Origin of the sequence: Lysinibacillus phoenicis (genome assembly GCF_047238325.1) — a bacterium.
Taxonomy (GTDB): Bacteria; Bacillota; Bacilli; order Bacillales_A; family Planococcaceae; genus Lysinibacillus; species Lysinibacillus irui.
The window spans coordinates 2,417,073-2,532,415 of record NZ_JBDFMP010000002.1 but is presented as its reverse complement, the minus strand read 5'-3'; the positions used below and the strand labels follow the sequence as shown (position 1 = coordinate 2,532,415).

Sequence of the window (115,343 nt, the reverse complement as noted above, 5' to 3'; positions counted from 1 at the left end):
ATTAAATTCCGAAAAATTAAACTTTTTTCAATATGAGATATAAGCTCTTACCGAATAAAGTGATAAATTGGTTATTCTGATAGTTTCATACAATCCACTCATATAATAGCGAGAATAGGGCTCGCAAGTTTCTACCGATTTACCGTAAATAAATCGACTATGGGTAGCAATGCTTTTAGAGAACTTCAATTTTAATGATGTTTTCTATTCGTTTCGACGTTTTTACGCTGAATGCCTTGCTCCACTCGTAGCTGAATGGAAACAAGACATCCAGCGTTTTTTTATTATTATTAACGAAAGAAGGATATGAAAGAAATGAAGTTATTACACGACAAAATTATGCAAGAAGGTAAGGTTTTATCTTCATCAGTATTAAAGGTAGATTCATTTTTAAATCATCAAATTGATCCGATGTTAATGAAGGAAATTGGTCACGAATTCTCAAATCGTTTCTCTGATCAAGTTATTACTAAGATTTTAACAATTGAATCTTCAGGCATTGCACCATCTGTCATGCTAGGCTTAGAAATTGGTGCACCTGTAGTATTTGCTCGTAAACGTAAATCTTTAACACTTTCAGATAACCTTTACTCATCAAAGGTACATTCATTCACAAAGAATGAAACAAATGATATCTCTGTATCACGTAATTTCTTAAATGAAGATGACAATATTTTAATCATTGACGATTTCTTAGCAAATGGTGAAGCTGTCAAAGGCTTACTTGATATTGCTGCACAAGCTGGTGCGAATGTTGTGGGTGTGGGCATCGTTATTGAAAAGGGCTTCCAAGATGGAGGGAAATTATTGCGTGAACAAGGTGTTCGCGTTGAGTCATTAGCGATTGTAGACTCTCTTGAAGATGGCAAAGTAACATTTGCTGCGGAGGCTCGCGCGTAATGAATACCTTTAAATCAACGACGCTAGCGATTCAACATTTACTTGCGATGTATGCTGGAGCCATCTTAGTGCCACTAATTATTGGTGGGGCAATTGGCTTTGATTCAACACAAATGACGTATTTAGTGGCGATTGATATTATGATGTGCGGGATCGCAACACTTTTACAGGTTTATTCAGGTAAATTTATCGGTATTGGCTTACCAGTAGTACTAGGCTGTACATTCACAGCAGTAAGTCCAATTATTGCTATCGGTACAAACCCGGAGCAAGGTATCACAGATATTTATGGTTCTATTATTGCATCTGGTGTAATTGTGATGATTATTGCTGGCTTCTTCGGTAAGCTTGTGAAATTCTTCCCACCAGTAGTTACGGGATCGGTAGTTTCTATTATTGGTATTTCCTTATTACCTGTGGCTTTAAACAATATGGCTGGTGGACAAGGTGCTGAGGATTTTGCCTCTGCTTCTAATGTTGCTTTAGCGTTCATTACATTAGTCATTATTTTAATTGTTTATCGTTTTTCTACAGGGTTTGTCCGTGCAATCTCGATTCTTATTGGATTAGTAGTCGGTACTATTTTAGGTGCATTCATGGGTAAAGTAGATTTTACACCAGTAGCAGATGCTGATGTATTCCATATGGTTCAGCCTTTCTATTTTGGAATGCCAACTTTTGATGTGACTGCAATTATTACCATGACACTCGTAGCAATGGTATCTTTAGTAGAGTCATCTGGTGTCTATTTTGCACTAAGTGATATTTGTAATAAAAAATTAGATTCAAAGGATTTAGCTCGTGGCTATCGTTCTGAAGGTCTTGCTTCAGTAATCGGCGGGATTTTCAATGCTTTTCCATATACAACATTCTCACAAAACGTGGGGCTAACTCGTATGTCAGGTGTAAAAGATCGTAAAGTTATTTACATCACAGGTGGCTTACTTGTAGCACTTGGCTTCCTACCAAAAATCGCAGCGTTAACAACGATTATTCCAACATCTGTACTAGGTGCGGCGATGCTTGCGATGTTCGGTATGGTGATTACACAAGGTATGGGCATGCTTGTACCTGTAATGAATGAATCAGCAGAAAACGCGATGATTGCTGCGATATCAGTAAGCTTAGGTGTTGGTGTATCTGTAGTTCCTGGCATTTTTGATGCACTACCAACAAGCGTTTCAATTCTTACATCTAATGGTATTGTCTGTGGTTCTGTCACAGCAATTATCCTTAATATATTATTCAACATGATTGGGCCTAAGCATAAGGAAGACCCAATGCATGGGGAAGCATAGGCACAAATATCCCACATATTTTGATGAAAAGAACGTTGTCACCTACTTTTATCTATTGATTTAGATTTAAGGAGGTGGCATTTTTTATGAGGAAAAAGGGGTACCCATTCAGAAGTGATAATACGGAATCATTTACAAATAATAAGATGTATACAAATCACCAAAGTTAATTAAGAATCCTTATTGAAAGAATGGTACAGTTATATTGAAGAAGTAATAAAAAGCTATGAAATCTATAATTCGTCATTGGAGGAAAAGATGATTAGAGATAAAATTGATAAAATCTTAGATAGTTTACCAGAAGAAGAGTTAGAAAATGTTTATTGGTCACTAATTTTTATCCAGGAAGATTATATATATAAACAAAACTTACGTGAAAAAGGTGTATTCATAGAATTAGTTAATGAAGCAGAGGATATTATTGATTTATGGGAGAAGACATTCGCACAAAATATTAGTGAAGAACTAAAAGAAGAAATAAATTATGATCAGTTTAAATGGCATATTTTTAGTTATGAGAAGAAAGAATGCTTGAAAAAAGAGATTGCGAGAAAAGCATTTGATAATTTATCTAAAGAAGAATTTTATGTAATGTATCAAGGGTCACCAATAGTATTTCTTTATACAAATGCTAGTAAAGTAATATCCAGGGATTTTGATATGCAACAAGATATATATATTTGATAAAAACTTTACTTGGACATATGTTCATACACATGAATCCATGTGTGGTCCATATTTTTATCAAATCAATTGTAATTAAGATCCACAGTGGGTTTATTCAACTAAAATCAGGGGGGGTATTCTATTTTGTGGAATTGTCTCACATGTGCAAGAAATCTTATCTTCTAATAAAGTTAACTAGAAGTGGTTTATATAAAGTTTTTTGGTTATAGAGTTAAGAGTTCTTTTTAGAGGGTATTTAACAGGATTGGTTGAAACCCCGATACATGATGAATCGCAGAAGAACTTGATGAAATGGTAAAAGAGATTTTGAAAACATCTAAAAAATAATACGTGATGAAATACTTAGTTTATTTTATGATTATTTTTGTCACGTATAATAATTTTATATGGAATTTCCTCAATTGAAAGTTCTTCTCTTTTCAACTCTATTATCTTATCTACATACATAGTGATATGTTTTATTTTTTTATTCGATTTCCAAAACCCTTTAGGCTTTTCTAAGTCCGTTTTAATAATAATTTGTAAGGGGTCAGGGTGGAATGAATATGCAAATCCTCTATATTCTTTAAACTCCTTTTTTAATTCGTCTCTTATTGCACTAAATATAGGTTGCCATTCTTGGTCTTTAACTTTACTTTTGCTTTTTTCTTTTATGAAAACCTTTAAGTTCATATTTGTATTAGAATAAACTGAATTAGCGATAAGCTTTTCTGTTTCTTTCTTATTTATTAAGTCCTCTTTCGTAACCTCAATCATGATTCCCTTACTCGGATCAATGGATATTGAATAGTTAGCTTTATCATAACCATTCGTTTTTAATAAGTTTGAAGTTATTTTTAGTACTTCATTTAACGATTCATTTAGCTTAACATCTTCATTGCTTAATTCGTAACTATCCAATGTTACGTAGTCAACTTTGAAGTCTCTAAAACCCGTCTCGTTTGCAACATGTAAGATAATATTTTCAATAATAATCTTTTTCTTTTCTATAAAATCCTTATCTTTAGCTTGAATAGTAAATACACTGTCATCATGGGAAAAACCAATTCCGATTTGATCGAATCCTTTTTTATTAAATTCCTGAGAAATTTTCCTTAATATCTCGTTTATCTTCTCATTTTCCTTTTTAGTTTCTTCCATGCTTATAACTAAAGCATTTTCTAATTTTTCTTCAGAATTAGCAGACCTTGATTTATGATTTATCGCTACAACAATTGCAGTAATGATTATAGCTGTAAAAATAAAAATGAACTTTCTCAAATTAGTCACCTCCTAGATATTGTATGTACTTTAATACTCATTATGAACTTAATTGAAAACTTGCTGTCTTAAAAACACAAACCTCCTAGTAAGCTATCAAATATCAACATATATATTAATGAGTCGAAGACGATAGAATGAGCAACTACACCTTACAGAAACTGGTTAGTAAAGAAGGGATATGCCTTTAAAACTAGAATTTAAAGAATAACAAATAGGTTAGGAAGGAGAATATTATGATCTTAAAGGGCATTGGAGGAGTATTTTGGAGGACCAATAATTTAGAGGAAATTAAACAATGGTACAGTAAGGTTCTAAATTTGGAAATTGAAAATTGGAATGGTGCTATTATTTCACCACAGTCAGACAATCAAACGATCTTCTCTTTCTTTTCTGAAAGTGACAGCTATTTTCCAACAGAGCAACAAGTCATGTTGAATTTTCAAGTGGAAAATATAGAAGACAGTATTAAGCATTTAGAAAAAATGAAAATTCCTATTGTAATGGAAAAAATGACAAATGAATATGGAAAATTTATTTGGATTGAAGATCCAGAGGGAAGGAGAATAGAGCTTTGGGAGACTTAATTTAAAACTAACGATGTCACCACCTTTTACTTAGGTCAGGAGGTGACATTTTAGTATGTAAAAAAACTATTGTTCATTTTTTAAATGGTAGTCGCGGCTGTTCGTCTTGATAGCTAGAATAAGTCCAACCGCTATTCTCCATCTCTGAACATTGTTTATCTTTACAATAAAAAATATATGTCTGTTTATCTGTACGAACATTTACTTCAAAATAATAAGGGAATACGCCGCCTTTATTCTTATCGATACTTGTATCAATAGCGATAACTTTCTCTTGCGAAGCTATTTCTTTATATTTTTCACTTGCCACTGTTTTTTGAACCATTTCGCTTAATATAACACGTTCCTCAGCATTAGCTTCATACCATTGATCAAGCAAAAACCATTTTCCCAATATATATAAATTTGTGCTTAAGCTAATGATAAGAAAAATAATTATCATTTTCTTCTTCAATATTTTACATCCTCCTTCTTTAAATATTCTTGAATAATACCATATCACACATTAAGTGTAAAATTACACTTATACCTCATGAATTTTTATACAGTTGTTTAAAATGTTTAACATTGCTGCTTGAAGGGAATTTAAAATTAATAGAATGTAACTTTCTATTTCAACATACACTTATATATAATTACTCTCAGAAAGGTCTAGAATAAATGCAAAGTATCGTGTTAATTTTAATCCTTCAACTAGTTTATGTACCTTTTTTAACATTACGTACAATATTTTTAGTAAAGAATATTACTTTCCTTGCTGCGATATTTGGTATGTTGGAGATGTTAGTGTATGTATTTGGCCTTTCGCTCGTTTTTAGTGGAAAACAAAGTATGTTAGCTATGGGCGTTTATGCGGTTGGATTTGGATTAGGAATATTTTTAGGGGCCAAAATTGAACGTAAGCTAGCAATAGGCTATGTCTATACGACCATCAATACGCAAAATAAGAATGAGGAGCTTGTGAGATTTCTTCGTAATGAAGGGTTTGCGGTTACGATTTATATTGGGGAAGGGCGAGATAGTAATCGCTATAAATATGAAATATTAACGAAGAGGAATCGTGAGGGTGAACTCTTTCAAATAGTAGAACAGTTTGAGCCTAATGCATTTATTATCTCGTACGAACCAAAGTCATTTAAAGGTGGGTTTTTGCTTGCTCGTATGAAGGCCAAGCACAAATAAATGTGAATAGAGGGACCTCTGCTAATAGCCGAGGTCCTTTTTAAAATTGAATTTTGTTTCAACAAAGCTTTTAAATATGTCAAAGTCTGTGTAGACTATTTCCTTGTAGCTCATGGCTTGTAAAATTGTCTGCTCAATAAATATAGTACGATCTTTACCTATAGCCTTTAAAATCTCTTCCTCGCTGTGATAGGTAAAAACATGAGAATAATCGATATCAGCGCGAGCATGTATTTTGGCAGCTATTTTTCCCATAAGTGATGTTGTTGTAAAATAATCCTCTAAATCCTTATAGTTTTTAGGCTTAATCTTCTTTTTATAAGGAGAGCGTTCTCGAATATAAAATTCTTGGTTATTCATCGTGATATAGGCTAAATGAGGGTCCTCTAAATGATGCATAGCTTTTTGTGTACCCACAACACGTGCTCCTTGGTGCTCATAATGATCCCAAAATTGCTCTTGATAGGGGAGGAAATAGGCAGGAATCGCTGTACGTACTTCTTTCATTTCTAGCACTAAATCATTCTCTTCAGATGTAATTTTTTTATCTTCCACTAAAATATAGTAACGTTTTAGACCGATAGAAGCTGTGCCAGAGCCATGCTTATAAGCAATATCCTTAATTTTATAAGTTGGAAGTGCGTTTGCTATGGCACTGTATTCCTCTGAAGAGACTGGTTGAATTTCATCATTCCATAAAAAAGCTCGTTGGCCATCTTCACTCTTATATGAAATATCCTCTAAAAAAAGAGAGTGTGGACGTTTTTCAAGCTTTTTCAAAAGTTTTTTAGCAGGTCCTTTAGTATTATCCTTTGTAAACATCAGTGTTAGTGGATCATCTTTTTTGCGCTGAAACCGTTTTAGTTGATCGATATAGCTATTGAGAAAATATTGAATAGCCGTTTCTTGGGTTGCCTTATGTAAGCCTTGTTCTTCTAAATAGAGTGCAATACTGACGCTCATTCGAATAATATCGTATAAATAAGAGCCGACATAGCCCTCATCGAAATCATTGACATCAAAGACAATGGTGCCTGCTTCATTTTGAAAGGCCCCAAAGTTGTCCATATGCATATCACCTTGAATCCAAGTTGGCCTACTGTTAGGAGTATGGAAGATAGAGGTAGTCTTTGCCATATCAAAGTAAAATAGATAGGCACTTCCACGGAAAAAGCGGAATGGACTTTCTAGCATTTTGCGATATTTTTCTAGGCGCTGTGCCTCTGTTAATCTCATTCGCTGCACATCAAATTCCTCAAAGATTGTTTCTAATTGCCCTTTTCTTAAATGTATTCTAGTATGTTTAACCTGTTCTAATAAAGCATGCTCCATAAGGAACCCCCTTTTTTAAAAATCAAATTTTACTTGTATTTACGGGAAATAATAGAATAAGTTTCGAAGAAATTTAGCAAATATACTCGATAAAAATGATCATTCATCTAAGGTTATTTCATAACATGTTCGATTACCTATTTTCATACTATAAGACATGCGTAATTACGGAGGGGGGTTGTATGTATTTCTTTACAAAAAGTCTTGTCATTATAATAGGAAGTATTTCTTTGTCGTTAGGAATTAATTTATTTTTAACGCCTTATGAAATATTAGATGGAGGAGTAGTTGGATTAGCGCTAATTTTACATTATTTATATAAGCTAAAAATCGGTTTAATGATTATTGTCATTAGTATTCCCATTTTTATTATCGCTTGGTTTAAATATAGAGCCTATTTTTTCAATAGTATACATGGCTTAATAATGTCTTCCTTCATTATTGATTTATTAAAGCCTGTCCGTAATCTTGTTCAAATTGATGCGCTTTACAGTGCGATTCTTGGAGGCATTCTTGTAGGGTTTGGAATTGGTCTGATGTTGCGATTTCAGACAAGCACTGGAGGGACAGACTTAATCGCTCAATTTATCTGTGATAAAACAGGTATTAATGTGGGGATATTAATATTTTTTATCGATTCCATCGTTATTGTTATAGGCGGCTTCCTATTATCCACTTCAACCTTTCTATTATCCATTATTACCGTTTTAGTAGTAGGTATTACAACAAGCATCATTACTAGTCGAGCTTAAAAAAATAGTTCCAGTTTTAAACTGAAACTATTTTGGCGTTTGATTTTCTAGTGTTTTCATAAGCTTCTTTTTAGGATGTGCTGGTTTGACTTCGGCAATTAGTATAGCCAATAAAATGAGCACTGCGCCTACGACCATACGGCTTGTTAAAATTTCATGCAAGAAGATGACGGATAGTACCATACCGAAGAAAGATTCAGTCGATAGGATAATCGCAGCTTTAGTGGCCGTTGTGTATTGATTGGCCACATTTTGGAATAGATAAGCAATCGTCGTAGAAAAAATTCCTAGATAAATAAGAGAATAGATTGCTTCTTTTTCAAATGATGTTGGGATTTCGCCTTGGCTAATGACGACTAGAACACCTATAAGGGAGGCCGTGAGAAACTGAATAATAGTAAGAGCAATGGCATCTTCCTTTTGAACAAAAAGGTTTGTACAAAAAATGTCAAATGCAAAAGCAACGGCACAAGCTAAAGAAAGTGCATCACCCACATTCATTGTCAATGAGCCCTGTAATGATAAAAAGCCAATTCCAACGATTGCCATTATCGAACCAATGATTTCATAGCCATCAATGCGGCGCTTATAAACCGCATAGGCAATTAAAGGAACAATAATAACATTTACGGCAGTTAAAAAGGCATTTTTAGAAGGTGTTGTATACTGAAGTCCGACTGTTTGAAGGGCGAATGCTATATATAGAATGGTCCCTAATAAAGCTCCTTTCCAAATAACCGATTTTGAAGCTTTTTTTAATCGAGAGCCAAATAGAACGGTTAATATAATCGAAGCTAATAAAAATCTACCAGCCATTACTTGATAAGCTGTTAAATATTCTAAGGCAATGGCTGTAATAACAAATCCACTGCCCCACACGATTGCAGTAATCAATAGCATGCCATCTGCTATGTAAGTTTTCATATGTTTCTTCCTCCTGACTTCAATAGAATAGCATAAGAGTGAAGAAAAGGTTTTGATTTTATTTCTAAATATTCAGGCGTTTTTTTGTACTTATTCCAAAGTAATTATTCGACAGTCAATTTACTATGTAATAAGTACAATTTAACGGCTGCAGCTAGGTGTTCATAAAAAACATAATCATTATCTTCTAGTGCTACTAATTGACGTATTTTAGCCATACGATAGCGAATTGTATTGGGGTGACAGAACTGTGCCACTGCGACTTCCTTAATATTTCCTTTCTTAATGATATAGGTTTTGGCAGTTTCCATTAAATCTGAATCAGCCTTATCATCAAGTAATGGGGCTAAAAAGGAATTTACGTAGTCCATTGCAAATGTTCGATCTTTACGATACAACTCAATTAATAAGCGTTCAGATGCGAGATTGTTATAATGACAGCTAGGTAGTCTATCAATTTCAGCTAAAATACTGGCAAAGAAAGCTTCGCGTAAGGCGCTGGGTAATCCTGTTTCGGTATCGTAGCTACTACTATAGCCAAAGGTGATTGTATCAGTTGGTATGGCGTATAGAGCTAACCATTCATCTAAAACTTTTTCAAATTGAAACTGCTGAGATGCATGTGTCATGATAATGAAAAGGCTTTGTTTATAGGAACAAATTAGACCCGATTTTAATAATGGTTCTAATGAAAAAATAGATTGCATCGAGCTATGATGGAGTGGGTCACTTGTACGCAAATTTGCTGCAAATACATATTTTTCAAAGGGCTTATTAAGTTGCTGTAAAATGGATTTGATTTGCTCTTGCGTAACATCTTCTTCCATTAATCTTCGTAAAATAGTTTCTAAAAAGAATGAGTAATCCTGTGTCTTGGCATAGGCCATCGTTTCTAAAATAATTTTTTCAAAAAATTCATCTCCACCGAATCTAAGTATAGGGAAATTTTGCTCTTCAGCGTAAGTCAAAACTTCTTCAGGCAAGTCCTTGAAAATGACAGGCTTATAAGCTAAGGCACTCGCCCCTAGCTCAATCAAATTTTTGACAGCATTTAATAAATACTCTGGTTTTTGTTTTGCAAACAATAAACTACTTAAAACAACACTATGGGGCGTGAAAATCGTATCTCGAACATGGGGTATGTCCGGTGAAAATTCAAAGTCTAAAATTTCCACATTTTGAACAGCTTTATGCAAACCGTTGTGCCCAGCTACAACGGTGAAATCCTTAGTAATCGGTAATTGTAAAAAATTCTCTACATTCATGAGTACATCATTGCCTTTCCTATAGTAAGCTTCTAGCTTCTATTATAGAATTACTTGTTTATAAAAAACCATTAGTATTCACACTTGCTTGTATCCACCAAAAAAATCTGCTCATTCAGGGTATCCCGTGAAGTGAGCAGATTTTTTTCAAAACTATCTTTTAAATATTAATAAAAATATTCGGCTTTCTATTTCGTAATGGGTTAGTTTGTTCAACTGCATATCCTACATTTAATATACGTCCTTCTTTAAAGGCAGGCCCTATAATTTGTAAGCCAATTGGTAAGTTCCCTTTGAAGCCGCAAGGAACGGAAAGTGCAGGTAATCCTGTTAAGTTGCTAGGGCCAGTAAAGCGAATAATATTATCAATTAAATCCACTTTTTGACCATTCAACTCTGCGAAATCATCGCCAATCGTACTTGCCACAACTGGTAGGGTAGGGGTAATGAGTACATCTACCTCATTAAAAATTTCAGTAAACTCTTGCTTAATTTGACGTCGTACCTGTTGAGCTTGTAGGTAATCAACTGCAGAAGGTAATTCACCAAGCTCAAATAGTAGACGTATATCATCCCCAAAATCTTGTGGTCGCTTTTGTAAATCTGAATGGTGTATAGCTGCTGCCTCTGAAAGGGACGTAACAAGCTCCGCCCATTCTGCATATTGTAAAGAAGGAATTCGGACCACTTCTACTTTTGCACCTTGATCCACTAAGCTTTGAATGTTTGCTCGTACAGCTTTTTCCACTTCAGCATCCACATTTTTAAAGAAGTATTCTTCATTAATTCCAATCACTAAATCCTTAATATCTCCAGATAATTGCTGCACATAGTCGTCCGTTGGGACATCAATGCAAGTAGGGTCTCGATGGTCAAAGCCAGCAATGACTTCAAGCAAGCCTGCTGCATCCTTTACGGTCTTTGTCATTGGACCAATATGATCTAAGCTCCATGCTAAAGGATAACAGCCATATTTACTTACACGACCGTGTGTAGGTTTTAACCCAACTATGCCACAAGCAGAAGAAGGAATTCGAATGGAGCCTGCTGTATCCGTCCCTAGTGAAGCTACGCTTGCCCCAGCCGCAACAGCTGCTCCAGAGCCTCCGCTTGAACCACCAGGAATTTTATCTAAATCCCATGGGTTGCGAACAGGTCCGTAATGAGGGTTGTTATTGGTAATGCCCCATGCGTATTCATGCATGCTTAATTTTCCGGTGAATATAACGCCAGCGTCTCGAAGCTTTTCAACAACTGTTGCATCATAATGAGAAACGAAGTCCTTATGAATTTTTGAGGACATCGTTGTTATTTTATCTTTAAAATACAAGTTATCCTTTAAGGCCATAGGAATTCCATGATACATACCTTTATAGTGGCCTTGGAGAATCTCCTGTTCAATTTCTTTTGCCTTTGCTAATGCTTCTTCCCGATAAAATGCCATATAGGAATTAATTTTCGGCTGACTTTCCTCAGCAAAGTCTAAAATAGCTTTTGTTAATTCCACGGGGGAGAGCGTCTTCGATGCAAGTAAAGGTGCCAGCTCTTCAACGGATTTTAAATGTAAATCAGTTGTCAATATGATCACCTCCAGGAATATTACGTACAGCGATATCTGCATCATCAATCGCAATACCTTCTAAATTGCTACGAAGTGACTGCATACCTTCCCAGCGTGTTTTTAATAGTTCAAGGTGTTCAGATTTCGGTGTAATTCCTTTGTTCTCCAATAATTGTTGAATAGACAAGCTCATTAACAGGATCCTCCCTTGAATAATTTTTTATCTAAATAGGTTTCCCTATAAAGATCGATCAGGTAAAAGCACAAAAAAATATAATAGGTAATATAAACCTATTATTACAATCATACACTAATAATGGTTTATATCAATAAATCATTTGTAATATATTGAATATTATGAAAAATGTATTATGAGAAAATATCTCAAAGTATAGTACGGGGGCTTACACTTTTTACATACCATTCACAGTCTGTTTACAATAAAAGGGTACAATGAACCATAATAACCAATTGAAGAGGTGCAAGAATGGAGTCTACAATGGGACAAAGTATAAAAACAAGGAGTATATTTTCCTTTTTAAAATATTTATATGGGCAACATCAAAGAAATTCATTATATATGAAACGTTTAAAAGCGTTGAAACATATTATTCAGCATAATGATTTACATACATATTTCCAACCTATTGTAGATTTACAGTCAAAGCAAACGATGGGATTTGAAGCATTAAATCGCCCAGTTCCATCAGTATTATTTAATAGTGTGGATCAGTTCTATGAGTTTGTTGGGCAAACAGATTGTGTTTTTTTATTTGAGTGTTTTTGTAGGAATCTTTCCTTACAGCGTTTCAAGGAGCGTATGCATAAAGATGTGAAGGATACGAACTTCTTAGTATTTCTTAATATACATCCGAATGTGTTAGTAGATAAAAAATATCACAGTGGAGAAACGCTACAATTACTTAAGGAGCTGGGCATTAAACCTCAGCAGGTAGTATTTGAATTAACAGAGCGCAGTGCTGTAATAGATTTTGAGGAATTCGAACGGGTGTTGTCACATTATCGATCACAAGGTTATCGCATTGCAGTAGACGATGTAGGCTCAGGTTATAATAGCTTGAAAACTCTTATTTATTTAAAGCCAGAATTTATTAAACTTGATCGTTCGTTAATTCAATTTATCGATCAAAATAGCGAGCAGCAACAGCTCGTTACCTTATTGATGAAATATGCTGAACAGGTGAAAACAAAAATTATCGCTGAGGGGATTGAACGACAAGAAGAGCTTGATTATCTGCATCGTATAGGCATTCATTATGCACAAGGTTATGCGATAGGAAAGCCATCAAAGGAAATACATTTGGGAAAAATAAGGGTGGGTGACCATGAAGATAGGGGAAGTCATTGAAAAGGTTCCGTGTATTGATGAATTTGTGAAAAATAACGAAGTAGATGTACTTTTTATGAGTAATCCTTCATTGCGAAGCATTGTAGTAGTTCGTGATGAAAAACCAATTGGACATATTACACGTACACATTTCTATCAAAAAATTGGTACTCGCTATGGCTATCATTTATTTATGGGACGCCAAAATCAACTTATCATGAAAGAAAACCCTTTAATTGTAGATCGTAATACACCAATTACTGAAGTGAGTACACTAGCTATGTCTAGACCTCCTGAAGATTTATATGATGATGTCGTTGTCACAAAAAATAACTTATATGATGGTTTAGTTAGTATTCGAGAGTTACTATTAAAGCTTGTTGATACACAAGTAGCCATTGCAAGCTTCTTAAATCCTTTAAGTAGTCTTCCCGGGAATAAATTAATTGATGAAAAGCTAGAGGAAGCATTACAGCTATCACAATATAGCTTAATCTATTTTGATTTAGATCATTTTAAATCCTATAATGACACATATGGTTTTAATAAAGGTGATAAAATTTTAATGTATTTAACAGATATACTAAAAAGACATATCTGTGGGATGGAAGATTTTTTAGGGCATATAGGTGGCGACGATTTTGTTGCCATTCTACCTCATTATGAAGTAGAAAAGATTTGTCAAAAGATTATAGATGACTTTGATGCCAATATTGTAAGTTTTTATGAGCTTGAGGATTTAGTATGTGTTCAAGTGGCCAATAGAGCAGGTGAACTAGAACCTTTAACATGTACGACCTTATCTATCGCCGTTATTACAAACGAATATCAGTATTTTAATTCCGTTGAACAATTGTCCAATGCGGTCACACATATCAAAAAGCAGTGTAAAAAAATCGCAGGAAGCTGTTACCTCATTAATAAACAACAAACCTACTTCGTCCATTAACTTAGTGCATTTCGCAAGGTTTATTGCTGGAGCTTTACTATGAATTTTTAAAAGCTTATATGTAAAATATATGAATTTTTGAATAAAGTTTCTATATAAAAGGAGGTTTTTAGATGGACTTAAGAAGACTGCATATTTGGCAGCCTATTACTTGCTTGGAGAGGGCTCAAGTCGTTAATGCTACATTAAATTATACAGATTTAGGGTTATCCTTAACATTAATAGATCGAAACAATACGGAAGTTGATATTATTTATGATAAGATTTCCCCAATTCAAGATTACGTTTGGTCATTCCGCTACACTGGAGAAATCCCTCGATCTAATTTAGTGCCCTTAGTCGATGAAGCATTGCAACAAGAAAATGCTATAAATTTTTCAGCAGAATGGTTTTATAAAATGAGCCATTCAGATTATATAGCATGGTTTGACCAACTTCCCTGGATTGGGAGCAAAGAAATTCCGCACGTTGAACATCATATTTATTGTTTTAATGATGGTGTTTTTGACATAATTAGCGACTATGAACCGAGATTTGTCATTAGAAATGAAGCGATATAAGTAAACCTATAATGCTGCCTCTAGACTGTTAGTTTTTATAACAATCTAGGGGCAGTTTATCATTTGTCACCAAATGTAGTACCAATGACTAAACTATCTATACAATCGCCTGCACATATGCTGATGATCTTGGTTTGTTAAATGTCTTTTATAATAAAGCGTCAGGGGCAAAAAGGGTGATTGTGATTCATTTTTTGAGGGTATAATCATAGGCAAAGAACCATTTCCTTTAGGAATTTATTAATCTTAATAAAACATACTTGAATTATAGGGATTATGGGTATATAATTCGATTACATTAATAATAAAACATCTTAGGAGGCATTCCATTGTCGAATTTACAAATCATTCTTAACGTAGCAGTGTTGCTTGTGTTCGTTGGAATTTTATTTATTATGAATAAAAAACACGTCAAATTTTCAAATCGTGTTTTTGCAGGCTTAGGTTTAGGGATTGTACTTGGCCTTGGACTTCATTTTATCTATGGTATAGATTCTGAAGTACTAGCCAAAACAACTTCTTGGTACAATATTATAGGTACTGGGTATGTTAAACTGCTACAAATGGTTGCAATGCCTTTAGTATTCATCTCCATTTTAATTGCCTTTACAAAAATGAAAATTGGCAAAAACTTTGGGAAAATGGCAGCTCTTATTTTAGCCATTTTAATTGGTACAACAGCCGTTTCGGCAGCAGTAGGTATTCTTTCTGCAACGGTATTTGATTTAGATGCAACACATATTTTACAAGGTGAAGCAGAAACAGCTCGAGGACAATATCTTGAGGAAAAAACAACTGGCTTAGCAGCACCGGATTTACCAACTCAAATTGTTGAGCTATTCCCAGCAAATCCCTTCCTTGATTTAACTGGAGCTCGTTCAACTTCAACAATTGCTGTAGTAATTTTCTCAGCATTCCTTGGTTTTGCTTACTTACGTGTGGCACGTAAAGATGAAGGGACAGCAGCTACAATTAAAAAAGGCTTAGATGCTATTTATGCACTAGTAATGGGTGTTGTAACAATCATTTTACGTTTAACACCATATGGAATTTTAGCTATTATGGCTCGTACGGTTGCAACATCAGATTTCGGTGCCATTTATAATTTAGGTAAGTTTGTGATTGCTTCTTATGCGGCGCTAATAATTGTTTTCTTAGTACATTTATTAATCCTAACATTAAGTGGATTAAACCCAGTTACGTACGTGAAAAAATCAGCGGAAACATTGTTATTTGCCTTTACATCACGTTCAAGTGCTGGTACTTTACCAATGAACATTAAAACGCAAACAGGCCGTCTTGGGGTATCTGAAGGTATCGCAAACTTCTCAGGTTCATTTGGTTTATCAATCGGCCAAAATGGCTGTGCTGGAGTATACCCTGCTATGTTAGCGATTATGATCGCACCTACAGTAGGTATTAATCCTCTTGATCCTGTGTTCATTATTACAGTCATCGCAGTAGTAGCCGTTAGCTCCTTTGGTGTAGCAGGTGTTGGTGGTGGTGCAACATTTGCAGCGATCCTTGTACTTTCAGCTCTTGACTTACCAGTTGCACTTGCAGGTGTATTAATCTCTGTTGAGCCTTTAATCGATATGGGACGTACAGCTTTAAATGTAAGTGGTTCAATGACTGCTGGTGTTACAACAGCACGTATTACAAAAGAGCTTGATACAGAAATGTATAATAATAAAGAATTAGGTGCGCAAGTAGCAGACCTATAACATAAAAAAAAAGCCCCTTTAAAAGAAAAATTTTAAAGGGGCTTATGTTTTATATTATTTTTACATAAAAATCTTTACCATTAATTATCTCAGCTATCTCAATATTATAATGTTGTTTATAGTATTCATAAATATTGTAGGCTAAACCGGAGTGTCCATTTAAATAGGTTCCCTTTTTAATCTCTTTACGCGGATTATGGAAATCGAAATATAAGCGTGAATCATTGCTCATCGTATTTAAAATAGCTGAAAATTCCTGTTCCTCAATATGAATTCCACGTGTATACCGACATTCTCTACGATACGTATCGTGAGTGACATTAACAGGAGAAGCTTCAAGAACCATTTCAATATGTTTATTCAAATGATACAGCTCCTTTCAATTTATTGGTAGCATTCATGAAAATAGTAGGCTACAAAAAGGAATAACTAATTATAGTATATAATTGTCAGAAAATTATAGCAATATTTTTCTACCAGTCTTGCTGTTGTATTTCTTCAGCTATCACCTGTAAATCATAGGCGTTTATTGTTAAAAGAGAATAGTCATGAGATTCCATATATTTTTCTGCAAGACGTTTAATGTACTTTGGAGAACCTTCATTTTCTTCATCGTAAATTAATAAAAGACCGTCAGTATTTTGAATAATAAATTTATCCTTCTCAATAAATTGCCAAGGTGCTTCGTACGGTTTTTTGGTCACGCTTGTAACAAAATCGGCTTGGGCAATTAATGCTTGATACTTTTCCTTTTTAGGGTCTTGCCAATTCTTCTCCTGCTCTAAAAAGGGCGTTATAACGGCATATTTTAAATTTGGATATTCCTTTTTTAGCATTAAAACAACTTCAGCACTCCAAGATTCGACGCCCTGCTGTCCACTAATAATAACCCATTCCAGTCCTTCATCCAGTAGTGTACGTAAACGAGCTTCTAGAGCCTTTTTTATAATGACAATGCCAGGGTGTTTATCATTAAAAATACCAAGTTCATGTGGCTTATAGCCAGTAATCATCATACGCTGTAACAACAAAATGCCCCCTAAGCTGTATAGTTGTAGTACTTACTAGTATACAGTAGGGGGCAAATGAAAATGAAATCTAATGTGTAATTTATTTGAATGCAAATAGTGTTAAAATTACTGCTACAGTCGCACAAATACCCAAAAACCACCATGAGTCTGTAAAGTCTTCTTTAGAGTCACTATTCATAAAAATAATTCCTTTCTATTTTAGTCTTGTTTTACCTGCCCAGACCAAGACCAATTTGTCCATATCCGTAAAATTGTTTCAAATGGACCACGTTTAAATTTCTTTAAATAGGCTAGGCTGAAAACACATTGCAAGCTATACACAACGATTCCAAATAGGATACCGCCAAAAACGCCTAGTTTGCCGTATAATCCAAGGCCATAGCCATAAAAAACAGTTGTACAAATAATGGTTTGTAGTAAATAATTGGTTAATGACAGTTTGCCTACGCTCTCGAATGCAGGAGCAAGCAGTTGAACAGGGCGTGTTTTATAAATCAATGCTGCAAGGCAGACATAGCCAATCGCTAATAATTGCGAGCCACCCATTAATAAAATGGAAGAAAAAGCATTTTCTATAAAACTAACACTTTTACATACAAGTCCAATAGGAACGAGGAGAGCACCTAGTTTATACCATTTCATTTCCTTATCCATCTCCACAAAGGCTTGCTTCTTAGCAAGTGCCATGCCGAAAAGGAATAGTGGTGCGTAGAACATTGGTGTAAAAATTAATAAAATAAAGATGAACGCCGGATCTTCCATTCCTGGTGGTTCTACATTTGCACGGAAATCAAAAATCTCTAAATAGTTTCCATTAGCGTAGATAGCATCTGCTTGTTCAATGTAAGTATCTAGCTCCTTTTGTTCCTTTTTAGATACTTCCATAGAGCCGTATGTTAACGCTGTTGTTAGTACTAAAAGGATACCAGCCCATATTAATAGAGTTTTTGGCTTACGATTAATAAAAGGAATCAAGAATAAAGTCATACAGCCATAAGAAAACAGAATATCGCCTTCCCATAAGAAGATGGAATGAAGTAAGCCAAGAGAAATTAAGCCTGTTGCACGGCGTAAAATAGACCAGCGGCTTTTATTCTTTTTTCTGCGGATGGATTCAATTAATTTAATAAGCGAGAAGCCAAATAAAATGGTGAAAATGGGCATAAACGAGCCTTCAATTACAATTTTCACAAAATATAAAGCTCCGTTATCTAAGGTAGAAAGATTTTTTAATTCATCTTTGCCATACATCCCAAACTGGAAAATCAGCAAATTTGCCATTAAGATGCCAAATAAACTAAATCCACGCATTGTATCAATGAAGGTAACACGATTAGTTGTCATTGCGTTTTATCTCCTTAATTGGTTATCTTATACATATAATAGTTGAGGAAGCTTATGGTGAAATAATGACTACCTTAAAGTAATCTTAAAAGTAGGTGGAAAAATGCAGGAAGCATCAATTTTAGTGTTAGAGGACGAACGTGCAATTGCCGAAATGATTGAAATTATTTTAAGAAAAGAAGGAATTGCCAATATAACATTATGCAACACGATAGAAGAGGCAAAAAACGAGATTAATACTAAACCATTTGATTTCTATCTATTAGATATCATGCTACCAGATGGTAGTGGGTTGGATATCGCACATATCATTCGAGAGAAAAGTGATGCCCCTATTTTTTATTTAACAGCAAAAAGCAGTGACGCCGATAAGCTCCGAGGTTTTATGAATGGTGCAGATGATTATATTACAAAACCATTTAACCCATTAGAACTTGTGGCAAGAGTGAAGGTACAGCTAGTACGTTATATGAAGAAAAAGAATGTTCAAGAAAATCACATTTTTACTTGTAGCCGTTTTACATTCGATATTGACGCAGCAGAGATTCAGGTAGATGGCGTAAAGGAAATGATTAGTGGCCGCTTATTTCATTTATTAAAATATTTATGTGATAATGCAGGGCAAGTGTTATCAAAGGAACAAATATACGAGAGTGTGTGGGGAGATTGCTTGTTTGATGATAATACAGTAATGGTACATATACGCAAACTACGTGAAAAAATCGAAAAAAATCCTGGAAAGCCAACATGCATTATAACGGTCCGAGGCATTGGTTATAAACTTGTTGGGGATGTTTCTTCATGAAGCCTGCTGGAAAATTAACACTCCGTTTTGTTTCATATTTCATCATATTTTATCTCTTAATTATTTCAGGCTTTATTATGAGCTTGGTATTTTTCGCCATCTTTATTAATGATCGTGTTGGTGACAATATTCATGTTATGAGCTCCTTTGAAATTGAAGATGATGCTGTTGTTGAAAAAGGACAAACGGTTAAAATAGCGGATTACTTAGTGAAGCGAGCAGAGGAAAACGTAGGACAGCTATACTTATTTGATCAATCCATGACCATTGTTGATTACACAGGAGATAGTTGTGAATTATGTGGAAAGTCCGATAGCGAAATATTAGCATTGAAGCAACCGGGTATGCATACATGGGAACTCCCAAATTACTACTTATTATTTATTCCGACTTCGCCTGTTCAACCTTTGTTTGAAGAGGCCTTCGAAAATTGGGTTTCAACAGGGGACATTTCTGCCGTAACCTTGCAACGTTTAAAAGAAAATAAGGCGAGTGTTGAAATCTATGACGAACAATGGAATCGGACGGATGTCATAGGAAAGCGTTATGATAAGCTGAAGAAGCCGCAATTACTCGAGGAAAAATATGATATTTTCGAGCATGAGGAGCTTACACAAAGCGTAGCCCTAGCTGATGATGCCACTTTTGTTGTGCGAATGCCTAACCCATCCTATAAGCCATTTGAAGAGCCCTTTAATAAGGCGATGGTATTGTTTGTTTCTATATTCTTCGGTGGGCATATTATTTTGATACTCGGCGTGATCTTTTTATCCATTAGTATTTCACGGCAATTTGTGCGACCACTCGTTTATGTTATTTCGCGTATTGAGCGACTGACTCAATTTGATTACAGAGAAATAAGTGATAAAAAAATTCATCATAACAAAACGGGGAAGCTCAAGCGGAAATTTAAACTGTTCCAGCCTGTAGAGGAATCACTCAATCATTTATCTGAACGACTTAATTCAAATGAAAGACAGATCAAGCACGCAGAGCAATTACGTGAAGAGTGGATAACGGGCTTATCACATGATTTAAAGACGCCGTTAAGTTCAATTTATGGCTATTCCACAATGCTGGCATCGGAAGATTATGAGTGGACCAAGGATGAGATGCGTATTTTTGCACAAACGATGCAAGAAAAGGCGACCTATATGGATGCGCTCATTCAAGATTTAACCTATACGTATCAATTAAAAAATAAGGCCATACAGCTGGATGAAGTATTACTGCCGTTAGCAGCATGGTTACCACAGTTTGCAGATGAGCAGGTAAGTGTGAAAGTTTATGGGGATGTATTGCTGCAAGCAGATGAGCTTTTACTCAAGCGAATTATGGATAATTTAATTACCAATGCGAAAAAGTATACGCCCGAAGGCACAAAAGTAATTGTAGAGGCACAACATACTGGTAAAGAAGTGATGCTAACCATTGCTGATCGAGGTCCTGGCATTCCTCAGGAGGAGCTTGATAATTTATTCGAGCGTTATTATCGTGGTACTAATACGACTGACGATATAACGGGAACAGGACTAGGACTAGCCATTACAAAACAGCTCATTGATTTGCATAATGGCACCATTAGTGTTCGTTCTGGCCAAGGTGGAACTATTTTCGTTCTGAAATTTCAATGCCACGAAGGCTGATTTTCATGCAATCCAAAGACATAAAAACCATGAAGTTGAATCTTAGAGTATATTTCATCATAGTAAAGAGGTATCAAGAATTTTTGATACCTCTTTTTGTATTTATTTATTTTTCGTACAGCGCTCAGCTGGTTGTTCAATTTTTACATAGCGCCACAAGTTATTGGCGATGTCGCGGGCTTCTGCGATATGTTCTGTGCCGACAAAAGCCTTACGGAAAGGTGTAAGAAGTGATTCAATAATAAAAAGTTTTGGCTTTTCGCTCTGTAGTTCCTCTAATAAGAATTGAGCATATTCTAAACCTTCCATTGTTTCGTTTTTCGATAATCCCTTCGTAAACCCCCGTAATTGTTCAATAACCATTTCCTTTGTAACCGTTTTATAGTTCACCACATTTTGAATGGTATTGATCATTTCAACACTTACGATGATTTCTTTCGATTCAAGCATAGTGGGTATAATTACGCTTATATTGCGCAATGCTACACGTACAATGGCTTCTCGATTGATATATTTATAATCGGCAATAAAGACGGCACGCAGTGTAAGGTTAATCATTCCAAGCGTTTGTACAGCACACTCATAGCTAATAGGGCTAATCTCTTCGCCAAAGACTTGTACTAGCCGATTGGCAAGCCATTCCAATTCTTGTAAATGGTAGTTGATAATGATTTTTTTTAGTTCTTTATCTCTTGATTGGAAAATGGATTCAAAAATTTGTATTAAATTATGTTCCCGATTGACATACATGAGTACAGCAACTTGCTGTGTCAATACTTCTAAATCTGTTGGATCCTTACCATATATAAGTTCATGGCGGCGATTACTTGCTTCCTCTCGTCCTTCGTCTAAAATGGCGATTAAGCATTCGTTCTTTGAAGTAAAGTGATTATAAAATGTACCTTTCGAAATCTTGGCCGCATTGATGATGTCGTTAATCGATGTATCTAGAAAACCTTTTTCAATAAAAAGTTCACGGGCTGCTGTAATAATCTGTCTTTTTCTTTTGTTCATGACCTCACCTTTTTTATAGTATTATACTCTTATTCTACACTTAAAAAGCCCATATATCAACGTTTGTAAAAAATATAAACTTATTTGTTGAAAAAAGTAGACTACGAGTATAAAATAAGTTTTATCGTAAAACACAAGAAAGAATTGAGGGATATAAATGAATAGTGAGCAAACAATGAAGAAGCCCCCTTATGGCATGATAGCTATTCTATTTGTGGGTGCTTTTGTTGCTTTTCTAAACAACACATTGCTGAATGTGGCATTACCAACAATCATGAAAGATTTTGGAATAACATATTCAAAGGTACAATGGCTAGCAACAGGTTATATGCTAGTAAGCGGTATTTTAGTTCCTGCTTCAGCATTTTTTGTGACACGCTTTAAAAATAGACATCTATTTATAGTAGCGATGTCCGTCTTTACAATAGGTACAATTATGGCAGGCTTCGCACCAAACTTTGGTGTGCTTCTAGCAGGTCGTATGGTGCAGGCAGCCGGTGCATCAAGTATGTCACCACTTTTAATGAACGTTATGTTAACAAGCTTCCCGAAAGAAAAACGTGGGGCTGCGATGGGTATATTTGGTCTAGTTATGATTATGGCGCCAGCAATCGGTCCTACATTATCAGGGTACATTGTTGAGCATCATGATTGGCGTATGCTTTTCCAAATGATTATTCCTTTTGCTTTAATTAGTTTATTATTTGGTGTTTGGAAATTAAGAAACGTGATGGAGACACGTGAAGTTCACTTAGATTTCCTTTCAGTACTTTTATCAACAGTTGCCTTCGGTGGTATTTTATACGGCTTTAGTACAGCAGGGGATAAAGGCTGGTCAAGTCCATGGGTATATGGCACAATTACAGTTGGTTTCATCGCATTAATTATTTTCGTTGTTAAACAGCTGAAAATGGATGAACCATTGTTAGAATTACGTATTTATAAATATCCAATGTATGCATTAGGGTCTGTCATCTCCGTCATTGTCTCTATGGCGATGTTCTCAGGGATGATTTTAACACCAGCTTATGTGCAATCTATTCGTGGTATTGAACCATTTGAAGCAGGCTTGATGATGCTTCCAGGGGCACTTGTAATGGGGATTATGTCACCAATCACAGGTAAGCTTTTCGATAAATTTGGTCCACGAGTGCTGGCTATTACTGGTTTAGTCATTACGACGATTGCAACATTTGGTTTAACAAAATTAGAAATTGATTCAAGTTACACATATATCGTATCGATGTATACAATTCGTATGTTCGGTATGTCAATGGTTATGATGCCAATTATGACAAACGGGTTAAATCAACTACCACAAATTATGAATCCTCATGGTACAGCTATTAACAATACATTACAGCAAGTATCAGGAGCAATCGGTAGTGCGATCCTAGTTACATTTATGAATAATCGTACAAAAGTAAAAGCTGAAGAATTAGTTGCAGAAGCAAAAGCTAATGCTGCACAATCAGGTGCGGCACCAACACCAGAGCAAATGCAACAAATGCAAGATCAAATTATGCAAAATGCGCTATTAGATGGAATCACGCACTCCTTCTTAATTGCAGCAGGCATAACAGTAATTGCGGTAATTCTTGCGTTCTTCTTAAAGCGTGTAAAAGTTGAAAGCGCAGCATCTTCAATGGATTTAAAAAAATCAACTAAATAATTCATAGAATTCCCATTAAGTAATCATTTACTTGGTGGGGATTTTTTATTGCTCAATTTTAAAAAAAAATTTTAGGATTTTTGTTATTTTTCATCATTTAATTTTATATGATGATAATAAAATTTACTGAAAATTTAGATATTTACACAATGAGGTGTTTGCTTGATAGATGCATATATCAATGAATTAGTGCAAGAAAAGAAAATTCCAGGTGCCGTATTAATCGTTCAAAAGAAGCAAAGAAGGATGTTAACAAGCAGTTATGGAGCTTATACAGGTGAAGATGATAGAGAGCTAGCCATTGAAACCGATACGTTGTTTGATTTGGCTTCCCTAACAAAGATTGTTGCAACTTTACCAGCAATATTATTGTTGATGAGCCAAAATCAATTAATGTTAAATAGGCCAATTCAATTTTTCCTACCAGAGTTTAAATTCTCTACTATTACAATCCAACACTTGCTACAGCATTGCTCCGGTCTGCCGGCAGACTTAACCCCGGTAGTGGAAAGACATCATAAGCGCGACATCATGAAGGAGATATTTGCAAGTGAAGTTGTATGTCAGCCAAATGAACAAGTGTTATACAGCGATTTAGGAATGATTTTATTAGGAAAGGTAATTGAAAAAGTAACTGGAAAGTCTCTAAAAGGTTTTGTAGAGCAAGAAATTTTTATACCATGGGGCATGCATCGAACTTGTTTTCAACTACCGAAGCATAATAGAGGACTTGCAGCAGCAACAGAAAGAGTATCCGGTAAATTTGTACAGGGGATTGTACACGATGAAAAAGCGCTGTTACTAGATGGAATTGCTGGTAGTGCAGGTTTATTTTCTTGTGCAGAGGATTTAGCAAAGTATGCGGAAATTTGGGTAGGAACCAGGCAACAAAATGTAATACCGTATCAATGGCTCAAGCTGGCCTATACAGAAGTGTTTAGAAATAGAGGATTAGGATTTGAAGTATGGATGGGGGAAGATTCAACATTTTGTTTTGGCAGGAGGTGGAGCAAGGGCTCATTTGGTCATACAGGATTTACAGGCACAAGTATTTGGATGGACCCTGTTCACCAGGGATTTGCTATTTTTCTAACGAATGCGGTGCATTATGGGAGGAAAACAAACATGAGAAGCATTCGGGAGAGGCTTCATACGATGATTTATGAAAAATTACTGATATGAAGGGTGGAACGGACATGAGACAAAAGAGTAAATGGTTATTACCGTTTCTTTTATTATTCGTTGTAGCTTTAGTAGGCTGTAACTCTGATGAGGAATCAACGAGCTCCACAACACCTAACAAGGAGGAGGAACCGAAAACAGAAGAAGTTTCGCTAACTATAGGGAGTTGGCGGACAGAGGATGTTGCTAAATATGAAAAAGTCATTGCTTTATTTAATGAACAACATCCTGATATACACATTTCATTTAACCCAACTAAAAATACAGAATATAACACAGTCCTCAATACAGCTTTACAGGCTGGTGAAGGGCCGGATATTTTTCACTTACGGCCATATGCAGCTGGATTAAAGCTTGCTGAAGCAGGTTATGTTGAGAAAATTAATGATTTAAATGGATTAAGTGCATTCCCTGAAGAAGCATTAATGGCTTCTCGTGATGAACAAGGGAATCAATATGGTGTACCGATTAATTTAAGCTCAACTCAATTTTTCTATAATAAAAAGATCTTTGAAGATAACAATCTTGTAGTTCCATCTACATGGGAAGAATTCATAGCATTAAATGATCAATTATTAGAAAAGGGTATTACACCAATAGCAATGGGTACAAAGGAAGGTTGGTTATTGTCGTTGCTACACGGTATTATAGGTCCAGCAATTTATGAAGGAAATGACTTCTATCAAGCTGTACTTGCGGGAGAAAAAGATTTTACGGATGCGAAATTTATCGAATCGCTTCAAGTAATGAATGACTTGAAAAAGTATTTCCCAGCCAATTCTGAAGGATTAGGAATGGATGATATTCGGACATTGTTTGCTTTAGAAGATGCAGCAATGTTTCCGCTAGGTAGTTGGGAAATTCCTGTTGTGTTAGAAATGAATCCAGATTTAGAGTTAGGCTATTTCCCAATTCCTTCAAAAGAGGGCAATAAAACAGTAACAACTTGGGTAGACGGCTCATTTGCAATTAATGCAAATTCAAAAAATAAAGAAGCAGCGAAGCTATTCCTAGAGTTTTTAACATCGAAGGAATTTGGTGAGTTATTTGTGAAGGAATTTTCTATGATTAGTGCTATTCCGGGCATTACCTCTGATGATGCATTACTAAATGACATTAGTAATTCGACTACAAATGAAGCAACACCATATATGTGGGTAACTAATTTCACGGGTGGGGACCCAACAACGAAGAGCTTACTGGAAAGTGAGCTTCAAGGTATGTATTTAGGCCAAGTAACGCCAGAAGAGGTAGCTACAAAGGTGCAGGAAAACGCTAAAACTTGGTTTGCACCATTTCAAAAATAATTCAACCATGAAGCAAGACCCTGAAGCGCCAACTAAGGAGTGTAGGGGTCTTCTTGGCACAATATTATTAAAAGGGCGGCTGTTCATTATGAGAGAATCTACAGCTTCACCGTTAAGAAAAAGGAAATCTTGGGCGAGATGGACTATCCATCTATTCCCTATTCCTGCGTTAATACTGTATGGAATGTTTGTACTTTATCCGATTTTAGCAGCATTATCCTATAGTTTTTTTGAGTGGAAAGGGATGGCTCGCGGAAATTTTATCGGATTCAAAAATTTTGTGACGCTTTTTACGACAGAACCATATGGCTCCCTGTTTTGGAACGCCTTCAAACATAATGTCCTATATTTTATCCTACAAATGATTGTCATGAATGGATTAGCATTTTTTCTTGCGTTTATTATTTATCAAAAAATTAAGGGAGCTGAGTTTTTTAAGGCAGCTTTCTTTTTACCCAGATTATTATCGGTTATTGTAGTAGGTTTCCTATGGAAGCTCATTCTGAATCCTAATTTCGGTACGTTAAATGTGATTTTAGAGAAACTCGGTTTGGAAACCCTACAAAAAGCATGGCTTGGTGATCCTAAAACAGCTTTAATTGCCATTATTTTAGTTAATTGTTGGTTTGGATTAGGTTTTGGCGTTTTAATTTTTCTTGCAGGTTTTCAGGGGATACCAAGTGAGTTAGTTGAAGCAGCAAAGTTAGACGGCGCCAAAGGATTTACCTTATTACGCACCATTTATTTACCTTTAATGGTGCCATCGATTATGATCATGGGCATTTTAACATTTATTCAATCCTTTGAGGCATTTGAACTTGTTTATGCAATGCAAGGCTCCATGGGAGAGCCGTATTACTCAACAGATACATTAGCTGTATTTTTCTATCGCTTGGCATTTGGTAGCTCTACAGCTTCTGGGGCGACAGCTATAGGTCTAGGGTCCGCTTTAGCGACCGTATTATTCCTCTTTATATTAATTTGTACCACACTATTTTTACGTTTTGCTAATAAAAAGGATGTTCAAATGTAGGGGGGGAGTATATGAAGCAAAGTGCCATTTGGGTTCGACCGTTTTACTACCTTGTTGTATTTACGGTGGCGACCATCAGTTTATACCCTATTTTGTTAATGATTTTGTCTTCCTTTAAGAAAAGTGTGGACATTTACAAAGATCCATTGGGCTTACCGACTAGCTTTAGCTTAGATACTTACCGCACATTATTATCTAAAATTCCATTTACTACGTATTTTATGAATAGTATGTTTGTGAGCATTTTATCCGTTGTATTGATTGTTGTTGTTTGTTCATTGGCTTCTTTCTATATTGCTCGCTTTAAATTTTCTTGGAATCATGCATTATTCTTTATTTTCTTATTAGGTATGATGATTCCTATTAAGTTAGGGATTGTGCCGCTCTTCATTTTAATGCGTGATTTAGGACTGATTAACTCTTTATGGTCCTTAGTTTTAATGAATACAGCGACAGGAATTCCATTATCAATGCTAATATTAACAGGATTTTTTAAAACGATGCCATATGAACTTGAGGAGGCTGCTCGTATTGATGGAGCAGGGAATTTAAAAATCCTTTGGCATGTCGTATTACCGTTAATGAGACCAGCACTTGGTACAGTCGTTATTATAAACTTTATCGCCGCATGGAATGATTTTTTCTTCCCACTTATTTTTATTACGGAGAAGATGAAACGAACTATACCAGTAGGCATGATGTCGCTCTTTGGAGAGCATTCAGCAGATTGGGGCTCGCTCTTTGCAGGTCTAACATTAGCATCGTTACCTATGATTCTACTATTCTTTATTGCTTCAAAGCAATTTATGGAGGGGTTGACGGCTGGTGCCATTAAATAGGCCATACATTATTGGGGTAGATGGTGGTGGTACGGGAACTCGGGCAGTGATCGGTACACAAAAAGGAGAAGTGCTAGCCATTGTTGAAGGAGCAGGAACAAATATGAAGTCAAAGCCACCAGATGAGGTAAGGCAACAGATTGTGCAGCTACTAGAGCAGCTATTACAAAAAGTTAGTGCCACAAAGAATGATATTTCTACAGTCTTTCTATGTGTGGCGGGAGGGGATCGACAAGTAGATAAAGATCGATGGGAACGATGGCTGGGCTTTTTATTCCCTGCTAGCACCTGTCAGATAACGATTACCAATGATGCAGTAGCTGCGCTTACTAGTGGCACTTTTACAAAGCAAGGGGTTGTTGTAATAGCAGGAACGGGTTCCATCGTATATGCTATCGCAAAAAAACTTCAAGTTAGTCGTGTCGGAGGATGGGGTTACTTATTAGGTGATGAAGGCAGTGGCTACTATATTGGGCAAGAGGCATTGCGTGCTATTGCACAACATTATGATGTTTTTGGTATGAATGGTGATGTGTTTACAGCGACTATTTTAAATCAGCTATCATTAACCAATCCTGCTGACATCATTACGCAAGTTTATGAGCATCCTCAGCCTCGTGTACTTATAGCCTCCCTAGCTCGGACGGTGTTACGTTTAGCTGAACAACAGAATGCTAAGGCGGAGAATATCATCAAACAGGCAGTTCACCATCTAGTTCAATTCATCCAAACGATGTTAATAAAAGAACCACAGGTAAAAAACCTGCCCATTGTCCTATGCGGAGGCTTATTTGAAAATCTTTACTTTGTTCAGTGTTTTCAAATGAAGCTGAAACAAGCTTCAATCCATAATCGATTAATTCAACCTGAAGTACCACCTGTTATAGGGGCATTTATTAATGGGCTTTTCAATGAGGGAATTCAAATGACAGAGGCTTTACAACGAACGATAAAGAAAACTTGGATGAGCATTCACGAAAATAGTATGGGGGGATTTGATCATAATGGAACGAATGACAAAACTGACGACTGAAGGCTATCATCCAGATACGGCAAATTTAGATTTAATGAGCACTGCTGAAATTGTAAAGCTGATGAATGAAGAGGATAAAAAAATACCGCAAGCAATAGCTAAGGTCTTGCCTGCAATTGAACAAGCTATAATAGCCGTTGTTCAGGCACTTAAGAACGGTGGGAGATTATTTTATGTAGGTGCAGGGACAAGTGGACGTATTGGGTTGCTTGATGCGGTGGAATGTCCACCTACATTTAGTACGTCCCCGAAGCTTGTGCAGGCTATATTGGCTGGAGGATCAGAGGCGGTAATGATAGCTATAGAAGGCGCCGAAGATGATCTATCTTTAGGAGAAGCAGAACTAAAGAAACAGCAGCTAACAAACCGCGATGTAGTGATCGGTATTGCGGCAAGTGGTCGAACTCCTTTTGTGAAGGGGGCATTAATTTATGCTCAGCAACAAGGGGCTAAAACAATTAGTTTAGTTAGTAATGCTCATGCGGTTATTAGTCAGTACGCTGATATTAAAATTGAGGTGATTACGGGACCGGAAATTTTAACAGGTTCTACAAGATTGAAGGCTGCAACCGCTCATAAACAAATATTGAATATGATTACAACGGCTTCGATGATTAAACTCGGAAAAGTTTATAAAAATTTAATGGTGGATGTCCATGCTAGTAACTTTAAATTACGAGAGCGTGCCAAACATATTGTCTGTGAAGTGACGGGTGTTACTTATAGTCAGGCTGAAAGAGTTCTGGAGCAAACCAATTTCCAAGTAAAGCTTGCGATTGTGATGCTCTTGACGAATACAACTATTGAAGAAGCAACAGAATTACTCGCTCAATCCGAAGGGCACGTGCGTAGAGCGGTGGCGCTAAAGAAGTATTGATGAAGAAGGTGCATGGATAACCTCCTTTTATCTAGAGATGGGGCTGGAAAAATGGAAAAAATAAATGCTGGTTTAATTATGCTTGCTGAAATGCACGAAAAGCTTCCCCCCTCCGAAAAGAAGGTGGCAAGCTATATATTAGCACATCCAACACAGGCAATAAAAATGACTGCGGTTGAACTAGGAGAAGCTAGTCAAACAAGTAGTGCGGCTGTTATTCGGCTGTGTAAATCTCTAAATATTAGCGGTGTTCAAGAGCTGAAATTACGTATTGCTGGTGATTTACAACATACGATAACTGTAGATCGAGATATTGAGGCAAATGAAGCATTACCATCGATTGTAGAAAAGGTAACGATACAAAGTAGTGAAATTTTAACACAAACAGCTAATTTAATAGATATAGCTGAATTAGAACGTGCGGTATCTGCTTTATCGCAAGCACGCAAAATTATTTTTTTTGGTGTAGGTGCTTCAGGTATAACAGCAATGGATGCAGATCAAAAGTTTTTAAGAATTAATAAAAATAGTAGGGCATTTATGGATTTACACTTAGGAGCTACTGCGGTTGTTAATGCGCAGAAGGGGGATGTAATAGTAGGGATTTCCTTTTCTGGGGAAACACATGAAGTGGCAAAAATCCTGGAGATAGCTAGTGAAACACCTGCAACTACAATTAGTTTAACACGCTATGGAAGTTCATTAGTTTCTAGTTTAGCGGATATTTCTTTATATGTATCTCCAAATGTTGAAGCAACCTTTAGAAGCGGTGCTACATCATCACGTCTTGCCCAGTTGCTTGTCATTGATATTTTATTCATGGGGGTAGTGACAAGTGCCTATGAACAAACAATAGACTATTTAGACGAAACACGTACCATCATTCAAGGATTGCAAAAAAAAGTGGCTAAACGAAAAAATAGAATAAAATAAAACGAAGACGATCAAGATTCATAGCATCGTCTTCGTTTTTTATAGTTTTGTTTATATCCGTTCTTCTGTTTCGGGGTCGAAGAAATGAATCTTTTCTTCTTTCATAACGAGCGTTACGACCTCAGTTGGTTGAAAATTACTATCAGCTTGAACACGCGCAATAAATGGCTGAGTTACTAAAGAAGAATATAAGAAGGTTTCTGCACCGAGCAATTCAGCAACATCAACAGTTGCTTTGAAAGCATAAGGGGAAATGATATCAGTGATTTGTAAATCCTCTGGTCGTATTCCCATAACAATTTCTTTCCCTAAATAATTTTTTCTCTGTAATAATGGCAAGTACTTGGGAGGGATAGGGAAGCTTTGACCATCTAAAAGAATCTCCGTTTCTGTAAGTCGACAATGGAATAGGTTCATAGATGGTGAACCGATAAAGCCTGCCACAAACATGTTATGTGGTGTATTATATACTTCTTTTGGTGTCCCAATTTGTTGAATAAGCCCATCTTTCATCACCACGAGACGTGTAGCCATTGTCATAGCCTCGGTTTGATCATGAGTAACATAGATCGTTGTTGTTTGAATTCGTTGATGGAGCTTTTGAATTTCCGCACGCATTTGCACACGTAATTTAGCATCCAAATTAGAAAGAGGTTCATCCATTAAAAATACCTTCGCTTCTCTAACAATAGCACGGCCAAGAGCCACACGTTGACGTTGTCCACCTGATAAAGCTTTTGGCTTTCTTTTTAAATAATCCTCTAATCCTAAGATTTTAGCAGCCTCTTTGACACGGCGATCAATCTCTTTTTTATCGACCTTCCGGAGCTTTAAGCTAAACGCCATATTATCATAGACGGTCATATGCGGATATAAAGCATAGCTTTGGAATACCATTGCGATACTTCTATCTTTCGATTCCACATCATTCATTAAGACATCATCAATAAAAAGTTCCCCTTTGGATATATCCTCTAAACCAGCAATCATGCGTAATGTTGTAGTCTTTCCACAGCCCGATGGACCTACAAACACAATGAATTCTTTATCATGAATATGCAAATTAAAATCAGTTACAGCCTGGACATTTTTATCGTATATTTTATAGATGTGCTCTAGCCGTAGTTCCGCCATACACGCTACACCCCTTTGCAAGTCATACTATCATTGTAAATGACTTCTTAATTGAACGATAGGGCAATGGTGCACAGTGGTGGGGGTATAAATTGTGCAGTTGACCTTAACGTGACTCCAAGAAAATAATGGCGAGATAAACCTCTAGTCGATGAGAAAATTGCCTAATGTCCTTTTGTGTTAGTTGCTGGAATTTTTCTAAGCGATTTTGTAGTGTATTACGGTGCATATACAACTTTTTTGAGGCTAATGTGATATTACCTTCGTATTCTATTAATTGTTTTATTGTATGAAGTAAATCAGGCTGAGAGGTAGCATTTTTTAAGATAGAGGAGATAAAAATATCTTTCGCTTGAGGCTCTGTATGCTGAGCTACGTATGGCACTAAAAGCTCTTGCTGTGTGAGCACATGCTTATTTGTGTAAGTCCAAATCGATTGTTGTAGCTGGACATACCAGTTAAATCGCTCCTTTGTCGTGCTAATGTCTTGTATTACATCAGAAACGAAGATTTTAAAATGAACCTCAATGTTCTCTATTAAAGGGTCGAGATAATGAGCAAGGTTTAATATTTCATTGCCCTCGATACATTCTATAATGGTGAATAATTGGGGATGAAGTGATATCAATAGAATATCCTTTCCCAATAAAGCTTCGAAGACTTTTCGTAGTAAAGATGGTGCTGTAAATGCTTTGTCAAAGTGGAGAAATATTAAACGGTGCATAGGAAGGACTGTAGGAGCAACATCCGACTTATCTGTTAAGTATTCTAACCAGACAAGGTCATAGTCATTTGGCAAAGAAATAGGGCCTGAGAAAATTTGCAATAGCTCTAATTCACTTTGTGTTATCGTGTGTTTTGGAATTTCATAGAGCTGATTATTAAAATTAAATACATAGTTTTCATCCGTTTTATTGGAAAAGGGGCTTAATGAAGGGAAGCGTTGCTGTAATTTTTGATAGTCCATACATACAACTCCTTTTAAATTGAAAGAAAAATAGGTCAAATTCGTATAGTTATATATATGAAGAAATATTTATAGTAATCATACAAAAACACGAATATTAGCTAGTATGATAGTTTACATACCTAATGCTAATATCCGTGTTATCCTTTAAGCGTCTTTTTTAAATAACTTACCTGGCCAGAATGCATATTTACCAAGTACTGTTGTGATTGCTGGAACTAGCAATGGTCTTACAATGAATGTATCGAGAAGCACACCAATCGCTGTTACAACACCAAATTGTACAAGTACCTGAATCGGTAATGTGGCAAGAACAGCAAATGTACCTGCTAAAATGAGGCCAGCAGATGTAATAACACTTCCCGTCCGAACTACACCTTCTTCTACAGCTGTTAAATGATTGACTGTTTTACGTTTTTTCCAAATTTCCGAAATCATAAAGATATTATAATCTTCTCCGAGTGCGACTAAGAACACGAAGGAATACAGTGGGATAGCTCCAGAAATGGCCTCTGCCCCCATGATGTGGTGTAAGATTAACCATCCAGCGCCTAATGCACCGAAGTAAGAAATAATAACGGTTGCTAATAAATAAATAGTAGCTGTAATGGAACGCAAATAGACAAACAATAGTAATGCGATTAATGCAATCATCGTTGGCATGATCACCGTTTCATCACGCTTAGTTATTTGTTTTGTATCATATTGGCTAGCAGTTTCTCCACCAATCCATACATGCTTCTCCGCATTAGTAAGTCCTTGATCCTCCAAAATTTTAATAACCTTAGTTTTAAGATCAGGAATACGGGCTAATGATTCCTTTGCGTATGGGTTGGCATTTAAAGTGAGTTCGTATAATTGAATGTCATTATTTTTTTCGCCTGTTCGTACATCTTCAACTCCATCAATATAGGAGATTGCTGTAAGTTGCTGCTGTAAATTAACATTAGCCCCTTCAGTATCAATAACTAATTGCACAGGTGCTAATTCTCCAGGCGAAAAATTTTCTTCTATTAATGTAAAACCTTCTCGAGACGGCATATCTTTCGGGAAGGATGACAGTAAATCAAAGGTATATTGAATACGTGGAACAAATGCTGCTAATCCTCCCAGTAATATTACCGTTATGGTGATAACAATCCATGGCTTATGCGTAACAAAATGTCCGATTTTATGGCTAACCTTATGGGAAGGCTTATGTTGTTTCTTACCTTTTTTAGTGGCCATTTGCTCTGTTCGGGGGATGAATGGAAAGAAAGCGACGCGCCCTATTAGTACAAGAATAGCTGGTAGGACAACAAGAGCAGCAATTCCCATCACCAGCACGCCAAAGCTAAATGGGACAGCAAAACGCTGAAATGCACCATAATGAGCAAGACTGAGTGTAGCTAGACCAATAACAACTGTTAAGGCACTCATTAAAATAGCACCGCCTGATTCTTTGACAGCCAGCTTCATAGCGGCAGTCTTATCCTCCACATCAAAGAGAATTTCTCTATATTTAGATATTAAAAATAAACAATAGTCAGTCCCCGCACCAAAAAGTAAAACAGTCATAATAGAGACTGCTTGTGAATCCTTATCAATCCACCCATGGTCAGCAAAGAAACCTAAGGTCGGACTGATAACACCATAGGCAAGCCCAACAACAAGTAAAGGAATAATAGCTAGCAATGGTGAACGGTAAATAATAATAAGTAATACTAAAACAAGTAATACTGTTGCTATTAATAGTTTTACATCTGCTTGAGAAAATAAACTAACAGCATCTGTAGCAATCCCAACTGGTCCAGAATAACGCACATGAAGTCCATCACTGGAAAGTTCTTTATCTTGTTGGACTTGGTAGCGCTCCATGATCTTTGTTAGTTTATCCAAACTATCCTGTAGCAAATCTGTCGCGACTCCTTTTTCAAAAAACACAGGTGTTACTATTGTGGTGCCATTTTCGGAAGTAGAAGCCATTAAAGCTTGAGTTGGCATTTGGTCAAATGGTGGGACAAGAGTTTGATGAGCTAATGGCTTTGCCGAAAGCTCGCTGTAAACACGCTGTATTGCTGAAAAATCATCGGATGTTAGACCACTGTCACGATGCCATACTAGCAATAAGGGTGTTCCAGCATCATTAGGAAATTGCTCTGCAATAATCGCTGCCGCTTGTTCAGACATTTCAGTGTCAGGTAAATTTTTGCCCGACTCGCTTTCTATGCTATTGATTTGTGGCCAAGCAAATGACAGCACAACTACTAATAACACCCAAAAAGCTAGTGCTACTAATCGCCCCTTTTTACTTGCAACCATTGAGCCCCATTGCTCAAGTGGATGTTTTTTCATCAAAAGACCTCCATTTCATGTAAGTGACTTAATTATATATACTAGAAGGTTAATTAATCAATCAAGAAATATTAATATGTTATAATATGTGTTAAAACAATGCTTTATTTAAGGAGGCGAACTTGATGAAACAATCACCGCGTGTTCTCGGGAGACCTCGCCATGATGAAAATGCGAAACCAACAAAAGATATTGTTCTTGAAACGGCCACAAGGCTTTTTATTAAAGAGGGCTACAAAAATGTGTCGATGGATGATGTAGCAAAAGCTTGTAACGTAACAAAGGCGACTATCTATTACTACTACCCAACTAAAGGCGAGTTATATACATCTGCATTAATCGCAATGATGGATCGTATCAAGCTATCTATCCTACAAATTTTAGAGCAGTCGAAACCATTTAAAGAACGGCTTGAACAGCTTGTTGAGATTCATTTATCAGCAACAATCGATATTGATATGAAAAATTTTATGAAAGAGGCGGCCATTAATTTATCAGAAGACCAGTTAAGTCAAGTTCATGCTTCTGAAAACAGAATGTACCAAACGATTGAACGAGCCATGGAAATGGAAATGGATAAGGGTACTATTAGAAAAGGAAATTCAACATTTTTTGCCCATACCTTCATGGCATTGATGTCTGTAGGATATTTTAAAGATGGGGATGGAAATAGATTATTTCAAACAGAGGCAATTGCTGCAAAAGAAATAGTGGAATTTTTCTGGCTTTCTGTCCAAGTTTAAGACTAAATTTTAGGTGAAAACAATTGGAATCTTCGTAGAAATAGCTTGCGCAAAATTCCTAATAGTATTTTTTTACATCTAGGACAAAATACAAACGTAAATACAATAAATAGTTGACGAAATCAATGAATTTTGAAAAGATTGTCGAAATTGTGATTTAGCTCATTGAAATAATGTACAAACAGCCTTATAATGAAGGTTGTAATGTCACCAAGACAAGATAAGGATGGTATTATGATGCGCTTTTTGCGGTTTAAAGTAAACATTGTAATAACAAGTCATACGAAACGCTATCCAGCCCTTGTGACTGGTGAATGTGTAAGATATACGCTGTAACGACTGTTAAGTTTTACCTTAATGGTCTTTTTTACATGTAGGCAATAAAAAATAGTACTAGTGATGGCAAAGGAGAGTTCAAAATGTCAGAAACGAATAACCAAACACAGGCTGAGCAAGTAACTGTGAGCAAAGAACAATTAGATGTGCTAGATCAATTATTAAAGCCTGAAGTTCAAGAATCTCTTACAACTTTAGTTGAGCAATTACCAAAGTTAACTGAAATGATGACATTATTAACGAAATCATACGAGTTTGCTCAAGCTGTTGCAACAGACGAAGTGCTTAAAAATGATACTGTTGGAGCAGTAACAGAAATCGCTGGACCTGTAGTGGGCTCTGCGAAAAACCTTGCAGCAACTGCAATTGAAGCTAAAGACCGTGCAGCTGAAAGCCATGAAGTAATTGGTTTATTCGGTCTTGTGAAAATGTTAAAAGACCCTCAAGTTCAAAATGTTTTCCGTTTTGTTAATGCTTTCTTACAAGTAAATGCAGAGCGCAAAGCTAAATAAGACTCAAGGTAAATTCAATTCGTAAGGACGGAGGATTAATTAATCATGTCAAAAGAAATCGTCATCTTAGGTGCAGGTTATGCTGGCGTTTTAACTGCATTAACAGCACGTAAGTATCTATCAGCTGATGAAGCTAAAATTACTGTAGTAAACCAATTTCCAACACACCAAATCATCACTGAGCTTCACCGTTTAGCTGGTGGTACAATTGCAGAAGGTGCTGTTGCTCTACCACTTAAAAAAATCTTTAAAGGTTTAGATATCGATCTACACATTGCGAAAGTAACAAAATTCAATGTAGATACTAAAAAAGTTGATTTAGATAATGGCTATACATTAACTTACGATACACTTGTTGTATCTTTAGGAAGCCAAACTGGATTCTTCGGTATCCCAGGATTAGAAGAAAACTCAATGGTACTTAAATCTGTAAATGATGCCAACAAAATTAACAAGCATATTGAAGACCGCATTAAAGCATATGCTCAGTCTAAAGATGAAGCAGACGCAACAATCGTTATCGGTGGTGGCGGTTTAACAGGTGTTGAGCTTGTTGGTGAAATCGTGGACAACTTCCCGAAAATCGCTGCAAAACACGGTGTTAATTTTGCTGATCTTAAAATTAAGCTTGTTGAAGCTGGTCCAAAAATCTTACCAGTACTTCCAGATACACTTATCCAACGCGCTACTGAAAGCTTAACAAAACGTGGCGTAGAATTTATTACTGGTACGCCTGTAACTGGTGTGGATGGTAATGTTATTTCTCTTAAAGATCGTGAACCAATTGTTGCCAATACACTTGTTTGGACAGGTGGAGTTGCTCCACTTCCAATCGTAGGCGAATCAGGTCTAGCAGCTGATCGTGGTAAAGCAACAATCAACGAATTCTTACAATCTACATCTCATGAAGACGTATTTGTTATTGGTGACGCGTCTGTTGCATTACCAGCAGATGGTGGTCGTCCGCTTTACGCTCCAACTGCACAAGTTGCTTGGCAAATGGGTGAATGCGCTGGTTATAATGTATTTGCACAATATAAAAACCAAGAAATGAAACCATTCTCAGCAGTTAACTCTGGTACACTTGCAAGCTTAGGTCGTAAAGATGCTGTTGCTACAATCGGAGCTAGCAACACAGAGCTTAAAGGTCTTCCTGCAACATTAATGAAAGAAGCTTCTAACATTCGTTATTTAACACATATTAAAGCTTTATTCGGTTTAGCATATTAAAATAGGGATTCCCTTAAATGCAATTTTGCGTTTAAGGGGATTTTTTTGTGTAAAAACCTGGGATATTATTGATTAATCGTAAGGTAATGGATAAAATTAATTGGATAGGAAAAATTTACTTGGGGTGATAGGACGATGTTCACGATATTTCGATCAAAAGAAGAGGATGTTGAGCAATTTAAAAAGAAAATTGATGAGCTAAATGCGACATTAGATAAAAAAGACCATGAATTTCAATTATTTTTAAATCTGTTACATAAGGAAATCATTGAAACTATTGAACAACATAACAAGGTAAATAATCAGCATGCAATTTTAGGAGAAATGGTTGCTGATATTGTGGGAGAGTTTAATAAAGTAGAGGCAAGCACAATTCAATCTAAGGAGATTTCTGAAAACGCACTAGATAAAGGCAATGTATTAATTTCTTCATCCGATCAAATGATGACATTATCAGTAGAAAGCAAGCAAGCTGTCCATGAAGTTGAACAGCTTATTGATGCATTAGGAGAGCAATCTCAGAAAACCTCTTTAAGCATGAGCCATTTAAGTGAACGATCCAAGCAAATTGCAGAAATAGTAAATGTTATTGGGGAAATTTCAAATCAAACAAATTTACTAGCTTTGAATGCATCAATTGAAGCAGCAAGAGCAGGGGAGCATGGTAAAGGTTTTTCAGTTGTTGCTGAGGAAGTTCGGAAATTAGCTGAAAACACGAAAACTAGCACAGAGGATATTGCAAATTTAACAAAGAAAATTGAGGAACAAATTGCACATGCTTACGAAGATAATAAAAATAATATGCAGCTAGTAACGGAAGGTATTGATAAAAGTGCTAAAACCTCAGTGAAAATTGATCAATTACTACAAATTATGACCAATGTTCAAAGAGGAATTAATGAGCTATTAGATTCCATTAAAGATCAAAAACTATCAAACGAAGATGTGATGCATAAATTTAAAACGACAACAGCCTTATTCGATGAAACTAATCATGTCCTAACAAGCCATATTGATGAATCCGAAATTGTGACGAAAAAACTTTTAGCAGCAGTAGAGCAAGTAAAATATTTCCCAACTGAATAAATAAATAGGTTACACTATTGAAACCATTCTAAAATTTTAAGGTTTAATAAAGAAAACCCTGTATAGACCTCCTAAAGTGTCTATTACAGGGTTCATTTGTTTATTTAAAATCGCCAACTTTTTCTTTTAAAGCGGCTAATTGATCTGGATAGTTCTTTTCAGTAATGTCATTCCATAATTCTGCATCTTTTATACCGCATCTCTCTGGAATAAATACTGGATCAAGCCCCATTTTCTTTTGCTCCTCATAATCTCTCAACGTAGCAATACCTGGCTTTGTTAATAGGATAATAGCTATTAGGTTTAACCAAGCAAGGGTTCCTACACCAATATCCGCAAGATTCCAAGCCGTCGAGGATGAACGAATAGTACCGAAAAAGATGGAGATAACCAATAGTACCTTTACAACAACTGAAATAGTCCCAAAGTTTTTACTGTTTTTAAATAAGTAAGCAACATTACTCTCTGTATATACTCCAAAAGCAAGCATTGTAGTAATGGCAAAGAAGAATACAGCGATTGCTACAAACGGGCTTCCTAAGCCAGGAATAAATGAGTTAATAGCCTCTTGAGCGAAAGCTGTACCCGCTTCAACTCCAGGAAGATTCTCGACTATAAATCCACCGTTAGGATGGGCGATATTGTAACTACCTGTAGAGATAATCATAATGGCTGTAGCTGTACAAACAAGTAATGTATCTACATAGACAGAGAATGCTTGTACAAGCCCTTGTTTGGCAGGGTGAGATACTTCTGCGGTACCAGCTGCTTGTGCTCCTGTACCTTGACCTGCTTCATTTGAATAAGCACCTCTTTTTACTCCCCACATAATGGCATTCCCAAAAACAGCTCCGAATGCAGCATTTAAATTAAAGGCAGAGCTAAAAATTAATGCAAATATAGCAGGCACTTCTTTTATATTGATAAATAAGATAACGAACGCAAGAAGTATGTAAGCTGTTGCCATAAACGGTACAGCATACTCAGCAACTTTACCAACCCTTTTGATTCCGCCGAAAATAGCAAATCCAAATATTGCCGAAACAATGATACCTGTGATTATTGGTGAAATCCCGAATGCACTTTTTGTAGAATCTGCAATGTTAAAGGCTTGGACACCAGAGCCAGTGAAACCAGTTGCTAAAATAGTAGCAATGGCAAACAGTATAGCAAATGGCTTATTTTTCAGCCCTTTTTCGATGTAGTAGGCTGGTCCTCCACGATACTCGCCTGCAATTTCTTGTTTCCAAACTTGTGCTAGAGCGGACTCAATATAGGCAGCACCAGCACCTAAAAAGGCGATGACCCACATCCAAAATATAGCTCCTGGTCCTCCGAAATAAATTGCTGTCGCTACACCGGCGATATTACCAATACCAACACGGCCACCTAATGCCATAGCAAAACTTTGAAAAGATGAAACACCATTTGCTGATTTTTTCCTATTAAACAATTGTTTAATCATATCTTTGAAAAGACGTAGCTGTGGAAACTTCATGAGAAGTGAAAAATAAATTCCTGCTCCTAAACAAAGATAAACTAAAGCATTACTCCAAATAATCCCTGCTATTTTCCCTGTTAAAGCGGCAAAATCCATATAACAACCTCATTTCTATATTCATCCTAGATACATTGGTGACAATTCAAATTAGAGATAGTGAAAACCATTTTGAATGAAGTTTTTCTTACAATAAGCTTTTAATTAACGTATCAATCATCATAGGCATTTCTTTAAAAGCACTATCTACATGTAATCGTTCTGTTTTTTGGTGTGCATCTTTGCCAAATGGACCGACATTTAAGACAGGGCCTTGGAGGGCTGTCATTTCTTTAAATGGAATGCTATACGTTTCGCCCCAGACAGGTGTATTTCGTTCAAAGGCTAGCCACTCATTGGATGCATCTGAATAGTTTACATAGCTTAAATCACAAATCCCGTTAAAATAATGAATTTGTTCTACTTCAACACCAAATGTTTGGGCTGTCTTTTTCATCAATTCAATCGACTGTTTTACTAGTGGATGATTGGATGAATTAATGGCAGGGTAGTATGGTGGTGCATATAACAGAACCGTCGCTGGTGCTAATTCCTGACAGCGAATCATGAGCTGGTCTACGATGCGAATGGATTTTTCACGATCATCCCATTCACTATGCTGTAGAACTTGCTGTTTAATTGCTTGTACTTCTTCAGCACCTAATTTTTCGATGGCATGTTCCAATAGAGCTTCGTAACGTAAAACCTTTACCTTGCCTACGCCCTGTACATTTTCTCGTGTACAAATTTGCTCATAGTGGTCATTACAAGCAGCCATAGCTTCTAGTGCAACCTGTTCAAAAATAGCCATCACTTCTGCAGCTGTACGTTTTAGCAAAAAGACATTGTAAAGGGCTGCCGCACGGTAGGGCGTTTGTGTAGAATATTCCATTTTTAAATCTTTTAATTGTAACGAGACGGGTAGTGGTGTACTTTCACCTAAATCACTTTCACGGAAAAGTGGATTCCACTCCATATGCTGTGTCATATAGGAAGCAATAAAGTTAGCAGTCATGCCTTTTAATGGCTCACCAACATGGGTTTCCTTCCCATAAAACAGGGCAGCGGGCATGATCTTACCTATGGTCCCTGAATAAATATATTCATTCGTATCAGATGGTCCTTGTGAGAAGGACGGTTCACTATTTAAAAATAATTTATACGTTAAACCATGTTGTTCTCGTAGTCTTACAAGCTCTACTACCGCTGCTCGCATACCTGCAGAGTTCACTTCCTCATCCGGCACAGCTGTCAATAATAGATTGATCGGCCATTGCTCAAAGCTAGCTTTTTCAATCAACTGCATATGTAACGCCAGACCCATTTTCATATCCATTGTGCCGCGGCCAAATAAATAATTACCAGACTCCAAATCAATTCGAGCTGCCTCTGGCAAATCTTTTTTATATTTCGGTTCCATTAACTTTTTAGTTAATTCCTCTGGATAAAAAGCTAATGGCTCTAGCTCTCCATATTCCTCCGTATGCACAGTATCAAAGTGGCTAATTAACACGACTGTTTCCGTTGCCGCTGGATGCTTATATAAGGCTGTTACAGCATTTCTTCCTAAACCGGCATCATGTAATTCAATATACTCAGGATGATTTTTATAATATGGAAGCGTTAACAATTTATCTTTTAATTTATAGGCAAATTCATTTTCGCCCTTTGTTAGTGTTCGACTTTCCCAGCTAACAATTTCACAAAGTAGGGCACGTAGTTTTTCAGGTGTATTCCACATAAAAGTATTCATAAAATTTCTCCTTTTATAGTAAATTGTAATTTTTTGAAAATTATATAAATCATAAAGTGTGTTATTTGGATTACCTTTAATTTATAAATTCCACTATACGAAATTTAATCTGCATAATGGAATATAAATTATCGTAAAGGGAAAATATAAAATTGTCAATTTTAATTTTTAAGAATACTTGTAATTTTCCGTACTAATAGTGATTTCCTCTAGACATATTTCATCTAGCATCTATTTAAATATTTAAAAATTAGTTAAAATAAAATGAAACTACATTCAAAAGCAGGGGCTACATGTTAAATTTAAAAAGCACATGAAAGATTTGATAATTTGCATGAATTGTAATTTCTAAATTATTCCCCTAACAGCTATTTTAGATCTGTAAAGCTTTAGAGTAGAGGTCATATAGGATAATGGAAGGGAGAAATGGAATGATACAATCAATAGAAAGAGCAATGGTAGTTATAAATATGCTAGCAAGACATCCAAAACGGTTTTTTTCTGTGCAGGAAATTTTTAATGAAACAGACCTACCAACTAGCACAATTTACAGAATATTGTATACATTAGAAAACTTTGATTTAGTAGAGAGAAATGATAATAAAAAGGAATTTCGACTGGGCTATACATGGTTGCAACTTGGTATGAAAATGTATCATGAAACAGATATCAGGGAAAAAGCGCATCCTCTCTTAGAAAACCTTGCCTATAATGTTCGTGAAACGATCTACTTAAGTATTGCAAAACAGTTTGCATCCATTATTATTGATCGAATTGATAGTCCTAAAAATGTACGTATTATTGATATGATTGGTGAGAAAATCCCGTATCCTATCGGAGCTCCTAATAAAGTGTTGCTTGCATTTTCTAGAAGTGAGCTACAGCAGCAATTTTTAAAACAACTTGAAGAGCAAGAGAAAGAAGAATTGATTGAGAAGCTCAATGGTGTGAGAGAAAAAGGATTTGCCATAAGCTTTGGGGAAAAAACAAAGGGAACAGTATCAATAGCAGCACCTATTTTTGATTCAAATAAACAACCAATTGCAGCAATCAGCGCTGAATGCTTTGAATATGATACAGATGCTGAAAAATTGGAGAGTATAACAAAAGAAGTAATTAAAACAGCACAGCAGCTTTCATTTGAATTAGGATATATCTAAAACATTCTCCATTTTAATAACCATCTAATGTCAATGTATAGTAGACGTTAGATGGTTAAATTTTTTTAAAACACAAATGCTTCAGTTTTAGAAAGAATGGTTATTTCCTGCTACTCTCAATGCCTTGGTAATAGCGTCTTTTCGAAGGTCGTGTAGTTAACAGTAGTAGAATAATAGCGGTTAACAACATGAAAAAGGAAGCACTAACGACAACTGCACGGATTGTCATCCATTCAGCAACTAACCCAAATACAGCGGTGAATATAATGATAAAAAGAGCTTCAAAGAATCCGTAAATACTTCCAATTCGCCCCATGCTCTTAGTGGGAATGTTATTTTGATAAAATGTATAAAACCCTGTATTCGCAAAAGCAGTTGCAAATGACAATAGAAAGCATCCTAAAGCAGCAATAAGAAAAGTAAAGGATGAAGTAAAAACCAAATAACCTACTGCTGTTAAAAGAGAACCCATACCGATGAGCCATGCTGTAGGAATTTTTTCGACAAATGCTGAATTGGTTATAGAGCCAATTAACACACCTGCTCCTGCGAGACTGACTAAAATTCCATATTGCCCTTCTGACAATGCAAGAACTTGTGTTGCAAAAGCTGCCTCTAAAGAATCGGTTGCTGTCATCAAAACGACGGTAGTACTAAACAACAAATAGATCATCATGACGTAGCGATTTTTTAAGCTAAAACGTATGACCATTTGCCAATCATATAGTAAGACTCGGTAAAGCGATGCTTTTTCTGTTACATTATCAAATTTTTCATTAGCTTCAACATTAGGCATCTTAAAGGTTATACAGGCTGATAGACATAAAGCAATTGCATTTAAGTATATGGCCATATTGGGTGTTCCAAGTGTAAATAGTAAACCAGCAATAGCAGGACCAGTTAAAAATGCCCCAGAATCGAGAAGGCTACGCAGGGAATTAAAACGTTTCCGTTGTGCATTAGGGATCAATTTAGTGATATAAGTCATAGATGTTGGATGATACATAGTGCTAGCTACTGTAATGATAAAGACTAAGATATAAATTGATACTAAGCTAGAAAAGAAAGGGAGTAAAACGATTAGTATAGATTGAAAAAGATTTAAAATAATCATTAAATTTTTTTTATTAAAACGATCGATTAGGCTTCCTGACCAAAAATTAGTGAGCAAGGATGAGCATGCTCTTACAATATATAAGCCAGAAACAGCAAGAGCTGATTCTGTAAGCTTCAAGACAATCAGATTTAAGGCAATAAAATAGATCCATTCACCAATACTAGAGATACCAATACTACACAATAGGATAGCAGGATAGCGCCAGGCCTCTAAAGATTTTTTCATATAAATTCCTCCTTCAGCAAAGTCGTGATTTGCAAATAAAAAATCCCACCCCCAAGACGCATAGTCTTAGGGACGAGATTGTGGAATTTATACTCACGTGGTGCCACCCTAGTTCACTATTATGTCACCATAATAGCCTTTTCAGTACGACATAGTGCCTATGCTTATACTGTAACTCTATAACGGGAGTTCCCGTCGCACCATCAGTCAGATAGAAATCCAATGCGCTACTCCGAGGCTTGTTTCAATAATTCGTTCTTGCTCGTTTTCAGCAACTCGAGCTCTCTGGGAAGAACAGCCTTATTTACTCTTCTCTTCACTGTATTTTTGATAGTGTAGCATAGATAGATATTTCTGGTAAATAAACCGTTGGAAATTTAGTTAATTAATTTGCAGAAATGCCTTTAATTGTTTCATTAGCGACTGACAACACTGAATAGTGAGCGCTATATTAGAAGGGATTTCAAGTGAATGATCAAGATTTTCGAAAACAGAAAGTTTATGTGAAGTTAATTGTGCTATTTTTTCCTGTGAATAATGGGGGTCAGCTGTGCCAATTGCCAAAAAGGCATGTTTGTCTAATAGATTTGTCAATGTATGTTCCAGTGACAACAGGGGTGTAAAGAGCACATAATTAGCAGGGATCAAGGAAGGTCGCTGCATATAAAAATCGATAATAGGCATGGTACCTAAAGATTTCCCTATGTAAATAACATGTGAATAAGGTTTTGTTTGTAAAAAGTCTTCTACAATAGGATTGACAACGCTATAAACCATATTCGAAATAGCTTGAGGCTCCTGCTCGAATTGCTGTTGTGCAAATGTATAATTAATTTGAATGACATCATAGCCGAGTTCTAGCACAAGTAACTGTGAATAATAAAGAATAGGTTTGTCATAGCTATAGCCAGTCCCAGAGAACATAAAACATATTTTATCGCTATTGTTATCAAAAAAGTTGTAGGATATACCGTTGTACATATCTTGCTTCGGTTTGATTTTCATGTAGGTTCCTCCATTATTTCTATATTTAGTTTATAATTTACTATAACAAGGAGGGGGAAATAAATGAAAGCAATTGTTATGAATGAGTTTGGTGGATCTGATGTTTTAAGATATATAGATTGTCCTAAGCCTACTATCTCTGAAGGAGAGGTTTTAATACGCACATCTTTTACTAGTGTCAATTATGCAGATATTAAAAACCGTACGGGTAATAAAGCGAAAGCGAATTTCCCGATGATTCTAGGCTTAGATGTTGCTGGTGTTATTGAAGAGGTTTTCGGTGATAACAGTGCTTTTCAAAAGGGTGACCAAGTCATTGCATTCCCCAAAAGTGGCGCTTACGCAGAATATGTGATAGCAAAGGAGCAATTAGTTTTTAAAGTTCCAAGTAATGTACCTTTTGAAAAGGTTGCAGCTGTACCGACTGTTTCTTTTTTATCGTATATCTTAACACATCAGATAGCACCCATTAGTCAACATGATGCCGTATTAATTCATGCTGCTTCAGGTGGAGTAGGGACAATGCTCATCCAAATGGCAAGAAAGCTTGGTGCAAAACAAATTATTGGTACGGTAAGTAATTTAGAGAAGGCTACAATTGTTGAACAACTAGGTGCAGATCATGTCCTCATATACGATCAATTTAGTAATCATGTCAATAAATTAACAGATGGCCGTGGTGTTGATATTGTATTCGATTCTATTGCAGGAGCTATAACCGAAGAAAGTTTGGCTTGTTTAGCACCTTATGGGACACTGGTGCAATTTGGCAATAGTGGAGGCCGTGCAGGAAATATTAAAACATCAGATTTACATAGTAGCTGCCGTAATATAAAAGGGTTTAGCTTAGGCACAACTAGAGCTTCAAAACCAGAGATGTTACAACAAGTTGCGCAGGATATTTTTACTTTATTAAAAGAAGACAGCTTCCAAGTGCCAATTGCTAAAGTTTTTGGTTTAGAGGAAATGCAAAAGGCGCATGATTTTATGGAAAGCCGTCAGCATCAAGGGAAAATACTAATTAAAATATAAAAAAGTAAGGAAAAGATGACACTCTTATAGCAAAGAGTATCATCTTTTTTAGTGCTGAAAAACAAATCAATCAACCAATAGCGATTTTACGCGCAAAGGGTTTGTCGTTCCACATAAATCTTTTTAAAGGGCTATTTTGCTCCAACACTTTTGCACCATCTTTTTTCATCAACATTCTAATTCATTTAATTTTTCATAAATACGTCTTTTTCGATAGAGCATAATGCCGGTTTCTGCAACATCCTGTATCATCCCTTTATTGGCATAAGCTCCAAAAACCATCCCTGCAATGGGAATCATCTGAAACAGCTTTTTCCAGCCTAGTTGATCGCGATATGTGTAAAAAACCTCCTGCCAACCCTGAAGCTGAGAAATCATATTGTCCGAAGCTTTTTTTGTGCTATTCATTGTAGAAAGCTCCTGTAAAATCGCTTCTTTACCAACAATATCAGCAGAAGTAAACTGTAGGCACTTCACAATAAAAATACGCTCCATTTTATCATTCGGATCATAGCCATGAATCATGGCAATTTCCTGCAATGTTTTTAATGCTGTTCCTAAAATAACAGGAATATCAATAGCTAACGTAAAGATTCCACCAAAGCCAGTAGAAGCTCCTTGAACGGTAGCAAACTTTACACGCTCATTTTGTAATTGATCGCTAAGAGTGATCATGTTTTCTAATGGGATTTGACCGATATCAGCAATGGTCAATATGTGTTGAGTGGAAGAATGGTTACGGATTTTTTGCATCATTGCTTGCTCACTAATTAAATACTTTCCTCCTGATTGAATATAATTTCCCAATTCATCAACCAATAAAGCGATTTTATTTTGAATAAAGACTGGGGTCATTTTATCTAAAAGCTTAAAAGGTATTCGTCCTAACTTTTCCCAAAACCATAAATCTTTTTGATCTTTTTCCCATACTTTAATTTCCTGTAAATGCTGTTCTAATTGCTCACGGTTCTCCATCTCGTTTAATCCCCTTATGTGTCCATTTAATTTTAATGATTTAGCATATGTTATTTATTTAAGGTCTGCCGAATCTAGATCTAGCCTCCAACGGATGTCTCAGATTTTGAAGAGGAGATTTTTAAGCCTTGCTCGATAAAATCTGAACGCTTTGTTTAGCTGTACCAAAGTGATCTATGCAGAATCTGAGGCTTAATTGATATACGAAAAAATGTTTTAAAGGTTTCGCTTTATTTAATGAGTATTTCGACAAATAAAGAATAAGTCAGCGTTGCCAAACAGAAGCAAGCAGCGCAATGCCATCATTAATTTGCCCAAGTGTCAGTCCACCGTAACCAATAATGACCATTGCCTCATTGGTTCCATTTTGATAGGCAGTAGAGCAAGGGTAGACACGAATGCCTACTTCTTGTGCAAGCTGGATCGCTTTTTTCTCAGTAAGATAATGAGGTAACTTCAAAACAATATGGAGCCCTGATTTTTCACCGATTACCTGAAAGTCATTTGAAAAATGCTGAGAGATAGATGTCAGTAATGCTTGCTGTTTTTTACGATAAATTGTCCGCATTTTAGCCAAATGTTTATCGAATTGTCCTTGTGCGAGAAAATCTGCTAAGACAAGCTGGTCTACTTTGGAGACAACCGATTTTTGCTCTTGGTGGAAGGTCATAAATGGTGCGACTAAAGATTTTGGTAGAATCATATAACTTATACGTAATGATGGGAGCAATGTTTTCGAGAATGTTCCGAAATAGATAACGTGTTGAAGCTGGTCCATCTTAGCTAATGAAGGGATTGGAAGTCCCTTAAACCGAAACTCCGAATCGTAATCATCTTCTATAATAAGAGTCTCGTTCGAGATAGCCCATTGTAACAATGCAGCTCTTCTTTCCATTGTCATAATCATGCCCAAGGGGAATTGGTGAGCCGGTGTTGTGTATAACATGTGAATTGTTTTTAAGGGAAGTGTTATTCCCGAATTATCCACAGGAATTGCCTCTGTTGATAATCCACACTGCTGTATGATTGCACGTACTCGTTTAAAGCCTGGTTCTTCTAAACCAACCCGAGTAGTTGAACCAAGAAAAAGACAGAGGGCTAAAAGCTGGCTTTGCGTACCACTATAAATAAACACCTGTGAAGCGTCACACACGACCCCTCGGGAGCGTTCTACATAGCGGGCAATCTCCATACGTAAAACAGTTTCTCCTTCCCAAGGGCTTGTTGATAAGTTGTCGCAATTAAAATGCTTTTTCATGAGCTTGTGCCAAACAGCGTAAGGAAACGCTTCGTTATCCACATGGCCATTAGTAAAATCGAATTGTATGTCATCTTGGGGGTTGGTTGTGCTTGGAGCAGCAATTTGTTGTTCGACATGCTGCTGCAGCCAATCAAATTCAAATGGAGCAATGTAATAACCGGATCGTTCTTTGCTATAAATATAGCCTTCTGCAAGTAATTGTTCATAGGCTTCCTTTATAGTATGCACACTGACATCCAGCATTTGAGCAAGAGCACGTTTTGAGGGCAATTGCTCATGAGCAAGTAATCTTTTAGTTAAAATAGAGTGCTTTATTTCTTCATAGATTTGTATGTACTTAGCTGAATTTCCTGTAAATGAAATAGAGAGCTCCACATTCAAAACCTCCTTTGGTATGGTCGTTTTTTTAATAATTGGATATATCCATCATATCAATTTTGCCGTTAAATAAGTAGAAAAGGAGTGAAGTGTAGTGGAATTCATTACATTAGAAAATGAAGTAGTCAAACTAAAGCCTTTAGAGTTAAGCGATATTCAAGGACTTCTAGAGGCAGGTAGTTATCCAGAGATTTGGTCACATATGTCCACAACTATAGAAAAAAGGGAGGATGTGAATAACTTTGTGGAAAACGCACTACTTACAAGAAGCGGTAAAACTGAGTTTCCTTTTGTGATTGTGGATAAACAATCGGGGAATATTATTGGCTCTACTCGTTATATGGATATTGATGACAAGCATCAACGACTAGAGATAGGGTATACATGGCTGACACCCGCATACTGGCGCACAGCTATTAATACCCATTGTAAATATTTATTATTACAATATTGTTTTGAATACCTTCATTTACAACGAGTTCAAATCAAAACAGATCATGAAAATATCCGTTCTCAAAGAGCTATTGAACGTATAGGTGCCACAAAGGAAGGGATATTGCGTAATCACATGATTCGCAAAGATGGGACAATTCGGCATACAGTGATGTATAGTATTACGATTGAAGAATGGCCACAGGTGAAAAAACATGTAGAAGATTTATTAGTGCAAAGTAAATAAATAAAGGTATAAAATGGAATTTAATTAATCTTTAAATCCGTTTTTTCTTATAAAAAGTGTCAAAAAATAATAGGAAGGGTAGAGTACCTAAAACTTGAAAGAGGGTAATCTACTTGAAACCAAAATATACTTTAAGACAAATTTATGGTGATAATGCTGTGTATACACCAAGAACACCGTATAGTGATAATCCTTGGATGATGGATGATCCTCATAAGCTAGATGCTTTAACCTCAAGAGAAGTAGCTATTGCTGATATCCCCGTATTAGTACACCGAGCCACACAAACAGAAAAAGCTCAAGAGCTACATGAAGTGGCAGGGTTACCTTGGGTTGAACAGCCCTATAGTTATGAAACCAAAGAGGAATATTTGGCACAAATTCAATCTTGGTGTGAGGAAGGAAAGACAATTGTTTGTCAATATATCCATGACTTGGAGCACATGGATCGTCAATGCTATTGGATGGATGCCGAGAAATTTAATGAGCTGAATACAAAAGCATATATCGATCATCTAATCGACAGTAAATTCGTGCCGAGCCGTTTAAATGTTGAGACATATAGACTTTCGGATGCCATTAAAAATTGGCAGCCACCAGTTGTACTAAAGCCCGGAGATGATTCTCCAACATCTGGGGGGTATGGTGTCATCATCTGTCATAATAAAGAAGAGCTAACAGAAGGCTTACGGCAATTTCGAATGACCGGTACGGAGAGCATAATTATTGAGGAACTTTTACAGACAAAGGACAATTATAGCTGTCAATTTGTTTATTCAGAGGAGCTAGGTATTCAATACTTGGGAGCCTCTCAACAAATTACCGATGATAATGGCATTTATGAAGGGAATATTATAGTAGAAAAAGTCCCTGAAAAAGTTATTGAAGTGGGAAGACATATTATGGAACGTGGTGTTGAAGAAGGTTTTGTTGGAGTGGCTGGCTTTGATTTAATCGTCACGGAGGCGGGAGATGTTCAAGCCATAGACTTAAATTTTCGTCAAAATGGTTCTACCTCTATGCTGATGTTTCATGAAGCTTTAGGGAAGCCCATTAATAAATTTGCTTCTTATGCAGCACCAAGCCCGGAAAAGAATAAGCACTTTTTTCAAACAATCAAGACATTGATTGAACAAGGGACGTTGTTTCCGCTATCTTTCTATGATGGCGATTACTTTGAAGAGCCTATAGCATCTAGATTCGTTGGCATATGGTATGCTGATACACTAGATGAAATTGAAAAGCTAGAGCAGAAGTTAGTGTATGAAGAAGAAAAGAATGGTCATTAATCGACCATTCTTTTTTTATAGATAATTGCCGCTAAAATCCAAGAAAGAAGAGACCATACAATAATCGTAATCATAGGAATAATCACATCTGTCATAGAGTACTTACCTTCTAATGCTTCCGCTAAAAGTAATAACTGTGAGCTTGGGAGCCATTCCGCTAATTTTAAGATTGGGTAAGTCGAAGATAGAGCTAAGGCCATAGGACCGAATGAGAAGATCAACATTATAGGCAGCACAATGATAGATGCTTCCATGATTGATTTAGCAAATAATCCACAAATTGTACCTAGAGCAATATAAAACACAGCAGAAAGTAATAATGCAATTGCTAAGATAAAAAGGTTCGCAGGTTCGTAGCCAACTAGAAAAATAGCCAGTGCTACAGAAACAATTGTAATAATTAGAACAAACAAGCTTTTACCAATCAAAATATCTCCAAGTGAGGCTGGGGAGAGCATGAGACTGCGAAGAGTGTTTTTTTCTTTTTCTTCTGCAATTAAACTACATTGTACGTAGGTGGTCACTATGGAGAACGTTAAATTAATTGGTAAGAAATATATGTTAATGGTATTTGCACCTGTTTGATTATATAAAAATGCCATTACAAGTGGTAATAACACCATAGATGATACAGCATAGTTACGTGAGAATTCCTTATAATCCTTCATCAATATAGCTTGAATACGTGTCATTGAAATATTCATACTAAATCACTCCCTGTTATTTGCATAAAAATGTCACCAAGTGTTGGCTCGTTTGTATAGATACATCTAACTTGCTCTGATTGCATCCATTGATATAATTTTTCTGCATCCTGAGCACCATTTTCTATAATTTCCTGAGCACCATTTTTAAGCTCTACTGTAATAGTGTCAGTACCAAATTCTTTTTTTAGGTCTTTTGGAGCTCCTATTGCTCGGATTTTCCCTTTATGGAGGAAAGCAACACGGTCACAAAGTATTTCTGCCTCGCTCATATCGTGGGTTGTTAAAAAAATAGTTGTCCCCATATCATTTAATCTTCTTAAGCCATTATAAATATGCTGCGTATTGACAGGATCAAGTGCAGAAGTAGGCTCATCTAAAAACAATAATTCGGGCTTATGCATGATGGCACGTGCAAGTGTAACACGTTGAATCATTCCTTTTGAGAGCTGACTAATCTTCTTTTTTCGGTCTGCATATAAATTGACAAAGTCTAAAGCTTCTTTGACAGCAGAATTAGGTATCTCATATAAATTACTGTAGAGTAATAAATTTTCCTCAATAGATAGTCTTGTGTACAGTCCACTATTATCTGTTAAAATACCAAAACGTTTTCGATTTTGACTTTGCTTCATGTCAGTTGCTGGCTGACCAAATAATAGAACATTGCCAGCAGATTTATCTGTTTGTGCGGTTAATATTTTAATAGTAGTAGTTTTACCTGAACCACTCGGTCCAAGAAAGCCAAATATTTCGCCTTTCTGAATAGTAAAGGAAACATCTTGTAATGCTGTCTCTTTATTAAAAGTTTTTTTCAAATGTTGCACATCAATCACTGCGTTCATGTGTAACCTCCTGTTTGTTGTTGATGTCTATACTATAATCAACAACAGTAAGGCTCACAGTAAAAATTGCGTGAAAGGCAGAAAAATGACCTTCAGTGGAACCTTATTAAAGGTGACAGGAGTCGTTTATTTCCTGGGAAATCTACTAAATTCCGAGTATTTCCTTTAAATCTGCCAGTTTATTTTTCGACAGGGGAACTACTGTCTTTTCTGTACTGTTGAGTGCTAGGCTATAGCTATTGCGTGTCCATGTAATGATCTCTCGAACATTTTGTAGGTTAACGATATAAGAACGATGACTTCTAAAAAAGCCGAAAGGTGTCAATTTTTGCTCTAGCTCATTAAGGGATAAAGAACATGGGTATGCTTCACCAGCAACAAAGACAGAAACAACCCCATCAACACTTTCAATATAATCAATTTCAGGTGGATTAAATAAAATAATCTTGTCATTTTTCTTTGTAGGAATCTTATCAAGCCGAATTGGTGCGCTCTCAAATGGCTGTGGAGTATGTTCTAGCTCCTCCTCCTTAACATCCAATGTATGTAAACCAGTTCCATCTAGCCTATGTATAACCGTACTTGTAATCATTAAGTCTTCCAAATTATTCGAGAGTAAAATAATACTTTTTTGTTGCTCGACTAAGCGTTTTAATAATTTTTGGATATTTTGTTTGGAAAAATCATCAATGTTTTGAAAGGGCTCTTCTAAAACTTGCATAGGCGATTGGTGGAGATATGTAGTCAAAAGCTTTAATCGCTGTTTTTCACCAGTAGAAAGTTTATGGATTTTAGTGTTTTTTTGTTCCATAAGGCTAAGTAATTTTAATAAATTCTCTTTTTCCCTAGTTGAATGATGAAAAAGCTTTAAAAAAAACTGTAAATGCTCGAGGACAGTTAGGCGCTCATACAAGGCACTCTCACGAAAGTATGTAAAAGTATTCTTTTGCTTCATAAACCATTGCATCAATGTATGTATTTTAGAAACATCAGTGTAGATCCCAATGATTGTACCAGGTTGTAAGGACAGGTGAAAACTTGGATAAATAACATTACCTCCTTCAATATAGGGATCAACGTCAATATTAATGTTACGTTCCATCTTTGTTCCTCCTAAATTTTGTTCTCTTGTAAAAAGCTTTTAATGTCAGTTTGTGCTTGTAGGAAGCTACTGTAGCAATAATTAGAGTTGGACGCATCCATAAAACCATGAAGCCCCTGATATTGTTTCAGATGGACATTTGGTATGCTCACAAGTGCTTGTTTTAAGGTTTTAACATCAAAGCTACTTTCCTGACTAGGTAAAATAACCAAGGTTGGACAGGAAGGTCTAACATCTATATATTGACGTATACGTGAACCATAAACACAAACGATTCGGTGGAGGGGAAGTGCTGATAATCTCCAAGCTAAAGTGGCCCCTACACTATATCCAATTAATACTACTTCTTCGTAGTCTTCACATGCTTTTAGCAGTTTTTGTGAAAGTAATTCAATAGGAGTATCGAATCCAACTGTCTGTACGAAAAAGTCATAAGCTTGTTTTTCCTGTTCATATGGAAAGGAAAGTCCCTCTGGATAGAGCGAAATACAGGTAGTAGTTGTGTTGTCATCACAGTAAGCTCTCTCCTGTTCTTTAATAAAATGATTTACCCCATATATTTCGTGTAATATAAATAGTATCCTTTTCATGATTACCTCTTTAACTTTTTCCAATAGTTTATCAAAAAGTAACGTTAACGTATATTTTGGAAATTTATGAATGTTCCTTTTTGAAATGAAAAAAAGCTGTCCGACTACTCGAACAGACTTTTTCAATATTAGTATGATTGAACAAATAAACGATAAAGAATGGACGCGATAGTAGCACGAGATAATGTGCTTTGTGGTTCGAAAAGTTGTTGTTTATCTCCTGTTAAAATTCCAGCTTGTTGTAAGCTATAAATGGCCTCTTTAGTATGAGCGGAAATAGCAGCATCATCCTTGAATAATAGCTTTGGCTGATGCTTTGATAATGGTTTTTCTATTAGCTTTGTAAAATTATACAAAATTACGGCAGCTTCCTCTCGGCTAATAGGTTCATGAGGCCTAAACTTTCCATCTGTTGAATCAACTAGCTTATGTTCATGAGCCCAAGCAATAGCTTCAGCAAAATAATCATCTGGTTTTACATCTGAAAAAGGGGCTTTTGTTGTAGTGCTAATCCCCTGTGCTCGACTGAGAACAGTAATAAATTGTGCTCTTGTCAGTTGTGCGTTTGGATAAAACTGATTTTTTGTGATGCCATTAAATATCTGAGTGCTTGCTAAGTATTCAATAGCTGTTTGAGCCCAGTGTCCTTGTATATCTGAAAATGTACTGTTATTCGAGTTGCCAAATGTAAAAGCAGTAACAGTGCCACTAACCTCGTGGGCAGCAATAAAGTTGGAAGTCCAGTAATACTTGTGGATGCAGGAATAAAGGTTAAACCTTCTGGTGAAACATCTCCCTTTATGTTTTCACTAAAATCTCGTTCATTGAAATATTGAACAAACTCTGGAGCATCCGGCTTTGTAATATCATACATCATAATGCCACCAACTCGTTCTATACCGATAAAGGCATACGTACGATCACCAATTTGCCCGATTTTTACATCCTCTGGTTCAGGTCCTTTTTTACCGCTGCGATTATCAAGCTTAGTATTATTATTGGAAGCATTGAAGTATTCAGGCAATGAATCAGCAATGACTTTTTCAAAATCACTACCGCTATCATAGATCTGTGTCATTGTATCGGCTTCATAGATTGAGAAAGACCGTGCACCGAAGCTATATAACTTTCCTTGTTGTAAACCATCATAATCAGATGAATCAAAAAGAACAACATCATTTCCTTTTAATTCCGTTTCTTTTTCATTTATGTAACCATTCCAATCACGTGAATCGCCTTCATTTGCTGTGACTAAATACGTTTTACCATTTACCTCGTAGGATGCAATTCCATCAGGCATATAGATTCCAAAAAGATTCTCTGTAGTAATATTGATTTTGTTATCTTTCATAAAATCCAGAGCATTTTTTTCCTTACTATGATCCTTAAAACCTAATGGTTGTATATTTATCCATTCACCCATTGTAAGATCTAGAGTAGCAATAGCATTTGCTTCTTGTAAGGTAATATAGGCTTTATCACTCATACGATTAACAGCTATATATTCTGGTTCAAAATCAACGGACGGATTCGTTTTCTTCTTTAGAATTATTCCTTTAGCCACAAGATCCTCACGTTGAGCGTCCATAGCCTTAAAAGTTATGTTTTTAGCGGTGGCTTTTGTCATATCAGTTGAGAGCTCAATTATACTGACGCTGCCTTCGGGATCTGTGGCCATCTCATAACCTTCTCGGGGTTCACCTTCATTTGCTACAAGTATCTTCTTTCCATCCGGGGTAAAGGTGATCATATCAGGCTGTTTACCAGCTTCCACAACATGAAGGATTGTACCACTGTAATCTAACAATACAGCTAATCCATTATCATTGTAGTCTGCTGCTTGTACTGCGGCTGCGATGATATCCGATTCCGTGCTAATACTAATACTTGTCACGTCCCCATATGAGAAGTTTGGTTTTACTTCTTTTAATGCCTTTTCAAGATTTATGAATTTCTCTGCTTTTAGGGTAGTAAAGGGCGTATTTTTTTGTAAAGGGACAACCTCAATTTGCTTAGTCGTCCCGTTGATCACATAATATTTGTGATTGTCAGCATTGTAAGCAACGATTTCGGTTGCGCCGCCATCCTCATTTTTTACACCAGAATCATACCGAGAGGAGACATTTAAGGTTAATTCAGACGGTATTTTTTCTACCGCATAGGATTGATTTTCTCCCACTAAAAAGGAAGCTAAAGCTATAGAACAACCTGCTGCCATTGCGGCTAATTTTTTATACTTCATACATATTAAACCTCCAATTAAAGTTAGTTTAAGCGTACCTGTCCAATGTAAAGGCCGTATAAAGATTAATTAAAGAATAGTAAGATTTAGCAAAATATAAGGTTTTCATTATCATTTTAGTTGATAATGATTATCATTATCGTATAATGAGGTAAGGAGGAAATATAAAGTAATTTTTGTATATGAAAAGTAAACAGTTAGAGCTGTGGTAGGTAAGCCAATGCTATGGCCTTGGGATAGGAATAACAAATGAAAGGTGTGTTAAATATTGTTAGAACAAGAATTGTATGATGTAACAATCATTGGTGGGGGACCTGCAGGTTTGTATGCTAGTTTTTACTGTGGTTTACGTGAAATGAAGACAAAGTTAATTGAATCACAGCCACAGCTTGGTGGTAAAATCCATGTTTACCCAGAGAAAATGATTTGGGATATTGGAGGAGTTACGCCCATTTCAGGTGGGCAACTTATTAAACAATTAGTCGAGCAAGCCTTAACGTTTAATCCTTCCATTTATACAAATGAAAAAGTGCTGTCAATTGCCAAAAATAAAGAAGGAATTTTTGTCGTTACAGCTGAATCTGGAAATATTCATTATTCTAAAACGGTTATTGTTGCTATTGGTGGTGGCATTCTGAATCCTCAAAAAATCGAAATTGAGGGAGCTGAACGCTTTGAAGTATCGAATTTAAACTATACAATCAAATCCTATGAAAAATTTAAAGATAAGACAGTAATAATATCTGGTGGTGGTAATACCGCTGTAGATTGGGCATTAGAGTTAATGGAGGTAGCTTCCAAGGTATACTTAACTTATCGAAAAGATAAATTGTCTGCACATGAGGCTCAAATAACAGAGCTTACGAATAGTGCCATTGAGTGTCATTATAATTCTGAAATTACCAAGCTCATTGCAGACGATCAAGCAGGAATAATTAAAGCGATTGCTTTAACGAATCATGAAACAGGCACTGTAACAGAAATTCCTGTCGATGAAGTGGTTATCAGTCATGGCTATATACGTGATAAGGAGTTATTAGATAATAGCCCGCTAGCCATTGAACGTAAAAATGACTATTTTATTGCTGGTTCAATAAATAGTGAATCTTCCATTCCGGGTCTGTATGCTGCAGGTGATATTCTGCATCATGCTGGTAAAATCCATTTAATTGCTGCAGCATTTCATGATGCATTACATGCAGTCAATAGTGCGAAGAAGTATATTCAACCTGATGCTTCAGAGGGTGGTATTGTTTCCTCACATAACGATATATTTAAACAACGTAATCGCAAGCTATTGCAGGAAAGTTTAAAATGATAATTCCTAGGAACACTAATAAACTGTTGGTGTTCCTTTCTTTCTGTTTTCACATGCTTGATGAGGAAAATGATGTTCTATAAAATTGCCCCACTTAGTTGTTTTTTATCGGAAGGAACATAGATTTCCCTTTTTTGGACAACCTAAGCTAGAAATAATGACATGAGGTGATGATCATGAAAATAGAAAGGTCGTCCGAGTGGGAAGAAGGATTTGTTAATCGATTAAATCATCTTGAGAAATGGCATAGCTGGACATTGTATAAGATGAATTATGATATTGTGAAAATGAAATTGATTCCTGACTTTACAGGATTACAAGCTACGAAGTATTTACCTAATTTAAAGCCGCTGACACATCAGCTAGAAGCAGCTGAAACTGTAATTGAACGCATGAATGGAAAGGCTATCTTAGCTGATGAAGTAGGTCTTGGTAAAACGATTGAAGCTGGTTTAATTTTAAAGGAGTATCTCATTCGAGGTCTTGTCAAAAGGGCATTAATTTTGGCCCCTGCCTCTCTAATTAATCAGTGGATAGAAGAGTTAAATGTTAAATTTCATATACCTGCCATCGCCTATAAAAAAAATTGTCCGATAGAGCGCTACGATGTCTTAATTATGAGTATGGATACAGCAAAAAAAAGTCCTCATAGAGAGCGTATTTATGAGCAAGATTATGACATGATTATTATTGACGAGGCACATAAATTAAAAAATAATAAAACACAAATTTATGAATTCGTTCAAGGTTTAAAGAAAAAATTCTGCTTATTATTAACAGCCACACCTATACAAAATGATGTGTTCGAATTGTTTTATTTAATCTCATTATTAAAACCGGGTCATTTAGGGAACTATGATACCTTCCAATCGGCATTTTCAGCTAGTAAGCATCATTTAGAACATGATGATTATTTGAAAGAATTAGTCAATCAGGTTATGGTGAGGAACCGAAGAGAAGATACGGGTATAGAATGGACGAATCGTTGTGTTCAAATTGTACCGATTACTTTTACGGACGAAGAAAGAGAAGTTTATGATATGCTTGGAAACCTTGAAAACACAGGATCATTTTCATTAATTACATTGCAAAAGGAAATGTGTAGTAGTAAGGAAGCGACAGCATTAACATTAACAAATATGCTGGAAGAGCATGCACAGTCACAAGATATTGAAGCAATTATAGCAAAGGTAATGGCTTTAAAAGTAAATTCAAAAGCAGAAAAAACGCTAGAAATTGTGAAGCAAGCAAATGACAAGGTTATCATTTTTACTGAATATCGGGCTACACAAATTTATCTACAGTGGTATTTACACTCTAATGGTATAACGAGTGTGTTGTTTAATGGTAAATTTAATAAAAGTAAACGAGATTATATGAAGCATCTTTTTAAAGAAAGAGCACAAGTACTTATTGCTACAGAGGCAGGTGGAGAGGGGATAAACCTTCAATTTTGTCATCATGTTATCAATTATGACTTACCATGGAATCCAATGAAGCTAGAGCAAAGGATTGGTCGTGTCCACCGTTTAGGTCAGGAGCATGACGTCCATATTTATAACCTTGCTATCGAAAATACCATTGAAGAAAAAATCTTGGAATTACTTCATACAAAAATAGATGTGTTCGAGAAAGTGGTTGGTGATTTAGATGCCATTTTAACTAACTTTAAAGAATCCGTATGAGGTAAGGAGGAGCAGCCATGTATCCGCAACAAGTCCATCACTATTTAAAGGAATTTTTTTCTGAGAATGACTGTGCCATTTTGGTAGAAGAAAATCATTATTTAACGGTGCAACTAACAGTAGATATTGATAAAAGAATTATGAATAGGCCGTTTTACTGGCAGTATATAGAAGCGACGAATAGTGAGCCAAACCCAGCTCAAGTAACCTTTATTACAGATCAGTCAGCACTATCAGGCAATGTATTTGGAGAGGCAATTCATTACGGTTCGCCACGTCTAAATCAGCTATTTTTAGCGACAAGGGAGCTTGGTGCATATGTACAATTGTTTGAAAAGGTTGATCGAGATATGGGACAGGTCATTTTAACGCCCTGGCTAGGCGTTAATTTTAAAGTTTCCTATTGCTGTGATCGTACGAAAGAAATGCTTTATTCATTTGGTATCAATTTATTAACGGGTGTTATCAAGGAGGATTTTCATGAAACGATTTGTTCTTCGGATTTTGACACAGAACCCGCAGACAATGTATTTCATGTGCAATATATTATAAAGCCAACGCGAGCGCTTGAAAGATTAAAGGCTACAATAGAGTCAATTATTGAGCAGGACGATCATTCATGGGCAAATGAAGCACAAAAACGATGGCAACGAGATCAACGAGTTTTAGATTATTTTTATGAAGATGTAGAGGAAAAACCAGAATGTTATGAAATTGAAAGAAAAGCATTAGAGGAGCAATATGAATCTAAAATTAAAATTGACATAGTGAATGGCGGATTATTTTATCTCTTTTAAGAAGGAGCTGTCTGAAATAAGGACAGCTCCTTTTCTTTTATGAATCTTCAACCAAGCTCTGTAGCTGAGCCAATTTATTGTCCCAAAATAAATGGAAATATTGCAGCCAATCTTCAATTTCTTTTAAACGCTCGCTATGCAGCGTATAGATTTTCTCTCTACCCTTTTTTTGGGCAGAAATAAGCTCTGCCTGTTCTAATATTTTTAAATGCTTCACGACAGCAGTTCGACTTATGTCAAAATGCTCGGAAATATTAGAAATGGGTCTATCAGTTGCTGCAAGGAGCTGTAAGACATTTCTTCTTGTAGGATCAGCAATTGCTTGAAAAACATCATACTTTACTGCTGATTGAGACATTAGGATTCGGCAATCTCTTTTAATTTTTGATGAATAATCATTGTCCACCCGCCATCCATTTTTGTACGGATAGCTTCAGCAGCTGTGTTGGCTTTAGGGATAATATGTGAAGCTTCCTTCCAGCCTCCATGTGTTAAGGTAAATTCAGTTTGCTGTCCTACTTCTTTTAGCTCAAAAGTTACAAACCAGCCATCCTCATCCCAGGCAAATCGCAGAAAATGTGGGGCATCTACACGTTCTACCTTACAAGGTGAAGGTCCAAAAGGTGATTGAATAGTGAATTCGTGGCCTTCGATAGGTTGAAAATCATTTGGCATAAACCAAGTAGCAATCTTTTCAGCCGTTGCTACTGTTTCCCACACTTTTTCAATAGGGGCGTTTAGTGTAATTGTTTTGACAATATCCTGTAATTGTTCAGTCATGTTGAGTTACTCCTTTGTTGATGATATATAACCATAAGGTGTTATGAATATATAACACCTTATGGTTATATGTCAATAAAAATAATTTCTATCTTTTTGTAGGGCGATGCTTGTGCTACAATTAATTAAAATTTTCTGACAGATGGTGAGGGGATTTTATGGTCAACATATCTGTGTTCTTAGTTATGTGCATTTTGCTCATTATTTTACCTGGTCCTGATACAGCCATTGCCACAAAAAATACGTTAACTGTAAGTAGAAGGGGAGGGTTGCAGACAATAATAGGTTCTTGTTGTGGTTTATTGATTCATACATGTGCAGCAGTTATCGGACTTTCAGCTATTATTGTGAAATCTGCCTATATATTTGCCGTATTAAAGTATGTTGGAGCGGTTTATTTATGTTATTTAGGTATAAAAACCTTGTGGACACTTCGAACAATACGCACACAACCGCCTGTTGTAGAAGATGTGGAAAGCATGGATCACAAATATTCTCAGCAATCTTGCTTTAAGCAAGGGTTTCTAACAAATGTGACAAATCCAAAGGTCGCTGTATTTTTCCTAACATTTCTTCCGCAGTTTGTGGACGGTACAAGCGGGACATTTTTTCCTTTTTTAATAATGGGTTTAATTTATACAGCATTAACCATGTTATGGTTTGTCTTTTATGTCTATCTTTTAGATCGAATTAGCGCATTTATGAAAAGGCCATCGACGAAGGCTATTATCGAAGGGGTAACTGGCGCTGTGTTAATAGGCTTTGGAATTAAATTAGCATTAGAAAAAGCCCACTAATTTTGTTGGGCTTTTCTAATGTAATATAAAATGTTAGAAGAAAAGGAATCCTATGCTAATAATGATTCCGGTATAAATTAAAATAAACAAACAGAAGCCCATAATATCTTTTGCCTTTAACCCAGCAATAGCAAGAGCAGGCAAAGCCCAAAATGGCTGAATCATATTCGTCCATGCGTCTCCCCATGCAATTGCCATAGCTGTTTTCGCATAATCTGCCCCTAATGCCGTCGCAGCATCTAACATAATAGGCGCTTGCACAGACCATTGTCCACCACCTGATGGAACGAAGAAATTGACTAATCCTCCTGAGAAGAATGTAAATAGATAGAAAGTATGTTCATTGGAAATACTCACAAACCATTGAGAGAACACTGCAGCTAAACCTGAATCTGTCATCATTCCCATAATGCCCGCATAGAAAGGAAATTGAATAACGATACCTGTAGTTGTTTTAATGGCATCCTGTGCTGCCGCAAGGAAACGCTGAGGAGTACCATGAAAAATAATGCCCAAAACAATAAAGATTGTATTGACTACATTTAAATCTAGGGCAAAGCCTTTTGTAATAAAATGATGAAATAAAAAGACAAGTCCAATTAAACCGATTAATATCGTTAAAATATAGCTACGCTCCGAACGACTTGCGAAGTTATTTTCTGGCTTAGGTAGTGCGACTTTTTCTTCCTCTAATAATGAGGGCTCAACTTCAATTGTATCTTCGTCCTTTGGCATCATCCAGCGATTAAACAAAGGTAAAGTTAAAGCTATTACAATAACAATAAATAAGTTATACGTTGAAAATAGTGTAACATTTGTTGGTATAACACCAATTAAATTTGCAAAAGGATGTCCCTCAGTTGCAATGGACAGGGGAATAGAGCCTGCCAATCCTCCATGCCAAATGATAAAACCCGAATAAGCACTAGCAATTAATAAGCGGTAATCTACTTTCTTTACATGACGAGCAATTTCCTTTGCAAATAAAGCCCCAATGACAAGACCAAATCCCCAGTTAATCCAACATGCTATAAGTGATATGAATGTTACAATAATAATGGCCATGCTTGGTGTCTTTATTTTACTAGCTACAGCTGACAACCCTTTTTTGAAAATTGGGCTATTTGCCAGTATATGTCCAGCTGCTAACACAATGACCATTTGCATCGTAAATTCTAATAATTTCCAAAAATTACCTCCCCAATAAGTTACCATTTCGAGAGGTGACGAATCAGTAAGAGAGACCCCTAATAACAGTACTAAAACTGTGAGTATAGTGACAAATATGTATGGGTCGGGTAAATACTTTTCCATAATAGTATTTGAAATCTTTGTTAATGTTTTCATTCATGAATCCCCTTTCTTTTTTTCTGCATCCCCTACACTTAATATTACATAGAGATTATTGCGAATAAAGAGAAAATTTGTATAAGGTACGATAAATAAAACGTGAAATAGAAATAGATGTTTTGGGATTTTAATAAACGTGACCTAAATTAATGTTATTGTAATCATATGAAAGCCTTACAGCTATAGTATTCGGATACAAATTTTTTTAGAAGAAGGACTAGCAATATCAGAGAAGAATTTATTACTATATAGGAGTTTTTTAAAATAATTCATAACAAATTAGAATAAATGAGGAAGATGTTTATGGAATTACGAGATTTAAAAGCTTTTATGGCTGTGGTTGAACATGGAAGTTTTACGAAGGCAGCGAATGAATCGTTTGTATCGCAGCCTTCATTAAGTAAAAGCATTAAAAAATTAGAAGATACATTGCACGTTGAATTGTTAAACAGATCTACACGTAATGTAGAGTTAACAGATGCTGGAGATATAGTCTATAAACAGGGGCAAAAAATAATGCGCTCTGTACATGATTTGCATATTTTACTGGATGATTTATTACATATTAAAACTGGCTCAATCAAGTTAGGAATTCCACCTTTAATTGGTACATTATTTTTCCCGAAAATAGCTAGGGACTTTCATCAACAATATCCAGAAGTCCATTTAGAGCTGGTAGAACGAGGAGCAAAAATGGTAGGTACGTTAGTAGAAAATGGCGAGGTGGACATGGGAATAGTTGTGCTGCCCACTGATGAAAGGAAATTTTCAGTTCAGCCATTTGTAGAGGATCAATTTTTCGTATTTATTAATGAATTACACCCATTAGCTCAACAACAACATATACAATTACAAGATTTAAAAAATGAAACTTTTATTATTTTTGCTGAGGAATTTGCATTACATGATTATGTTATTAAATCATGTAAAAATGTTGGGTTTACACCCTATGTGGGCTATAAAAGTTCGCAATGGGACTTAATAGTTGAACTAGTTTCCTCCAATTTAGGTGTGACACTACTGCCATACTCCATTGCTGCCAAACAAACAAATACTAATGTCAAAATTCTTCCTCTATATAATTTTGACATGCCATGGCGTCTGGGAATTATTACAAAGAAAAATACATATCAATCCTATGCATTAAAACAGCTACTCAAAACGGTTCGTATGCAAGAAGATAAGTGATTTATTCTATTTAGGAATAAATAGTATTCAAATTAATTCCTTTACTTGTAAAATAGCAATGATGTAGAATTTTCCTTAATAAACGAGCAAATTTGGGAGGTTTCGAGATGGGGAATGGGAAGGTATGGAGTTCGTTCGAAGATGCTGTTGCAGATATTAAGGATGGAGATACATTAGCTGTAGGAGGCTTCGGGCTATGTGGTATACCTGAAAAGTCAATTGCAGCATTAGTCCAACAAGGAACGAAGGATTTAACGGTTGTTAGTAATAATTGCGGTGTGGATGATTGGGGACTTGGCTTACTGTTAGCAAATAAGCAGATTAAAAAAATGGTTGCTTCCTACGTAGGGGAAAATAAAATTTTTGAACAGCAATTTTTAAGTGGTGAACTAGAAGTAGAATTAACGCCACAAGGTACACTTGCTGAACGACTACGTGCAGGGGGGGCAGGAATTCCGGGGTTTTATACAGCTACTGGGGTGGGAACGCCAATTGCTGAAGGAAAAGAAGTAAAGGTTTTTGATGGAAAAGAATATATTTTAGAAGAAGGAATTGTTGCTGATTTTGCCCTTGTCAAAGCGTGGAAGGCTGATAAGCTAGGAAACTTAGTATACAGAAAAACTTCGAGAAATTTTAATCCTTTAGCTGCTATGTCTGGGAAAATTACGATTGCCGAGGTAGAAGAGATTGTTGAGGTAGGCGAATTAGACCCAGACCATATTCATACACCAGGGGTTTTCGTTCAACGTGTGTTAGTAGGCGAAAATTACGATAAGCGTATTGAGCGTTTGACGGTGAAAAAGGGGGAAGCATAATGGATACAAGACAAAAAATCGTCAACAGAGCAGTGAAAGAAATAGCAAATGGTATGAATGTCAATTTAGGTATAGGTATCCCAACACTTGTTGCAAATGCAATCCCTGCCGATTACGATGTGCTGTTACAATCAGAAAATGGTCTTCTTGGTATTGGCCCTTACCCAGCTGAAGATGCGGTAGACCCTGACTTAATTAACGCTGGGAAAGAAACTGTCACCGCAGTTCCAGGAGCATCCTTCTTTGACAGTGCAGAATCATTTGCCATGATACGAGGTGGCCACATCGATCTTGCTATTTTAGGTGGTATGGAGGTATCTGAAACAGGAGACCTTGCTAACTGGATGATTCCAGGAAAAATGGTGAAGGGTATGGGCGGTGCTATGGACCTTGTTGTCGGAGCCAAAAGAGTAATCGTTGTAATGGAGCATGTGAATAAAAATGGAGAATCAAAGATTAAAAAGCAATGTGAGCTACCACTAACAGGTAAAGGGGTAGTGCATCGATTAATTACAGACTTAGCTGTATTTGATTTTACACAAGAGGGTATGAAGCTTATAGAATTAGCTGAAGGTGTTACTTTAGAGGAAGTAAAAGAAAAGACTGCTGCATCGTTTAGTGTAGCTTTAGCCTAATAATTTCAGACCTAGGACTGTTCCCTGAATGATTGTAGACATCCTACAATAAACTAAAAAGGGAGCCATAACGATGAAACAACAATGGACAAATGAATTAGCAGTTGCACAGGTTAGAATAGCAAGACCCACAGATCGAATCAAAGAAATCGAACGTTTTTACTGTGAAGGTGTCGGATTAAAGAAAATTGGTTCTTTTACAGGACACAGAGGCTATGAAGGTATAATGATTGGCCTACCAAATGCAAGCTATCATCTAGAATTTACTGAGCATGTGGAGGGAAGTCCGTGCCCAGCACCAAGTAAGGACAATCTTCTAGTGCTTTATATTCCAAACAGCGAAATGATTCGGCACATTTCAGATAGACTAGCACTCATGGGATATCCTGAAGTAGAGCCTGAAAATCCTTATTGGGCAGAGAAAGGGGTAACGATTGAAGACCCTGATGGTTGGCGATTAGTATTAATGAATACTGAAGGAATTTAAATAAAAAATAAGAGCACGAGCTATCTGATATAGTCTCGTGTTTTTTTATGATGTAAAATACCCTAGATAGTATATACGAAAAGCATGGCAAAGGAATTTGGTATCCAACTCACTCCAAGATAAAACGGCCTTTTATATTAGAAGGTATAAAGCGGTATGTAAAATAACATGAAAGATACCCCTGCATGTATTGCGTGGGTATCTTTATTTTGATAGCACCTTAATCCTCTAAAGCTTCATCCTCGTGATAGTGAGTAGCTGCGGATTCAATATCAACCTGTAGATAGTTGGCCCAATCCACTTCGTTAAAATCCTCTTCACTAAAATAAATATTCAAGAGCTCTGTCATCGTTTTGTCCCCGTCAGGCTCAGTAAGAGGAGCAAACCAAGTAATAGCTGGTGTTTTCACGCTTTTTAGTTTGGATAATTCAGCAAAAATCTTAGTGGAATCCTTCAACATCTGACTTTTTGAGCCCTCTGTTACATCTGTATCTTGAATGGAAATCGTCACAACACCTTTGGATTCTTCTACAGAGAACTCATTTTTAACGATTGCACCCACAATATCTTCCACAGTAGTATTTTGATCAACTGCCACTTCCTTTGGTTCTGAACTTTTGCCGCAAGCCGTTACTAATAGTGAAGCAAATACTAGAAGAAAAATTAATTTTTTCAATATCATAACCTCCCTTGTTACTCCATATATGCGCAAAATGAGAGGGAATTATACTTTATTAGAGAATGTTACAAATACTTTTTATTTGTAAAATATAGTTTAGTTTGGGCGAAATCATTTTTGTTCTATTGGGGCCCACAATTACTTTACACATATTGGGTTGATTGTTAATATAATGGCTCAATAATATTGAATGAGTTACTATGCTTGCTGCATCCAAAAAATGTCGATCAATTCGACAAAAGGCGGATTGCACAGGCATACATAAGAATGGTCAAAAGGGGAGTACTAAAAGTAAAAGCTCTTTTAATAAGGGAATGATTTATGCTTTTCTCACCGTTGCTAATGAGATTGTTGCTTTGCCTAATAGTGAAAATGTAAACTTAGGGGTATCAGTGGGAATTATAAGTTACATTAATAAAAAACTCACCCTCCATTGAGAAGGGTGAGTTATTAGAAGCCTTGTGGCTGTAAGATCAAATTAAAAAGCCGCGAATGCCGTAGTTATTATAGAAAGTTTTAAACCACCACTCCTCAAAGTGGGTGTTCGCAGAAGCTTTCCTGCTTATCCTCATGCACCGTAGTGTGAGGCCCGTCATTCCAACTCCAATAATAAAACTCCCTTTTACAGCTTAAAGGTTAAAACTTAATATTATACGAACAATGCAGCCTTTATGGATATAATAAAGCATGAGCGACAAACATGCAAGTAAGATGATTACAGCAAATTAGTCAATGGGCAAGCGTTCCAAAAGATGAAATAGGTATCTAAAATGGCTTGCAAATAGGTGCTATTGCTTCATATTTCTTTCACAAATGAGAACGGAAAATGCGAACAACCTTTGCTTATTATGGTTGACTATGTAAAGATAGGAGCATAAAGAGGATTTTCCTAGTTAAAAAAGTAGAAGGGGGAAGCACATTGGCTTATCCAAATTGTCCAAATTGTCATTCTGAATACACATATGAGGATGGAACAAACTTTGTGTGTCCTGAGTGTGCTCATGAGTGGAGCAAGGACACAGCTGAACAGGAATTAGATGCACTGATTGTTAAAGATGCAAATGGTAATTTATTAGCAGATGGCGATTCAGTTACTATTATAAAGGATTTAAAGGTTAAGGGGAGTTCTTCCACTTTAAAAATAGGGACGAAGGTAAAAAGTATTCGTCTTGTAGAAGGCGATCATAATATTGATTGTAAAATCGATGGCTTTGGCGCTATGAAATTGAAGTCAGAATTCGTGAAAAAAGCATAATAAAAATCAAATGCACCTAAACGTGGTAACAAGTTTAAGGTGCATTATTTGTCTACTTATTTGAAAATCCTGCGTAAAAGAATGGCAAAGGCTGCGCCTAATAAGGCAAAAATTGTATGTAAAAGAGCAATGTAGCCTGCTCCAACTATCAATGCTCCTATTTCTGTTAAGGAATAGCTGGTAGTATAGAGCTCATTATTTAAATTGTTAATAATGGCCCAGACAAATACAGGAACGGAGCTAATAATAAAGATAATCCAGATATTTTTATAGAAGAGGTATGAAAGGCAACCAAAAAGTGCATAGGAGATGACAAAACCCTTTTGATTGCCGAGCAATGATGAATTAATAGCAAACATAAAGGATAACACAATAAAGACAATGTGAAAAAAAGATAATGTTCTTTTCATAGGTAAGTATTCAATTTGGAGTTGCTTTGAACTAGTGAACTGCTGCTGACATTTCTGACAACTCGCTAAATGCTGTTCTATAAATGCAACTGTCGGTTTCTGGAGTGCTTGTTTCTTATAAAGAGGTATTAAATCTTCTACAATTGAGCATTCTTGTGACAATACTTTCCCTCCAATCAATCTCCCCTCATTATACGACTTTTTTTAGAAAATAAAAAAAGCCTTCCGTGAATTTTTCAATCGGAAAACTTGTACATGCCACTTATTATTTTGCTGTTAAAACTTCATTTGTTAATGCTTGAATATCGATATGTGTTTTTTCCTTTACGGCATCCTTTAAAATTTCTGTGCGGAAATACTGAACGCTTGCTTCAAGTGGAATCGCTAAAAGCTTGGAAAGGGCTGATTGATACATATAGACAAATTCCTTGTCCGTGTTGCCACGCTTTAATTCGGCAAACGCTTCATAAAATTGATCGAGCTTATCCGCGAATTCGAGTAAACGGCCTTCTAAAGTATTGTCCTTACCTTCCTTCATACGTTCAAAGAATATTTCCTGAAACTCTTGTGGAATTTCATTAATAATAAACTTTTCCATCATCTTTTCTTCCACATGTGCTAGCATTTGCTTCAGCTCTGGACTAGCGTGTTTTACTGGTGTCTTAATATCACCAATAAAAACTTCAGCAAAGTCATGGTTGATGGTTTTTTCATATAAAGACTTCCAATTAACTGTAGCACCGTTCATTTCTTCTAACGTTGCAAAAAACATTGCATATTGTGATACTTTCCAAGAATGGGCAGCCACATTGTGCTCCTCGAACTTAAAGCGTCCGGGGCAACGAATAATACGCTCTAAATCATTAAGGCTTGTAAAAAATTGATGAATTCCTATAAAAATCACTCCTTTTTGTTCTATAAGTGCATGTTACTATAAACAATACCCTCTTTGCGTGGATTTCAAACAATTTTACAATGATTCAAGCTGTGTTTACAAAGGATTCACAATTGTCGACCAAGCTGACTTAAGTTGGATGCTATAATGTAGAGGACTGATGAAAAGGGGAGTACCATCATGTTTTCCATTTATACACTTCTTCTTTATATACATATTTTAAGTGCTGTTCTTTCGATTGGGCCTTTGTTTGTTGTACTAACTGTCGTTAAAAAAATGCGAATAGCTTCCAATGATGAAATGCCACCTTATATAGAAGCTTTTAAAGGGGCAATTACTATTGTCAAACATTCAGGACATGTTCTTGTAGTATCAGGTATATTGCTAATGTGGCATGCTGGCTATCATTGGCGTACTTCATGGATTGTATTAACTTTCCTTGTGATGTTTGCCTCGATTGTATTTTTAGCTAGAGCTTTTAAACCTACATTACGGACATATAATACACCTGCTTATAATCAACAACAATTTGTTTCACTTTTACAGCGTAAAACATGGATGTACATTTTACTACTATTAATCATGCTGTGGTTAATGGTAGCTAAGCCAATTCTTTGGTAAGAAGAGGCTGAGAAGAAGCATCTTAGCTAATAAACAACCCGACCTATTTTTTAGAAACGCTCATTTAGTGTTTCATGATATAGGTCGGGTTTTCTGTTTCGATAGGAAAATTATTTGGATTCTAGTTTACTAGGCGTTTAAAATAGCTTTTTCGAATAAAGAAATAACTGATGAGGAACAGCACAAAGAAACAACAAGAGCTGGCAATCGAAACTTGTAAAAAAGCTGTGGAGACCATAGCTCGCATGGCTACTAATGTAGTAAGCAATAGTGTAATGGCTAAGGTGAACGGTACGAAAATAAGAATCGCTAATTCTTTTGCAATAATGGTAGCTAATTCTTTTTTTGAAAGTCCGAGCTTCCGAATGCCTATATATTTATTCTTTTCCTGCATCAATGTTGTTTGTAAATAGAAGTATAAAATACTCATCGCAGCACTTAAGAAAATTAAGCTTAGCATGGAACCAATGAAGAACATCACACTTTTAATAAACATTTCTGTATTATATAAGTCGATTTTCGAAGTAAAGTAACGTTGTCCTGGTAAAGAGGGTATGTCTTCTGTAATTGTATTCGCCAATGCCGTATGCGCTGACCAATTATCTAATTCATAAATATAGGTTTTATAAACAGGATAATCAATGGCTTGGTAAATGTCATCAGGTACAATGAAATAGCTATTCTGAAAACCCGTAGATAACAGGTTTTGCTCATTGATGTTCGCTAATTTGAAAGATTTTATATACTTGTCACTAGCATTTTGGGTGATGGGTAATACACCTCGGCTTCCTGCAACAGCAATAAATTCATCTTTACGTAGGTCATTGTCCTGTTGCAGTAACAAGTTATAATCAGATAATGCCATATAGCCAAGGCGTTGATCCTCATTTGATTTAAATTCAATAAAATATTTGTTTGCTTCCACTGTTGCAAGCTTTGTTTCAAGATAATCAAGATCTTTCTTGACCATATCAGCATTTACTTTTGGATCAGCGATGTATTGGAAGCTGTACGGGTAATTTTCTTCACTATCCTTTTTTACATTGTAATAAGAGCTAAATAAAATACTCGTACATAGAAAGACACCGCTTAATAGAATTGTGATTAGAAATAGCATATTTGCATGGGATTTCATTTTTGCATTTAAATTAGACGCCAACAGCATATTTGTTTTACGTAAATATGCTGGTGACTTTTCAAACATTATTAAAAACAGTCGGAATCCTTGAGTAATGACGAAGTAAATCGTACAAAGAATGCTAGCAAAAAATAAAAAATAATAGATAACACCTAGAGACTCTACAACGGCGTGCTCGATTTTTAGTATATAAGCTAACATGACCGTCATCACACTACTCACTGCTAATAAAATATAGTGTGGTTGAATCGATTTTTCGATAACCGTATCACTTTTTAAGAGCTGAATGGAGGCTTCTTTATTAATAAATTTAGTGACGACTTTAGAAATCACAATAAATAAGATCAAAAACAAACCAATAGTTAAGCCGATCGCTTGTAGAGGTAAATACATACCGAACGTTTCTGCCTTTAAAACAACTTTTGCTCCCATTAAAAAAAGGGGAGTAATGACTAGTCCGAGAACGATCGCTACCATAATGGCCAAAATGCCAATGAACAGATTTTCTCGGAATATAAGTTTCCGAATTTGCTTCATGGAAGCCCCTGTAATCATAAAGATTCCGAGCGTTTTTGTCTTTTTCCGTAAAAATGCCATAATCGAGTAGGTAATGTAAATAAATGAAAATAAATAAACGAGCATACTGGCTAACATCAATGTAATGCCAAGTGTCGAATCTGGATCTAAACTTTTCAGACTAGGATGAAAGACGATAACTGAAAAAAGAAAGAAGATAATAATGGAAAACATACTACTCAAGAAATAAGAAACATACGTCCATTTATCTCGTAATATATTCTGGAGGACAATATGATTAAAGCTCATGATGCCCACCACCTAAAAAAGCAAGCGTGTCCATAATTTCTTGGTAAAATTGCTTACGATTGTTGCCACGATGTATTTCGTTATATAATTTGCCATCTTTTATAAAAATAATACGATTAGCAAAGCTTGCTACATAAGGGTCATGAGTCACCATAAGAATAGCTGTTTTTAGCTCTTTATTAATAGAGGTAAATAAGCTCATCACATCATTAACAGCCTTGGAATCTAAATTCCCTGTAGGTTCGTCTGCCAATAATAAATTAGGCTCATGGATAACAGCACGAGCTATTGCTACTCGCTGTTTTTGCCCGCCTGAAATTTCATAAATTCGCTTGGGTAACAGTTCCTCAATACCAAGAAATTGAGCTACATGCTTTAAACGTTGAGACATTTTTGAAGCAGGTAAGCTATCGAGAGTTAATGGCAATAAAATATTTTCTTTCACTGTTAATGTATGCACAAGATTAAAGTCTTGAAAAACGAATCCTAATTCAGAGCGTCTAAATTTGGCGAGCTCCTCATCATTTAATACATACGGATTTTTATTATTTATGACGATATCACCAGCAGTAGGACGATCAATAGTAGATACACTATTTAAAAATGTTGTTTTTCCACTACCTGAAGGTCCCATGACGGCAACAAATTCCTGTTGTTGTAACTGAAAATCGATGCCGTTTAATGCTTTATATGTGATTTCTCCACTATATTCTTTTTGTAAATTGGTCACGTGAAGTATTGTGTTTTCCAAACTGAAACAACTCCTTAATGTTGATTAGATAACTTAAGTATAAAAAAGGAGCGGTGCTTAACCTATTTCACTTGATGACATGAAGATGACAAAGTTGTCATCTTTTTAGACTGTTAGAAAAATTGATGGAAAAAGTAGTGACTCGGTCAATGGATTGTATGGAGAAAGGGTGCTCTAGCGCTGTTAAAACCTTTTTCACTAAATAGAGTCCTATGCCGGTTGCTTCTCCACCGATTCTTCCCTTACTTCCCGTAAAAAATAAATCAAAGACTCGTGCTAATTCGCTAGTAGGAATAGTTTCTCCTCCATTTTTTATGTGTAGAGTTACCTTGTCGTAATCGATTTGAATAGTACTTGCTATCTCACTATATTTAATAGCGTTATTTAACACTTGGTAAAGTACAATTTTTAACCACTTTCGATCTGAATAAATAATTTGGTCGTCGGCAACTGTCATTTTAGGGAAAACTTCCTTCGTGATAAAGTAATCCTTCAAATCATTGACAACTTCTTGGACAAGTCCTTTTAAATTAATGGATTCGATTTTTAAATCAGCCACTAAATTAGACGTACGCTCATACGTTAATAGCTGATTGAGTGTAAACGTGAGTTTATCGCATTCTTTACTAATTGTTTGCCATTGTATTAATTCGTCTGAAGACTTGTTAGAGGATGATTGTACGATTAACTGAATGACAGATAGCGGTGTCTTCATTTGATGTGCAAAATGTGAAAGAACAAGATGTTTTTCTTGTGCTTGCTCCTCTAAGCTGTGTTGTTGAGTTAAAAATAAATACTGCATTTGTCTCAATTTTTCGCTGTAGGCTTGCTCAATTGGTGCAAGAGGTTCAAATAAATTCAGGCCTTCATAGGCTTGCACATTTTTTTGTAAATGAGTATATAACTTTCTTCTACGATAATAACGACCTAGTAGCCAACTACTAAACAGAAAGCTGACAAGAAAGATAAAATAGACATAGTGTGAGGTGAAATCATCCAGTTTATGAATAATCCAAGGCAATAGTAAAAAACTTAAGCAATAGAGCATAATAATACTTATATGATCACGAAAGAATAACTTCATCGACCTGCCTCCACTAATTGATAACCAAGTCCACGAATGGTTTTAATCTCAAGCTTTGAGTGAATGGCCTCCATTTTTCTACGGAGTCGACCAATATTCACTGACAATGTATTTTCCTCCACGAAGGTTTCATCATCCCAAATGGCGCTTAATAATTTTTGACGTGGTACAACGTTAGGAAAAGCTTCGAATAATAACTTGCTAAGCTGCATTTCTTTTAATGTTAACAAGCTCTCATTGCCTTCAGCTTGAAGACGAACTGTATCTGGATTTAATGTCGTATTGGCTATTGTGATGGAAGAGGATTCTGTTAAAGCATACTCACCATATGTACGTCGAAGTAGACCATTAATCTTAGCGATAAAAACGTCTAATGAAAAAGGCTTTGTGATAAAATCATCTGCACCATTTTCTATTCCATATACTTGATCAATATCATTAACTCTGGCTGAGACAATGATGATAGGACAAGTTGAGAGCTGCCGGATTTTCCTTGACCAAAAATATCCATCGTAAGTAGGAAGATTAATATCCATAATGACTAAATGTGGCTGAATGGTATTAAATTCTTCTATGATGTGTGTAAATTGCTGGACAGTATGACATTCATACTGATATTTCGTTAAATGCTCAACAATCAGTGAAGCTATATTGGCATCGTCCTCTATTATGTAGATTTTGTACATATTGATCGACCTTTCCTTAGTTCTGTATTTAAAGTGTACCCTTATTTCCATTAATTTTTAAAATGGTAACTCAGTGAAAAAAGAGCTAGCGCAAACTGCATAAAAAGATAGTAGGTTAGAAATAGGTTTCTTTCAACCTAGTCAATATATAAATTTGAAATTTTTTACATAAATGATTACTTTACGCATAAATTAAACGGCGCTTTATAGTGATTATAGTTCTATTTACTTTCCTTTATATATTTTAAAAGAGTAAAACTGGATTAGTTTTTAAGTTTTCTTTAAGAAGTATGGCGTATGATAAATATATGAAATCTTATAGTTGAAGTCGGAACATAGATAAAATTTAACGAAAAAATCACCTCAATGGGAGAAATGGTCTATTGTGAGTAAATTCAAGTTAAAGTTATCATTTCTTATTGTTAGTATAACGATAATCGTTGTACTTGTTACGTCTAGTGTTAGTATCTGGAGTAGCTATCGAAATTTCAATGAAATTTTGAAGGTAAATAAAACAGACATGCAAGAAACATATGTAATGGAAGTGTTGGCCATTACTCAAGACTATTTACAGGGGTCTGAGAAAGATGAAATCGAGCTGTATATGGAGCAAATAGTCGATACTTTACTTGAGGAAAAAGAAGTTTCTTTTAGCTTGTTTTTTAAGAAAACCATTGTCCCTATAATATTAGTAATAGCTATTATGCTTGGGCTAGTTATATGGTTAACGATAAAAATTACGCAGCCTCTGAAAAATCTTTCGAAAAAAATGGAACTAGGGGAAGAGATAAACGAGAACGATGACATTACTGCATGGTATTATGAAGCGAAGATGTTGAAAAATTATGTACAAAATATGATGATTTGCTCACAAAGTAAAATTGCTGATCTAACGGAGCAATTGAACTTAGACTCATTAACAGGCATTCCCAATCGTAGAAGAATGGATCAAACTTTACATGAATTAATTGTTAATAAAGTCCCGCATGCCATCATCTTAATAGATTTAGATGATTTTAAAAGTATTAACGATACATATGGTCATACAGTAGGAGATGAAGTGCTAAAAGCATTTGCTAATAATATGCAAAACATTGTGGATGAACAAGGTTTGTGCTTTAGATATGGTGGAGAAGAGTTTATGGTCATCTTGCCTTCGAGGAACATAGACGCTGCTATACAATTAGCTGAAAGACTCCGAATTAAACAGGCTATACAAGAAACAGCATGTGGTAGACCTGTAACCATGTCTGCTGGTATTACTGCTTTTACACTGAATATCCAAAGTCCTAATCAATTGATAGAAATAGCAGATCATGCTTTGTATAAGGCCAAACAATCAGGAAGAAACTGTTTATGTGTAGTAAGGAATATGAGACAAATGATTATTAAATAAAATGTGTAAAAGCATGCTAGTGTTCAATACTAGTATGCTTTTTAGTATTTTATTATCCAAAAATTAAATCGAAACGTCTATTATTGACCCTTTATATGGATGTGTAGGGACTTGCTGCTGAGGTATATCTTGCAGTAATTCAATTGCTGCAGATGTATTTAAATTAAGTGCACTCTGCATGACACTCGACTGGACGGTTTGTTGCAGCTCCATTAGCTGGGATGACATAAGTGAATTAATTTCCATTTCTACCTTCCCTCCTTTTCTTTTTTTATCGGCTTAAAATAGCAAGTATCTAATATAAAAACAGATAAACTGAGCAACTAAATTATAGATTCTCCCCGCTTAAATTATTGAAATTTCCAAAAAAATCATCGAAATTGTATATTTTTCCGTTTTTATAGTAATAATTCCTAATATCAGGCAGACAGTCCTGAGTTATTAAATTGCAAAGTTATGGTTGCTTTCATCAATAGAGTGTTTAACTCTAGTGTGCTAGCAGCAGATTTGCAACAAATAATAAAATAATGGAGGTATTACTAAACATGAAGAAAAAAGCATTAGCTTTAGCAGTAGCAATGACCTTTGGTTTGAGTTTGTATGCTAGTCCTTTTTCTGCTGAGGACAAATCGCCAGGCAGTATATTATGGGCACTCCCTCAAATTTATAATTTAACAGTTGGAGAGTTCCAACAACTAAATGAGATGGAATCGTTCTTGTTTTATCCAGAACAAGATTTAGTGAAGGATACGACAAAAGTGGAAAAAACGTCAGAAGATGAATATATCATTAGAGGCGGTGACACATTATTTTCGATAGCCCGTACAAATGATGTAACTGTAGATGAACTAAAAGCGTGGAATAACCTTGCTTCAGACTTAATTTTAGCGGGTGAATCATTGGCAATTAAGGCTTCGGCAGCAAAGCCAAAGCCAAAGACTTCCGAGGGAACTGCACCTACTAAAACAGTTGCAACAACAAAAACGAAAGCAGTAAGTGCTCCGTCAAATAGTTCAGGTAAAACATTAACAATGCGAGCGACTGCTTATACAGCATATTGTGAAGGTTGTTCGGGAATTACAGCCAATGGAACAGATATTAGATCGAATCCGAATTTAAAAGTAATAGCTGTGGATCCGCGGGTTATTCCTCTAGGTACAAGAGTTTGGGTGGAAGGCTATGGGGAAGCAATAGCGGCTGATACAGGGGGAGCTATTAAGGGCAATAAAATTGATGTCTTTATTCCTACTGAGGGACAAGCACTTCAATGGGGTGTTAAAACAGTAACAGTTAAAATTTTAGATTAAGTGTAGAGGGGATTTCTCAAGTCTTGGGAAATCCTTTTTTATATGAGTGTATCAAATATTTTTGTATGGAAAGCAAGCATCAGGTAAACGATTATGTAAAGACGAAATATAATAATTTGTGCATAAGAAATGGATAAGTTGGAAACCATCAAAAATAGAGGAGGTATTTTTATGAAAAAAATAAGCTTGATTGGCCTTTCTTTATTAGTTTTCGTTGGTGGTTGTAGTTTTTTTGATAAGAAAGAAGAGAAGGTACCAGTAAATGCAGAGTCGTCTCCATTAACAGCGACTGCAAAGGTAATAGGGGCAAATAACGAAAGTTATGGTAATGCCTATTTTCAGGAAGAGGATAATGGAGTAAGGATGACGTTGGCATTAACGGGCTTACCGCCAGGCACGCATGGCATTCATATTCATGAAGTTGGAAAGTGTGAGCCACCAAAATTTGAATCGGCTGGTGGACATTTTAATCCCACACATAAGGAGCATGGCAAGCTAAACCCTAAAGGCTATCATTTAGGTGACTTACCAAACTTAGAGGTTGGTGAGGATGGGAATGTTGATTTAGATTTCCTGGCAGAAGGCTTGACCTTACAAAAAGATCAACCTAATTCGTTACTTGATAGTGATGGAAGCGCAATTGTCATCCACGAATCAGAGGACGATTATAAAACAGATCCTGCAGGTAACTCAGGTGCAAGAATTGCTTGTGGGGCCATTCAATAAAATACTGTATTCAACTGCATCTAAGCTTAGATGCAGTTTTTTTGAACTGTTTATAGATATTCATTATTTATACATATGGCATCTGTATTTATTTTATTAGAAAAGAAATTTTACGTTTAGGATAGAGAAAAAAGCATTAAATAATAGACTATTTATATTGTAAATTAGTGGATAATAAGTGGTATTTCATAATTATAAAATTCTGAATTTACTATAAATATATTGACATTATTATACAAGGTTTGATAATTTTAAATAGATTCTTAATTATAACCAGAGGGGGAAGGTTACTATGAAGAAAAGGCAATTTAAATTATTAATGCTATTGAGTATCTTCGCGCTATTAATTTTAGCTGCATGTGGATCAGATAGCGGCAGTGGTTCAAAGGACACGAGTGGAGATGACTCTGCATCATCCGATAAGCCAGCTTCGGATATTAAGTTTTTAAGCTTACTAACAGGTGGTACGCAAGGTACTTACTATGCACTTGGCGGAACTTTTGCCGATTTAATTTCGACAGATACAGGTATTAAAACAACTGCAGAAGTATCTCAAGCTTCGGCTGCCAACATGACAGCCTTACAAGAAGGAAAAGGTGAAATTGCATTTGTTCAAACAGATATTGCTTATTATGCTACTGAAGGGAAGCTCATGTTTGAGGGGAATAAAATTGATACCATTTCAGCTTTAGGTGCACTTTATCCTGAAACAGTGCAACTCGTAACAACTGAAGCTTCAGGTATTAAATCATATGCGGATTTAAAAGGGAAAAAGGTGTCTGTAGGTGCTCCAGGCTCAGGTACATATGCAAACGCTGAGCAGTTACTTGAAATTCACGGCTTAACAATGGATGATATCAAGGCTCAAAATCTTGATTTTGGTGAGTCAACAGATGGTCTTCAATCTGGCCAAATCGATGCAGCATTTATTACAGCAGGTACACCAACGGGTGCTGTAGAAGCATTAAATGCTACAACGAAAGTGAATATTATCGGAGTAGATCCAGGTAAAGCCGATGAAATTATTGAGAAGTACCCTTACTATGCAAAAGATACAATAAAAGCTGGAACATATGGAATTGCAAACGATGTGGAGACTGTTTCAGTCCTTGCAATGCTAGCGGTGAAAAAGGACCTTCCAGAGGATGTTGTCTACTCAATGACTAAAGCTATTTATGATAATACAAATAAAATTTCTCACGATAAAGGGAAATTTATTAAAGCTGAAACAGGATTAGATGGCATTAGTATTGACATTCATCCAGGTGCTCAAAAATACTTTGATGAAAAGAAATAGTGTGAATTGTTGTTGAAACTAGCTTTTTAAAAGAAACGAAGAGGCTCGATTGCATAAAGCTTCGAGCCTCTTTCTTAAGTTGTAGATATAGGCGAGTAGCTTTTAAAGTGGGTGAATAGAAAAATATGCGTTGTAGGAAATTAATTATAGTATTTGCTTTATTAAGCTTTTGCCTATGCATTTTTGTATTTCTTCCTCTTCAAAAGGTGTTCACCTTTACAGAAACACGTGCGGAACATCCGAACGTTCACTACATACCCATTTCAGCTGAGCAGAAATTTCAAATAAGATATACCCACTCCATACATAAATCAGATGTATGGGAATCCTATCAAACTGTTCAGGGAAATCGTATTCAAATGCTAGAGATGGAATATGAAGATTTGGCGATTGGTATGCCTGGCTATGCGGAGGAAAACCAAACTTTAATTCAAAGAGATGGTAAATATGTACTTCAGTTTGATAAGAACAAGATAATTGATGATTTTACAATTTATATTGGTGATTTAGATTTAGATCTTGTATTGATTTACGAAGATGTGGAATATGATTTAAAAAAAGATTTGGGTAGGGGAAAGTCCTATTTATTTAAAATTAGGCGACTATCGCTTTATGAACAGTGGAAAGGAGTAAGGATGAAATGACAACACAGGAAAAATCGCGAAAAGAAGAGCGAGTAGACGAATTTGAGCAAATTTCTGCTGAAGAGCAACAAGCCATACTTGAGAAGTATGATATTGAATCGAATGTAAGAACAGTTACGGGTGTCATGAAGCATATTATTTTCTTTGGTCTTCTAGCATTTTCATTGTTCCAACTATATACTGCAATATTTGGGCAATTTCCTGCACAAATTCAACGTACGATTCATTTAGGCTTTGGTTTGACACTTATTTTTCTATTATTTCCAGCTCGAAAAAAAGCGCCAAAGCACAAAGTTGCATGGTTTGATTATCTATTAGCTCTATTATCTATTGCAGTAGGTTCTTATTGGTCTATGAACTATACGGAGCTTGTGAATCGTAATGGCTCTATTACACAGATAGATTTTATTGTTGGTCTGATCGCTGTTGTTTTAGTGCTTGAGGCTGCTCGACGTGCTGTAGGACTACCGATAACGATTATTGCAATTGCATTCTTAATTTATGCATACTATGGTCCATATTTCCCGGCATTTATGGCACATAGAGGTCAGGATTTAGAGAGCATTGTGAACCTCATGTACTTTACAACAGATGGAATATTTGGTACGCCAATTAGTGTATCAGCAACGTTTATTTTTGTCTTTTTACTCTTTGGAGCATTTCTTGTCAAAACAGGGGTCGGTCAATATTTTAATGACTTAGCAGTTGCGTTAGCAGGTAAATTAATTGGTGGTCCTGCAAAGGTAGCTGTATTTTCAAGTGCTCTACAAGGTACCATTTCTGGTAGCTCTGTTGCTAATGTAGTAACATCAGGCTCCTACACGATTCCTATGATGAAAAAATTAGGATATCGTAAGGAATTCGCTGGTGCAGTGGAAGCGGCAGCATCCACTGGTGGTCAGCTCATGCCTCCAATCATGGGTGCAGCAGCATTCCTAATGGTGGAGTTTATTGGGCGTGGCATTACCTATTGGGATATTGCCAAGGCTGCAGCAATTCCAGCTCTTTTATATTTTACGGGTATATGGATTATGACGCATTTTGAAGCGAAAAGAGTTGGCTTAAGAGGTCTACGAGACGATCAAATGCCTAATCGACAAGAGGTATTTAAGAAAATATATCTTCTATTACCAATTGTAGCTATTGTTGTCTTGATGTTAACGGGAACACCAGTTATGCATGCAGCTTTGTATGGGATTATTATTTCAATTGGTGTTGCTATGTTTAATAAGGAAACACGTCTCAAACCAAAAGATGTAATTGAAGCATTGGTTGAAGGTGCTAGAACTGCCTTAGGTGTGGTAGCAGCAACAGCTTGTGCGGGGATTATAGTCGGAGTTGTCGTAAAAACAGGATTAGGTTTAAGTCTAGCAAATAGTTTAGTAGCATTAGCTGGTGGTAGTATTATTTTGACATTAATTTTCGTAATGATCGCTTCCCTTATTCTTGGAATGGGTGCACCTACTACAGCAAACTATGTTATTACATCGACAATTGCTGCACCAGCTATTGTGGCATTATTATCGCCAAATACACCACAGGAATTAGTACCGATAGTGGTTTTACTATCAGCTCATTTCTTCGTGTTCTATTTTGGTATTATTGCTGATATTACACCACCAGTAGCTCTAGCGGCTTTCGCGGCATCAGGTATTTCTGGTGGCGATCCAATCAAGACAGGGGTTAACTCAGCGAAGCTCGCAATTGCAGCATTTATTATTCCATATATGATTGTCTTTTCTCCAGCTTTATTAATGATTGATACGACAATTCCGCAGATTTTATGGGTAGTATTTACTGCCATCACCGGAATGGTGGCGATCGGTGCGGGAGTTATTGGTTACTGGTATCGCAAGCTATATTGGTTTGAAAGAATTATTGTTATTGCTGCAGGGCTATTACTTATTTATCCAGAGAAATTTTCGGATTGGGCTGGTTTAGCAATCTTTATTGTGATGTTTGTCATTCAACTTTTATCACATAAAAAAGGGAATCAGAATGATAACACTGGCCTAACAGTTTAATAAATTTTTGCCTTAAGATTTTAAATCTGCTCAATCAATAGCTGGCTACTAATAGCCAGGTGTTGGTGGGCAGATTTTCTTATGTTTTTAATCTAATATTGAGATTGGTTTTATATTTATAATGCATAATGTGTATTATTTATTGCTTTTTGCTAAAATCCTATTGTATAATTCTTTTATCAGAAAATTCAATTAAATTAGGAGTGATACAATGGGTAAACTATTAAATTCTAAATTTGAGACCTATTTAATGGATCAAGAGTTTGAGTCACATCAAGAGGAAGAGAACAATGAGGAGCAAATGGCGGACATTCAGTATGAAGAATATCCCGAAGGATTTTTTACAAGTTTATAATGTTTTTTTGATGGGCTATGTTGAAAGTGATATTAACTTTTAACATAGCCTATTGCATTGTAAGCCTCGATTTTTATCTTAATTGCTCCGCTAAATGTTCAAAAAAACTCGACGCATTTACGTAAAGGCGTAAACACCTTTCTCTAAGCATATTATAGATAAGATCATTATTATATTTTGTTTAGGTCCAAAGACATATGTACTTTTCTGAAATAGATTCATGTATAATGGGAAACAAAAATGCGTATAGAGGTGTAGTTATGTCAAAAGCTATAACAGTAGAAGAAACGATTTATCAATGGTTTGATCATTTTCATAAATATCCAGAAGTAAGCTGGAAAGAGTTCGAGACAACTAAAAAAATTGCTTCGATACTAGATGAGTTACAGGTTACTTACCGTTTATTAGGAGATGTCCCTGGTTTAATAGCTGAGATTGGGACAGGTGATGAAATCGTTGCTGTACGTGCTGATATCGATGCTTTATGGCAAGAAGTTGATGGGAAATGGCAGGCCAATCACTCTTGTGGCCATGATGCTAATATGACAATGGTTCTTGGTTCCTTATTACTACTGAAAGATCGTCCGTTAAAGCATCGTGTTCGTTTCATTTTCCAGCCTGCTGAGGAATTAGGAAATGGTGCTTGTGCAGCCTTTGATCGAGGAGCAGTTGATGGGGTAACACATTTATTTGGTGTGCACTTAAGACCAATTGAAGAATTGCCGCTTGGAAAAATTTCGCCAGCTATCCATCACGGTGCTGCTTATTTTTTAGAGGGTACTATTCAAGGGATTGATGCGCATGGTGCAAGACCACATCAAGGTAAAAATGCCATTGACGTCATTATGGCTGTACAACAAATGCTACACAGTATTCATTTATCACCATTTGAACCGCACTCCGCCAAACTAACAAAAATTATTGCTGATGGTGGTAGTACAAATATTATTCCCGGTAATGCAAGCTTTTCCATGGATATTCGCGCACAGCATAATCAACAGCTCGAATTGCTCCGTAGTAAAATTGAAACTGGTTTAAAATCAATACAGCAACAATTTGATATTGATATGGGGTGGAATTGGTTAGATTTCACACCAGGTGCTGAAGTTTCACCAATTGCTGCAAAAATGGCAAAGGATGCGATAATCGAGACATTAGGTGAGGAACATTTAGCGGATGAAATAACTACACCGGGAAGTGATGATTTCCATTTTTATACTGTGAAAAAACCAGAACTAAAAGCGGCGATGATTGGAATTGGGGCAAACTTAACGCCAGGTTTACATCATCCTAAGATGACATTTGATCGAAGTGCTTTGATAGATGCTGCAAAAGTACTTGCGTGTGTATTAGAGAAAAAACCTGAATAAAAAAATTTAAGCTATATGAAAAAATGTAATTATTTTTTCATATAGCTTTTTTTGCATGAACATTTTTTGAAATGCATGGATATTCAAGGGTTTGCATGGTTTTTTAATGCTACTTGAAAGCGTTTTATTACGCTTAAATAAAGGGATTTGCTTGAGAAGCATAATTTTTTTGCGTTGACTTTTAATTTTTTGAATATTAAGCTAAAAAACGTAAAAAATTATTTGCGTCTTTATAAAACCTAAAAGGGATTTGGTGCAAAAAAAGGGGATGGGACGATGAAAAAAGAAATTAGTGCATTTTGGGCACTTCTCACATTTGCAATTATGATTATTACAATGTTGATTACAGTAGTTGTATTAGAGCAAAGTCCTCACGTACCATTAATTGTTGGCACAACTGTAGCAGCAATTGTTGCCAAAATACATGGATATAAGTGGTCTGAAATTGAAGAAATGATGTATAAGGGTATACGTCTTGCATTACCAGCAGTTGTCATTATTATTTTAGTTGGTTTGACAATTGGCGCATGGATTGGCGGAGGAGTCGTAGCAACAATGATTTTCTACGGCTTAAAATTAATTTCTCCAGCTTGGTTCTTAGTGACAATCATGCTATTATGTTCAATCGTGTCATTAGCTATTGGTAGTTCATGGTCGACGATGGCTACAATTGGTGTCGCAGGTATGGGTATTGGTTTAAGTATGGGTATCCCAGCTGCCATGATTGCTGGTGCAGTTATTTCAGGATCATACTTCGGTGATAAAATGTCACCGCTGTCAGATACAACGAATCTAGCGGCAGGCTTAACAGGAACTAACTTGTTTGACCACATTAAGCATATGTTATATACGACAATACCTGCATTAGTTATTGCTTTAGTTGCTTTCGGTATTATGGGAAGAAAATTTGCTGATATATCAATGCAATCAGAAGAAATTTTAACAACACTAAAAGTAATGGAAGAAAGCTTTGTCATCTCACCTTGGTTATTACTTGTACCAGTTGGTGTTATTGTATTAGTGGCAAGAAAGGTTCCGGCTATACCAGCTTTAATTATCGGGATTGTTTCAGGTTTCTTGCTACAAATTTTTGTGCAAGGTGGTACTGCAACTAGTGCTGTTCATGCACTTCAAGCAGGATTTGAAATTTCTACAGGCAATCATATGGTTGACGACCTATTTAATCGTGGTGGTTTAGACTCTATGATGAATACGGTTTCAATGACAATTGTAGCGATGACATTTGGTGGAGTGTTAGAATATTCAGGTATGTTAAAGGCTCTCATGAATCTTGTGTTAAAATTCGCTAAATCTACAGGTAGCCTTGTCGCTTCAACGATTGCTGCATGTATTACAACAAATGCAACATGTTCTGAGCAATACATTTCCATTGTTGTTCCTTCACGTATGTTTGCAGGTGTTTATCAACAACGTGGTTTACATTCTAAAAACTTATCCCGTGCATTAGAGGATGGGGGAACATTAACATCTGTATTTTTCCCTTGGAACACATGTGGTGTGTTTATTTTAGGCACTTTAGGTGTAGGAGCTATGGAATATGCACCATATGCTATTATTAATTTTGTTGTACCAATCATTTCAATTATTTATGCATATATTGGCTTTGCGATTGTTAAGCTGACTCCAGAGGAAATAGAAGCTGCGGAGCAACGTAAAAAAGAACAAGAATTTAATGATGCTGATAACATGGTAATGGTAGACTAATTTTTAAAATTATCTTTATCTTACAAGTTCAAAGAAAATTCTCGCAGATTATGAGGTCTGCGAGAATTCTATTTAATAGGTTGCAAAATTCAATTCATAAATAGTGCGGGGGCGACCTTGTTGATGAGTCATCTCTTCACCTACAACTTTTGCATAGCCATTATCAACTAATTTTTTGATAATACGTTCTGTTGTACGTCGAGTTACCTGCAAATATTCAGCAAGATTTTGTGAAGTAAATTGTGCCGATTGACGTTCATGACTAAAATTAATTAGTTTAGAAATATTTAACGGACTAAGGCTGGTAAGTTTTGCCATTTGTAAAACGTAAGGATCATCTGTTTTTAAAGAAACTTTACCTTTAGAATTAGGAAAAGGCCCTAATAGACTTTTATGTTCATCGAGAATATAGATTTCGGAAGGTTTAGCAAATGTTAAAGCATATTGAGCATTTTGTGTGGCTTCCAGAATGGAGTGCCCATAGCCAAATGCTAGTTTAAATGGTTGTTCGATTTGCTGTATGAGCTCTTCCAGGTTTTCCTTTTCTAGAGCATTTTGTAGATGTCCAGCTGTTGTATATAACTCAAAGGTATGCGCTGATATTTGCTTATAAGTTGAAAAGGTTGCCTTTGCAATTTGACTTAAAATAGTTGATTCTATAGATGAATCTTTTGGAATTTCTAATAGACCCACAACAGCCTTAAACGATTCTGATTTTGTTAATAATGATTTTGATTTAGTTTCTTCAAGACATTGAATGATGGAATTTTTTGTATCTAACATGCGCATTGCTGGTATTTGAAGTGCTTGTAATTCATCAAAAACACTATGAATACTTGTGATGACAAAATCAATGCTTTTGGTATTCCATAAGGCCATGTGACGCTGTAAAATATTCTCGGTCGGTTCCGTAATCGATATGTGCTGAACGTGTGGCTTTTCGCCCGTATACTCTATTTCTGCTAAAACATTATCAACAAAGGCTGGATTCATAACATCAATGGAAATTCTGTCGATGGGAACAGTATGTTTAGCTACTAGCGATAAAAAAGTTGTTGAGATGGCTGTTTCATCTTGTTTAATATAATTCCAAGGTATGGGTATTTCTGAAAGTAAAGATTGAGCATGCAAATAGGGTAATGTACCTCCAAATAGCAGTGCATCACATGGTTTAATTTGCTTTACCAAAGTAGGTGCTTCAGATGGATGCCTGTAAAGATAAAATTCTAATTGAATATCGGTTACGTTTTGTGCGATACTAATAATACGCTTCATAAATGCTTTAGAACAAATAATCGCTATTTTGGTAGACATGGGCATCGTTCCTTTTCTATTTTTTTAAATATTTAGCGACGTATTAGCGACAACTTTAACGACAGAGGAGACTGATTATGATGAAAATCCAACAAGTAGAAATTTTTGCTATACATTTACCGCTAATTGATCCATTTATCATTAGTTATGCTACATATGATACAATGCCTTCTATTATTTTAAAAGTAACAACTGATACAGGTATTGTCGGGTATGGAGAAGCTGTACCTGATGAGCATGTAACAGGTGAGTCATGGGAAAGTACTTATGCCGTACTGAAACATCAACTTGCCCCTGCGATTATCGGGGAAAATCCAATGGCCTTTGAAAAACTACACGATAAAATGAACAAAGTGGTGAAAGATGTACCTGCTGCCAAAGCAGCTATAGATATCGCTTGCTTCGATATCGCTGGGAAAGCATTAAACGTACCTGTATATCAGCTTTTAGGCGGTCGTTATCATGAAAAATTCCCAATCACTCATGTACTAAGTATTGGTGCTCCTGAAGCAATGGCTGAAGAGGCTGCTAATCGAGTTGAAATGGGCTATCGTTCCTTTAAGATGAAGGTAGGTACAGAGGTAATGAAAGATGTTGCTCGTATTAAAGCGGTACGTGAACGAGTAGGTGAAGACATTGCTATCCGTGTGGATGTAAATCAAGGGTGGGGGAATGCAGCAACTACTTTACAAGGATTACGTGCAATGAAGGATTTAAATATCGATTGGTTAGAGCAGCCAGTAGATAGCGAAGATATTGATGGAATGGTAGAAATTAAATCAAAATCTGATGTGACATTAATGATTGATGAAGGTCTTCGTGGCGTACGTGAAATGCGTGAAATTATTGCTAAGCGTGCAGCGGATAAAGTGAATATTAAATTAATGAAGTGTGGAGGCATCTACCCTGCTATGAAGCTTGCTGTTATGGCAGAGATGGCAGGTATAGAGTGTCAAATTGGTTCTATGGTTGAATCATCTGTTGGTTCTGCTGCAGGTTTCCATGTAGCTTTCTCGAAGAAAATTATGACAAGTGTTGAACTAACAGGCCCATTAAAATTCTCTAAAGATGTGGGCAACCTGCATTATGATGTTCCATTTATTTGCTTAAACGAAGAAGCAGGCTTAGGTATAGATGTAGATGAAGATGTAATAAAGGAATTATGTAAATTTTCAACAGTTGTAACTGCTTAAGGAGGCGTAAAATGGAAAAGATTTATGAAGGTATGCTTGGTAAGACACCTTTTTTTGTTACAAAATTAACGCCTCAGCATATACAACAAATTGAGGAGCTGCAGCATGAGGTCTATGAGGCATTAACAGATCAAAGTATTTTACAGCCATTAAGTACAGAGGAATTTGAGTATATTTTAGATGGCAATGGAATGATGATTGGTGCTTATGTTGAGGATCAATTGATTGCCTTTCGAGCACTGTTAAATCCACCTATTGATGAAGAGCATCTTGGCTATGATTGTGGAATTGAGGAGAAGGATTTTCAACGTGTTTTATATCAAGAAATTTCCAATGTTTCACCAAAGTATCGCGGTTATGGCTTACAGAAAACATTAGCTACTGTAGTGATGAATAGCATCGATTTAAAAAAATATGATTATGTTTGCTCAACCGTAAAGCCATATAATATTCCGAGTTTAAAGGATAAATTCTCGCAAGACCTCTTAATTAAAGGCTTGAAAATTAAGTACGTAGATAAGCTGCGTTATATTTTCTATAAAGATTTAAGACAAGATTTGTCCCCAGTATTTACTGAAAAACAAGTACTATCAATGGGAGATATAGCTGGACAACAGCAACTCTTAAAACAAGGTTTCCTTGGTACGACTATGTATGAAGATAACAATGATTGGTTTGTTGTATACGAAAAATAAAGTAAAAGCCTTACCTGACACAAAAGTTTTGTGAAGGGTAAGGCTTTTTTACGAGGCTCTAAGTTATTTCTTCATTGGGCAAAAACCACAGGCCATTAAGCCAGGGATATCTTTAGAAAAACAACATGATTTTCTTACAGGCAAATTGATTAAATTTGTGGGGCTTTGACCACCTGTATATTGTGCCCACCAAGATTTGTTGGAGAAGCGTGCCCATGTTTTAGGGTCCTCTAAAATTTCAATATCCTCCATAGCTTGATCAGCTAAACCAGGATTAGATAACAATACATGATAGTGCCATAGCAAATATCCGAAGAAATTTTCCCAAATGGTAAGAGGGGAAATCGATGTTACTTTCCTTAGTTGTTGGACAATTACATGCCCATCGTAAAGGATTTTCTCTATGACTGTTTGACGCTCATCTTCATCGACATAACGCCAATCATTTGGATTAGCGAACATGGCAACGGTAAAACTATTGAATTCCTTGGCCGCATCGAAACGCAATTCAAGTGGCTTACCATCCCATACTTCGTCATAAGCGGCAAGCATATAAAATTGCATAGCAAAAAACATACCATAGCGGCGTGCAAAGTGAGAAATAGCGGCAGTTTCTGTTGCGGCATCAGTTATACCCATCATGAGATTTAAAAAATCAGGGTGGTAAAAGTCTTTATGTATATCAGCTAATGTAAATAAAGTCCGCTTAGGCTCAGTTGTATAAATACTATAGGAGTTTAATTGTTGAACTTGATCCATCGTTAAAGCTGGCATGGTAATCCTCTTTTCTTAGAACTTCTGTTAATTTCATTATAAAGTAATCAATTTTGCTTCACAAATAGTATGCCATATAGTAAAATACATTAAACATATAAGAAAGGTAGGGTTTATAATGTCACAGGTTTTTGCCATTCCAAGACCGCTAGTTCGATTAAATCAATGGACTATTCTTTTAAGTGTGATTTTTACATGGATAACCGGAGTTACATGGCTATTAGTTATTCCTCTTGCTGCAAATTTACTAGGCCTTTTATTCAACTATAACCCAATTATTCGCGTTGGGAGGCTGTTTTTAAAAAAAGCTCCTTCTGCCTATATACCAGAGGATGCACAACAACAGAAATTTAATTCCAGCATTGCTAGCTTTTGTTTAGCAGCCGGTTTAATAGGATATCTATTAGATTGGCAGGTCCTAGGCTATATCTTTACTGGTATGGTTGCAATAGCCTCATCCATCGCAATTGCCGGTTTTTGTATAGGTTGTTTTCTTCATTTTCAACTGAAGCAATGGCAATATCGACGTTCGTTAAAAAAATCTTTTTAAAAAAAGAAAAAAATTATTAGATAATTGTTGACAATTTAATTGATAATGATTATCATTATCGTATAAAGATTATTCCTCCTCTACAATACAGTGTAGAGAGGATGAACTTTAGCTACTTTTCTCCAGAAGTTTGCTAGTTCATGATTACGCTCCTAAAACCCCCCTCATTTTTTGGGAACGTGAAAATCTCAGACGACTCATTCTAATTTTAGAATGGAGTCGTCTTTTTTTGAAAATCATTGCGCATTGTTGTAATTACTATGGCAACCACTAGAGGAGTTATTCATCATTAGAAGATTAACACGGAAATGTGCATCTTGGTTCTTGATCTGAATTGGAAGAACGACGATGACATCTGTGACCAACGAAAACTTCCGCCCACAGTGAAATGTTACGAAGAAGTAGTTTGCTGAACAGCGTTTTTTCTCCCAAGTATCATTGTATAGTAACTATGTAGTAACATGCCCACAATGATGACACCAAGACCTGCTAATGCAAGCGGGTTAGGGAAGGCAATTCCTAATAATAATACTTCACCGATTATAACAAAAAGAATTTCAGTTGATTGTGTAGCCTCAACTGCAGCTAATTTGCCTTGATGGTCTCTTACGCGGTCTGTTGCGATAAAAAATAATATGGTTGCAATGACTCCAGAGCTAATGCCAACAAGTAACGATTGGAACATTTGGCTTGCTGAAGGCAGGCCGACAGTAAATATGGCATAAATAGCCATGATGATCCATGCTGGCAATGAAGCAATCGTCATGCCTAGTACACGCTGAAAGGTATCGATCCGTCCCCCACAAACTTCCATCATCTTGCGATTTCCAAGAGGGTAAGCAAATGCTGCGACGATGACAGGTAAAATACCAAGCATTAAACTTCTAAATGAAACGGATTGTGCCTGCGGTATTTGTATTAGCAGAATACCTACTAAAATGACACAAGAAATAAGAAGAGAAATGAAAGGGATTTTTTGGCGCACTGTTTTACCAGCAATAACTGAAACGAAGAGGGGAGCTAATAATACACCAGCAACAATAGTAAATTGCCACGTGCCAGATACGAGCCAACCTGGACCAAATGCTGCAGCAAATGTTAATGGTGCATAGAATAAGACAAATCCCACGAAGCTCCAAAGTAGCCATGCTATAGGCTGTGCTTTCATTTCTCCAGATAACTGAGTAAAGCCTTTCCGATAAAAAACGATGATGAGTAAGAAGGGTAGCATGAAAAAGTATCGAAGTGACGCACTCCATAGCCAGCTACCACCTTGCATTTCCATTGCATGATTTAAAATAAAGGTCACGGCAAAGAAAAGTGATGCTAAAATGCCTAATGCAATTTCTTTCATAAAATCACCTCAATTTTAGTTTTAGATTCTTTTATGTAATTAGAAAATTCAGTAATTAATGCTGAAAAAATTACGAAGAAAGGAAAAAACCTTTCTTCGTAACTATAACATTATCAATTATGTCCCATCGAGTCCAGATTTTTTTGAGTTTAATCAATCTGTGACATTTTAACAGGTGAGTGGGTGGATCACTAATACATACCTATTATTTTGCTTGTTGTTCAAATAGCTGAACAATTTCAATAATAACTTGTGTTGCCTTTTCCATTGTTTCAGCAGATACATATTCAAATTTCCCATGCATATTTTCGCCGCCAGCGAAAATATTTGGTGTTGGTAAGCCCATATAAGATAATTGTGAGCCATCTGTACCCCCACGAATCGGCAAAGTATTAGGTGTAATATCTAATTTTTCCATTGCAGCACGTGCAATATCAACAATTTCTTTTACAGGCTCAATTTTTTCGCCCATATTATAGTATTGATCTTCAATTGTAATGCTTAAAGCATGTTCTCCAAATTGTGCTTGAATTTTAGCTGCAGCATCACGCATTAATTGTTTTTTCTCTTCGAATTTTTGGCGATCATGGTCACGCACGATATAGGAAAGCTCTGTATGTTCAAGAGCCCCTTTAAAGCCCATTAAATGAATGAAACCTTCATAACCTTCTGTCTTTTCAGGAACTGCTTCAGCCGGCATTTCATTTTGGAAGGCAATTGCCATTGTAATAGCATTGACCATTTTATTTTTTGCTGAACCAGGATGTACACTTGTTCCTTTTGTAACAACCTTTACACCTGCCGCATTGAAGCTCTCATATTGTAACTCACCAAGTGGTCCGCCATCCATCGTATAGGCATAGTCTGCTCCAAAAGCAGCTACATCAAATTTATGTGGCCCACGACCAATTTCTTCATCTGGTGTGAAAGCTACACGAATTTTACCATGTTTAATAGTAGGATTTTTAATGAGGTACTCCATTGCTGTCATGATTTCAGCAATACCGGCTTTATCATCAGCCCCTAGCAATGTAGTACCATCTGTTGTAATAAGGGTCTGACCCACGTAATTTTTAAGCTCTGGGAAATCTGTAGGGGACATGACTAAATTTTCATTTAATTGAATGTCTCCGCCATCATAGTTATCTACACGCTGTGGATTTACATTGGTACCTGTATAGTCTGTAGCTGTATCAACATGTGCTAAAAAACCGATAGTAGGTACATTTTTATCTGTATTTGCCTCTAATGAAGCAAATAAATAGCCATTTTCATCTAATGTAATCTCTGTTAAACCAATCTCGGCTAGCTCATCTTTTAAAACATGTAGTAGGTCAAATTGCTTTTGTGTAGAAGGAGTAGTTTCGCTTGTGAAGTCTGATTGTGTATCAATTTTTGCATAGCGTATTAATCGTTCAATTACTTGTTCTTTCATAAGTATGGCCTCCTATTGTGTACGTTGATTTTTTTAGCGGGTGTCCAAAATTTGCTCAAAGAAATTTGAGCCTTTGATGGATGTCACGGAATCGGGCTTTGTGCGATCACAAAGCCAGTTCCGGACGTAACTATGCCAAGTCATAATTGATATTATTGTACCACTTTACTTCGGATTTCGGAATATTGAAGGATACTTAATGCAATAAACACTTGGGCGCTATAATAAGTCAGCATAATTACTTCATGTGAAAAAGCTAGTGGTGTAACAAATTTATTAATAGCTAAATAGGAATCGGAAGCAATAAATAACAGAGCCCCAATTATTGCAAATTTAGAGCCTGTTCTTATAGCTGTCCAGCCCATCGTTAAAATCACCGAAATATAGGCAATCACGGCAATGCTAAGTATTGTTTCACCTGTTTTCAAGACGGAACCTGCAATCCATATGGCCATGCAGACACCGTAAAGTAGTAGCGTTATTTTAGCCCAGGTTGGTACTTTCTGTTCGTTTGTGGTAGAGAAAGCAAAAATATAAAAGACATGACCAATAAGAAAGCTAGTCAGCCCAATTAAAAACCACTGCAATGTATAGTCGCCAATCATACAAAAAATAAGCCCAATAATAATTAAAAGTTGGTATTTTTTAATATGTAATGGTTTTTGAACGGCAGCTAAAATAATGATTAACAACATTGGAATTACTTTAAATAGTAGTTTTAAACTTTCGGCAATATGGGAAAAAAGAAAAATATAATAAAGACCAAACAAGATTATGAAACCTATTAATATTTTTTTAAACAAATTTTTCAGCTCCTTTCCTTTTGAAATTCAATATTTATGGTAGAATTCCTTTCTGTACAACGTATGTATGAAACTTTTTTAGTATGTAACCGTAAATAAGTAGACAGAAAGTTGAAGAGAGGATGAACCAAATGACTAAGCTACTGATAGCTTCTGCAGTCATTGCATTAATCGCGAGTGTATTAGTAACACCGCTTATTACAAAGAAGCGAGAAGATGGTAAATCGAGAAAGGTGATCGGATATTTCTTTATTGGCATCTTTGTGCTAGGATTTTTAGCCACAGGTATCACACTATATGTAACAAAAATTGATGTAAATTGGCTTGTTTTTTGGCCAGCAATAATTTTATTATCGCTAGCAGGTGCTCTGCTTGCGAGTGGTATTGAACGGAAGATTAAAGGAATTTTATTTTTAGCAAGTTTAGGTGTAGCAGTTTATGTATTATCAGCACCTTTATGGAATGCTAATGATAAATTTAATTCTTCAGAAATGAAGGAAGAGGTTGAAATAAAACCTTTCGATGAGACACAAACACCTGCGAGTGTCCCACCAAAATTTGCTCGTAATAAAATGAAAAAGGCATTCGGTCAAGTGCCAAATACTAGTTACTATGAGTTAGGACGTTTACAAATTCAAAAGGTGAAGGGTGAATATGTTTATATCGCACCAGTCGAGTTTTCTGGGTTCTTTAAATGGATGAATGGTGATACAACACCAGGCTACTTTATAATGAGTGCTACAGATTCGGCGGATAACCCTAAGTTTGTAAAAGAAGAAATGAAGTATGTTCCTTCTGCTTATCTAAATGCTAATTTAGAACGTCATATTCGCCTACAACATCCATTCCTTATTTTTTATGGGGATGTTCAACTAGAAGTAGATGATGACGGAAAGCCTTATTACATTCGTTCCTATGGTGAATTTATTTCAGCACGAAATGGCTTTGATGTGAAAGGGATTGTCTTAGTAGATGCACTGACAGGGAAATCAGAGGTGCTTAAACTGGACCAAATACCTGAATTTATTGATGGTGCAGTATCTCCAGAGACAGTAAGCTTACAAAATAGTTATTTCGGTAATTATGTTCATGGTTTTTGGAACAGTATGTTTGGTAAAAAGGATGTAAAAATCCCTTCCGATGAAGGAACAGAATCGAATGTTAGCCCAATTTTCGATGAGAAGGGTGATATGTATTACTTCACAGATTTTACAAGTCCTAAAGAAGGCGTAGATTCCATGCTAGGGTATTCCTTAACAAATGCACGCACAGGAGAAGCCACATATTATACAGGGAATTTAGATTCAAGTTATATGGATTCACAAGGTAATTTACAAATTATTGAGAAGAAATTTATTGAGAAAAAATGGACTGGTGAAATGCCAGTGCTATATAACTTTTATGGGGAAGCAAGCTGGCTAACCGCGGTGCTGGATTCCAACGGCTTTTTACAAAACTATTTCATTGTGTCTGCTGCCAATCCTGAAATCTCCGTTTATGCTACTACTCCTAAGGAGGCACTAAAATTATATAAAACTGCATTAAGCCGTGGAGGAAATACAGTTGACGGTAGTTCAAATGCTGAGGAGAAGCAAGCTAGTGGGAAAGTATTACGTGTGTACAAGGAACGTTTAGGAGATTTTACGACAGTTTCTTTCTTATTAAACAATGGTGAAAATTATTTAGTCAGTGCTGAAACAGAACCTCTAGCCATTTATTTACAAGAAGGTGATGAGGTAATTATCACGTATGGTGATACAGGGGAACAGTTCTTACCAGTTCGATCCCTCATTATTAAAGGGTTACAATAAAAAACAAAAGACGATCTTAGGATAACGAAGATCGTCTTTTGTTATGTCGATTGTTTTTGAATGGAGGTAAGCATTTTGCCTCTATGGTTCATAAAAAGTGTCCTTGCATGGTCATTTAAAGTAAAAATTTGTTGTACATAGTCTTGTAGCAATCTATCTTCATATTCAAAAGAATGATCATCTTCATTTTCTAAAATATAGGATAATAGAAGTGCATGTAAGACAGCCACCTCTAGATTTTGGGTATTTGTAATAAACTTCAAATTTAGAATAGAAGTGTGGGAAACAAATTGATTAACATAATCAATAGCATTTTTATACAGTGTCAAATTAACACGTGGCTCTAACCGCTTTCTTAGCTCGGTGCACGCATTATTTAATTCTTCTATTTTTAAAAATAAACCTCTTACACTTCTCTTATGCTGTTGTTCTAAGGTATGAGCAAGATGTTTATTGATATGAGACATCGTTAGTAAAACTCCTTTCTTCAATAGGGTTCATTTATTAATATGAATGGAATAGCTGGAAATGGGAAGAGTCTTTTCGTTTAATTTGAAGCAGTCTTTACTCTATATATCGAGACAAAATTACTAGATTTAATATAGATAAGTAATGATATTATGAAAAAAATGGGGTTATTATCATACGATAGTAACCCCATTATGTTATTGAAAAAATCACTAGTATAAAAAGAACGTTGGCAGGAGGGATTTTATTTCCATTCCCCCAGCTTCAAACAATCATGCTGCATTTACTAGCAGTAGTAAACAAAATCAATAAGTCGTTATGATACTGAATATAAATATTAGGTCTCTTGGTAGTTCATAGTAAATTACACTGAGCGTAATCAGTTAATTACTTCCAATTAAATCCTTTTGTAGCTAAAAACTCTTTGATATGAGGTCGACGTTGTTCGACTAAAAAATCAGCCATTTGTTTTGTCCAATTATCAATTTTTCTATTTGAGGATCGGTTATTATAATACATCTCCATTGTCTCATTATAAGCTGGTAAAAGCTCATCATACTTGTCTACATTGTATCCGTTTTCATGTAATACGGCAGACACAGGTAAGCGTGGTTTGACTTCATTGCGTCGTGCTGGTACGCCAATTGTTAGGCCGAATAAAGGAAAAACGTGATCAGGTAGATTAAATAATTCACTTATTTCGGAAGGATTGTTACGTACCCCTCCAATATAGCAAATTCCATACCCCATTGATTCTGCTGCGATCACAAAGTTCTGTGCAAACAACGATACATCAGCTACACCCACTAGAACATTTTCAGCAGAGTCTGCAACTATGTCTACACCTTCTAGTTTTCCAGCCATTTGAAGACGCTTGAAGTCAACGCAAAAGACAAAAGCACCACCAGAAGTTTCATATTGACGAGGGTTACCAGAGAGTAATCCTAATTTCTCCTTTTTGTCTGCATCTGTTACCCATATTACACTATAGGCTTGGACAAAATGTGATGTGGCAGCCATTTGTGCTGTTGCAATTAAATCCTCGATGATTTCTCTTGAAATCGGATTGCCATCATAAATACGAACCGAGGAATGGTTGCGTAATAATTCTTTAACCATTTAAATATTCTCTCCTTTGTGTCTTATCTATATCATGAGCATAGCACGCTTTGTTGTCAAAATCGAATAAAGAGGGATTTGTAGTTATATTTAAATAGTTTGTAAATGTAAAACTTTATTTCTTTTTCTTAAATGCAGATGTGACTTTTGGCTCTGTGCCATTTACTAATCGTTTAATATTTTCAATGTGCAAAATAATCGCTATGCCAAATAGAAGGACAGCAATAACAGTAGGACCGATTCCAGGAATCCATAAATAAGTTGCTGTACAAAAAACGAGATAAAACTCAAGTACTCCAACAATTAAATAGTTTGTTGCGAAAGATAAAATGACAAATAGAATAAGTGCAAATAAACCTATTTTCCAATCAACAGCAAGTAAAATGCCAATAATGGAAGCAGTACCTTTTCCACCATTAAAGCCCATATAAAATGGGAAATTATGACCTAAAATAACCCCTGCAGCCATCATGTAAGTTAAAAGCCATATTTGTCCTTCGGTTAAATGTATAGCATCTGCTAAATAAATGTGTGCGCCGATAATGGCTACAACACCTTTACCAATATCGATGAGAGCTACTAAAACGCCATATTTCCAGCCTAGGGAAAGTGTAGCATTGGATGCACCAGCATTACCATGGCCAGCTTTTTTTAAATCAACCCCAGATAAAAATTGTGCCACTTTAGAGCCGTGAATACAGCCAATTAAATATCCAACTAAGAGAAAAATAATCACGGCTTTTACCATAAAAATACTCCCTTCAAAATTTTTTCTAAAATAGTGTATGCGTTCATAGTACGTAAAAGAGCAGACAGAAGTTTCGGAAAAAATAAAATTTACATGTTGACAGAAAAAAACTCTATGTTTATACTGTGTAACAACGATGGAAATTGAATCTCATACTCTTATCAAGAGCGGCGGAGGGATAGGCCCTATGATGCCCGGCAACCAGTAAGTGATGAACTTACTAAGGTGCTAATTCCTACAGATTCTTACTTGGATCTGGCAGATAAGGGGAGGAAAACTTGCAACCGCAACCCTCTTCTTAGCTGAAGAGGGTTTTTGTTTTCTACAGAAAAATCCTCCTCATCTCCGGTGCCATCGTAAAAAAATAACCATTTGGAGGTACACAATGACAAATTTTAAACCAGAAACATTGTTGTTACATGGTGGTCAAGAACCAGACCCAGTGACAGGATCTCGAACTGTTCCCATCTATCGCTCAACGGCATTCGTTTTTAAAGACACTGCTCATGCGCAACGTCTTTTTGCCTTAGAAGAAGCAGGGAACATTTACACACGCATTACAAATCCAACTGTTGATGTTTTTGAAAAACGTGTGGCTTTATTGGAAGGTGGAACAGCAGCAGTAGCACTTTCATCTGGTGCAGCGGCTATCGCATTTTCCATTTTAAACCTAGCTGGAGCTGGTGATGAAATTGTAGCAGCTAGTTCTTTATATGGCGGTACTTATAATTTATTTGCTAACACACTACCAAACTACGGTATTAATACAATTTTTGTAGATGAAACAAACCCAGACAATTTTAGGGCTGCAATTACCGATAAAACAAAAGCTATTTTTGCTGAAGTTTATGGTAATCCAAGCTTAAAGGTTTTAGATATTGAAGCGGTAGCTAAAATTGCACATGAGAATGGCTTACCATTAATTATTGATAGTACGTTTGCTTCTCCGTATGGCTCAACACCTATTGAATATGGTGCAGATGTTGTTGTTCATTCAGCCACTAAATGGATAGGTGGTCATGGTACAACTTTAGGTGGAGTAGTGGTAGATGCTGGTAAGTTTGATTGGACTAGCGGACGTTTTCCTGGTTTTACTGAGCCAGATGCTTCTTACCATGGCTTACGCTACGGCATTGATACGGCTTCAGCAGCTTTTGCTACGAAGCTACGCGTACAGCTATTACGTGATTTTGGTCCAACATTGAGCGCAGACGCAGCCTTTAATTTGTTACAAGGTTTAGAAACGCTTCATTTGCGTATCCCTAAACACAATGAAAATGCATTGGCAGTGGCTGAATATTTACAGAACCACCCATCTGTGGAGTATGTAAATTATAATGGCTTAGAAGATTTCCCAACACATGATTTAGCGAAAAAATATTTAAGAAATGGCTTCGGTTCAGTGCTCACATTTGGCATTAAAGGTGGACGTGAAGCCGGACGAAAGCTTATTGATAGCGTGAAGTTATTTTCACATGTAGCAAATGTAGGAGATGCCAAGTCATTAATTATTCATCCTGCCTCAACTACACATCAACAGCTCTCAGCAGATGAATTAGTTCAAGCTGGAGTAACCGAATCGCTTATTCGCTTATCCATCGGTTTAGAGGCAGTAGAGGACATTATTGCAGATCTAGAACAAGCGATTACGCAGGCAACAGCAACTGAACAAACAGTAAAAGCTTAAGTAAAAACATAAGGGAGAATGTTGTAGCGTTTACGTATTTTCTCATTCGATTTGCCTCATTTGGTAATACTTCTAACGTTACTACATCAGTCGAGTAAAGTCTCTGTTGATTATCAGAACCTTTTGAAAAATAATACCAAGTATTTTTATATGTATTATTGACTTAGTTAAATCCTTGTTATATACTAGGGAATAAGTTAAGGGTACGAAATTCTTGTTATAAAGGTAATGTTTTCATAAGTGCTCCCCCACTTTTGAATAGATGTGGGAGAGTAGTTACTTAGCCAGTAACTGCTCTTCCCAAAAACTGATGATAAAGGAGTGTTTGAAATGGGTAATATCTATAGTGCACAAAACATTGCATCCTATCTAATTTATGAGCTAAATGAAGGGCATGTTTTTGTCAATAATTCATCCATCCAACACCTCCTTGCATCGGTTGAAAGAAAATGGCAGCAAGTCTTTGGTCATACAGCATTTCAAGAGCATGTTGTTGCTGAAGAGGAGAGCTATACGATAAAGGAAGTTTTCGAAGCATATAAACATTACGGTGTAAGCCATATTCCACTTCCTGCGACAGAGTTTTACTTAAAGTATGGTACTTTTCAATTAGTGGAACGAACATATGCAGTCCCAAATTTTAAAGAAGAAGAAATTAGTCTTGTTCAACAAGCTTTAACACAATATCGATATCAGTTGCTTTCAAAAGCAAGTTGAACCCCCTCATATATAAGCTCATTCTCTACTGCTACAGGGAATGAGTTTTTTCTTTAGAGGTCCTTAAAATAATAACAAGATTATAGGTGTCCAAGCATACATATATAATAGAAGAAAGACATTCATCTATTTAAATGTAAAGAGTCAATTTTTGTTCAAATCTTATGGATTAATCGAAAAAACGTATAATAAGGGGAATGAAACCGATTTCTTTTGCACGTCTAGAGAAAACAAATGTCCTTCCTAGAAAGATTTTTCTTGTGAAAAGTATGTATTTGCGATACAATTTTCTTTAAGTTAAATTTTGAATTGTTTGAATTTGTGTGTGTTGCTACACGTACTGAAATAGCAAAACTCATACGAAGAAGAGTTGACTAAAGCCTGCGGTGGGTGTCAAATGATCATGACACAACCCCATGGAGAAATTAGCTTTGATGAAACTGCGGAATGTAAGTTGGAGGGAATAACAAGAATGGCAACTATAAAGGCAGCGATTTTAGGATTTGGAACGGTAGGTCAGGGCATCTATCATATATTAAATGAAAAGCGAGAAGAGCTAAAAAATAAATTAGGTATTGAATTAGAAGTTGCGAAGATTTTAGTGACAGATGCTAGTCGTGAACGTGTGCCAGGAACAGCACATTTGATGACAACGAGCATAGATGATGTCTTAGCAGAACCAGGTATGCAGGTTGTGTTTGAAGCAATTGTAAATGAAGAGCCTGCATTCAGTTATTTAAAGCGAGCAGTTGAGCATAAATGCCATGTTATTACAGCCAACAAAGTGATGTTTGCTAAACGAGGTTTAGAGTTACAGGATCTTGCAAAGGCAAATGGTGTTTTTGTAGGCTATGAGGCAACTACTGCTGGTGGCGTACCTGTTATTAAAACAATGAAAAATATTTTACTTGTTAATGACGTAAGTCGTATACAAGGAGTCTTAAATGGCACATGTAATTATATTTTAACAAAAATGCGTGCACAGGGCTGGTCTTTCGAAACAGCTTTAAAAGAGGCACAGAGCTTAGGGTATGCTGAGGCAGATCCATATAATGATGTTTCTGGTCAGGATGCCTTTAAAAAATTAATGATTTTAAGTGCTTTGGCTTTTGGAGAACAGCCAGATTGGGCTGATGTAGAGGTCATTGGAATAGATAGTATCTCGGCTGAACAAGTACGTGAAGCGTGTGAAAATGGTTTGCGTTACCGCCATGTAGCTGAAGTGGAGAAACTGGCTGACGGTAAAATTATCGCTAAAGTTGGTCCACAACTTGTTGATAAAGAACATCCACTCTATCCAGTCGATGATGTGTTCAACGCAGTGGCATTAGAGACTAACTACATTGGCACATTAACATTAGTAGGTCCTGGAGCAGGAATGTATCCTACCGCTAGTGTCATGGTAGAAGATTATGCCGAGATTATTGGGAAAAGAGCAGGATTTGTTGTAACGATTTAAATTAACTTATTTCATTTAGAAGCCCACCATTCAACAATGTTTAAATTGTATGAATGGTGGGGTTTTTTAATCCTCGTCTTTCACATCAATATCCTCTGGAATAGGGGTAGATCGCCAAATTTCGATTTCCTCTTTAATTCGTTCCAGTTGTTTAAAATAAGTACTAAATTGACCGCTATTTATTAGAATTTGTTGTCCATCGTAAACTGAACGGATGCGCCCCTCATATACTAGACGCATTACTTGATCCTCAGGCATGCCAAGGTCAATAGCTGTCTCTGCAATTGTTTTATACATATGATTCGCTCCTTTTACAGTATTTATTATAACGTCCATTCAATAGAAAGCATACTGTGCTATATGAAAGATAAAATAAAATGGTAATTGTTTGATTTTGGATAAATATGTATTATAAATATCATGAAGTAATGAAGCGAGGATGATTGATAAAATGTTAAATCCATTGTTTGTATTACTTGCAGCCATTTTGTGGGGCATGACAGGTACGGCTCAATCGTTTTTAGATCAAGGAATATCTCCGATTGCGGTGGCCACAATCCGTTCTGTCATTGGTGGCGGTCTATTATTAGCCATCGCTATTTTGTTACGAAAAATTGACCTCCGAAATTGGTCATGGAAATGGACGATTTTAGCTGCGGCTAGTATCGCCCTTTTCCAAGGACTTTTCTTCTCATCAATACGTCTAACAGGTGTTGCTATTGGAACAGTTGCAACAATTGGGAGTGCGCCAGTGTTTTCTGGTATTTTAGAATGGATCGTTTGGAAAACGCGGCCCACATTGATATGGGGTCTTGCTACACTTATGGCCATCATCGGATGTCTTTTATTATTTATGAGCAATGGGGATGAAATAGTTCATGCTGGTGGATTCGCCCTTGCGCTTTGTGCAGGCTTATCCTTTGCATTTTATACAAATATAAGTAAAAAATTAATGGCACAAGCAGATGCATTACCAGCAGTCGCTATGACATTTTCGGTTTGTACGTTGTTTTTACTCCCGTTTTCTTTAGAAAGTGGATTTGCTTGGCTAGTAAACATACACAATTTATGGACAATGCTGTTCATGGGAATCATGTGTACAAGCGTAGCGTATTTACTGTTTTTAAATGGTCTGCAGAAAATTAGTTCATCCACAGCCGTAACCCTTTCATTGGCAGAACCATTGACTGCGGCCATACTAGGTGTATTTTTGATTGGAGAACACTTAACTATAGTGTCCTGGCTTGGTGTAGCAATGCTATTAGGAGGTATTGTTGTTTTAACACTAGGTGGAAGAAAAAAACTAAAACCTTAAGAAAATCTTCATTTTTATAATAGCTGGTTTTTAAGATTTGAAAGGTAGACTTATATTTGAGAGCGAGGTGTATATCATGACGAAATTAACAGTTCTTGTTACAGATGACGATCAAGATATTCGTGATGGTATTGAAATCTATTTAAAAAATGAAGGCTATCATGTCATTAAAGCAGCAGATGGCTTAGATGCATTAAAAAAGCTAGAGAACAATGAAGTACATTTAATTATTTTAGATATTATGATGCCAAACATGGACGGAATAACGGCTACCTTTAAAATTAGAGAGGAGCGTAATATTCCAATTATTATGCTAAGTGCGAAGGCGGAGGATGGCGATAAAATCCATGGATTATCAGTTGGAGCTGATGATTATGTGACAAAGCCATTTCACCCATTAGAATTATTGGCACGGGTGAAATCGCAACTACGACGCTATGTTCAACTAGGGACGTATAGTGAAGGTGCTACAAAGGTAGAAATTGACGGACTTGTTCTTGATGAAGAGGCTAAAGAAGTCATATTAGAAGGAGAACCAGTTCGCCTTACCCCGATAGAATATAAAATTACAGAACTATTAATGAAAAATGCAGGGCGTGTTTTTTCGATTCGAGAAATTTATGAACGGGTTTGGAATGAGGAAGCGTACAATGCTGAAAATATTGTAGCTGTTCATATCCGGAAGATCCGAGAAAAAATCGAAGCAGATCCGAAAAATCCGCGCTATTTAAAGGTGGTATGGGGCGTTGGCTATAAAATGGAAAAATAAAATAGAGAAGTATATGACTATTGCAGGATTTATTGCAGGTGTTATTGGGCTTATTTATTTTGGGATTTATGCCTATCAAATCGTCGATTCTCGCTCCTCAGAGGTTTTACAATTGTTAGAAAGAATTTTTTAGAGGAGTGTAAAGAGGGATGATAAAAAAATGGAGATCTCTTTTCGTTTTAATGTGTTTAATCTGGACGATTTTCGGTATTTTTACATTTTGGCATGTAGGTTATCAGTATATTGGTAAATCATATTTCGATTCAGAAAATTTCCAGCATGAAATAGATAATTTCACTGCAGAATTAGGTCCTTTAGTAATAAATGTACCGAAGGCAGAGGATTTGAAAAATAAAATAGAAATTACCCAAACTGAAATAGAGGATCATCGTAATTACTACGGTACATTGGGACAGCAAATCGATAATATTAAAGCACAATACGAACAGCGTATTCAGGAAGCTATAGATGCCAATGCAACTGAATTAAAGACTAAGCTAGAGACTGAACGCGATAATAAAATTAAAGATATTACGGCAAATTTTGAAGATGATGAGCATGTACGAAAGAAGATTCTTGCTGAAAAAGAAGTGCTCATTGATAAATATATTAAAGACGTACAAAGTGAAGCCAAAAACTTTGAAAAAAACTTTGACTATTGGTCTTATGAGTTGAAGAATACGGAAACAGGTAAAACATATCGTGCTGGTGATGTTACTGAAAGTAGTGCCTATAAAATAAAATATACGGAGCGAAATCCATTATATGCAGGTAACATAAGTAATAATTTCAGGGATACTTTTTACCGTACAGAAACATATGTAAATGTAGATGACCTTTATGAAACAACTGAATATACGGGTGTCTTAACGATTTCAAAAAAAGCAGTGCAAACATTAGGCGTTATGCAGGATTATAGTCGTTTTCATCGAAATCAATATACCTTCTTCTTAGTATGGCTCACTAGTATAGTAACAGCATTCTTTGTTTGGAGAGGACGTAAGGGTTTACTACAAACTGTCAAGGATATGAAGGAAAAAGAGATTTTAACTAAAGTTAAATTCGACTTTCAAGTTGTTTTAGTATTGATCACAGGATTTATATATCTTATTGCGTCTCAAGTTGTTTTTGAATCTATTGAATACACTTACGAATACAATTATCAACATAATTATGTGCGCTATATACTAGATCTTGCCTTTAAATTAGGTGTGTTATTTGTAATTGGCAGTGCCTTCTTTGTGCAGTTAATATGGTTGTATACAAGAGTAGATACTTTGAAAAAGCTAGAGGAAAATGTAAAATCGAGCTATTTATGGTCACTTGGGGATTCGATGACTGATTTATTTATCAACCGTTCGATTGCATTGCATTCAATTGTGATGCTCGCTGCAGCCTTCTTTGGTGGAGGTAGTCTTGTCGCTTCAATGTTAAGAGGAGGAGCTTTTCAAGTTCTTGTCCTTGGATTGTGTACGTTCGTAGGAGTTCCAGCATTAATCGTTTTTCTATCAAGAATGGGTTACCTAAATCGCATTATGAAGGATACGAAGGATATGGCTGAAGGACGGTTAAACCGTGATGTAAAGGTAAAAGGCAAATCACCGCTTGCTGGTCATGCGGAGAATCTTAACCATTTACGGGAAGGTGTTCGTACGTCAATGCACGAGCAGGCTAAAAGTGAACGGTTAAAAACAGAGCTAATTACCAATGTGAGTCATGATTTACGGACTCCTCTAACCTCTATTATTACGTATACGGATTTACTGAAAAACCCTACGATTACAGATGAAGAACGTCAGCAATATATTCATATTCTTGATAAAAAATCTGAACGTTTAAAAGTGTTGATTGAAGATCTCTTTGAAGTATCAAAAATGGCAAGCGGGAATATCGAGCTTCAACGAAGTCGTGTAGATTTGACACAGCTTATTCAGCAAGCGGTGGGGGAACATAAGGAAGATTTATCACAGTCACGTTTAGATTTACGAATGACGATGCCTCATGACCCTATTTATGCCTATGTGGATGGTCAAAAATGGTGGAGGCTTATTGATAATTTAATTGTTAATGTCTTGAAGTATGCGTTAGAAGGGACACGTGTATATGTAACGTTAAAACGTACGGCAGATGGTGACGCCGAATTCACAGTGAAAAATGTAGCGAAGTATGAAATTAGCGAAGATGCTGATGAATTATTTGAACGCTTTAAACGGGCAGATGCTTCACGACATACAGAAGGCTCTGGACTTGGATTAGCTATAGCACAGTCCATTGTTGATTTACACGGAGCTAGAATGACTATTGATGTCGATGGTGATTTATTTAAAGTAACAGTTCGTATTTCGGCAGTATAATGGGAAGATGGTGGCAGAGGTTTGCCACCATCTTCTTTATATTATAAGCCTAAATTTTTAGCGATAATAACTTTCATGACTTCATTTGTTCCAGCATAGATGGACATAACAGGAATATCTCTATACCTACGGGCAATTTTGTATTCCTCCATATATCCATAGCCGCCATGCAATTGCATACATTGTGTGGCAAGATTACGTGCATTTTCTGTTATCCAGTATTTTGCCATTGATACTTTAGAAACGACATCTTTACCTGCTATATGGTCTTCAATCAAAGATTCTAAAAACGCTTTGCCAAGCTCAATTTTAGTTGCCATTTCAGCTAGTTTAAATTGAGTATTTTGGAAGTCGCCAATTGTCTTACCAAAGGCTTGGCGCGATTTTACATAGTCAAGCGTTATGGCAAGCATATCCTCTGCGGCTGTTTGAGCAGCAATCGCTACCGCTAAACGCTCTTGTTGCAGTTTTTCCATCATATAGTGAAAACCTTTGCCTTCTTCTCCTAGTAGGTTTTTTACAGGCACTCGGCAATCTTCAAAATAGAGCTCTGCTGTATCTTGGGCATGCATGCCAACTTTTTCGAGTTGTCTTCCTTTGGTAAAGCCAGGAGTACCTTCTTCAATGACAAGTAGACTAATTCCACGATGCTTTTTCTCTGCCTGTGGATTTGTCTTCACTGCAACAACGACTAAGTTTGTATGAATTCCATTGGTAATGAAGGTTTTTTGACCATTCACTATATAATGGTCACCATCGCGAATAGCTGTAGTTTGGATATTGGCTAGATCTGAACCTGTACCAGGCTCGGTCATCGCAATAGCTGTTATAGAGTCGCCTGTCACACATTTAGGTAACCAGCGAGACTTTTGGTCATGTGTACCATAGGCCTCGATATATGGTACAACAATATCATTATGCAGGCCCACTCCGATCAGGCTGGAGCCTATCCGTTCAAGCTCTTCTTGAATGATAACACCAAAGCTGAAATCCAGCCCCAGCCCTCCATATTGCTCTTCAACCTGTGGACAAAGATAGCCCATATCACCGAGCTTACGCCAAAATGAAAGAGGAATAAGATGATCCTTTTCCCATTGAGCATAATGTGGCTCTGCTTCTTCAGCTAAAAACTTACGAAAGGTTTTACGAAATAACTCATGCTCTGTTGTTTCAAATTTATAACGTGTCATTTGATATAGCACCCCTTTTTGATTCGTAAATGTGTAAATATTCTGTCTTATTGATCATGTTACTGGAAGATTTGTGAAAATAAAAGTAGCTTTTAGTGAGGAAGTGACGAAAATGTCATCTATATACAGTGAAATGTCATGTAATACGATAGAATTCAAATAAACGAAAAGATAAACTTATATTTGTAAGCAATTTAAAGTGGCTAGTTTCTATTTTCACTAGAAGATTATTCAAATGCTTCATGTAATAGGATTGTTAAGTAAAATGATATAATCGACTAAATATAGAGAAAGTAGAGGACGAAGTTATGCCAAAAGTAATCGGCGGTTTACTTTTAATTAGTGTTTATAGTGCGTTGACTTTCTATTTAGGGTGGGGAGTGAAGCAGTGGCTTGTAGCTATGGGGTGGTTCCGTTATCCAGTCCTATTTTGGTTACTATTATATATTGTGGCATTTAGTATTATAATCGGAAGGCTACATGAGTCTTTACGCTTCTTTTCGGTGATCAGCAATTATTGGATGTTTATCTTTGAGTATGGATTATTACTATGTTTAGTTGCACAATTGATTATTTGGTTAACACCCTTTAAAAATGTACAAATAATTGGTAGTATAGCAGTTGCTGTGCTATTAGTATTAGGTATCATTGGCTCTTATTTAGCCTATTCTCCAGTTGTTCGTCATTTAGAGATCGCGGTTGCAAAAAAAGACAGTGAGCTTCATTCAATGAGAGCTGTTGTGGCATCCGATTTTCATTTAGGGGTTTTATCGCATAAAAGGCATTTGCAACGCTTTGTTAGCTTAGCTAATGAAGCACAGCCAGATATTGTGTTGTTAGCTGGTGATATTGTGGATGATGATCCAAAATGGTTTGTACAAGAGGGAATGGCGGATGTCATGAAACAATTAAGGGCTACATATGGAACGTATGGTATACTAGGTAACCATGAGTATTATGGCAAAAAAATCCCTGAATTTATAAGAGAAATGGAAAATGCCAATGTAAAAATACTGCTAGATGAAACAATTCGTATAGAAAATGCGTTTATATTAACAGGGCAAGAAGACAGGACGAACAAAGAAAGAAAACCACTTGAAGATTTAAAGTCTACTGATAATTTACCTTGGCTTGTAATGAACCATACACCTGACGACTTGTTGACACCTTCGAAAATGGGTGTTGATTTACATATGTCAGGTCATACGCATAAGGGTCAGCTATGGCCGAATCAGTTTATAACAGCAAGAGTATTTGAACTGGATTATGGTTATAAGCTGAAGGAGCACATGCATACACTTGTTTCATCAGGATATGGCTTCTGGGGACCACCTATGCGAATTGGTAGTAGATCAGAACTGTGGGTAGTAGATATAAAATTTCAATAATAAGTTGAAATTTTGAATTGGACTACTTAGGCGAATTGGCAGTAGTATAGAAAAACGGAGTATTTTATAATAAGTGGGTATTTTATTAAAAAAGGTAAGGTGACATGGTGGAAATTATAGAGTTATTAAAAGCATTGATATTAGGCTTTGTTGAAGGTATGACAGAATTTGCACCAGTATCTTCTACAGGTCATATGATTATCGTAGATGATATGTGGTTAAAGACAGAAGAGTTTTTAGGAAAATATCCTGCGAATACATTTAAAATTGTAGTTCAACTTGGTTCTATATTAGCAGTTATCGTTGTTATGTGGAAACGTATGTTGAGCCTCATTGGCTTATACAATATAGATGGACAATCTAAATCTATGAATGGCCGTTTTAACTTATTGCATGTCATTGTTGGGATGCTACCTGCGGTTGTCTTAGGTTTTGCATTCAAGGATTTTATTGATGACCATCTTTTTAAAGTAGAGCATGTTATTTATGCATTGGTAGCTGGGGCAATTCTAATGATTGCGGCAGATAAATTGGCACCGAGAAAGCCAAAAGTAGATTCTCTAGATAAGATTTCATATGGATTGGCATTTAAAGTAGGGCTAGTACAATGTCTATCTTTATGGCCAGGTTTTTCCCGTTCAGGCGCAACAATTTCAGGTGGGGTACTATTCGGTATGAGTCACCGTGTTGCAGCTGATTTTACATTTATTATGGCAGTACCGATTATGGCAGGTGCTAGTCTAGTATCTGTTTTGAAAAACTGGGATACTTTATCAATGGACTATTTTGGATTCTATGCTGTCGGATTTATTAGTTCATTTGTCTTTGCATTACTATCGATCAAGTTCTTCTTAGCACTTATTTCAAAAGTGAAATTAATGCCTTTTGCGATTTATCGTTTAGTTTTAGCTGCTGTTCTTTGCGTAATCATTTTCATGTAAAGTTAAAAGTCACTCTTCTGTACAAGAAGGAGTGGCTTTTTTGCATGCCTTTTCTGAATACATCTTTTTGAAATGAATATCATTGGGTTCAAAGTACTTTTTGTGGTGTAATATGATAACTGTATCTTCTGAAGAATTAGAAAGGGTAACCAATCGCTTAAATTCAACAATCAGAGAGTTATAAAAATTAGCTATGCATACAATATATGCATAGCTTTTTAATACAAAGGTTTAGGATAGAATGATTTATTTCAAGGATAAACTAAATAAATAGGCTGATGCGGTAGCACGCCATTAGTATAGATAAACTGTAACTTAGAAACCTCTAGAAAATGATTGTTTTAAGTGTTACGCTAAAGGCGAATTAGGGAAATGAGTAGAGGGGTGTTTGGAACATGAAAAAGAAATTATTTATAACACGGAAGTTTCCTACACATATTGTTGAGCCGTTACAGGAGTATTATGAAATCTCACAGTGGGAAGAAGAGGAGATTGTGATTCCACGTGACAAACTGCTAGCAGCTGTAACTGATTGTGAAGTGCTGTGGGTAACGATAGCAGATCAAGTAGATGAAGAGTTACTTTCTTACGCTCCAAATTTAAAACTAGTGACGAATTTGGCAGTTGGTTATAATAATATCGATGTTAAAGCTTTACGGAAAAAAGGAATTATGGCAACCAATACACCTGGTGTCTTAACCAATACGACTGCGGATTTAGTATTTGGTTTACTACTAGCTACTGCGAGAAGAATTCCGGAAAGTGAGAGGTATTTACGGGAAGGTAAATGGAAAAGCTGGTACCCCATGCAATTGGTTGGTAAGGATGTATCTGGAGCGACAATAGGAATTATCGGTATGGGCCGCATTGGACAAGCTGTTGCAAGACGTGCAAAAGGTTTTGAAATGAAGGTTCTATATAATAATCGTAGACGTCGTCACGAAGCGGAAGAAATGTACGGTTTTCAATATGTTTCATTGGAGGATCTTTTAAAGCAATCTGATTTTGTAGTGATCATGACACCTTATAATAGTGATACGGAAGGCCTTATTGGAGCACAAGAATTAGCTTTGATGAAGGATGATGCTGTATTAATAAACGCTTCCCGTGGTGGAATTATCGATGAGGCTGCACTATATGATGTTTTGAAAAATGGAAAGCTCTGGGCAGCAGGGCTTGATGTGTTTGAACAAGAGCCAATTGCGATGGATCATCCATTATTAACACTTCCGAATGTCGTTGCGCTACCACATATCGGTAGCGCGTCTTTAGAAACGAGAACAGCTATGTTAATGTTAAATGTGAAAGCCTTAATGGCATATGGGCAGGGCAAGGCAATTTCGAATCGAATCGATTAAAAATTGGAGCATATCACTGTGATATGCTCCATCTTTATTATCTATTAAATAAATCGAATATACCGCCGATACCGCCTTCGCCCTTAGACTGGCCGCCTCCGCCTTGTGAAATTGGCGCTGCTGCAAAGACACGACTTGCTAGACGGCTAAATGGTAATGATTGTACCCACACTGTTCCCGGGCCGCGTAATGTAGCAAAGAAGATTCCTTCGCCACCAAATAATGCTGTTTTTACGCCTCCAACCATTTCAATATCATAATCTACATTAGATGTCATTGCCACTAAACATCCTGTATCCACACGTAAAACTTCTCCTGGTTGTAACGTTTTTTCGTGAATTGCTCCACCTGCATGAACGAATGCCATGCCGTCACCCTCAAGCTTTTGCATAATGAAGCCTTCCCCACCGAAGAAGCCTACACCGATTTTTTTCTGAAATTCAACGCCAACAGATACACCTTTAGCTGCAGCTAGAAATGCATCCTTTTGACAAATGATCTTACCATTTAGTTGGCTTAAATCCATTGGTATAATTTTACCAGGGTATGGGGAAGCAAAATAAACATGTTTCTTACCTGAGCCAACATTTGTGAATGTCGTCATGAATAAGCTTTCACCTGTAATAAGTCGCTTTCCAGCACCTAGTAATTTCCCCATTAGACCACTTTGCTGGCCACCACTTGAACCATCGCCAAAAATAGTTTCCATATGGATAGAGTCATCCATCATCATTAATGCCCCTGCTTCTGCAACAACTGTTTCTTGTGGATCAAGCTCAACTTGCACATATTGCATGTCGTCACCAAATAACTTGTAGTCAATTTCATGATTATTCATAAAGGAATTCCTCCAAAAGTAAATTTATTGATATTGTATACGATTATAAGACACAATGGTTTCAATTAGAAATTAAATATTTTAGAAAAAAAGGGAATTAACTAGAAAATGTCGAATATAAAAAACTAGAATGTGTATTATTTATTTTCATTTAACTAAGGGTGTTGTGAATATACATAACCTTAAAGACTTCTATTATTAGAAGTCATCCTCTCAATGGAGGGATTAAAGTTAAGTGGAAATAAGGCCTCTGGCAGTTGTCACTGATCATTATGTAAATAATAGTATTACAAGGTGCAATGTATATTGAAAATTCGGAATTTTGACATATTTTATCTTCGCACAGTGGAAAACACCTCCTCTGTGGATGGTGGATCACCGATGTAATAAGTCGATTTTTTCACTATGGATTTAGTCTGAAGATAAAGCTCTGGCAGAAGAATCGGATTTTCAAAGGAATTGTATAATAAGACAATTCAAAATCCGGACGTAATCGCCCAGGAAAACTAATTCTGTTTACATTTATAGAATCTGTACCTATGGAATACGACTGTTACAATAGCCGAGGCATCATAGAGTATTTCAGGGGGTGTATGTAGTGGAGATTAAAAACTATATCGGTGGTAAATGGGTCACACATTCACATTTACAAAGTATAGCAGTGACGAACCCTGCAAATGGTGAGCAGCTTGCAACTATACCACGGTCGACTTCAAATGAGGTAGATGAGGCAGTTGCTGCTGCTAAGCAAGCACAAAAAAGCTGGGCACTTATACCAGCACCAAAACGTGCAGACTATTTATATGCCATCGGTCAAAAAATGAAAGAAAAAAAGGAATATTTGGCGACCGTTTTAACAAAAGAGATGGGCAAGGTAATCGAAGAGGCTAGAGGAGAAGTGCAAGAAGGAATTGATATGGCTTACTATATGGCGGGTGAAGGTCGAAGATTGTTTGGTGAAACAACACCTTCTGAGCTTGCCAATAAATTTGCCATGAGTGTAAGAGCACCAATTGGTGTTGTTGCACTTATTACACCGTGGAATTTCCCAGTAGCAATTGCTACGTGGAAGTCATTTCCTGCCATCGTTGCGGGAAATACATTCATTTGGAAACCATCGAACGAAACACCAATGATGGCCTACGAAATGGGCAAAATTTTTGAAGAGGTAGGCTTGCCAGATGGTGTAGCTAATATTGTGTTTGGTACAGGTCCTACAGTAGGGACGGCTTTAATTGAACATCCTGACGTCAAGGTTATTTCCTTTACAGGTTCTACTACAACGGGTAGTAAAGTAGCTGAGCTTGGTGGCAAGCATTTAAAAAAGATTTCTTTAGAGATGGGTGGAAAAAATGCAGTCATTGTTATGAATGATGCTGATCTACAGCTAGCTACAGAAGGGATATTATGGAGTGCATTTGGTACTGCTGGACAAAGATGTACAGCATGTAGCCGAGTGATTGTGCATAAAGATGTAAAAGAACAATTAGAAAAGCGTCTCTTAGATGAAATGCAAAAGCTAACCATTGGGGACGGTTTAGATAAGGGCGTTAAAATAGGGCCAGTAATTAATAAAGCTGCACTGGAAAAAATAAATCACTATGTGCAAATAGGCAAACAAGAGGGTGCCACATTATTAGCAGGGGGCAGAATATTAAATGAACCACCTTACGATAAAGGATTCTATTATGAGCCAACACTGTTTACGAATGTTAAACCTGATATGATTATTGCCCAAGAAGAAATCTTTGGTCCAGTCGTTTCTTTGATTGAAGTGGCAAATTTAGAAGAAGCAATTGAAGTAAATAATGGCGTGAAATTTGGCTTATCCAGCTCAATTTTCTCGCAAGATGTGAATACAATTTTCCGCGCACAGCGTGACTTAGACACAGGTATTGTTTATGTAAATGCCGGCACAACAGGTGCTGAAATCCATTTACCTTTTGGAGGCACAAAAGGGACTGGAAATGGTCACCGTGATTCAGGTGTAGCAGCTCTGGATGTATACACAGAATGGAAGAGTATTTATGTAGACTACAGCGGTAAATTACAAAGAGCACAAATCGATACAGAGTAACAGATCAACGAAAGGGGATGTTCTTGATGAAAGTTGTTGTATTAGGTGCAGGTTTAATGGGTAAAGAGGTAGCTCGTGATTTAATAAAAAACGATAAAGTTGAGCGTGTGTATTTAGGGGATATCGATGTAAAAGTTGCACAGGATTTTGTAGACACACTAGATACAAATAAGGTTGAGGTTGTAGAGCTACACGCAGAACGTGACGATTCGTTAATGGACGTTATTTCGAAGGGTGATGTTGCCGTCAATGCATTGTTTTATTCGTTCAATGAGCGAGTAGCAAGAGCAGCCATTGAGGCAGGTGTACATTCAGTCGACTTAGGTGGTCATATCGGTGGCGTAACAGAGAAGATATTGGATCTACATGAGGAAGCCAAGGCAAAAGGTGTTACAATCATTCCTGACCTAGGTGTTGCTCCAGGCATGGTCAATATTCTAGCGGGGTACGGTGCCTCGAAATTAGATGAGGTCGAATCTATTAAACTATTTGTAGGTGGTATTCCAACAGAGCCAAAACCTCCACTCCATTATACACGTGTATTTTCTTTAGACGGCGTATTCGATCATTATACTGAGCCTTCCAAAACAATTCAGAAGGGCAAGCTTGAAGAAGTTCCATCCCTATCAGGCGTTGAACCTATTTATTTTGATGGTTTCGGTGTG

Annotated in this window: 110 protein-coding genes, 1 other RNA gene, 2 pseudogenes, 2 riboswitches and 1 other annotated feature (1 of these 116 only partly in view); of the genes and pseudogenes, 63 read left to right on the top strand and 50 right to left on the bottom strand. The window is 36.2% G+C overall.

Translation table 11 applies throughout. The annotated features are described in order from the left end of the window. Window positions 1-78 precede the first annotated feature (78 nt). Window positions 79-180, top strand: a riboswitch (purine riboswitch). 135 nt (window positions 181-315) lie between these two features. The 3 genes and pseudogenes from ABC382_RS14035 to ABC382_RS14025 form a co-directional block, all read left to right on the top strand. Further along, window positions 316-900 (top strand): xanthine phosphoribosyltransferase, encoded by a 585-nt coding sequence (locus tag ABC382_RS14035; protein ID WP_412926942.1) that lies wholly within the window; start codon window positions 316-318, stop codon window positions 898-900. Continuing rightward, the gene (locus tag ABC382_RS14030; RefSeq protein WP_312507491.1) at window positions 900-2,198 is read left to right on the top strand and encodes a nucleobase:cation symporter-2 family protein; all 1,299 of its coding nucleotides are present in this window, start codon (window positions 900-902) and stop codon (window positions 2,196-2,198) included. The genes ABC382_RS14035 and ABC382_RS14030 overlap by 1 nt, the downstream gene beginning before the upstream one ends. 258 nt (window positions 2,199-2,456) lie before the next feature. Further along, a pseudogene (locus ABC382_RS14025) lies at window positions 2,457-2,880 on the top strand (DUF4275 family protein); the annotation flags it as partial. 347 nt (window positions 2,881-3,227) lie between these two features. Here ABC382_RS14025 and ABC382_RS14020 read toward each other — a convergent pair. Next, complete coding sequence (locus ABC382_RS14020) at window positions 3,228-4,145, bottom strand: hypothetical protein (protein WP_396631782.1); 918 nt, start codon at window positions 4,143-4,145, stop codon at window positions 3,228-3,230. A 239-nt stretch (window positions 4,146-4,384) separates the two neighbouring features. Here ABC382_RS14020 and ABC382_RS14015 point away from each other — a divergent pair, with 239 nt between their 5' ends. Beyond that, entirely contained in the window at window positions 4,385-4,732 is a 348-nt protein-coding gene (locus ABC382_RS14015) for a VOC family protein (protein WP_312507501.1), read from the top strand. Between the two features lie 73 nt (window positions 4,733-4,805). Here ABC382_RS14015 and ABC382_RS14010 read toward each other — a convergent pair whose 3' ends face one another. Then, window positions 4,806-5,186 carry a hypothetical protein gene (locus ABC382_RS14010; RefSeq protein WP_322605647.1) on the bottom strand — a complete coding sequence of 127 codons (381 nt, stop codon included), beginning with the start codon at window positions 5,184-5,186 and terminating at the stop codon, window positions 4,806-4,808. Window positions 5,187-5,392: 206 nt separating this feature from the next. Between ABC382_RS14010 and ABC382_RS14005 the strand changes: the two genes are divergently transcribed. Next, window positions 5,393-5,914 (top strand): DUF2179 domain-containing protein, encoded by a 522-nt coding sequence (locus ABC382_RS14005; RefSeq protein WP_274795304.1) that lies wholly within the window; start codon window positions 5,393-5,395, stop codon window positions 5,912-5,914. A gap of 21 nt (window positions 5,915-5,935) precedes the next feature. On the opposite strand, the gene ABC382_RS14000 is transcribed toward ABC382_RS14005, so the two are convergent. After that, the gene (locus tag ABC382_RS14000) at window positions 5,936-7,246 is read right to left on the bottom strand and encodes a DUF2252 family protein (RefSeq protein WP_274795306.1); all 1,311 of its coding nucleotides are present in this window, start codon (window positions 7,244-7,246) and stop codon (window positions 5,936-5,938) included. A gap of 182 nt (window positions 7,247-7,428) precedes the next feature. Here ABC382_RS14000 and ABC382_RS13995 point away from each other — a divergent pair, with 182 nt between their 5' ends. Then, on the top strand, window positions 7,429-7,998 hold the full coding sequence (locus tag ABC382_RS13995; RefSeq protein WP_274795308.1) for a YitT family protein: 570 nt from the start codon (window positions 7,429-7,431) through the stop codon (window positions 7,996-7,998). A gap of 27 nt (window positions 7,999-8,025) precedes the next feature. Here the strand turns inward: ABC382_RS13995 and ABC382_RS13990 are convergent, their stop codons facing one another. From ABC382_RS13990 to ABC382_RS13975, 4 genes are all read right to left on the bottom strand, one after another. Continuing rightward, window positions 8,026-8,922: a DMT family transporter gene (locus ABC382_RS13990; protein ID WP_274795309.1), complete on the bottom strand. Its 897-nt coding sequence runs from the start codon at window positions 8,920-8,922 to the stop codon at window positions 8,026-8,028. Window positions 8,923-9,026: 104 nt separating this feature from the next. Continuing rightward, window positions 9,027-10,187, bottom strand: a complete 1,161-nt coding sequence (locus tag ABC382_RS13985; RefSeq protein ID WP_274795310.1) for a PucR family transcriptional regulator — start codon at window positions 10,185-10,187, stop codon at window positions 9,027-9,029. A gap of 160 nt (window positions 10,188-10,347) precedes the next feature. Next, window positions 10,348-11,766, bottom strand: a complete 1,419-nt coding sequence (locus tag ABC382_RS13980; protein ID WP_322612102.1) for an amidase — start codon at window positions 11,764-11,766, stop codon at window positions 10,348-10,350. Further along, the gene (locus tag ABC382_RS13975) at window positions 11,756-11,941 is read right to left on the bottom strand and encodes a hypothetical protein (protein WP_274795312.1); all 186 of its coding nucleotides are present in this window, start codon (window positions 11,939-11,941) and stop codon (window positions 11,756-11,758) included. Before ABC382_RS13975 ends, ABC382_RS13980 begins: the two co-directional genes overlap by 11 nt. Window positions 11,942-12,235: 294 nt before the next feature. Between ABC382_RS13975 and ABC382_RS13970 the strand changes: the two genes are divergently transcribed. The 4 genes from ABC382_RS13970 (at window position 12,236) to ABC382_RS13955 (ending at window position 16,329) form a co-directional block, all read left to right on the top strand. Continuing rightward, entirely contained in the window at window positions 12,236-13,117 is an 882-nt protein-coding gene (locus ABC382_RS13970) for an EAL domain-containing protein (RefSeq protein WP_274795313.1), read from the top strand. Further along, window positions 13,095-14,045, top strand: coding sequence for a GGDEF domain-containing protein (locus ABC382_RS13965; protein WP_274795314.1), 951 nt, complete (start codon window positions 13,095-13,097; stop codon window positions 14,043-14,045). Before ABC382_RS13970 ends, ABC382_RS13965 begins: the two co-directional genes overlap by 23 nt. A 113-nt stretch (window positions 14,046-14,158) precedes the next feature. Continuing rightward, on the top strand, window positions 14,159-14,605 hold the full coding sequence (locus tag ABC382_RS13960) for a hypothetical protein (RefSeq protein ID WP_274795315.1): 447 nt from the start codon (window positions 14,159-14,161) through the stop codon (window positions 14,603-14,605). A gap of 329 nt (window positions 14,606-14,934) precedes the next feature. Then, window positions 14,935-16,329, top strand: a complete 1,395-nt coding sequence (locus ABC382_RS13955) for an L-cystine transporter (RefSeq protein ID WP_274795316.1) — start codon at window positions 14,935-14,937, stop codon at window positions 16,327-16,329. Window positions 16,330-16,378: 49 nt separating this feature from the next. On the opposite strand, the gene ABC382_RS13950 is transcribed toward ABC382_RS13955, so the two are convergent. The 3 genes from ABC382_RS13950 to ABC382_RS13940 all read right to left on the bottom strand — a co-directional run bounded on the left by ABC382_RS13950 (window position 16,379) and on the right by ABC382_RS13940 (window position 18,704). Next, entirely contained in the window at window positions 16,379-16,693 is a 315-nt protein-coding gene (locus ABC382_RS13950) for a hypothetical protein (protein ID WP_274795317.1), read from the bottom strand. Between the two features lie 109 nt (window positions 16,694-16,802). Further along, a complete protein-coding gene (locus ABC382_RS13945) occupies window positions 16,803-17,342 on the bottom strand; it encodes an SLOG family protein (protein ID WP_396631783.1) in 540 nt (179 codons plus the stop codon). 216 nt (window positions 17,343-17,558) lie between these two features. Next, window positions 17,559-18,704 carry a DUF418 domain-containing protein gene (locus ABC382_RS13940; protein ID WP_312507478.1) on the bottom strand — a complete coding sequence of 382 codons (1,146 nt, stop codon included), beginning with the start codon at window positions 18,702-18,704 and terminating at the stop codon, window positions 17,559-17,561. A 103-nt stretch (window positions 18,705-18,807) separates the two neighbouring features. On the opposite strand from ABC382_RS13940, the gene ABC382_RS13935 reads away from it, so the two are divergent. Then, entirely contained in the window at window positions 18,808-19,509 is a 702-nt protein-coding gene (locus tag ABC382_RS13935) for a response regulator transcription factor (protein WP_312507477.1), read from the top strand. Beyond that, the gene (locus ABC382_RS13930; protein WP_274795322.1) at window positions 19,506-21,155 is read left to right on the top strand and encodes a sensor histidine kinase; all 1,650 of its coding nucleotides are present in this window, start codon (window positions 19,506-19,508) and stop codon (window positions 21,153-21,155) included. Before ABC382_RS13935 ends, ABC382_RS13930 begins: the two co-directional genes overlap by 4 nt. Window positions 21,156-21,257: 102 nt before the next feature. Here ABC382_RS13930 and ABC382_RS13925 read toward each other — a convergent pair whose 3' ends face one another. After that, entirely contained in the window at window positions 21,258-22,169 is a 912-nt protein-coding gene (locus tag ABC382_RS13925; RefSeq protein WP_274795323.1) for a TetR/AcrR family transcriptional regulator, read from the bottom strand. 157 nt (window positions 22,170-22,326) lie between these two features. Between ABC382_RS13925 and ABC382_RS13920 the strand changes: the two genes are divergently transcribed. The 8 genes from ABC382_RS13920 to ABC382_RS13885 all read left to right on the top strand — a co-directional run bounded on the left by ABC382_RS13920 (window position 22,327) and on the right by ABC382_RS13885 (window position 31,045). Further along, window positions 22,327-23,841, top strand: a complete 1,515-nt coding sequence (locus tag ABC382_RS13920; protein ID WP_412926939.1) for a DHA2 family efflux MFS transporter permease subunit — start codon at window positions 22,327-22,329, stop codon at window positions 23,839-23,841. Window positions 23,842-24,003: 162 nt separating this feature from the next. Continuing rightward, the gene (locus ABC382_RS13915; protein ID WP_274795325.1) at window positions 24,004-25,023 is read left to right on the top strand and encodes a serine hydrolase domain-containing protein; all 1,020 of its coding nucleotides are present in this window, start codon (window positions 24,004-24,006) and stop codon (window positions 25,021-25,023) included. Beyond that, a complete protein-coding gene (locus tag ABC382_RS13910; protein ID WP_404809708.1) occupies window positions 25,020-26,330 on the top strand; it encodes an ABC transporter substrate-binding protein in 1,311 nt (436 codons plus the stop codon). Before ABC382_RS13915 ends, ABC382_RS13910 begins: the two co-directional genes overlap by 4 nt. An 88-nt stretch (window positions 26,331-26,418) precedes the next feature. Then, on the top strand, window positions 26,419-27,363 hold the full coding sequence (locus tag ABC382_RS13905) for a carbohydrate ABC transporter permease (RefSeq protein ID WP_274795327.1): 945 nt from the start codon (window positions 26,419-26,421) through the stop codon (window positions 27,361-27,363). An 11-nt stretch (window positions 27,364-27,374) separates the two neighbouring features. Beyond that, window positions 27,375-28,202, top strand: coding sequence for a carbohydrate ABC transporter permease (locus tag ABC382_RS13900; protein WP_322612099.1), 828 nt, complete (start codon window positions 27,375-27,377; stop codon window positions 28,200-28,202). Continuing rightward, complete coding sequence (locus tag ABC382_RS13895) at window positions 28,189-29,235, top strand: N-acetylglucosamine kinase (protein WP_274795329.1); 1,047 nt, start codon at window positions 28,189-28,191, stop codon at window positions 29,233-29,235. Before ABC382_RS13900 ends, ABC382_RS13895 begins: the two co-directional genes overlap by 14 nt. Further along, window positions 29,207-30,112, top strand: a complete 906-nt coding sequence (gene murQ / locus ABC382_RS13890) for an N-acetylmuramic acid 6-phosphate etherase (protein ID WP_274795330.1) — start codon at window positions 29,207-29,209, stop codon at window positions 30,110-30,112. The genes ABC382_RS13895 and murQ overlap by 29 nt, the downstream gene beginning before the upstream one ends. Before the next feature lie 51 nt (window positions 30,113-30,163). Then, window positions 30,164-31,045, top strand: a complete 882-nt coding sequence (locus ABC382_RS13885; RefSeq protein WP_274795331.1) for a MurR/RpiR family transcriptional regulator — start codon at window positions 30,164-30,166, stop codon at window positions 31,043-31,045. Window positions 31,046-31,096: 51 nt separating this feature from the next. Here ABC382_RS13885 and ABC382_RS13880 read toward each other — a convergent pair whose 3' ends face one another. The 3 genes from ABC382_RS13880 to ABC382_RS13870 form a co-directional block, all read right to left on the bottom strand. Then, the gene (locus ABC382_RS13880; RefSeq protein WP_312507467.1) at window positions 31,097-32,179 is read right to left on the bottom strand and encodes an ABC transporter ATP-binding protein; all 1,083 of its coding nucleotides are present in this window, start codon (window positions 32,177-32,179) and stop codon (window positions 31,097-31,099) included. Window positions 32,180-32,285: 106 nt separating this feature from the next. Continuing rightward, window positions 32,286-33,146 (bottom strand): PucR family transcriptional regulator, encoded by an 861-nt coding sequence (locus tag ABC382_RS13875; protein WP_322612098.1) that lies wholly within the window; start codon window positions 33,144-33,146, stop codon window positions 32,286-32,288. 147 nt (window positions 33,147-33,293) lie between these two features. Continuing rightward, the gene (locus tag ABC382_RS13870) at window positions 33,294-35,480 is read right to left on the bottom strand and encodes an MMPL family transporter (protein WP_312507465.1); all 2,187 of its coding nucleotides are present in this window, start codon (window positions 35,478-35,480) and stop codon (window positions 33,294-33,296) included. A gap of 125 nt (window positions 35,481-35,605) precedes the next feature. Here ABC382_RS13870 and ABC382_RS13865 point away from each other — a divergent pair, with 125 nt between their 5' ends. The 4 genes from ABC382_RS13865 to ABC382_RS13850 all read left to right on the top strand — a co-directional run bounded on the left by ABC382_RS13865 (window position 35,606) and on the right by ABC382_RS13850 (window position 39,387). Then, window positions 35,606-36,223: a TetR/AcrR family transcriptional regulator gene (locus ABC382_RS13865; RefSeq protein ID WP_274795335.1), complete on the top strand. Its 618-nt coding sequence runs from the start codon at window positions 35,606-35,608 to the stop codon at window positions 36,221-36,223. Window positions 36,224-36,642: 419 nt separating this feature from the next. Next, window positions 36,643-37,071, top strand: a complete 429-nt coding sequence (locus ABC382_RS13860; RefSeq protein WP_274795336.1) for a helical membrane plugin domain-containing protein — start codon at window positions 36,643-36,645, stop codon at window positions 37,069-37,071. A gap of 45 nt (window positions 37,072-37,116) precedes the next feature. Then, complete coding sequence (locus tag ABC382_RS13855; RefSeq protein ID WP_274795337.1) at window positions 37,117-38,301, top strand: NAD(P)/FAD-dependent oxidoreductase; 1,185 nt, start codon at window positions 37,117-37,119, stop codon at window positions 38,299-38,301. A gap of 135 nt (window positions 38,302-38,436) precedes the next feature. Beyond that, a complete protein-coding gene (locus ABC382_RS13850) occupies window positions 38,437-39,387 on the top strand; it encodes a methyl-accepting chemotaxis protein (protein WP_274795338.1) in 951 nt (316 codons plus the stop codon). Between the two features lie 100 nt (window positions 39,388-39,487). Here the strand turns inward: ABC382_RS13850 and ABC382_RS13845 are convergent, their stop codons facing one another. Together ABC382_RS13845 and ABC382_RS13840 are read right to left on the bottom strand one after the other, a co-directional pair. Then, entirely contained in the window at window positions 39,488-40,984 is a 1,497-nt protein-coding gene (locus tag ABC382_RS13845) for an alanine/glycine:cation symporter family protein (RefSeq protein WP_274795339.1), read from the bottom strand. Between the two features lie 88 nt (window positions 40,985-41,072). Further along, window positions 41,073-42,677, bottom strand: coding sequence for a M20/M25/M40 family metallo-hydrolase (locus ABC382_RS13840; protein ID WP_274795340.1), 1,605 nt, complete (start codon window positions 42,675-42,677; stop codon window positions 41,073-41,075). A gap of 431 nt (window positions 42,678-43,108) precedes the next feature. On the opposite strand from ABC382_RS13840, the gene ABC382_RS13835 reads away from it, so the two are divergent. Then, window positions 43,109-43,837, top strand: coding sequence for an IclR family transcriptional regulator (locus tag ABC382_RS13835; protein WP_274795341.1), 729 nt, complete (start codon window positions 43,109-43,111; stop codon window positions 43,835-43,837). A 100-nt stretch (window positions 43,838-43,937) separates the two neighbouring features. On the opposite strand, the gene ABC382_RS13830 is transcribed toward ABC382_RS13835, so the two are convergent. Together ABC382_RS13830 and ABC382_RS13825 are read right to left on the bottom strand one after the other, a co-directional pair. Beyond that, a complete protein-coding gene (locus tag ABC382_RS13830; protein ID WP_274795343.1) occupies window positions 43,938-45,179 on the bottom strand; it encodes an MFS transporter in 1,242 nt (413 codons plus the stop codon). 65 nt (window positions 45,180-45,244) lie between these two features. Beyond that, window positions 45,245-45,508: a binding site (T-box leader), on the bottom strand. A 52-nt stretch (window positions 45,509-45,560) separates the two neighbouring features. Continuing rightward, window positions 45,561-46,184: a hypothetical protein gene (locus ABC382_RS13825; RefSeq protein ID WP_312507661.1), complete on the bottom strand. Its 624-nt coding sequence runs from the start codon at window positions 46,182-46,184 to the stop codon at window positions 45,561-45,563. Between the two features lie 63 nt (window positions 46,185-46,247). Here ABC382_RS13825 and ABC382_RS13820 point away from each other — a divergent pair, with 63 nt between their 5' ends. Then, a complete protein-coding gene (locus ABC382_RS13820; protein WP_312507660.1) occupies window positions 46,248-47,216 on the top strand; it encodes a quinone oxidoreductase family protein in 969 nt (322 codons plus the stop codon). 168 nt (window positions 47,217-47,384) lie between these two features. Here ABC382_RS13820 and ABC382_RS13815 read toward each other — a convergent pair whose 3' ends face one another. Both ABC382_RS13815 and pdxR read right to left on the bottom strand, forming a co-directional pair. Next, window positions 47,385-48,191: an EcsC family protein gene (locus ABC382_RS13815; RefSeq protein WP_274795346.1), complete on the bottom strand. Its 807-nt coding sequence runs from the start codon at window positions 48,189-48,191 to the stop codon at window positions 47,385-47,387. 265 nt (window positions 48,192-48,456) lie between these two features. After that, window positions 48,457-49,827, bottom strand: coding sequence for a MocR-like pyridoxine biosynthesis transcription factor PdxR (gene pdxR / locus ABC382_RS13810; protein ID WP_322606478.1), 1,371 nt, complete (start codon window positions 49,825-49,827; stop codon window positions 48,457-48,459). Window positions 49,828-49,924: 97 nt separating this feature from the next. Here pdxR and ABC382_RS13805 point away from each other — a divergent pair, with 97 nt between their 5' ends. After that, window positions 49,925-50,509 carry a GNAT family N-acetyltransferase gene (locus ABC382_RS13805; RefSeq protein ID WP_312507658.1) on the top strand — a complete coding sequence of 195 codons (585 nt, stop codon included), beginning with the start codon at window positions 49,925-49,927 and terminating at the stop codon, window positions 50,507-50,509. Window positions 50,510-50,622: 113 nt separating this feature from the next. Continuing rightward, on the top strand, window positions 50,623-51,798 hold the full coding sequence (gene ldmS / locus ABC382_RS13800; RefSeq protein WP_274795349.1) for an L-aspartate--L-methionine ligase LdmS: 1,176 nt from the start codon (window positions 50,623-50,625) through the stop codon (window positions 51,796-51,798). Here the strand turns inward: ldmS and ABC382_RS13795 are convergent. The 7 genes and pseudogenes from ABC382_RS13795 to ABC382_RS13765 all read right to left on the bottom strand — a co-directional run bounded on the left by ABC382_RS13795 (window position 51,795) and on the right by ABC382_RS13765 (window position 57,281). Beyond that, window positions 51,795-52,502 (bottom strand): ABC transporter permease, encoded by a 708-nt coding sequence (locus ABC382_RS13795; protein WP_312507657.1) that lies wholly within the window; start codon window positions 52,500-52,502, stop codon window positions 51,795-51,797. The two genes, ldmS and ABC382_RS13795, sit on opposite strands and share 4 nt — an antisense overlap. Continuing rightward, the gene (locus ABC382_RS13790; RefSeq protein ID WP_274795352.1) at window positions 52,499-53,347 is read right to left on the bottom strand and encodes an ABC transporter ATP-binding protein; all 849 of its coding nucleotides are present in this window, start codon (window positions 53,345-53,347) and stop codon (window positions 52,499-52,501) included. The genes ABC382_RS13795 and ABC382_RS13790 overlap by 4 nt, the downstream gene beginning before the upstream one ends. 145 nt (window positions 53,348-53,492) lie before the next feature. Beyond that, complete coding sequence (locus ABC382_RS13785) at window positions 53,493-54,449, bottom strand: response regulator transcription factor (RefSeq protein ID WP_412926938.1); 957 nt, start codon at window positions 54,447-54,449, stop codon at window positions 53,493-53,495. Window positions 54,450-54,460: 11 nt separating this feature from the next. Continuing rightward, window positions 54,461-55,039, bottom strand: a complete 579-nt coding sequence (locus ABC382_RS13780) for a dienelactone hydrolase family protein (protein WP_274795354.1) — start codon at window positions 55,037-55,039, stop codon at window positions 54,461-54,463. A 128-nt stretch (window positions 55,040-55,167) separates the two neighbouring features. Beyond that, entirely contained in the window at window positions 55,168-55,395 is a 228-nt protein-coding gene (locus ABC382_RS13775) for an S-layer homology domain-containing protein (RefSeq protein WP_412926937.1), read from the bottom strand. 18 nt (window positions 55,396-55,413) lie between these two features. Continuing rightward, window positions 55,414-55,665, bottom strand: a pseudogene (locus tag ABC382_RS13770) (S-layer homology domain-containing protein); the annotation flags it as partial. After that, window positions 55,653-57,281: a choice-of-anchor I family protein gene (locus ABC382_RS13765; protein ID WP_412926936.1), complete on the bottom strand. Its 1,629-nt coding sequence runs from the start codon at window positions 57,279-57,281 to the stop codon at window positions 55,653-55,655. The pseudogene ABC382_RS13770 and the gene ABC382_RS13765, both read right to left, overlap by 13 nt. Before the next feature lie 268 nt (window positions 57,282-57,549). Here ABC382_RS13765 and ABC382_RS13760 point away from each other — a divergent pair, with 268 nt between their 5' ends. The 3 genes from ABC382_RS13760 to ABC382_RS13750 all read left to right on the top strand — a co-directional run bounded on the left by ABC382_RS13760 (window position 57,550) and on the right by ABC382_RS13750 (window position 61,081). After that, on the top strand, window positions 57,550-58,599 hold the full coding sequence (locus ABC382_RS13760; RefSeq protein ID WP_412926935.1) for an NAD(P)/FAD-dependent oxidoreductase: 1,050 nt from the start codon (window positions 57,550-57,552) through the stop codon (window positions 58,597-58,599). A gap of 170 nt (window positions 58,600-58,769) precedes the next feature. Further along, window positions 58,770-60,284: a DEAD/DEAH box helicase gene (locus ABC382_RS13755; protein WP_274795361.1), complete on the top strand. Its 1,515-nt coding sequence runs from the start codon at window positions 58,770-58,772 to the stop codon at window positions 60,282-60,284. A 17-nt stretch (window positions 60,285-60,301) separates the two neighbouring features. Then, window positions 60,302-61,081, top strand: coding sequence for a YqhG family protein (locus ABC382_RS13750; protein ID WP_274795362.1), 780 nt, complete (start codon window positions 60,302-60,304; stop codon window positions 61,079-61,081). A gap of 37 nt (window positions 61,082-61,118) precedes the next feature. Here the strand turns inward: ABC382_RS13750 and ABC382_RS13745 are convergent, their stop codons facing one another. Both ABC382_RS13745 and ABC382_RS13740 read right to left on the bottom strand, forming a co-directional pair. Next, the gene (locus ABC382_RS13745) at window positions 61,119-61,439 is read right to left on the bottom strand and encodes an ArsR/SmtB family transcription factor (protein WP_274795363.1); all 321 of its coding nucleotides are present in this window, start codon (window positions 61,437-61,439) and stop codon (window positions 61,119-61,121) included. After that, entirely contained in the window at window positions 61,439-61,861 is a 423-nt protein-coding gene (locus ABC382_RS13740; RefSeq protein WP_274795364.1) for an SRPBCC family protein, read from the bottom strand. Before ABC382_RS13740 ends, ABC382_RS13745 begins: the two co-directional genes overlap by 1 nt. A 158-nt stretch (window positions 61,862-62,019) precedes the next feature. Here ABC382_RS13740 and ABC382_RS13735 point away from each other — a divergent pair, with 158 nt between their 5' ends. Further along, on the top strand, window positions 62,020-62,658 hold the full coding sequence (locus tag ABC382_RS13735; RefSeq protein ID WP_312507655.1) for a LysE family translocator: 639 nt from the start codon (window positions 62,020-62,022) through the stop codon (window positions 62,656-62,658). A gap of 33 nt (window positions 62,659-62,691) precedes the next feature. On the opposite strand, the gene ABC382_RS13730 is transcribed toward ABC382_RS13735, so the two are convergent. Beyond that, complete coding sequence (locus ABC382_RS13730) at window positions 62,692-64,005, bottom strand: short-chain fatty acid transporter (RefSeq protein WP_407132629.1); 1,314 nt, start codon at window positions 64,003-64,005, stop codon at window positions 62,692-62,694. Between the two features lie 306 nt (window positions 64,006-64,311). On the opposite strand from ABC382_RS13730, the gene ABC382_RS13725 reads away from it, so the two are divergent. The 4 genes from ABC382_RS13725 to ABC382_RS13710 all read left to right on the top strand — a co-directional run bounded on the left by ABC382_RS13725 (window position 64,312) and on the right by ABC382_RS13710 (window position 67,133). Continuing rightward, a complete protein-coding gene (locus tag ABC382_RS13725; protein ID WP_274795367.1) occupies window positions 64,312-65,196 on the top strand; it encodes a LysR family transcriptional regulator in 885 nt (294 codons plus the stop codon). 107 nt (window positions 65,197-65,303) lie between these two features. Then, a complete protein-coding gene (locus ABC382_RS13720; protein WP_312507653.1) occupies window positions 65,304-66,011 on the top strand; it encodes a CoA transferase subunit A in 708 nt (235 codons plus the stop codon). Beyond that, window positions 66,011-66,646, top strand: coding sequence for a 3-oxoacid CoA-transferase subunit B (locus ABC382_RS13715; protein ID WP_274795369.1), 636 nt, complete (start codon window positions 66,011-66,013; stop codon window positions 66,644-66,646). Before ABC382_RS13720 ends, ABC382_RS13715 begins: the two co-directional genes overlap by 1 nt. 73 nt (window positions 66,647-66,719) lie before the next feature. After that, window positions 66,720-67,133, top strand: coding sequence for a VOC family protein (locus tag ABC382_RS13710; RefSeq protein WP_322606486.1), 414 nt, complete (start codon window positions 66,720-66,722; stop codon window positions 67,131-67,133). Window positions 67,134-67,353: 220 nt separating this feature from the next. Here the strand turns inward: ABC382_RS13710 and ABC382_RS13705 are convergent, their stop codons facing one another. Both ABC382_RS13705 and ssrS read right to left on the bottom strand, forming a co-directional pair. Then, on the bottom strand, window positions 67,354-67,815 hold the full coding sequence (locus tag ABC382_RS13705) for a hypothetical protein (protein WP_274795371.1): 462 nt from the start codon (window positions 67,813-67,815) through the stop codon (window positions 67,354-67,356). Between the two features lie 476 nt (window positions 67,816-68,291). Next, a non-coding RNA gene (ssrS, locus tag ABC382_RS13700) (6S RNA) lies at window positions 68,292-68,484 on the bottom strand. A gap of 247 nt (window positions 68,485-68,731) precedes the next feature. On the opposite strand from ssrS, the gene ABC382_RS13695 reads away from it, so the two are divergent. Further along, the gene (locus ABC382_RS13695; RefSeq protein ID WP_274795372.1) at window positions 68,732-69,067 is read left to right on the top strand and encodes a zinc ribbon domain-containing protein YjdM; all 336 of its coding nucleotides are present in this window, start codon (window positions 68,732-68,734) and stop codon (window positions 69,065-69,067) included. Window positions 69,068-69,123: 56 nt separating this feature from the next. On the opposite strand, the gene ABC382_RS13690 is transcribed toward ABC382_RS13695, so the two are convergent. Both ABC382_RS13690 and ABC382_RS13685 read right to left on the bottom strand, forming a co-directional pair. Beyond that, window positions 69,124-69,639, bottom strand: coding sequence for a zf-HC2 domain-containing protein (locus ABC382_RS13690; RefSeq protein ID WP_322611198.1), 516 nt, complete (start codon window positions 69,637-69,639; stop codon window positions 69,124-69,126). Window positions 69,640-69,742: 103 nt separating this feature from the next. Then, window positions 69,743-70,381: a YfbR-like 5'-deoxynucleotidase gene (locus tag ABC382_RS13685; RefSeq protein WP_274795374.1), complete on the bottom strand. Its 639-nt coding sequence runs from the start codon at window positions 70,379-70,381 to the stop codon at window positions 69,743-69,745. A gap of 171 nt (window positions 70,382-70,552) precedes the next feature. Between ABC382_RS13685 and ABC382_RS13680 the strand changes: the two genes are divergently transcribed. Continuing rightward, entirely contained in the window at window positions 70,553-70,993 is a 441-nt protein-coding gene (locus tag ABC382_RS13680) for a DUF2269 family protein (protein ID WP_274795375.1), read from the top strand. 121 nt (window positions 70,994-71,114) lie between these two features. On the opposite strand, the gene ABC382_RS13675 is transcribed toward ABC382_RS13680, so the two are convergent. From ABC382_RS13675 to ABC382_RS13660, 4 genes are all read right to left on the bottom strand, one after another. Next, window positions 71,115-72,956 carry an FtsX-like permease family protein gene (locus ABC382_RS13675; RefSeq protein ID WP_412926934.1) on the bottom strand — a complete coding sequence of 614 codons (1,842 nt, stop codon included), beginning with the start codon at window positions 72,954-72,956 and terminating at the stop codon, window positions 71,115-71,117. After that, on the bottom strand, window positions 72,946-73,707 hold the full coding sequence (locus ABC382_RS13670; RefSeq protein WP_274795377.1) for an ABC transporter ATP-binding protein: 762 nt from the start codon (window positions 73,705-73,707) through the stop codon (window positions 72,946-72,948). Before ABC382_RS13670 ends, ABC382_RS13675 begins: the two co-directional genes overlap by 11 nt. A 97-nt stretch (window positions 73,708-73,804) precedes the next feature. After that, window positions 73,805-74,791 carry a sensor histidine kinase gene (locus ABC382_RS13665; RefSeq protein ID WP_322604864.1) on the bottom strand — a complete coding sequence of 329 codons (987 nt, stop codon included), beginning with the start codon at window positions 74,789-74,791 and terminating at the stop codon, window positions 73,805-73,807. Next, window positions 74,788-75,477 carry a response regulator transcription factor gene (locus ABC382_RS13660; RefSeq protein ID WP_274795379.1) on the bottom strand — a complete coding sequence of 230 codons (690 nt, stop codon included), beginning with the start codon at window positions 75,475-75,477 and terminating at the stop codon, window positions 74,788-74,790. Before ABC382_RS13660 ends, ABC382_RS13665 begins: the two co-directional genes overlap by 4 nt. A gap of 385 nt (window positions 75,478-75,862) precedes the next feature. Here ABC382_RS13660 and ABC382_RS13655 point away from each other — a divergent pair, with 385 nt between their 5' ends. Then, window positions 75,863-76,873, top strand: coding sequence for a GGDEF domain-containing protein (locus ABC382_RS13655; protein WP_322611200.1), 1,011 nt, complete (start codon window positions 75,863-75,865; stop codon window positions 76,871-76,873). 63 nt (window positions 76,874-76,936) lie between these two features. On the opposite strand, the gene ABC382_RS13650 is transcribed toward ABC382_RS13655, so the two are convergent. Beyond that, complete coding sequence (locus ABC382_RS13650; RefSeq protein ID WP_274795381.1) at window positions 76,937-77,119, bottom strand: putative motility protein; 183 nt, start codon at window positions 77,117-77,119, stop codon at window positions 76,937-76,939. A 299-nt stretch (window positions 77,120-77,418) separates the two neighbouring features. Here ABC382_RS13650 and ABC382_RS13645 point away from each other — a divergent pair, with 299 nt between their 5' ends. From ABC382_RS13645 to nhaC, 8 genes are all read left to right on the top strand, one after another. Next, window positions 77,419-78,180 carry a LysM peptidoglycan-binding and 3D domain-containing protein gene (locus ABC382_RS13645; RefSeq protein WP_322611201.1) on the top strand — a complete coding sequence of 254 codons (762 nt, stop codon included), beginning with the start codon at window positions 77,419-77,421 and terminating at the stop codon, window positions 78,178-78,180. 171 nt (window positions 78,181-78,351) lie between these two features. Beyond that, window positions 78,352-78,906, top strand: coding sequence for a superoxide dismutase family protein (locus ABC382_RS13640; RefSeq protein WP_312505117.1), 555 nt, complete (start codon window positions 78,352-78,354; stop codon window positions 78,904-78,906). A 292-nt stretch (window positions 78,907-79,198) separates the two neighbouring features. Further along, window positions 79,199-80,203, top strand: coding sequence for a TAXI family TRAP transporter solute-binding subunit (locus ABC382_RS13635; protein WP_322604862.1), 1,005 nt, complete (start codon window positions 79,199-79,201; stop codon window positions 80,201-80,203). Between the two features lie 125 nt (window positions 80,204-80,328). Beyond that, window positions 80,329-80,847 carry a DUF1850 domain-containing protein gene (locus ABC382_RS13630; protein WP_322604861.1) on the top strand — a complete coding sequence of 173 codons (519 nt, stop codon included), beginning with the start codon at window positions 80,329-80,331 and terminating at the stop codon, window positions 80,845-80,847. Continuing rightward, window positions 80,844-82,871, top strand: coding sequence for a TRAP transporter permease (locus ABC382_RS13625; RefSeq protein WP_322604860.1), 2,028 nt, complete (start codon window positions 80,844-80,846; stop codon window positions 82,869-82,871). The genes ABC382_RS13630 and ABC382_RS13625 overlap by 4 nt, the downstream gene beginning before the upstream one ends. Before the next feature lie 211 nt (window positions 82,872-83,082). Continuing rightward, complete coding sequence (locus ABC382_RS13620) at window positions 83,083-83,226, top strand: hypothetical protein (protein WP_322604859.1); 144 nt, start codon at window positions 83,083-83,085, stop codon at window positions 83,224-83,226. A gap of 260 nt (window positions 83,227-83,486) precedes the next feature. Further along, entirely contained in the window at window positions 83,487-84,596 is a 1,110-nt protein-coding gene (locus ABC382_RS13615; RefSeq protein ID WP_274795390.1) for an amidohydrolase, read from the top strand. A gap of 276 nt (window positions 84,597-84,872) precedes the next feature. Then, window positions 84,873-86,321, top strand: a complete 1,449-nt coding sequence (gene nhaC / locus ABC382_RS13610) for a Na+/H+ antiporter NhaC (protein WP_274795391.1) — start codon at window positions 84,873-84,875, stop codon at window positions 86,319-86,321. A gap of 72 nt (window positions 86,322-86,393) precedes the next feature. On the opposite strand, the gene ABC382_RS13605 is transcribed toward nhaC, so the two are convergent. Then, window positions 86,394-87,635, bottom strand: a complete 1,242-nt coding sequence (locus ABC382_RS13605; protein WP_274795392.1) for a helix-turn-helix domain-containing protein — start codon at window positions 87,633-87,635, stop codon at window positions 86,394-86,396. A gap of 80 nt (window positions 87,636-87,715) precedes the next feature. On the opposite strand from ABC382_RS13605, the gene ABC382_RS13600 reads away from it, so the two are divergent. Further along, a complete protein-coding gene (locus ABC382_RS13600) occupies window positions 87,716-88,828 on the top strand; it encodes a mandelate racemase/muconate lactonizing enzyme family protein (RefSeq protein ID WP_274797253.1) in 1,113 nt (370 codons plus the stop codon). Window positions 88,829-88,839: 11 nt separating this feature from the next. Beyond that, window positions 88,840-89,523, top strand: coding sequence for a GNAT family N-acetyltransferase (locus ABC382_RS13595; protein WP_322604858.1), 684 nt, complete (start codon window positions 88,840-88,842; stop codon window positions 89,521-89,523). A gap of 63 nt (window positions 89,524-89,586) precedes the next feature. Here the strand turns inward: ABC382_RS13595 and ABC382_RS13590 are convergent, their stop codons facing one another. Continuing rightward, window positions 89,587-90,297 (bottom strand): Fe-S oxidoreductase, encoded by a 711-nt coding sequence (locus ABC382_RS13590; RefSeq protein WP_322604857.1) that lies wholly within the window; start codon window positions 90,295-90,297, stop codon window positions 89,587-89,589. A gap of 118 nt (window positions 90,298-90,415) precedes the next feature. On the opposite strand from ABC382_RS13590, the gene ABC382_RS13585 reads away from it, so the two are divergent. Next, window positions 90,416-90,847 (top strand): DUF4395 domain-containing protein, encoded by a 432-nt coding sequence (locus ABC382_RS13585; RefSeq protein ID WP_322604856.1) that lies wholly within the window; start codon window positions 90,416-90,418, stop codon window positions 90,845-90,847. 391 nt (window positions 90,848-91,238) lie between these two features. Here the strand turns inward: ABC382_RS13585 and ABC382_RS13580 are convergent, their stop codons facing one another. From ABC382_RS13580 to ABC382_RS13570, 3 genes are all read right to left on the bottom strand, one after another. Beyond that, window positions 91,239-92,201 carry a DMT family transporter gene (locus tag ABC382_RS13580; RefSeq protein WP_322604855.1) on the bottom strand — a complete coding sequence of 321 codons (963 nt, stop codon included), beginning with the start codon at window positions 92,199-92,201 and terminating at the stop codon, window positions 91,239-91,241. Window positions 92,202-92,406: 205 nt separating this feature from the next. Further along, entirely contained in the window at window positions 92,407-93,636 is a 1,230-nt protein-coding gene (gene pepT, locus ABC382_RS13575) for a peptidase T (RefSeq protein ID WP_274795397.1), read from the bottom strand. Window positions 93,637-93,788: 152 nt separating this feature from the next. Next, window positions 93,789-94,439, bottom strand: coding sequence for a lysoplasmalogenase (locus tag ABC382_RS13570; RefSeq protein ID WP_274795398.1), 651 nt, complete (start codon window positions 94,437-94,439; stop codon window positions 93,789-93,791). A gap of 131 nt (window positions 94,440-94,570) precedes the next feature. Here ABC382_RS13570 and ABC382_RS13565 point away from each other — a divergent pair, with 131 nt between their 5' ends. Then, complete coding sequence (locus tag ABC382_RS13565) at window positions 94,571-96,250, top strand: hypothetical protein (protein WP_274795399.1); 1,680 nt, start codon at window positions 94,571-94,573, stop codon at window positions 96,248-96,250. Between the two features lie 41 nt (window positions 96,251-96,291). Here the strand turns inward: ABC382_RS13565 and ABC382_RS13560 are convergent, their stop codons facing one another. The 3 genes from ABC382_RS13560 to ABC382_RS13550 all read right to left on the bottom strand — a co-directional run bounded on the left by ABC382_RS13560 (window position 96,292) and on the right by ABC382_RS13550 (window position 98,585). Continuing rightward, window positions 96,292-96,717 (bottom strand): hypothetical protein, encoded by a 426-nt coding sequence (locus ABC382_RS13560; RefSeq protein ID WP_274795400.1) that lies wholly within the window; start codon window positions 96,715-96,717, stop codon window positions 96,292-96,294. A gap of 388 nt (window positions 96,718-97,105) precedes the next feature. Beyond that, window positions 97,106-97,837, bottom strand: a complete 732-nt coding sequence (gene chrR, locus ABC382_RS13555; protein WP_274795401.1) for a class II chromate reductase ChrR — start codon at window positions 97,835-97,837, stop codon at window positions 97,106-97,108. A 115-nt stretch (window positions 97,838-97,952) separates the two neighbouring features. Next, a complete protein-coding gene (locus ABC382_RS13550) occupies window positions 97,953-98,585 on the bottom strand; it encodes a glycerol-3-phosphate acyltransferase (RefSeq protein ID WP_274795402.1) in 633 nt (210 codons plus the stop codon). Between the two features lie 155 nt (window positions 98,586-98,740). Continuing rightward, window positions 98,741-98,854, top strand: a riboswitch (SAM riboswitch). Between the two features lie 116 nt (window positions 98,855-98,970). Between ABC382_RS13550 and ABC382_RS13545 the strand changes: the two genes are divergently transcribed. From ABC382_RS13545 to ABC382_RS13535, 3 genes are all read left to right on the top strand, one after another. Continuing rightward, complete coding sequence (locus ABC382_RS13545; RefSeq protein ID WP_412926932.1) at window positions 98,971-100,272, top strand: O-acetylhomoserine aminocarboxypropyltransferase/cysteine synthase family protein; 1,302 nt, start codon at window positions 98,971-98,973, stop codon at window positions 100,270-100,272. Between the two features lie 330 nt (window positions 100,273-100,602). Then, window positions 100,603-100,989 (top strand): hypothetical protein, encoded by a 387-nt coding sequence (locus ABC382_RS13540; protein WP_341385480.1) that lies wholly within the window; start codon window positions 100,603-100,605, stop codon window positions 100,987-100,989. Window positions 100,990-101,461: 472 nt separating this feature from the next. Next, window positions 101,462-102,448 (top strand): homoserine dehydrogenase, encoded by a 987-nt coding sequence (locus ABC382_RS13535; RefSeq protein ID WP_274797254.1) that lies wholly within the window; start codon window positions 101,462-101,464, stop codon window positions 102,446-102,448. A gap of 66 nt (window positions 102,449-102,514) precedes the next feature. Here ABC382_RS13535 and ABC382_RS13530 read toward each other — a convergent pair whose 3' ends face one another. Continuing rightward, window positions 102,515-102,745: a MerR family transcriptional regulator gene (locus ABC382_RS13530; RefSeq protein WP_274795405.1), complete on the bottom strand. Its 231-nt coding sequence runs from the start codon at window positions 102,743-102,745 to the stop codon at window positions 102,515-102,517. A 154-nt stretch (window positions 102,746-102,899) separates the two neighbouring features. On the opposite strand from ABC382_RS13530, the gene ABC382_RS13525 reads away from it, so the two are divergent. The 4 genes from ABC382_RS13525 (at window position 102,900) to ABC382_RS13510 (ending at window position 106,886) form a co-directional block, all read left to right on the top strand. Beyond that, window positions 102,900-103,763, top strand: coding sequence for a DMT family transporter (locus ABC382_RS13525; RefSeq protein WP_412926931.1), 864 nt, complete (start codon window positions 102,900-102,902; stop codon window positions 103,761-103,763). A gap of 76 nt (window positions 103,764-103,839) precedes the next feature. After that, window positions 103,840-104,532: a response regulator transcription factor gene (locus tag ABC382_RS13520; protein WP_274795407.1), complete on the top strand. Its 693-nt coding sequence runs from the start codon at window positions 103,840-103,842 to the stop codon at window positions 104,530-104,532. Next, window positions 104,510-104,665 (top strand): hypothetical protein, encoded by a 156-nt coding sequence (locus tag ABC382_RS13515; protein WP_274795408.1) that lies wholly within the window; start codon window positions 104,510-104,512, stop codon window positions 104,663-104,665. Before ABC382_RS13520 ends, ABC382_RS13515 begins: the two co-directional genes overlap by 23 nt. 16 nt (window positions 104,666-104,681) lie before the next feature. Then, window positions 104,682-106,886 (top strand): sensor histidine kinase, encoded by a 2,205-nt coding sequence (locus ABC382_RS13510; protein WP_412926930.1) that lies wholly within the window; start codon window positions 104,682-104,684, stop codon window positions 106,884-106,886. A 41-nt stretch (window positions 106,887-106,927) separates the two neighbouring features. Here the strand turns inward: ABC382_RS13510 and ABC382_RS13505 are convergent, their stop codons facing one another. After that, window positions 106,928-108,076: an acyl-CoA dehydrogenase family protein gene (locus ABC382_RS13505; protein ID WP_412926929.1), complete on the bottom strand. Its 1,149-nt coding sequence runs from the start codon at window positions 108,074-108,076 to the stop codon at window positions 106,928-106,930. A 308-nt stretch (window positions 108,077-108,384) separates the two neighbouring features. Between ABC382_RS13505 and ABC382_RS13500 the strand changes: the two genes are divergently transcribed. The 3 genes from ABC382_RS13500 to ABC382_RS13490 all read left to right on the top strand — a co-directional run bounded on the left by ABC382_RS13500 (window position 108,385) and on the right by ABC382_RS13490 (window position 111,763). Further along, window positions 108,385-109,464 carry a metallophosphoesterase gene (locus ABC382_RS13500; protein ID WP_274795411.1) on the top strand — a complete coding sequence of 360 codons (1,080 nt, stop codon included), beginning with the start codon at window positions 108,385-108,387 and terminating at the stop codon, window positions 109,462-109,464. Window positions 109,465-109,568: 104 nt separating this feature from the next. After that, window positions 109,569-110,405: an undecaprenyl-diphosphate phosphatase gene (locus tag ABC382_RS13495; protein WP_396631729.1), complete on the top strand. Its 837-nt coding sequence runs from the start codon at window positions 109,569-109,571 to the stop codon at window positions 110,403-110,405. A gap of 395 nt (window positions 110,406-110,800) precedes the next feature. Further along, window positions 110,801-111,763: a 2-hydroxyacid dehydrogenase gene (locus tag ABC382_RS13490; protein WP_274795412.1), complete on the top strand. Its 963-nt coding sequence runs from the start codon at window positions 110,801-110,803 to the stop codon at window positions 111,761-111,763. Window positions 111,764-111,800: 37 nt separating this feature from the next. Here the strand turns inward: ABC382_RS13490 and ABC382_RS13485 are convergent, their stop codons facing one another. After that, complete coding sequence (locus ABC382_RS13485; RefSeq protein WP_274795413.1) at window positions 111,801-112,601, bottom strand: TIGR00266 family protein; 801 nt, start codon at window positions 112,599-112,601, stop codon at window positions 111,801-111,803. A 598-nt stretch (window positions 112,602-113,199) separates the two neighbouring features. Between ABC382_RS13485 and ABC382_RS13480 the strand changes: the two genes are divergently transcribed. Together ABC382_RS13480 and ABC382_RS13475 are read left to right on the top strand one after the other, a co-directional pair. Then, window positions 113,200-114,678 carry an aldehyde dehydrogenase family protein gene (locus ABC382_RS13480; RefSeq protein ID WP_322604848.1) on the top strand — a complete coding sequence of 493 codons (1,479 nt, stop codon included), beginning with the start codon at window positions 113,200-113,202 and terminating at the stop codon, window positions 114,676-114,678. A gap of 26 nt (window positions 114,679-114,704) precedes the next feature. After that, window positions 114,705-115,343, top strand: partial view of a saccharopine dehydrogenase family protein gene (locus ABC382_RS13475; protein WP_274795415.1) — the 5' portion only. Its footprint extends 534 nt past the window's final position; 639 of the gene's 1,173 nt are visible here — the first part of the coding sequence; it begins with the start codon at window positions 114,705-114,707; its stop codon lies beyond the right edge, outside the window.

Excerpts from the sequence above, each read along its gene's own strand:
- ABC382_RS13605 (WP_274795392.1), bottom strand. The coding sequence starts at position 87,635 with ATGTCTACCAAAATAGCGATTATTTGTTCTAAAGCATTTATGAAGCGT.
- ABC382_RS13710 (WP_322606486.1), top strand. The coding sequence starts at position 66,720 with ATGAAACAACAATGGACAAATGAATTAGCAGTTGCACAGGTTAGAATA.
- ABC382_RS13730 (WP_407132629.1), bottom strand. The coding sequence starts at position 64,005 with ATGAAAACATTAACAAAGATTTCAAATACTATTATGGAAAAGTATTTA.
- ABC382_RS13735 (WP_312507655.1), top strand. The coding sequence starts at position 62,020 with ATGGTCAACATATCTGTGTTCTTAGTTATGTGCATTTTGCTCATTATT.
- ABC382_RS13935 (WP_312507477.1), top strand. The coding sequence starts at position 18,808 with ATGCAGGAAGCATCAATTTTAGTGTTAGAGGACGAACGTGCAATTGCC.
- ABC382_RS13535 (WP_274797254.1), top strand. The coding sequence starts at position 101,462 with ATGGCAACTATAAAGGCAGCGATTTTAGGATTTGGAACGGTAGGTCAG.
- ABC382_RS13615 (WP_274795390.1), top strand. The coding sequence starts at position 83,487 with ATGTCAAAAGCTATAACAGTAGAAGAAACGATTTATCAATGGTTTGAT.
- ABC382_RS13870 (WP_312507465.1), bottom strand. The coding sequence starts at position 35,480 with ATGAAAAAACATCCACTTGAGCAATGGGGCTCAATGGTTGCAAGTAAA.
- ABC382_RS13550 (WP_274795402.1), bottom strand. The coding sequence starts at position 98,585 with ATGGTAAAAGCCGTGATTATTTTTCTCTTAGTTGGATATTTAATTGGC.
- ABC382_RS13660 (WP_274795379.1), bottom strand. The coding sequence starts at position 75,477 with ATGTACAAAATCTACATAATAGAGGACGATGCCAATATAGCTTCACTG.
- ABC382_RS13520 (WP_274795407.1), top strand. The coding sequence starts at position 103,840 with ATGACGAAATTAACAGTTCTTGTTACAGATGACGATCAAGATATTCGT.
- nhaC (WP_274795391.1), top strand. The coding sequence starts at position 84,873 with ATGAAAAAAGAAATTAGTGCATTTTGGGCACTTCTCACATTTGCAATT.
- ABC382_RS13825 (WP_312507661.1), bottom strand. The coding sequence starts at position 46,184 with ATGAAAATCAAACCGAAGCAAGATATGTACAACGGTATATCCTACAAC.
- ABC382_RS13680 (WP_274795375.1), top strand. The coding sequence starts at position 70,553 with ATGTTTTCCATTTATACACTTCTTCTTTATATACATATTTTAAGTGCT.
- ABC382_RS13925 (WP_274795323.1), bottom strand. The coding sequence starts at position 22,169 with ATGAACAAAAGAAAAAGACAGATTATTACAGCAGCCCGTGAACTTTTT.
- ABC382_RS13635 (WP_322604862.1), top strand. The coding sequence starts at position 79,199 with ATGAAGAAAAGGCAATTTAAATTATTAATGCTATTGAGTATCTTCGCG.
- ABC382_RS13940 (WP_312507478.1), bottom strand. The coding sequence starts at position 18,704 with ATGACAACTAATCGTGTTACCTTCATTGATACAATGCGTGGATTTAGT.
- ABC382_RS13650 (WP_274795381.1), bottom strand. The coding sequence starts at position 77,119 with ATGGAAATTAATTCACTTATGTCATCCCAGCTAATGGAGCTGCAACAA.
- ABC382_RS13845 (WP_274795339.1), bottom strand. The coding sequence starts at position 40,984 with ATGGATTTTGCCGCTTTAACAGGGAAAATAGCAGGGATTATTTGGAGT.
- ABC382_RS13595 (WP_322604858.1), top strand. The coding sequence starts at position 88,840 with ATGGAAAAGATTTATGAAGGTATGCTTGGTAAGACACCTTTTTTTGTT.
- ABC382_RS13625 (WP_322604860.1), top strand. The coding sequence starts at position 80,844 with ATGACAACACAGGAAAAATCGCGAAAAGAAGAGCGAGTAGACGAATTT.
- chrR (WP_274795401.1), bottom strand. The coding sequence starts at position 97,837 with ATGGTTAAAGAATTATTACGCAACCATTCCTCGGTTCGTATTTATGAT.
- ABC382_RS13540 (WP_341385480.1), top strand. The coding sequence starts at position 100,603 with ATGGGTAATATCTATAGTGCACAAAACATTGCATCCTATCTAATTTAT.
- ABC382_RS14005 (WP_274795304.1), top strand. The coding sequence starts at position 5,393 with ATGCAAAGTATCGTGTTAATTTTAATCCTTCAACTAGTTTATGTACCT.
- ABC382_RS13880 (WP_312507467.1), bottom strand. The coding sequence starts at position 32,179 with ATGGCGGAACTACGGCTAGAGCACATCTATAAAATATACGATAAAAAT.
- ABC382_RS13665 (WP_322604864.1), bottom strand. The coding sequence starts at position 74,791 with ATGAAGTTATTCTTTCGTGATCATATAAGTATTATTATGCTCTATTGC.
- ABC382_RS13725 (WP_274795367.1), top strand. The coding sequence starts at position 64,312 with ATGGAATTACGAGATTTAAAAGCTTTTATGGCTGTGGTTGAACATGGA.
- ABC382_RS13965 (WP_274795314.1), top strand. The coding sequence starts at position 13,095 with ATGAAGATAGGGGAAGTCATTGAAAAGGTTCCGTGTATTGATGAATTT.
- ABC382_RS13865 (WP_274795335.1), top strand. The coding sequence starts at position 35,606 with ATGAAACAATCACCGCGTGTTCTCGGGAGACCTCGCCATGATGAAAAT.
- ABC382_RS13765 (WP_412926936.1), bottom strand. The coding sequence starts at position 57,281 with ATGAAGTATAAAAAATTAGCCGCAATGGCAGCAGGTTGTTCTATAGCT.
- ABC382_RS13910 (WP_404809708.1), top strand. The coding sequence starts at position 25,020 with ATGAAGGGTGGAACGGACATGAGACAAAAGAGTAAATGGTTATTACCG.
- ABC382_RS13995 (WP_274795308.1), top strand. The coding sequence starts at position 7,429 with ATGTATTTCTTTACAAAAAGTCTTGTCATTATAATAGGAAGTATTTCT.
- ABC382_RS13640 (WP_312505117.1), top strand. The coding sequence starts at position 78,352 with ATGAAAAAAATAAGCTTGATTGGCCTTTCTTTATTAGTTTTCGTTGGT.
- ABC382_RS13565 (WP_274795399.1), top strand. The coding sequence starts at position 94,571 with ATGACTAAGCTACTGATAGCTTCTGCAGTCATTGCATTAATCGCGAGT.
- ABC382_RS13530 (WP_274795405.1), bottom strand. The coding sequence starts at position 102,745 with ATGTATAAAACAATTGCAGAGACAGCTATTGACCTTGGCATGCCTGAG.
- ABC382_RS13500 (WP_274795411.1), top strand. The coding sequence starts at position 108,385 with ATGCCAAAAGTAATCGGCGGTTTACTTTTAATTAGTGTTTATAGTGCG.
- ABC382_RS13720 (WP_312507653.1), top strand. The coding sequence starts at position 65,304 with ATGGGGAATGGGAAGGTATGGAGTTCGTTCGAAGATGCTGTTGCAGAT.
- ABC382_RS13990 (WP_274795309.1), bottom strand. The coding sequence starts at position 8,922 with ATGAAAACTTACATAGCAGATGGCATGCTATTGATTACTGCAATCGTG.
- ABC382_RS13505 (WP_412926929.1), bottom strand. The coding sequence starts at position 108,076 with ATGACACGTTATAAATTTGAAACAACAGAGCATGAGTTATTTCGTAAA.
- ABC382_RS13830 (WP_274795343.1), bottom strand. The coding sequence starts at position 45,179 with ATGAAAAAATCTTTAGAGGCCTGGCGCTATCCTGCTATCCTATTGTGT.
- ABC382_RS13900 (WP_322612099.1), top strand. The coding sequence starts at position 27,375 with ATGAAGCAAAGTGCCATTTGGGTTCGACCGTTTTACTACCTTGTTGTA.
- ABC382_RS13590 (WP_322604857.1), bottom strand. The coding sequence starts at position 90,297 with ATGCCAGCTTTAACGATGGATCAAGTTCAACAATTAAACTCCTATAGT.
- ABC382_RS13835 (WP_274795341.1), top strand. The coding sequence starts at position 43,109 with ATGATACAATCAATAGAAAGAGCAATGGTAGTTATAAATATGCTAGCA.
- ABC382_RS13850 (WP_274795338.1), top strand. The coding sequence starts at position 38,437 with ATGTTCACGATATTTCGATCAAAAGAAGAGGATGTTGAGCAATTTAAA.
- ABC382_RS13675 (WP_412926934.1), bottom strand. The coding sequence starts at position 72,956 with ATGAGCTTTAATCATATTGTCCTCCAGAATATATTACGAGATAAATGG.
- ABC382_RS13905 (WP_274795327.1), top strand. The coding sequence starts at position 26,419 with ATGAGAGAATCTACAGCTTCACCGTTAAGAAAAAGGAAATCTTGGGCG.
- ABC382_RS13620 (WP_322604859.1), top strand. The coding sequence starts at position 83,083 with ATGGGTAAACTATTAAATTCTAAATTTGAGACCTATTTAATGGATCAA.
- ABC382_RS13740 (WP_274795364.1), bottom strand. The coding sequence starts at position 61,861 with ATGACTGAACAATTACAGGATATTGTCAAAACAATTACACTAAACGCC.
- ABC382_RS13715 (WP_274795369.1), top strand. The coding sequence starts at position 66,011 with ATGGATACAAGACAAAAAATCGTCAACAGAGCAGTGAAAGAAATAGCA.
- ABC382_RS13945 (WP_396631783.1), bottom strand. The coding sequence starts at position 17,342 with ATGATTACTGGCTATAAGCCACATGAACTTGGTATTTTTAATGATAAA.
- ABC382_RS13750 (WP_274795362.1), top strand. The coding sequence starts at position 60,302 with ATGTATCCGCAACAAGTCCATCACTATTTAAAGGAATTTTTTTCTGAG.
- ABC382_RS13920 (WP_412926939.1), top strand. The coding sequence starts at position 22,327 with ATGAATAGTGAGCAAACAATGAAGAAGCCCCCTTATGGCATGATAGCT.
- ABC382_RS13875 (WP_322612098.1), bottom strand. The coding sequence starts at position 33,146 with ATGGACTATCAAAAATTACAGCAACGCTTCCCTTCATTAAGCCCCTTT.
- ABC382_RS13600 (WP_274797253.1), top strand. The coding sequence starts at position 87,716 with ATGAAAATCCAACAAGTAGAAATTTTTGCTATACATTTACCGCTAATT.
- ABC382_RS13975 (WP_274795312.1), bottom strand. The coding sequence starts at position 11,941 with ATGAGCTTGTCTATTCAACAATTATTGGAGAACAAAGGAATTACACCG.
- ABC382_RS13795 (WP_312507657.1), bottom strand. The coding sequence starts at position 52,502 with ATGAATATTTCAATGACACGTATTCAAGCTATATTGATGAAGGATTAT.
- ABC382_RS13815 (WP_274795346.1), bottom strand. The coding sequence starts at position 48,191 with ATGGAGAACCGTGAGCAATTAGAACAGCATTTACAGGAAATTAAAGTA.
- ABC382_RS13885 (WP_274795331.1), top strand. The coding sequence starts at position 30,164 with ATGGAAAAAATAAATGCTGGTTTAATTATGCTTGCTGAAATGCACGAA.
- ABC382_RS13745 (WP_274795363.1), bottom strand. The coding sequence starts at position 61,439 with ATGTCTCAATCAGCAGTAAAGTATGATGTTTTTCAAGCAATTGCTGAT.
- ABC382_RS13785 (WP_412926938.1), bottom strand. The coding sequence starts at position 54,449 with ATGGAACGTAACATTAATATTGACGTTGATCCCTATATTGAAGGAGGT.
- ABC382_RS13585 (WP_322604856.1), top strand. The coding sequence starts at position 90,416 with ATGTCACAGGTTTTTGCCATTCCAAGACCGCTAGTTCGATTAAATCAA.
- ABC382_RS13490 (WP_274795412.1), top strand. The coding sequence starts at position 110,801 with ATGAAAAAGAAATTATTTATAACACGGAAGTTTCCTACACATATTGTT.
- ABC382_RS13755 (WP_274795361.1), top strand. The coding sequence starts at position 58,770 with ATGATCATGAAAATAGAAAGGTCGTCCGAGTGGGAAGAAGGATTTGTT.
- ABC382_RS13495 (WP_396631729.1), top strand. The coding sequence starts at position 109,569 with ATGGTGGAAATTATAGAGTTATTAAAAGCATTGATATTAGGCTTTGTT.
- ABC382_RS14030 (WP_312507491.1), top strand. The coding sequence starts at position 900 with ATGAATACCTTTAAATCAACGACGCTAGCGATTCAACATTTACTTGCG.
- ABC382_RS14000 (WP_274795306.1), bottom strand. The coding sequence starts at position 7,246 with ATGGAGCATGCTTTATTAGAACAGGTTAAACATACTAGAATACATTTA.
- ABC382_RS13580 (WP_322604855.1), bottom strand. The coding sequence starts at position 92,201 with ATGAAAGAAATTGCATTAGGCATTTTAGCATCACTTTTCTTTGCCGTG.
- murQ (WP_274795330.1), top strand. The coding sequence starts at position 29,207 with ATGGAACGAATGACAAAACTGACGACTGAAGGCTATCATCCAGATACG.
- ABC382_RS13985 (WP_274795310.1), bottom strand. The coding sequence starts at position 10,187 with ATGAATGTAGAGAATTTTTTACAATTACCGATTACTAAGGATTTCACC.
- ABC382_RS13705 (WP_274795371.1), bottom strand. The coding sequence starts at position 67,815 with ATGATATTGAAAAAATTAATTTTTCTTCTAGTATTTGCTTCACTATTA.
- ABC382_RS13645 (WP_322611201.1), top strand. The coding sequence starts at position 77,419 with ATGAAGAAAAAAGCATTAGCTTTAGCAGTAGCAATGACCTTTGGTTTG.
- ABC382_RS14035 (WP_412926942.1), top strand. The coding sequence starts at position 316 with ATGAAGTTATTACACGACAAAATTATGCAAGAAGGTAAGGTTTTATCT.
- ABC382_RS13560 (WP_274795400.1), bottom strand. The coding sequence starts at position 96,717 with ATGTCTCATATCAATAAACATCTTGCTCATACCTTAGAACAACAGCAT.
- ABC382_RS13820 (WP_312507660.1), top strand. The coding sequence starts at position 46,248 with ATGAAAGCAATTGTTATGAATGAGTTTGGTGGATCTGATGTTTTAAGA.
- ABC382_RS13780 (WP_274795354.1), bottom strand. The coding sequence starts at position 55,039 with ATGAAAAGGATACTATTTATATTACACGAAATATATGGGGTAAATCAT.
- ABC382_RS13630 (WP_322604861.1), top strand. The coding sequence starts at position 80,329 with ATGCGTTGTAGGAAATTAATTATAGTATTTGCTTTATTAAGCTTTTGC.
- ABC382_RS13790 (WP_274795352.1), bottom strand. The coding sequence starts at position 53,347 with ATGAACGCAGTGATTGATGTGCAACATTTGAAAAAAACTTTTAATAAA.
- ABC382_RS13855 (WP_274795337.1), top strand. The coding sequence starts at position 37,117 with ATGTCAAAAGAAATCGTCATCTTAGGTGCAGGTTATGCTGGCGTTTTA.
- ABC382_RS13860 (WP_274795336.1), top strand. The coding sequence starts at position 36,643 with ATGTCAGAAACGAATAACCAAACACAGGCTGAGCAAGTAACTGTGAGC.
- ABC382_RS13525 (WP_412926931.1), top strand. The coding sequence starts at position 102,900 with ATGTTAAATCCATTGTTTGTATTACTTGCAGCCATTTTGTGGGGCATG.
- ABC382_RS13510 (WP_412926930.1), top strand. The coding sequence starts at position 104,682 with ATGATAAAAAAATGGAGATCTCTTTTCGTTTTAATGTGTTTAATCTGG.
- ABC382_RS13840 (WP_274795340.1), bottom strand. The coding sequence starts at position 42,677 with ATGAATACTTTTATGTGGAATACACCTGAAAAACTACGTGCCCTACTT.
- ABC382_RS13485 (WP_274795413.1), bottom strand. The coding sequence starts at position 112,601 with ATGAATAATCATGAAATTGACTACAAGTTATTTGGTGACGACATGCAA.
- ABC382_RS13545 (WP_412926932.1), top strand. The coding sequence starts at position 98,971 with ATGACAAATTTTAAACCAGAAACATTGTTGTTACATGGTGGTCAAGAA.
- ABC382_RS13970 (WP_274795313.1), top strand. The coding sequence starts at position 12,236 with ATGGAGTCTACAATGGGACAAAGTATAAAAACAAGGAGTATATTTTCC.
- pepT (WP_274795397.1), bottom strand. The coding sequence starts at position 93,636 with ATGAAAGAACAAGTAATTGAACGATTAATACGCTATGCAAAAATTGAT.
- ABC382_RS13960 (WP_274795315.1), top strand. The coding sequence starts at position 14,159 with ATGGACTTAAGAAGACTGCATATTTGGCAGCCTATTACTTGCTTGGAG.
- ABC382_RS13930 (WP_274795322.1), top strand. The coding sequence starts at position 19,506 with ATGAAGCCTGCTGGAAAATTAACACTCCGTTTTGTTTCATATTTCATC.